The organism is Vibrio aquaticus (assembly GCF_003970385.1).
GTDB lineage: Bacteria > Pseudomonadota > Gammaproteobacteria > Enterobacterales > Vibrionaceae > Vibrio > Vibrio aquaticus.
Window position 1 is genome coordinate 115,343 of the sequence record NZ_RXZH01000007.1, and the last position, 115,343, is coordinate 230,685.

General features: G+C 45.4%; 117 protein-coding genes and 1 pseudogene (2 of these 118 running past the window's edge). 67 read left to right on the forward strand and 51 right to left on the reverse strand.

The features are described from left to right. The 4 genes in view from EJ063_RS15255 to EJ063_RS15270 are tightly spaced (at most 42 nt apart) and all read left to right on the forward strand, a layout consistent with a single transcriptional unit that may run on beyond the window. Positions 1-916 carry the final stretch of a polysaccharide biosynthesis protein gene (locus EJ063_RS15255; RefSeq protein ID WP_126575213.1) on the forward strand. It extends 995 nt beyond the left edge of the window, so only the last 916 of its 1,911 coding nucleotides appear in the window; its start codon lies beyond the left edge, outside the window; the stop codon is at positions 914-916. A gap of 1 nt (position 917) precedes the next feature. Continuing rightward, complete coding sequence (locus tag EJ063_RS15260) at positions 918-1,622, forward strand: class I SAM-dependent methyltransferase (RefSeq protein ID WP_158676003.1); 705 nt, start codon at positions 918-920, stop codon at positions 1,620-1,622. A gap of 42 nt (positions 1,623-1,664) precedes the next feature. Further along, on the forward strand, positions 1,665-2,600 hold the full coding sequence (locus EJ063_RS15265; RefSeq protein ID WP_158676004.1) for a glycosyltransferase: 936 nt from the start codon (positions 1,665-1,667) through the stop codon (positions 2,598-2,600). After that, positions 2,597-4,588, forward strand: a complete 1,992-nt coding sequence (locus EJ063_RS15270; RefSeq protein ID WP_126575216.1) for a hypothetical protein — start codon at positions 2,597-2,599, stop codon at positions 4,586-4,588. Before EJ063_RS15265 ends, EJ063_RS15270 begins: the two co-directional genes overlap by 4 nt. A gap of 168 nt (positions 4,589-4,756) precedes the next feature. On the opposite strand, the gene EJ063_RS15275 is transcribed toward EJ063_RS15270, so the two are convergent. The 5 genes from EJ063_RS15275 to murB all read right to left on the reverse strand — a co-directional run bounded on the left by EJ063_RS15275 (position 4,757) and on the right by murB (position 9,330). After that, the gene (locus EJ063_RS15275; RefSeq protein ID WP_126575217.1) at positions 4,757-5,119 is read right to left on the reverse strand and encodes a hypothetical protein; all 363 of its coding nucleotides are present in this window, start codon (positions 5,117-5,119) and stop codon (positions 4,757-4,759) included. 16 nt (positions 5,120-5,135) lie between these two features. Further along, entirely contained in the window at positions 5,136-5,780 is a 645-nt protein-coding gene (locus EJ063_RS15280; RefSeq protein ID WP_208640373.1) for a class I SAM-dependent methyltransferase, read from the reverse strand. Between the two features lie 125 nt (positions 5,781-5,905). Then, positions 5,906-7,246 (reverse strand): CDP-diacylglycerol--serine O-phosphatidyltransferase, encoded by a 1,341-nt coding sequence (gene pssA / locus EJ063_RS15285; RefSeq protein WP_126575218.1) that lies wholly within the window; start codon positions 7,244-7,246, stop codon positions 5,906-5,908. A 69-nt stretch (positions 7,247-7,315) separates the two neighbouring features. Then, entirely contained in the window at positions 7,316-8,287 is a 972-nt protein-coding gene (gene birA, locus EJ063_RS15290; RefSeq protein WP_126575219.1) for a bifunctional biotin--[acetyl-CoA-carboxylase] ligase/biotin operon repressor BirA, read from the reverse strand. Beyond that, positions 8,284-9,330 (reverse strand): UDP-N-acetylmuramate dehydrogenase, encoded by a 1,047-nt coding sequence (gene murB / locus EJ063_RS15295; protein ID WP_126575220.1) that lies wholly within the window; start codon positions 9,328-9,330, stop codon positions 8,284-8,286. The genes birA and murB overlap by 4 nt, the downstream gene beginning before the upstream one ends. Positions 9,331-9,397: 67 nt before the next feature. Here murB and EJ063_RS15300 point away from each other — a divergent pair, with 67 nt between their 5' ends. The 7 genes and pseudogenes from EJ063_RS15300 (at position 9,398) to EJ063_RS15330 (ending at position 14,989) form a co-directional block, all read left to right on the forward strand. Then, complete coding sequence (locus EJ063_RS15300) at positions 9,398-9,814, forward strand: GNAT family N-acetyltransferase (protein WP_126575221.1); 417 nt, start codon at positions 9,398-9,400, stop codon at positions 9,812-9,814. A gap of 149 nt (positions 9,815-9,963) precedes the next feature. Continuing rightward, positions 9,964-10,299, forward strand: coding sequence for a DUF3135 domain-containing protein (locus EJ063_RS15305; protein WP_126575222.1), 336 nt, complete (start codon positions 9,964-9,966; stop codon positions 10,297-10,299). A 98-nt stretch (positions 10,300-10,397) separates the two neighbouring features. Continuing rightward, positions 10,398-10,547, forward strand: a pseudogene (locus tag EJ063_RS21555) (Wzz/FepE/Etk N-terminal domain-containing protein); the annotation flags it as partial. A 153-nt stretch (positions 10,548-10,700) separates the two neighbouring features. Beyond that, positions 10,701-11,159: a GNVR domain-containing protein gene (locus EJ063_RS21560; protein WP_439333291.1), complete on the forward strand. Its 459-nt coding sequence runs from the start codon at positions 10,701-10,703 to the stop codon at positions 11,157-11,159. Between the two features lie 223 nt (positions 11,160-11,382). Continuing rightward, positions 11,383-11,673 (forward strand): co-chaperone GroES, encoded by a 291-nt coding sequence (locus EJ063_RS15320; RefSeq protein ID WP_004410737.1) that lies wholly within the window; start codon positions 11,383-11,385, stop codon positions 11,671-11,673. Between the two features lie 239 nt (positions 11,674-11,912). Continuing rightward, the gene (gene groL / locus EJ063_RS15325) at positions 11,913-13,559 is read left to right on the forward strand and encodes a chaperonin GroEL (RefSeq protein ID WP_053438774.1); all 1,647 of its coding nucleotides are present in this window, start codon (positions 11,913-11,915) and stop codon (positions 13,557-13,559) included. A 263-nt stretch (positions 13,560-13,822) separates the two neighbouring features. Beyond that, entirely contained in the window at positions 13,823-14,989 is a 1,167-nt protein-coding gene (locus EJ063_RS15330; RefSeq protein WP_126575223.1) for a nucleotide sugar dehydrogenase, read from the forward strand. Between the two features lie 50 nt (positions 14,990-15,039). On the opposite strand, the gene EJ063_RS15335 is transcribed toward EJ063_RS15330, so the two are convergent. Together EJ063_RS15335 and EJ063_RS15340 are read right to left on the reverse strand one after the other, a co-directional pair. Then, positions 15,040-15,615 carry a uracil-DNA glycosylase family protein gene (locus EJ063_RS15335; protein ID WP_126575224.1) on the reverse strand — a complete coding sequence of 192 codons (576 nt, stop codon included), beginning with the start codon at positions 15,613-15,615 and terminating at the stop codon, positions 15,040-15,042. Between the two features lie 15 nt (positions 15,616-15,630). Then, on the reverse strand, positions 15,631-16,557 hold the full coding sequence (locus EJ063_RS15340; RefSeq protein WP_126575225.1) for a D-2-hydroxyacid dehydrogenase: 927 nt from the start codon (positions 16,555-16,557) through the stop codon (positions 15,631-15,633). Positions 16,558-16,641: 84 nt separating this feature from the next. Here EJ063_RS15340 and EJ063_RS15345 point away from each other — a divergent pair, with 84 nt between their 5' ends. Further along, complete coding sequence (locus EJ063_RS15345) at positions 16,642-17,229, forward strand: YjaG family protein (protein ID WP_126575226.1); 588 nt, start codon at positions 16,642-16,644, stop codon at positions 17,227-17,229. A 44-nt stretch (positions 17,230-17,273) separates the two neighbouring features. On the opposite strand, the gene EJ063_RS15350 is transcribed toward EJ063_RS15345, so the two are convergent. Next, a complete protein-coding gene (locus tag EJ063_RS15350) occupies positions 17,274-18,383 on the reverse strand; it encodes a CNNM domain-containing protein (RefSeq protein ID WP_126575227.1) in 1,110 nt (369 codons plus the stop codon). A 330-nt stretch (positions 18,384-18,713) separates the two neighbouring features. Here EJ063_RS15350 and hupA point away from each other — a divergent pair, with 330 nt between their 5' ends. Both hupA and EJ063_RS15360 read left to right on the forward strand, forming a co-directional pair. Next, on the forward strand, positions 18,714-18,986 hold the full coding sequence (gene hupA / locus EJ063_RS15355) for a nucleoid-associated protein HU-alpha (protein ID WP_126575228.1): 273 nt from the start codon (positions 18,714-18,716) through the stop codon (positions 18,984-18,986). A gap of 91 nt (positions 18,987-19,077) precedes the next feature. After that, positions 19,078-19,770 carry a DUF1481 domain-containing protein gene (locus EJ063_RS15360; RefSeq protein ID WP_208640374.1) on the forward strand — a complete coding sequence of 231 codons (693 nt, stop codon included), beginning with the start codon at positions 19,078-19,080 and terminating at the stop codon, positions 19,768-19,770. 79 nt (positions 19,771-19,849) lie between these two features. Here the strand turns inward: EJ063_RS15360 and purD are convergent, their stop codons facing one another. After that, entirely contained in the window at positions 19,850-21,139 is a 1,290-nt protein-coding gene (gene purD, locus EJ063_RS15365) for a phosphoribosylamine--glycine ligase (RefSeq protein WP_126575230.1), read from the reverse strand. A 282-nt stretch (positions 21,140-21,421) separates the two neighbouring features. Continuing rightward, positions 21,422-23,014, reverse strand: coding sequence for a bifunctional phosphoribosylaminoimidazolecarboxamide formyltransferase/IMP cyclohydrolase (gene purH, locus EJ063_RS15370; protein WP_126575231.1), 1,593 nt, complete (start codon positions 23,012-23,014; stop codon positions 21,422-21,424). Positions 23,015-23,298: 284 nt separating this feature from the next. Between purH and zntR the strand changes: the two genes are divergently transcribed. Continuing rightward, positions 23,299-23,733 carry a Zn(2+)-responsive transcriptional regulator gene (gene zntR, locus EJ063_RS15380; protein WP_126575232.1) on the forward strand — a complete coding sequence of 145 codons (435 nt, stop codon included), beginning with the start codon at positions 23,299-23,301 and terminating at the stop codon, positions 23,731-23,733. 1 nt (position 23,734) lies between these two features. On the opposite strand, the gene EJ063_RS15385 is transcribed toward zntR, so the two are convergent. The 10 genes from EJ063_RS15385 to EJ063_RS15430 form a co-directional block, all read right to left on the reverse strand. After that, positions 23,735-24,712: a GGDEF domain-containing protein gene (locus tag EJ063_RS15385; protein ID WP_126575233.1), complete on the reverse strand. Its 978-nt coding sequence runs from the start codon at positions 24,710-24,712 to the stop codon at positions 23,735-23,737. Between the two features lie 185 nt (positions 24,713-24,897). Then, a complete protein-coding gene (gene fis / locus EJ063_RS15390; protein WP_000462885.1) occupies positions 24,898-25,194 on the reverse strand; it encodes a DNA-binding transcriptional regulator Fis in 297 nt (98 codons plus the stop codon). 73 nt (positions 25,195-25,267) lie between these two features. Then, on the reverse strand, positions 25,268-26,230 hold the full coding sequence (gene dusB, locus EJ063_RS15395; protein ID WP_126575234.1) for a tRNA dihydrouridine synthase DusB: 963 nt from the start codon (positions 26,228-26,230) through the stop codon (positions 25,268-25,270). A gap of 139 nt (positions 26,231-26,369) precedes the next feature. Then, positions 26,370-27,257: a 50S ribosomal protein L11 methyltransferase gene (gene prmA / locus EJ063_RS15400; protein ID WP_126575235.1), complete on the reverse strand. Its 888-nt coding sequence runs from the start codon at positions 27,255-27,257 to the stop codon at positions 26,370-26,372. Between the two features lie 137 nt (positions 27,258-27,394). Next, positions 27,395-28,738, reverse strand: a complete 1,344-nt coding sequence (accC, locus tag EJ063_RS15405) for an acetyl-CoA carboxylase biotin carboxylase subunit (RefSeq protein ID WP_049844225.1) — start codon at positions 28,736-28,738, stop codon at positions 27,395-27,397. 15 nt (positions 28,739-28,753) lie between these two features. Beyond that, the gene (accB, locus tag EJ063_RS15410) at positions 28,754-29,212 is read right to left on the reverse strand and encodes an acetyl-CoA carboxylase biotin carboxyl carrier protein (RefSeq protein WP_126575236.1); all 459 of its coding nucleotides are present in this window, start codon (positions 29,210-29,212) and stop codon (positions 28,754-28,756) included. An 81-nt stretch (positions 29,213-29,293) separates the two neighbouring features. After that, positions 29,294-29,743 carry a type II 3-dehydroquinate dehydratase gene (gene aroQ, locus EJ063_RS15415; RefSeq protein ID WP_126575237.1) on the reverse strand — a complete coding sequence of 150 codons (450 nt, stop codon included), beginning with the start codon at positions 29,741-29,743 and terminating at the stop codon, positions 29,294-29,296. Positions 29,744-30,045: 302 nt separating this feature from the next. After that, positions 30,046-31,995, reverse strand: a complete 1,950-nt coding sequence (acs, locus tag EJ063_RS15420; RefSeq protein ID WP_126575238.1) for an acetate--CoA ligase — start codon at positions 31,993-31,995, stop codon at positions 30,046-30,048. Between the two features lie 209 nt (positions 31,996-32,204). Next, on the reverse strand, positions 32,205-32,837 hold the full coding sequence (locus tag EJ063_RS15425) for a 3'-5' exonuclease (RefSeq protein WP_126575311.1): 633 nt from the start codon (positions 32,835-32,837) through the stop codon (positions 32,205-32,207). 3 nt (positions 32,838-32,840) lie between these two features. Then, a complete protein-coding gene (locus EJ063_RS15430; RefSeq protein ID WP_126575239.1) occupies positions 32,841-34,667 on the reverse strand; it encodes a DUF294 nucleotidyltransferase-like domain-containing protein in 1,827 nt (608 codons plus the stop codon). 198 nt (positions 34,668-34,865) lie between these two features. Between EJ063_RS15430 and EJ063_RS15435 the strand changes: the two genes are divergently transcribed. Both EJ063_RS15435 and EJ063_RS15440 read left to right on the forward strand, forming a co-directional pair. Then, the gene (locus EJ063_RS15435; protein WP_126575240.1) at positions 34,866-36,050 is read left to right on the forward strand and encodes a 3-phenylpropionate MFS transporter; all 1,185 of its coding nucleotides are present in this window, start codon (positions 34,866-34,868) and stop codon (positions 36,048-36,050) included. A 106-nt stretch (positions 36,051-36,156) separates the two neighbouring features. Further along, positions 36,157-39,585, forward strand: coding sequence for a PAS domain-containing hybrid sensor histidine kinase/response regulator (locus tag EJ063_RS15440; RefSeq protein WP_126575241.1), 3,429 nt, complete (start codon positions 36,157-36,159; stop codon positions 39,583-39,585). A 204-nt stretch (positions 39,586-39,789) separates the two neighbouring features. Here EJ063_RS15440 and EJ063_RS15445 read toward each other — a convergent pair whose 3' ends face one another. The 15 genes from EJ063_RS15445 to aspA form a co-directional block, all read right to left on the reverse strand. Then, complete coding sequence (locus EJ063_RS15445; protein WP_126575242.1) at positions 39,790-40,272, reverse strand: hypothetical protein; 483 nt, start codon at positions 40,270-40,272, stop codon at positions 39,790-39,792. Positions 40,273-40,532: 260 nt separating this feature from the next. Further along, the gene (locus EJ063_RS15450; protein WP_126575243.1) at positions 40,533-42,260 is read right to left on the reverse strand and encodes a sodium:solute symporter family protein; all 1,728 of its coding nucleotides are present in this window, start codon (positions 42,258-42,260) and stop codon (positions 40,533-40,535) included. Between the two features lie 12 nt (positions 42,261-42,272). Further along, the gene (locus EJ063_RS15455; RefSeq protein ID WP_004410602.1) at positions 42,273-42,536 is read right to left on the reverse strand and encodes a DUF4212 domain-containing protein; all 264 of its coding nucleotides are present in this window, start codon (positions 42,534-42,536) and stop codon (positions 42,273-42,275) included. A gap of 222 nt (positions 42,537-42,758) precedes the next feature. Further along, entirely contained in the window at positions 42,759-43,385 is a 627-nt protein-coding gene (locus tag EJ063_RS15460; protein WP_126575244.1) for a MarC family protein, read from the reverse strand. A 120-nt stretch (positions 43,386-43,505) separates the two neighbouring features. Continuing rightward, on the reverse strand, positions 43,506-44,141 hold the full coding sequence (locus EJ063_RS15465; RefSeq protein WP_126575245.1) for a response regulator transcription factor: 636 nt from the start codon (positions 44,139-44,141) through the stop codon (positions 43,506-43,508). Positions 44,142-44,379: 238 nt separating this feature from the next. Continuing rightward, the gene (locus EJ063_RS15470) at positions 44,380-46,185 is read right to left on the reverse strand and encodes a protein-disulfide reductase DsbD (RefSeq protein ID WP_126575246.1); all 1,806 of its coding nucleotides are present in this window, start codon (positions 46,183-46,185) and stop codon (positions 44,380-44,382) included. 156 nt (positions 46,186-46,341) lie between these two features. After that, positions 46,342-46,830: an arginine repressor gene (locus EJ063_RS15475; protein ID WP_126575247.1), complete on the reverse strand. Its 489-nt coding sequence runs from the start codon at positions 46,828-46,830 to the stop codon at positions 46,342-46,344. Positions 46,831-47,119: 289 nt separating this feature from the next. Further along, positions 47,120-47,584 carry an aspartate carbamoyltransferase regulatory subunit gene (gene pyrI / locus EJ063_RS15480; RefSeq protein ID WP_126575248.1) on the reverse strand — a complete coding sequence of 155 codons (465 nt, stop codon included), beginning with the start codon at positions 47,582-47,584 and terminating at the stop codon, positions 47,120-47,122. Positions 47,585-47,600: 16 nt separating this feature from the next. Continuing rightward, a complete protein-coding gene (gene pyrB, locus EJ063_RS15485) occupies positions 47,601-48,530 on the reverse strand; it encodes an aspartate carbamoyltransferase (protein ID WP_126575249.1) in 930 nt (309 codons plus the stop codon). A gap of 396 nt (positions 48,531-48,926) precedes the next feature. Continuing rightward, complete coding sequence (locus tag EJ063_RS15490) at positions 48,927-49,937, reverse strand: ornithine carbamoyltransferase (protein WP_005470961.1); 1,011 nt, start codon at positions 49,935-49,937, stop codon at positions 48,927-48,929. A gap of 104 nt (positions 49,938-50,041) precedes the next feature. Further along, complete coding sequence (gene arcC / locus EJ063_RS15495; RefSeq protein ID WP_126575250.1) at positions 50,042-50,953, reverse strand: carbamate kinase; 912 nt, start codon at positions 50,951-50,953, stop codon at positions 50,042-50,044. A 60-nt stretch (positions 50,954-51,013) separates the two neighbouring features. After that, entirely contained in the window at positions 51,014-52,237 is a 1,224-nt protein-coding gene (gene arcA / locus EJ063_RS15500) for an arginine deiminase (protein WP_004410565.1), read from the reverse strand. 942 nt (positions 52,238-53,179) lie between these two features. Then, a complete protein-coding gene (locus EJ063_RS15505; protein ID WP_126575251.1) occupies positions 53,180-54,628 on the reverse strand; it encodes a YfcC family protein in 1,449 nt (482 codons plus the stop codon). A gap of 475 nt (positions 54,629-55,103) precedes the next feature. Next, complete coding sequence (locus EJ063_RS15510) at positions 55,104-56,411, reverse strand: anaerobic C4-dicarboxylate transporter (RefSeq protein ID WP_126575252.1); 1,308 nt, start codon at positions 56,409-56,411, stop codon at positions 55,104-55,106. Between the two features lie 156 nt (positions 56,412-56,567). Continuing rightward, positions 56,568-58,019, reverse strand: a complete 1,452-nt coding sequence (gene aspA / locus EJ063_RS15515) for an aspartate ammonia-lyase (RefSeq protein WP_126575253.1) — start codon at positions 58,017-58,019, stop codon at positions 56,568-56,570. A 329-nt stretch (positions 58,020-58,348) separates the two neighbouring features. Here aspA and EJ063_RS15520 point away from each other — a divergent pair, with 329 nt between their 5' ends. The 7 genes from EJ063_RS15520 to EJ063_RS15550 all read left to right on the forward strand — a co-directional run bounded on the left by EJ063_RS15520 (position 58,349) and on the right by EJ063_RS15550 (position 67,926). Continuing rightward, entirely contained in the window at positions 58,349-58,867 is a 519-nt protein-coding gene (locus tag EJ063_RS15520) for an FxsA family protein (RefSeq protein WP_126575254.1), read from the forward strand. Positions 58,868-59,216: 349 nt separating this feature from the next. After that, positions 59,217-61,814, forward strand: coding sequence for an ExeM/NucH family extracellular endonuclease (locus tag EJ063_RS15525; protein ID WP_126575255.1), 2,598 nt, complete (start codon positions 59,217-59,219; stop codon positions 61,812-61,814). Between the two features lie 135 nt (positions 61,815-61,949). Continuing rightward, positions 61,950-62,537 carry an aminodeoxychorismate/anthranilate synthase component II gene (locus tag EJ063_RS15530; protein ID WP_126575256.1) on the forward strand — a complete coding sequence of 196 codons (588 nt, stop codon included), beginning with the start codon at positions 61,950-61,952 and terminating at the stop codon, positions 62,535-62,537. Between the two features lie 403 nt (positions 62,538-62,940). Continuing rightward, positions 62,941-64,155 carry an aspartate aminotransferase family protein gene (locus tag EJ063_RS15535; protein ID WP_126575257.1) on the forward strand — a complete coding sequence of 405 codons (1,215 nt, stop codon included), beginning with the start codon at positions 62,941-62,943 and terminating at the stop codon, positions 64,153-64,155. 197 nt (positions 64,156-64,352) lie between these two features. Continuing rightward, the gene (gene astA, locus EJ063_RS15540) at positions 64,353-65,372 is read left to right on the forward strand and encodes an arginine N-succinyltransferase (RefSeq protein WP_126575258.1); all 1,020 of its coding nucleotides are present in this window, start codon (positions 64,353-64,355) and stop codon (positions 65,370-65,372) included. Positions 65,373-65,406: 34 nt separating this feature from the next. Continuing rightward, positions 65,407-66,864: a succinylglutamate-semialdehyde dehydrogenase gene (gene astD / locus EJ063_RS15545; RefSeq protein ID WP_126575259.1), complete on the forward strand. Its 1,458-nt coding sequence runs from the start codon at positions 65,407-65,409 to the stop codon at positions 66,862-66,864. A 270-nt stretch (positions 66,865-67,134) separates the two neighbouring features. Beyond that, positions 67,135-67,926 carry a DUF1338 domain-containing protein gene (locus tag EJ063_RS15550; RefSeq protein ID WP_126575260.1) on the forward strand — a complete coding sequence of 264 codons (792 nt, stop codon included), beginning with the start codon at positions 67,135-67,137 and terminating at the stop codon, positions 67,924-67,926. A gap of 71 nt (positions 67,927-67,997) precedes the next feature. On the opposite strand, the gene crp is transcribed toward EJ063_RS15550, so the two are convergent. The 6 genes from crp to EJ063_RS15580 all read right to left on the reverse strand — a co-directional run bounded on the left by crp (position 67,998) and on the right by EJ063_RS15580 (position 73,484). Then, positions 67,998-68,630, reverse strand: a complete 633-nt coding sequence (gene crp / locus EJ063_RS15555) for a cAMP-activated global transcriptional regulator CRP (RefSeq protein ID WP_009602948.1) — start codon at positions 68,628-68,630, stop codon at positions 67,998-68,000. Between the two features lie 241 nt (positions 68,631-68,871). Further along, complete coding sequence (locus EJ063_RS15560; protein ID WP_126575261.1) at positions 68,872-69,741, reverse strand: phosphoribulokinase; 870 nt, start codon at positions 69,739-69,741, stop codon at positions 68,872-68,874. 82 nt (positions 69,742-69,823) lie between these two features. Next, positions 69,824-70,036 (reverse strand): YheU family protein, encoded by a 213-nt coding sequence (locus EJ063_RS15565; protein ID WP_126575262.1) that lies wholly within the window; start codon positions 70,034-70,036, stop codon positions 69,824-69,826. Between the two features lie 48 nt (positions 70,037-70,084). Further along, entirely contained in the window at positions 70,085-71,062 is a 978-nt protein-coding gene (locus EJ063_RS15570) for a hydrolase (protein WP_126575263.1), read from the reverse strand. Positions 71,063-71,085: 23 nt separating this feature from the next. Then, a complete protein-coding gene (locus tag EJ063_RS15575) occupies positions 71,086-71,565 on the reverse strand; it encodes a TIGR02444 family protein (RefSeq protein ID WP_126575264.1) in 480 nt (159 codons plus the stop codon). Continuing rightward, positions 71,562-73,484 carry an ABC transporter ATP-binding protein gene (locus EJ063_RS15580; protein WP_126575265.1) on the reverse strand — a complete coding sequence of 641 codons (1,923 nt, stop codon included), beginning with the start codon at positions 73,482-73,484 and terminating at the stop codon, positions 71,562-71,564. The genes EJ063_RS15575 and EJ063_RS15580 overlap by 4 nt, the downstream gene beginning before the upstream one ends. Positions 73,485-73,653: 169 nt before the next feature. Here EJ063_RS15580 and kefG point away from each other — a divergent pair, with 169 nt between their 5' ends. The 7 genes from kefG to motX all read left to right on the forward strand — a co-directional run bounded on the left by kefG (position 73,654) and on the right by motX (position 80,335). Then, positions 73,654-74,238: a glutathione-regulated potassium-efflux system ancillary protein KefG gene (gene kefG / locus EJ063_RS15585; protein ID WP_126575266.1), complete on the forward strand. Its 585-nt coding sequence runs from the start codon at positions 73,654-73,656 to the stop codon at positions 74,236-74,238. Continuing rightward, positions 74,228-76,024, forward strand: a complete 1,797-nt coding sequence (gene kefB, locus EJ063_RS15590) for a glutathione-regulated potassium-efflux system protein KefB (protein WP_126575267.1) — start codon at positions 74,228-74,230, stop codon at positions 76,022-76,024. The genes kefG and kefB overlap by 11 nt, the downstream gene beginning before the upstream one ends. 17 nt (positions 76,025-76,041) lie before the next feature. Continuing rightward, on the forward strand, positions 76,042-76,236 hold the full coding sequence (locus tag EJ063_RS15595) for a YheV family putative zinc ribbon protein (protein WP_126575268.1): 195 nt from the start codon (positions 76,042-76,044) through the stop codon (positions 76,234-76,236). Positions 76,237-76,328: 92 nt separating this feature from the next. Then, positions 76,329-76,916: a peptidylprolyl isomerase gene (gene slyD, locus EJ063_RS15600; RefSeq protein ID WP_126575269.1), complete on the forward strand. Its 588-nt coding sequence runs from the start codon at positions 76,329-76,331 to the stop codon at positions 76,914-76,916. 108 nt (positions 76,917-77,024) lie between these two features. Then, positions 77,025-77,966: an isoaspartyl peptidase/L-asparaginase family protein gene (locus EJ063_RS15605; RefSeq protein ID WP_126575270.1), complete on the forward strand. Its 942-nt coding sequence runs from the start codon at positions 77,025-77,027 to the stop codon at positions 77,964-77,966. Positions 77,967-78,138: 172 nt separating this feature from the next. Continuing rightward, entirely contained in the window at positions 78,139-79,455 is a 1,317-nt protein-coding gene (locus tag EJ063_RS15610) for an adenylosuccinate synthase (RefSeq protein WP_126575271.1), read from the forward strand. Between the two features lie 241 nt (positions 79,456-79,696). Continuing rightward, positions 79,697-80,335 carry a flagellar protein MotX gene (gene motX, locus EJ063_RS15620; protein WP_126575273.1) on the forward strand — a complete coding sequence of 213 codons (639 nt, stop codon included), beginning with the start codon at positions 79,697-79,699 and terminating at the stop codon, positions 80,333-80,335. Positions 80,336-80,438: 103 nt separating this feature from the next. Here the strand turns inward: motX and EJ063_RS15625 are convergent, their stop codons facing one another. After that, entirely contained in the window at positions 80,439-81,848 is a 1,410-nt protein-coding gene (locus EJ063_RS15625) for an amidohydrolase (RefSeq protein WP_126575312.1), read from the reverse strand. A gap of 252 nt (positions 81,849-82,100) precedes the next feature. On the opposite strand from EJ063_RS15625, the gene rnr reads away from it, so the two are divergent. The 30 genes from rnr to rplQ all read left to right on the forward strand — a co-directional run bounded on the left by rnr (position 82,101) and on the right by rplQ (position 99,511). Then, positions 82,101-84,557 carry a ribonuclease R gene (gene rnr, locus EJ063_RS15630; RefSeq protein ID WP_126575274.1) on the forward strand — a complete coding sequence of 819 codons (2,457 nt, stop codon included), beginning with the start codon at positions 82,101-82,103 and terminating at the stop codon, positions 84,555-84,557. Positions 84,558-84,580: 23 nt separating this feature from the next. Beyond that, positions 84,581-85,321 carry a 23S rRNA (guanosine(2251)-2'-O)-methyltransferase RlmB gene (gene rlmB, locus EJ063_RS15635; protein ID WP_126575275.1) on the forward strand — a complete coding sequence of 247 codons (741 nt, stop codon included), beginning with the start codon at positions 84,581-84,583 and terminating at the stop codon, positions 85,319-85,321. A gap of 527 nt (positions 85,322-85,848) precedes the next feature. Beyond that, positions 85,849-86,160 carry a 30S ribosomal protein S10 gene (gene rpsJ / locus EJ063_RS15640; RefSeq protein WP_004410492.1) on the forward strand — a complete coding sequence of 104 codons (312 nt, stop codon included), beginning with the start codon at positions 85,849-85,851 and terminating at the stop codon, positions 86,158-86,160. A 14-nt stretch (positions 86,161-86,174) separates the two neighbouring features. Continuing rightward, positions 86,175-86,804: a 50S ribosomal protein L3 gene (rplC, locus tag EJ063_RS15645; RefSeq protein WP_126575276.1), complete on the forward strand. Its 630-nt coding sequence runs from the start codon at positions 86,175-86,177 to the stop codon at positions 86,802-86,804. 17 nt (positions 86,805-86,821) lie between these two features. Further along, complete coding sequence (rplD, locus tag EJ063_RS15650; RefSeq protein ID WP_004410477.1) at positions 86,822-87,424, forward strand: 50S ribosomal protein L4; 603 nt, start codon at positions 86,822-86,824, stop codon at positions 87,422-87,424. Further along, the gene (rplW, locus tag EJ063_RS15655; protein ID WP_004398471.1) at positions 87,421-87,723 is read left to right on the forward strand and encodes a 50S ribosomal protein L23; all 303 of its coding nucleotides are present in this window, start codon (positions 87,421-87,423) and stop codon (positions 87,721-87,723) included. Before rplD ends, rplW begins: the two co-directional genes overlap by 4 nt. Positions 87,724-87,738: 15 nt before the next feature. After that, positions 87,739-88,563, forward strand: a complete 825-nt coding sequence (rplB, locus tag EJ063_RS15660; protein WP_004410474.1) for a 50S ribosomal protein L2 — start codon at positions 87,739-87,741, stop codon at positions 88,561-88,563. A gap of 21 nt (positions 88,564-88,584) precedes the next feature. Beyond that, complete coding sequence (gene rpsS / locus EJ063_RS15665) at positions 88,585-88,863, forward strand: 30S ribosomal protein S19 (protein WP_004410465.1); 279 nt, start codon at positions 88,585-88,587, stop codon at positions 88,861-88,863. Between the two features lie 10 nt (positions 88,864-88,873). Beyond that, the gene (gene rplV, locus EJ063_RS15670; protein WP_004410462.1) at positions 88,874-89,206 is read left to right on the forward strand and encodes a 50S ribosomal protein L22; all 333 of its coding nucleotides are present in this window, start codon (positions 88,874-88,876) and stop codon (positions 89,204-89,206) included. Positions 89,207-89,225: 19 nt separating this feature from the next. Beyond that, positions 89,226-89,924 (forward strand): 30S ribosomal protein S3, encoded by a 699-nt coding sequence (rpsC, locus tag EJ063_RS15675; protein WP_005383161.1) that lies wholly within the window; start codon positions 89,226-89,228, stop codon positions 89,922-89,924. An 11-nt stretch (positions 89,925-89,935) separates the two neighbouring features. After that, on the forward strand, positions 89,936-90,346 hold the full coding sequence (gene rplP, locus EJ063_RS15680; RefSeq protein WP_004410459.1) for a 50S ribosomal protein L16: 411 nt from the start codon (positions 89,936-89,938) through the stop codon (positions 90,344-90,346). Further along, on the forward strand, positions 90,346-90,537 hold the full coding sequence (gene rpmC, locus EJ063_RS15685) for a 50S ribosomal protein L29 (protein ID WP_004410456.1): 192 nt from the start codon (positions 90,346-90,348) through the stop codon (positions 90,535-90,537). The genes rplP and rpmC overlap by 1 nt, the downstream gene beginning before the upstream one ends. Continuing rightward, entirely contained in the window at positions 90,537-90,791 is a 255-nt protein-coding gene (rpsQ, locus tag EJ063_RS15690) for a 30S ribosomal protein S17 (protein WP_126575277.1), read from the forward strand. Before rpmC ends, rpsQ begins: the two co-directional genes overlap by 1 nt. A gap of 165 nt (positions 90,792-90,956) precedes the next feature. Continuing rightward, positions 90,957-91,328, forward strand: coding sequence for a 50S ribosomal protein L14 (gene rplN / locus EJ063_RS15695; protein WP_004410450.1), 372 nt, complete (start codon positions 90,957-90,959; stop codon positions 91,326-91,328). A gap of 13 nt (positions 91,329-91,341) precedes the next feature. Next, positions 91,342-91,659 carry a 50S ribosomal protein L24 gene (rplX, locus tag EJ063_RS15700; protein WP_004745885.1) on the forward strand — a complete coding sequence of 106 codons (318 nt, stop codon included), beginning with the start codon at positions 91,342-91,344 and terminating at the stop codon, positions 91,657-91,659. A 23-nt stretch (positions 91,660-91,682) separates the two neighbouring features. After that, on the forward strand, positions 91,683-92,222 hold the full coding sequence (rplE, locus tag EJ063_RS15705; protein ID WP_004410443.1) for a 50S ribosomal protein L5: 540 nt from the start codon (positions 91,683-91,685) through the stop codon (positions 92,220-92,222). A gap of 17 nt (positions 92,223-92,239) precedes the next feature. After that, a complete protein-coding gene (gene rpsN / locus EJ063_RS15710; RefSeq protein WP_004410442.1) occupies positions 92,240-92,545 on the forward strand; it encodes a 30S ribosomal protein S14 in 306 nt (101 codons plus the stop codon). 29 nt (positions 92,546-92,574) lie between these two features. After that, positions 92,575-92,967, forward strand: coding sequence for a 30S ribosomal protein S8 (gene rpsH, locus EJ063_RS15715; RefSeq protein ID WP_126575278.1), 393 nt, complete (start codon positions 92,575-92,577; stop codon positions 92,965-92,967). A gap of 13 nt (positions 92,968-92,980) precedes the next feature. Further along, on the forward strand, positions 92,981-93,514 hold the full coding sequence (gene rplF, locus EJ063_RS15720; RefSeq protein WP_053397133.1) for a 50S ribosomal protein L6: 534 nt from the start codon (positions 92,981-92,983) through the stop codon (positions 93,512-93,514). A 9-nt stretch (positions 93,515-93,523) separates the two neighbouring features. Then, complete coding sequence (gene rplR, locus EJ063_RS15725; RefSeq protein ID WP_126575279.1) at positions 93,524-93,877, forward strand: 50S ribosomal protein L18; 354 nt, start codon at positions 93,524-93,526, stop codon at positions 93,875-93,877. Between the two features lie 14 nt (positions 93,878-93,891). Next, positions 93,892-94,395: a 30S ribosomal protein S5 gene (gene rpsE / locus EJ063_RS15730; protein ID WP_005597103.1), complete on the forward strand. Its 504-nt coding sequence runs from the start codon at positions 93,892-93,894 to the stop codon at positions 94,393-94,395. Positions 94,396-94,402: 7 nt separating this feature from the next. Continuing rightward, the gene (gene rpmD / locus EJ063_RS15735) at positions 94,403-94,579 is read left to right on the forward strand and encodes a 50S ribosomal protein L30 (protein ID WP_006963207.1); all 177 of its coding nucleotides are present in this window, start codon (positions 94,403-94,405) and stop codon (positions 94,577-94,579) included. A gap of 5 nt (positions 94,580-94,584) precedes the next feature. Next, on the forward strand, positions 94,585-95,019 hold the full coding sequence (gene rplO / locus EJ063_RS15740; RefSeq protein WP_126575280.1) for a 50S ribosomal protein L15: 435 nt from the start codon (positions 94,585-94,587) through the stop codon (positions 95,017-95,019). A gap of 20 nt (positions 95,020-95,039) precedes the next feature. Then, positions 95,040-96,374, forward strand: a complete 1,335-nt coding sequence (gene secY / locus EJ063_RS15745) for a preprotein translocase subunit SecY (protein WP_004410423.1) — start codon at positions 95,040-95,042, stop codon at positions 96,372-96,374. Positions 96,375-96,413: 39 nt separating this feature from the next. Then, positions 96,414-96,527: a 50S ribosomal protein L36 gene (gene rpmJ / locus EJ063_RS15750; RefSeq protein ID WP_000868186.1), complete on the forward strand. Its 114-nt coding sequence runs from the start codon at positions 96,414-96,416 to the stop codon at positions 96,525-96,527. A 148-nt stretch (positions 96,528-96,675) separates the two neighbouring features. Then, positions 96,676-97,032, forward strand: a complete 357-nt coding sequence (gene rpsM, locus EJ063_RS15755; protein WP_004410414.1) for a 30S ribosomal protein S13 — start codon at positions 96,676-96,678, stop codon at positions 97,030-97,032. Between the two features lie 18 nt (positions 97,033-97,050). Further along, the gene (gene rpsK / locus EJ063_RS15760; protein WP_126575281.1) at positions 97,051-97,440 is read left to right on the forward strand and encodes a 30S ribosomal protein S11; all 390 of its coding nucleotides are present in this window, start codon (positions 97,051-97,053) and stop codon (positions 97,438-97,440) included. A 27-nt stretch (positions 97,441-97,467) separates the two neighbouring features. Next, positions 97,468-98,088 carry a 30S ribosomal protein S4 gene (gene rpsD / locus EJ063_RS15765; RefSeq protein ID WP_038209107.1) on the forward strand — a complete coding sequence of 207 codons (621 nt, stop codon included), beginning with the start codon at positions 97,468-97,470 and terminating at the stop codon, positions 98,086-98,088. A 24-nt stretch (positions 98,089-98,112) separates the two neighbouring features. Beyond that, entirely contained in the window at positions 98,113-99,105 is a 993-nt protein-coding gene (locus EJ063_RS15770) for a DNA-directed RNA polymerase subunit alpha (RefSeq protein ID WP_126575282.1), read from the forward strand. Between the two features lie 25 nt (positions 99,106-99,130). Then, positions 99,131-99,511, forward strand: a complete 381-nt coding sequence (gene rplQ / locus EJ063_RS15775) for a 50S ribosomal protein L17 (RefSeq protein WP_004410405.1) — start codon at positions 99,131-99,133, stop codon at positions 99,509-99,511. A 131-nt stretch (positions 99,512-99,642) separates the two neighbouring features. On the opposite strand, the gene EJ063_RS15780 is transcribed toward rplQ, so the two are convergent. Then, entirely contained in the window at positions 99,643-100,146 is a 504-nt protein-coding gene (locus EJ063_RS15780) for a DUF2780 domain-containing protein (protein ID WP_126575283.1), read from the reverse strand. A 142-nt stretch (positions 100,147-100,288) separates the two neighbouring features. Then, a complete protein-coding gene (gene bamJ, locus EJ063_RS15785) occupies positions 100,289-100,909 on the reverse strand; it encodes a BamJ family beta-barrel-assembly machinery protein (protein WP_126575284.1) in 621 nt (206 codons plus the stop codon). A 234-nt stretch (positions 100,910-101,143) separates the two neighbouring features. Between bamJ and EJ063_RS15790 the strand changes: the two genes are divergently transcribed. Further along, on the forward strand, positions 101,144-101,713 hold the full coding sequence (locus EJ063_RS15790; protein ID WP_126575285.1) for a LysM-like peptidoglycan-binding domain-containing protein: 570 nt from the start codon (positions 101,144-101,146) through the stop codon (positions 101,711-101,713). Here the strand turns inward: EJ063_RS15790 and EJ063_RS15795 are convergent. The 4 genes from EJ063_RS15795 to cpdB all read right to left on the reverse strand — a co-directional run bounded on the left by EJ063_RS15795 (position 101,659) and on the right by cpdB (position 105,753). Beyond that, entirely contained in the window at positions 101,659-102,558 is a 900-nt protein-coding gene (locus tag EJ063_RS15795; protein WP_126575286.1) for a DMT family transporter, read from the reverse strand. The genes EJ063_RS15790 and EJ063_RS15795 overlap by 55 nt on opposite strands. Before the next feature lie 4 nt (positions 102,559-102,562). Next, positions 102,563-103,015 carry a GNAT family N-acetyltransferase gene (locus tag EJ063_RS15800; protein WP_126575287.1) on the reverse strand — a complete coding sequence of 151 codons (453 nt, stop codon included), beginning with the start codon at positions 103,013-103,015 and terminating at the stop codon, positions 102,563-102,565. A gap of 68 nt (positions 103,016-103,083) precedes the next feature. Then, on the reverse strand, positions 103,084-103,647 hold the full coding sequence (locus EJ063_RS15805; protein WP_126575288.1) for a Crp/Fnr family transcriptional regulator: 564 nt from the start codon (positions 103,645-103,647) through the stop codon (positions 103,084-103,086). 123 nt (positions 103,648-103,770) lie between these two features. Then, positions 103,771-105,753, reverse strand: coding sequence for a 2',3'-cyclic-nucleotide 2'-phosphodiesterase (gene cpdB, locus EJ063_RS15810; RefSeq protein ID WP_126575289.1), 1,983 nt, complete (start codon positions 105,751-105,753; stop codon positions 103,771-103,773). Positions 105,754-106,024: 271 nt separating this feature from the next. Here cpdB and cobA point away from each other — a divergent pair, with 271 nt between their 5' ends. From cobA to cysC, 5 genes are read left to right on the forward strand one after another with little or no spacing between them, the layout of a single operon-like run. After that, positions 106,025-106,888, forward strand: a complete 864-nt coding sequence (gene cobA / locus EJ063_RS15815) for a uroporphyrinogen-III C-methyltransferase (protein WP_126575290.1) — start codon at positions 106,025-106,027, stop codon at positions 106,886-106,888. A 29-nt stretch (positions 106,889-106,917) separates the two neighbouring features. Further along, positions 106,918-107,850, forward strand: coding sequence for a sulfate adenylyltransferase subunit CysD (gene cysD / locus EJ063_RS15820; RefSeq protein ID WP_126575291.1), 933 nt, complete (start codon positions 106,918-106,920; stop codon positions 107,848-107,850). A gap of 19 nt (positions 107,851-107,869) precedes the next feature. Then, entirely contained in the window at positions 107,870-109,297 is a 1,428-nt protein-coding gene (gene cysN / locus EJ063_RS15825; protein ID WP_126575292.1) for a sulfate adenylyltransferase subunit CysN, read from the forward strand. A 24-nt stretch (positions 109,298-109,321) separates the two neighbouring features. Further along, entirely contained in the window at positions 109,322-111,046 is a 1,725-nt protein-coding gene (locus tag EJ063_RS15830; RefSeq protein ID WP_126575293.1) for an SLC13 family permease, read from the forward strand. Positions 111,047-111,059: 13 nt separating this feature from the next. Next, positions 111,060-111,677, forward strand: coding sequence for an adenylyl-sulfate kinase (cysC, locus tag EJ063_RS15835; protein ID WP_126575294.1), 618 nt, complete (start codon positions 111,060-111,062; stop codon positions 111,675-111,677). A gap of 46 nt (positions 111,678-111,723) precedes the next feature. On the opposite strand, the gene EJ063_RS15840 is transcribed toward cysC, so the two are convergent. The 3 genes from EJ063_RS15840 to EJ063_RS15850 all read right to left on the reverse strand — a co-directional run. Beyond that, positions 111,724-112,185 carry a chemotaxis protein CheX gene (locus EJ063_RS15840; RefSeq protein WP_006878545.1) on the reverse strand — a complete coding sequence of 154 codons (462 nt, stop codon included), beginning with the start codon at positions 112,183-112,185 and terminating at the stop codon, positions 111,724-111,726. A gap of 17 nt (positions 112,186-112,202) precedes the next feature. Beyond that, positions 112,203-112,667, reverse strand: coding sequence for a zinc uptake transcriptional repressor Zur (zur, locus tag EJ063_RS15845; protein ID WP_126575295.1), 465 nt, complete (start codon positions 112,665-112,667; stop codon positions 112,203-112,205). 180 nt (positions 112,668-112,847) lie between these two features. Then, positions 112,848-115,343 carry the 3' portion of a hybrid sensor histidine kinase/response regulator gene (locus tag EJ063_RS15850; RefSeq protein WP_126575296.1) on the reverse strand. Its footprint extends 1,098 nt past the window's final position, so 2,496 of the gene's 3,594 nt are visible here — the last part of the coding sequence; its start codon lies off the right edge, out of view — the gene reads right to left on this strand; the stop codon is at positions 112,848-112,850.

Consider the following 115,343-nt stretch of genomic DNA (forward strand, 5'->3'; position numbering starts at 1 on the left):
AAAACTCCCGGTAAAGGTCATACCACTGCTTGGTTCTGTCCAGAATGAAAATAGACTAGTTACAGCGATGAAAACTTATGACGTTGATACTGTATATCACGCGGCAGCTTATAAGCATGTTCCACTTGTGGAATATAATGTTGTCGAAGGGGTCCGGAACAATGTGTTTGGTACTTATTATACTGCGAAAGCTGCTATTGACGTTGGGGTTGAATCGTTTGTCCTAGTTTCTACTGATAAAGCTGTACGACCGACAAATGTTATGGGAGCAACCAAGAGAATGGCTGAGCTAGCTTTGCAGGCTTTATCTGAAGAAGAAAATATCAAGAACAATGGAACTAGGTTTTCTATGGTTCGGTTTGGTAACGTATTGGGTTCTTCAGGGTCGGTTATTCCTTTGTTTAAAAAGCAGATTGCTCTTGGTGGGCCAGTCACGGTAACTCATAAGGACATTATTCGATACTTTATGACCATTCCGGAAGCTGCGCAGTTAGTTATTCAGGCTGGAGCTATGAGTAAAGGGGGGGATGTCTTTGTTCTAGATATGGGAGAGCCTGTACGTATAACGGACTTAGCTGAGAATTTGATTAAGTTGTCTGGTCTTGAAGTTAAGAATGATGAGCACCCGTATGGAGATATTGAAATTCAATTTTCTGGCTTACGACCAGGAGAAAAATTGTATGAAGAACTATTAATTGGTGAACGAGTAGGCACGACGGCTCATAGCCGTATTATGACAGCACAAGAGGACTTCTTGCCTGCTATTGAGTACGATGAGCTATTAGGTCGTCTTGATGTGGCTTGTCATGATATGCGACATGATGAGATTAGACAACTGTTGCTCAAGGCGCCGACAGGTTTCCAGCCGACGGATGGTATTAGTGATTTAGTTTGGAATGAAAAAAACGGAGTATAAAGTGAACCAAAATATTCAAGATATAATTATTAACTTTCCGAAGGTTAGACCAAAATTAAGTGATCAATATAGAAAAGTGTTAAAGGATGAATATGGGAAAAATAGGGAAGGTCAACTAGGGTACATATCTAAGCTAGCTAATAAATTAGAGTCTTGGATGCATTTTCAAGTTTCAAAGAATCAACTAAAAGGTAAAGTACTTGAAGTTGGTGCAGGTACGCTGAATCATTTATCTTATGAAACTAGATATCAACTGTACGATATAGTTGAGCCTTATGCTGAACTTTATCAAAATAAGCATGAAATATTGAATAGAGTGAACAAATGTTATTCATATTTGTCTGACATACCAGAAGATACGAAGTATGACAGAGTCATTTCAATTGCAACTCTTGAGCATATGGTTGATTTACCTAATGAGTTAAGACAGATTAAACGCCTATTAAAGCCAAACGGTGTGATAGAGATGGCGATACCTTCTGAAGGCGGTGCCTTATGGGGGCTTTCATGGCGTTTAACGACTGGTGTTAGTTTCAGGTTAAGAACTGGTCTGTCTTATAAAAAGATAATGAAGCACGAACATGTAAACACCGAAAATGAAATAATACAACTAATTGGCCATTATTTCGATGATGTTGAAGTTAAAAGGTTCCCACTTAATCATAAGCATCTGAGCTTTTACACCTATATAACTGCAACGTTATAGATTTATACCTTGATAAAATACAATAAAATTATGATGAATTGCGTGGATTTCAAAAAACTAACAGTCATTGTGCCAGTGTACAATGAGTCTGACTCACTAAATAATTCGATGTCATCACTGTTGGAAACTTTAGAGCAAGTAGAGTGTGATTGCCGTTTATTACTTGTTGATGATGGTTCTCAAGATGATTCCTGGGCTCAAATAGATAGCTTTGTTAAACTCAACAGTTGTGTTTCTGCGATTAAACTTTCGAAAAATTATGGTAAAGATAAAGCTATTTTAGCTGGTCTAGAATATGAAGATAGCGATTTATACTTAGTTATTGATTCTGATGGTGAGCATCCATTTGACCGTATTGTGGATTTTTTTTCCACAATGAAGGAAAAAAAATGGGATATAGTACATGGGATTAAGAAAGGACGCAGAGGGAGTTCTTTTTATAAATTCCTAGCTAGGAGTTACAATAAAGTGTTTCATTCCTTTACCAATGTACACCTTCTTGAATCTAGTGATTTTAAACTTTTTAATCGTAAAGTCAGAAATTCTGTAATCTCATACGGAGATATTGACTTCTTTTTTCGTGCCGTATGCCAGGATGTAGGTTTTAGATCGACTACAATTGAGTTCAGTGAGAACCAAAGAGAACAAGGGCAAAGTTCTTGGAGTTTGATTCGGTTATTCTCTTTTGCTTTCAATTCAATCGTATCGTTTTCTCATATACCTTTGTATCTTATTTTATTCCTAGGCTTGATCTCTATTCTTGTGTGTACGGTTTTGAGCATAAAACTGGCATTTCAATATTTAATTTACAACAATGTACCAGAAGGTTATACGACCATTATCCTATTATCTTCAGGAGCTATAGGGATAACGATGATATCTTTAGGAGTGGTTGGTGTTTATCTATCAAAAATATTTGACCTCACTAAGAATCGGCCTAGGTATATCATCGAAAGTTCAATTGGAGAAAATGAATGATATTTCATGATTTGACACTTATCTATGGCTTAAGTGTTTTTAGTATCATGCTTCTATTAGGTTATTTCTTCAAGCTTGGTGGGGGTGTTATATCATCAGTTGTTGTTTTTCTTATTATTGCTGTCTCGGCAAATTTGTCTTTTTATATTTTATACTTTTTTGAATGTGATGTGTCATTCTTTCCTCTAATATCCTTTCTTACTTTTATTTCGATATTGTTTTTTCTAAAAAAAATAGGCGTGGAAGGTGGTGTTGAATTTGAATCGAGAACACACATTCTAGAGACCTGTTTTTTCATAGGAATTTTTTTAATTGTTTTCTTTGTTAGAACTTTGTTTGTCCATGAGGCTTCAGCAGGGACACAATTCTTTCAAGCTTGGAATCCATTGTATGTGAAATATATAATGGATAATGGGACGTTCTACTTTGATTCTAGAGAGTATTTAAAAGATGGTTTTTTGATTAGCGGCTCTTATTATGCCCCGAATACCTTTGGTTTGGTGTTGTTAAGTGGTTTTTTTTTAGATTTATCTGTTAAAGATCTATTTTATTTTTACAATGCACTTAATGCACTTTCAGTTGTTTATTCTTTTTATGTGGCATTATATTTTGTAAGAAATAAACACACTGTAATGCCGCAGGTTATTTTCTTTGTAACTGTAATATTATTTTTATTTCTTGATGGAAACGTAAGGTTATGGTTTTCCTCAAATGCATCCGAAGAGCTGTTTTTCTTGCCTCTGCTTTTGTCGACCTATTACTTATATATTGGTATTCTTAACGAAAATAAAAAAAAATTTGTTTTAGCGATTGTCTTTTGTTCTTTTTCTGTTCATGGAAGAAATTATGGTCTATTTTTCCTTTTGTGTTATGCGGTTTTGTACTTCTTGCTATTCTATCGAGCAACTTCGCGTTCTAAGCAGTTAATTTATTTATTTAAAGATATTAAAGCTTATTGGCCTGCGGTAATTGTTATTTTTGTTATAGTATCAAAAGAAGTCGGTCAGATATTAATTCATGGTTTAAGGTTTCCAAGGCAAAATGTTGTCGATATATATAGCTACACACTAGAGTCATTTTTAGGGGGGGGGGTTTCTTCGTTTTCCATTGGATATTTTAAGGGGGGCTATTATTACAACCCAGCCTCCGTGTACTTGTTAGGCTTGCTTCTTATATTTTTATTTGTAACCTATCTATCTAGAATGAATGAGGTGAAAATTGACAGGAAAATGGTTTTCTTGTTCTTCTTTCCTGTCTTAACTGTGCTTATCCCACTACTATTGGAGGTTACAACTCAATATCGTAAAAATGTCTACTTTTCAAAGCTATATATACACAATTATCTTTTGTTTATAATGTTCCCGTCTTTTATGCTTGGGTGTTTTTCTAATATCTATATAATAAGTAATTTTCATAAAAAAGGGTTAAAATACTACACCGGATTGTATTTATTTTTTATGTCAATTTCACTAATCTTTATGTTTCACAAACCTGGTATCCGGCATTCTTCTATAGAGCAAGGGATAAAACATACCTTAACTGGTGTGAAAAATAGAATGAATAGTAACACGCTTTACTTGAGGCATGAAGAAGGTCTTCTGGAACAAATAAAAGAATCATATACAGAAGAACAACTTGAAGAAATTATAAATAATCCCGTTATATATATGTATTATGAGCCAGGCTTGACGTTTAGATATTTCTTTGGAGGCGACTTTTCTAATGACATTGATTTTTGGAGCCCTGCATTTATTAGACTCTTAAATGATGAAGGCAGTTTCAAAAATGCAATTTGTCGATTAGGTAAAGCAAATATTCTAGCTTATCATGTAAATGGGGATTTCCTTAAGTACAATAAATTTAATGGTAATGTCATATCTAATGAAAAGTATGAAAAAATAAATGAATTCTTAAAGTCTGACAAAGTTATAGAATTGGCAAGTTTTCATGATTTGACCCTGTATACGACTAAATATGAATACTGTTGAGAGGGCGTGTAAGTTTTTTTAACAATTAAAGCTCATTTTATTATGAGCTTTAATTGTATTGATTTTGGTGTTTTATATAGGTATTAATAATACTTCTGTTAGAGTGATGGTTTGTTAACTGGATTTATCTCTTTTTTTAGTTGCACTATCCGAGGATGAGTCGGAAAACTATTTGCTTGAAGGGATATGTGCCACTAGTAAGCCTATTGTAACAATAACAATACCTAGTATTCCTTGCTTGGAAATGGGTTCACCAAACACAACCCTCCCAGTAATAACTAAAGATATAGGAAGAAGGGATGTCATTATTCCTGCCCATACCAAAGAGTTATTTTTAAGAATAATTAGCCAAGATACGATGCTAGATACTTGGAAAATAAAGCCTAGCGCCAAAAGCGAAAGGCTTTTATAGTCACTAATTATTGATAGCAATCCTGTTGAACTTGCAAGAGACTTCTTATATAAAGTTTGGGAAAGTAAGTTGGACAATAAAAACACAAACAAGCTTAACCATGTCAGATTTGTAGGCATATTACGACCAGTAAAGTTAAACGGTTATATGCACAATGTAAAATAAATTACAGTCATACAGTGGTAATTTCAAAGGTTCCCATTGGACATTCAGTTTTTTAGGAAAGTAAAAGTCTATCAATGTTTTCAAGTTACCAATTGAATTTATATGCTCTCTAGCGTTTATATAATTATAGTCTAATCCAGCAGAGGTAAATTTATCTTTAGCTCTCAAGCTTTGACCTAGTCGCCATGCAAAACCTGGGTCACATGGGAGGAGGATGCTTAAAACACCGCCCGGCTTTAGTACTCTAGCCCATTCTCTTAGCACGGTATGTGGACTAGGGAGATGTTCAAGTATATGTGCGGCGATTACTCTATCAAACTCGTTATCACTATATGATAGTTTAGTAGCATCTTGAATATTAACTTCTACTTTAGGGTTATTATGATTAGCAGCCTCTAGCATATCAGCCCTAAGGTCGGTCATCACATAACGGTCGTAACTATGGGTTACATGTTCAATATGTTGACCATTCCCTGCTCCGACTTCAAGCACTTGGGAGAAGTGTGTATTCGAGTCAAAAATTTCTTCTAACCATTTATGGCTTTTTTTCAAGAAGTAAGCAGCAGCGCCTTTTTGATAATTTGCCATGTTGTATATTTTAGACCATGATTTCATGTATGACTCATAGTCCACTTCAGGCCTGATATTCTTCAAAATTAAATCCTTATACTGATTGAGTGCTTTACTTGAATAGAGTATGTACTATTGTTCTCTTAAAATTAGTTCTCAGTAGCATTATGCTATAAAATCTGCTTCAACACTCGATCTGCTTTAACACGGGTAATCTTACGCATCAGCTTTTGCACCACATCTGGGTAATCTTCAAACTTCTCTAACTGTCTGTATGTGCAGATTAGGTCAGTGTGTTGAAGAATATTTTCCACCTCTTTTTCAAACTGAGGTGTTAGATGGTGATAGTTATCTTGAATGAAGATAGCGTTTTCTAAATCTAGCTTCCAAGCTCGTGGGTTAAGGTTATTGCCCGTAATCAGCATATAACGCTTATCGACCCAAATGCCTTTTAAGTGGAAGCTGTTTTCTTCGTGTTTCCAAAGGTGGATAGATAGCTTACGGCTAGCAATATTCGCCTCATTCGCTTTGGCAAATTGGCGTAAGTTACGTTCATACAAGTAAGGTAAGCCACCAATGGTGCGGAAATCTTCTTCTGGTGAGATATAGAAGTCATTAGCCGTCTTATCACCAACAACAATTGTGACTTTTACGCCACGTTTGATTGCCTTCTTCACTTCTTTTGCCACGCTGCGTGGGAAGTTAAAGTAAGGCGTACAAATGAAGATCTCATCTTTTGCTTGGGCAAGAAGCTGGTTGATACCTTGGTTTAGCTTGTTACGCTTTTTACCGACACCCACGATAGGAGTGACAGCGACTTGTTCAGCAGAAACTTCTTGAGACTCAAATTTGTAATTCGATTTTGCTAACGATGCTCGTAGCTGGCGAATTTGCGCTTTGATCTCTTTGGTTTCAGGCTTACTTGGGCAGGCTAAGTCATTTACCGCAGGGTGATCAATCATCTCTGATTGAATGAACTCGACCATACTGTCTGCCAGTGCTTTGTTATTAAGCACATGGTAGCGGTCAAAGCGGTAACGATCTTTATAGTTCAGGTAGATATTGTTTAAGCTTGCGCCACTGTAGATCACCTGATCATCAACAATAAAGCCTTTGAGGTGCAGTACACCAAATACTTCGCGGCCACGAACAGGAATTCCGTAAACTGGGATCTTATGTTCGTGGTTCTCGGCAAATGACTTATACATTGCTGCATTGGTTTCGCCAGGCTCTGCACCGATCAAACCGCGTTGAGCGCGGTGCCAGTCGACACAAACATTTATGTCGAGCCCTGGGTTACGCTGCTTTGCATGATAAAGCTCAGTTAGGATCTCTCGGCCGGCTTCATCATCTTCTAAGTAAAGGGCAACAAGATAGATTCGTTTGCTTGCTTGACGAATCGCTTCAATTAAACGAGTTCGAAAATCTCTAGCGGCGTAGAGGGTTTCAAACTGCGCTGGATCTTGCGCCAAAGTAGGAAGTTGTTCGAATAAATTCCTAGGAGTCATCATGTTGGATGGGTAACCTTTACTTAAAGTGGACAGGGATATTAGCAAAAGAACGAAAAAGTTGCGAGTGACCTACAGCTCGCGGCTAGAAGCTCGTAAACTAATTTCACCACCTATGTAGCTCTCGATACCCTGTTCCGTTTCTAGTAATACTGCGCCTTGCTCATTGATGCCTTTTGCGATACCGGTAACTTCACGTGGGCCCATGATAAGTTTAATCGGGCGGCCTAAGAAATTATCTAGCCTATTCCAGCGTTCAACAAAGCCGGACATGCCTTGCATTTCATAATCAGCTAACGCGTTATGCAGCGTTTTAATCATAGATATAGCGAGTTGGTTGCGGTCAATTTCTTGGTTCTCAGAGACTTCAGAAAGGCTTGCCCATGGTTGGGTGATACCTTCAGTGCTCTCTGGCATCATTAAGTTCATGCCCATGCCAATTACTAAGTTTGCCGCAGCGCCTGCTTGACCTGACATCTCGACCAAAATACCAGCAAGTTTTCTATCCTGATAATAAAGATCATTTGGCCATTTGAGTTTTACACCTTCTAAACCAATCTCTTCTAGTGCTTCAACAATGGCGACGCCTACTACTAGGCTTAACCCCATCGCGGCAGCCATACCTGCATCTAAGCGCCAAAACATCGATAGGTATAGATTAGAACCAAAAGGGGAAACCCACTCTCGGCCACGACGTCCGCGTCCTTTAGCCTGATATTCAGCTAAACATACTGTTCCGGAATCTAAGCTGTCCGCTCGCTCAAGTAAGTATTGGTTGGTCGAATCAATAATAGGAATCAGCTCTACGGGCGTCGTTAAAGCTTGGTTTAATACTTCCTGAACAAGCAACTGCATTGGCTTCGCAAGTTGGTAGCCTTTGCCTTGTACGCGAAAGATATCGACGCCCCACTCTTGAATGCCTTTGATATGTTTGCTCACGGCCGCGCGAGAAATGCCCAGATGCTCACCAAGCTCTTCACCTGAGTGAAAGCCACCTTGGGAAAGAGTTTTTAATATCGATAATTTTGCAGAGTGCTCCTTCATGAATGCTTCTCCAAGATGTCTTGTAAGTAGGTTTCTTGTTTCGCGCCCATAAAGCGAACTTCATGTTCAAGCTCTATTTGATAGCGATTTAACACTGCAGTTCGAACCTTAGCGGCAAGTTGAATAACGTCTTCTGCTGTTGCATTGTTTTGGTTGATAAGTACGAGCGCTTGCATTGGGTGAACCTGAGCGCCACCAACTGACGTGCCTTTTAGCTGACATTGATCGATCAACCAGCCAGCGGCGACTTTCATTCCATTATCAGCAGGGTAGGCAACAATATCGGAAAATTGATTCTTTAATTGCTCAAAGTGGTCTTTAGAAATGACCGGGTTTTTGAAGAAACTACCGGCATTGCCTGTTACAGCTGGGTCAGGGAGTTTCTTCATACGAATTTGGCGTACGCGATCAAATATCTGTTGGGCAGTAAGGTCTAAAGAAGCCAAAGATCTAAGAGGCCCATACTCGATATTTGGTTGCCAATCTTTAGCGAGTTTAAGGCCAACCGCAATGATCACAGCCTTTTGATACAAAGAGTGTTTAAAAATAGAGTCGCGGTAACCAAATTGACACTCCGCTGCGCTTAGTCGCTTAACTGTAAGGCTTTCCAAGCAGAGAACATCTACATACTCACAAATATCTTTTAGCTCAACACCATAAGCACCAATGTTCTGGATGGGTGCACTACCGGCACAACCCGGGATAAGAGCTAAGTTTTCTAAACCTGGATAACCACTTTCAACCGTCCACTGGACAAGAGAAGGCCAATCTTCACCACCAGAGATATGCAAATGCCAGTGAGTGTCAGATTCAGTCACTTCTTTGCCAAGTAATGAATTGATGATCACCATGCCTTGGTACTTTTCAGTAAAGAGCATATTACTGCCTTTACCCAGCACGAGCTTAGGTAAAGCGCTCCATTCCGCATTCAGGTAGACCTGTTTTAGCTCATCAATAGAGTTGATCTCAACAAGGAAGGCGCACTGCTGAGAAATGGAAAAAGTATGATAAGGACGTAGGTCGGCGTTAGCTGTAATTTGCATTGGTTTTATCGAGTAATCTAAACTGCGCTCATTCTACCTCAAATCGAGATTGGTGATAATGAGTGCAATGCAGATTGAGCAACTGGACCCGATGAAGCTTCCTTTAGTCGCGAGGCTATATAAATCCTTTTATCCATCCGGCAAGGCCAAAAAGGATGAGCTAACTTTGGTCGGCTACACGGAAAACCAAATGGCTGCTGTTGTCCGTTTTCGAACTATTGAACAATATCGATTATTGACGGGGATGCTTGTTGTCCCTGATTTTAGGGGGCAAGGGCTTGGACATGAACTGATGTGTTATTGTTTGCAGTATGTGCTCGCTGAGGGCGATTATTGCTTTGCCTATCAGCACCTTGAAGGCTTTTATGCGCAGCATGGCTTTAAAACAATAAGTAAAGATGAACTTCCTAACTCTTTTAAGGTATTGTTTGAACGTTACAGTAAAACCAAAGCTCTTACACCAATGAAATTTATGACGAGCTAGCTTCTTATGATCGTTAATCTTGTGAGAAAAGGTCGTTTCTCTTGATTTGTCTTAAAAATGAGACTTCTTGATGTGTTGAGTTTATTTCTCTCTAAGCTCGCCTATTCTTAAAGAGTAGTTGATGATTTTATCATCGTTGGAGGCAGCCCATGAGAACACCATTAATCAATCAAACATTACCTTCTTTCGATGAGTTGATGGAACTAGCTAACAACAATCCAGAAGCTTTTTCTCAGCTGAAGCATGATATGTGTGAAGAGATGATTCTCTCCGCTTCAGAAGAGATGCAAGAGAGGTTGTGGGCGCAGCAAAGTCATATCGACCGCGTAGTTAGTAACTCCAAAAACCCCAATCATGCTAATGTCATTTTGATGCGTGAATTGGTTTCCCAAATAGTTAAGTTTCAAGATGTATTAGATGGAGATGTTGTTGAATCAGACAAACAATCTTTAGCTGATATTATCTCGTTAGATGAGTGGCGTTAACGTTGAGCAGACTGTGCGCATCCTATTCGCTATGGTAGACTCTAGTTAGTATAAATCTAGTACCATTCTAGGTGCTGTAGTTAATTAAAGGACTATCAGTGAACGAGCAAAACCAATCCCCTATTGCTAACCAGCAATATTCTCCTCAAGTACCGTCTTCTTTTCAAAGTGATGAAATTGATCTTAGAGAACTTTTTAAGGCTCTTTGGGATGGTAAGTTTATTATTATCGTTACAACTATGTTGTTTGCCGTAGGGGCCGGTATTTTTGCACTAAAGCAACCTAATGTTTATCAGTCTCAAGCATCTTTTGTTTTTGAAGAAGCGTTTTATGGCTCCCAAAGTATCTCGGAGCCAAGGATCTCTCCACAGTTATTTAGTAGCAGTGAGGTTAAAAAAATGATGGTCGCTGATTTTTCTGCGGATGCATCAGTGTTGAATGGGGTTAGTGTTTCGTATAACAAGCGAGAAAAAAGTATAACCGTATCCAAAATAGCTCAGGATCCAAAAGCAGCCTTTGATGGCGTGGCTAGCTTCTCTCTTAATTTTAATAAAGTTTTAAAGTCTATAGAGCTTGAAAAAGTGCGTACTTCTATTGATGCATTTGAGTATCAAGAAAATGTACCTTCTTTGAAAACTCAAGAATATTTGGATGAACTCTTAGGTCAGCAATTATTTAAAGAAGCATTGCTACAAAGCCCTAATTCCAAGCTAGTTACCCAAACAAGCGAAGCAGTTATGCCGACATCACATATTAAACCTAAGCGCGCTTTGATTGTAGTTCTAGGCACATTGCTCGGTGGTATCCTAGGTGTTGCAATTGTATTAGTCCGTTTTGCTTTTCGTCGTGAAGATGACTAAATAGAGTTACGCTCATCTAATTGACATGCTCCACTTACGTTACGGTTAGTGGGGCACTTTTGGTTTTAGAGTTAGAATAGTTTAAAAACTGCATCTCTGAATCCGATCACAAAAAAACTTCCCTTGCCCCTTGGGTTTAATCAATCCGTCCCTCATATAGTTACCACAAGGCTTTGAAAGCTGTTTATCAAACAAACATGGAAATTTTCAGGAGAGACACCCGATGAATATTCGTCCATTACACGACCGAGTTATCGTTGAACGCCAAGAAGTTGAATCTAAGTCAGCTGGTGGCATCGTTCTAACTGGTTCTGCTGCAGAGAAATCGACTCGCGGCGTAGTTCTAGCTGTAGGTAAAGGCCGCATTCTAGAAAACGGTACAGTGCTACCGTTGGACGTAAAAGTTGGCGACACGGTTATCTTCGCTGAAGGTTACGGTACTAAGACTGAAAAAATCGACGGTAAAGAAGTGCTAGTTATGTCTGAAAACGACATCATGGCAATCGTTGAGTAATAGCAATCATTGAGTAGTTTTTTGCTCAGATTCAAATATTAGCCTATGCAAATACCATTCATTCGAGAAACGGAAAATTGCGCTGAAAAAATCCACTAGAACAAGGCAAGAATTGAAGTCTACTAGTGGGTCTAATTGCGAAATTCTTAACGCAGTTATAGAGGATTTTAGCAAGCAAGAACGATTATAGAATGGATGATATTGGCATCATTAAACAAAGAATTTAAAGGAAATAAAAGATGGCTGCTAAAGACGTTAAATTTGGTAACGACGCACGCGTAAAAATGCTTGAAGGTGTAAACGTTCTAGCTGACGCAGTAAAAGTAACACTAGGTCCTAAGGGGCGTAACGTAGTTCTAGACAAATCTTTCGGTGCACCAACGATTACTAAAGATGGTGTATCTGTAGCGCGCGAAATCGAACTTGAAGACAAGTTCCAAAACATGGGCGCACAAATGGTTAAAGAGGTAGCGTCTCAAGCAAACGACGCTGCGGGTGACGGTACAACGACAGCAACAGTACTTGCTCAAGCTATCGTTAACGAAGGCCTTAAAGCGGTCGCTGCAGGCATGAACCCAATGGACCTTAAGCGTGGCATCGACAAAGCGGTAGTTGCTGCGGTTGAAGAGCTAAAAGCGCTATCTGTTCCATGTGCAGATACGAAAGCAATTGCACAGGTGGGTACTATTTCTGCGAACTCTGACGCAACAGTAGGTAACATTATTGCTGAAGCGATGGAAAAAGTTGGTCGTGATGGCGTTATCACTGTTGAAGAAGGTCAGGCTCTACAAGATGAGCTAGACGTCGTAGAAGGTATGCAGTTCGATCGTGGTTACCTATCTCCTTACTTTATCAACAACCAAGAAGCTGGCAGCGTTGATCTAGAAAGCCCATTCATTCTACTAATCGATAAGAAAGTATCGAACATCCGCGAACTTCTTCCTACTCTGGAAGCGGTAGCGAAAGCATCTCGTCCACTTCTCATCATCGCTGAAGATGTAGAAGGCGAAGCGCTAGCAACTCTAGTTGTAAACAACATGCGTGGCATCGTGAAAGTAGCGGCTGTAAAAGCACCTGGTTTTGGTGACCGTCGTAAAGCAATGCTACAAGACATTGCTATCCTAACTGGCGGTACAGTGATCTCTGAAGAGATCGGTCTAGAGTTAGAGAAAGTGGTTCTAGAAGACCTAGGTCAAGCTAAGCGCGTAACTATCACCAAAGAAAACTCTACTATTATCGATGGTGCAGGTGAAGAAGCAATGATCCAAGGTCGTGTTGCTCAAATCCGTCAGCAAATCGAAGAAGCAACTTCAGATTACGACAAAGAGAAACTACAAGAGCGCGTTGCTAAGCTAGCAGGCGGTGTTGCAGTAATCAAAGTTGGTGCAGCAACTGAAGTTGAAATGAAAGAGAAGAAAGACCGCGTTGAAGATGCACTTCACGCAACTCGCGCAGCGGTTGAAGAAGGTGTGGTTGCTGGTGGTGGTGTAGCGCTTATTCGCGCAGCATCTAAAGTTGCTAACCTTGAAGGTGACAACGAAGAGCAAAACGTTGGTATCCGTGTAGCACTACGTGCAATGGAAGCGCCAATCCGTCAAATCACTAAGAACGCAGGTGATGAAGAGTCTGTTGTTGCTAACAACGTTCGCGCTGGTGAAGGTAACTACGGTTACAACGCGGCAACTGGCGAATACGGTGACATGATCGAGATGGGCATCCTAGATCCAACTAAAGTAACTCGTTCAGCTCTTCAATTTGCAGCATCAGTAGCAGGCCTAATGATTACAACTGAAGCTATGGTTACTGACCTACCAGCTAAAGATGCTCCTGCAATGCCTGATATGGGTGGCATGGGCGGTATGGGTGGCATGGGCGGTATGATGTAATCATCCCCTCGCTATTCATAGTGAAATTGAAAACGGAGACTTCGGTCTCCGTTTTTTTGTTTTCTAAGCAGAAAAATATCTATCCGTTGAAATAAGTGTCTCACTTCTAATAAGTGCGGAAGTTCCTTCCATGCTTGCTTGATGTCATATGCACATCTGGTCACTATCCTCCATATTCATCATGGAACATTTGTGAAATGAATCTCTTCGCCCTTATTTGATAGGGCGATTTGGTCATTTTCAAATAAAAGAAGAGGTTAGCAGTGAAAGTTGCAGTAGCAGGTACAGGATACGTAGGTCTTTCTAACGCGATGTTGTTTGCACAAAACCACCAGGTGGTGGCGTTAGATGTTATTGAAAAAAAAGTGGAGCTTCTTAATAACAAGGTATCTCCAATTGTTGATACTGAAATCGAGGACTTCTTAGCCAATAAACGCATTGATTTCATTGCGACCACCGATAAACAGCTTGCTTATGCTGATGCACGGTTCGTTGTTATTGCTACACCTACTGACTATGATCCAGAAACAAACTACTTTAATACATCTACAGTAGAGTCTGTGATTAAGGACGTAATGACGATTAACCCAAATGCGGTGATGGTGATTAAGTCTACGGTACCCGTTGGATACACTGAGCGTATTAAGCAAGAGCTAGGCTGCGAAAACCTCATTTTTTCCCCTGAGTTTCTTCGCGAAGGTAAGGCGCTTTACGACAACTTGCATCCATCACGCATCATCGTGGGTGAGCAAAGTGAGCTCGCTCAAGAGTTTGCTGATTTGTTAGTTGAAGGAGCTCAGAAACAGGATATTGAAGTACTGCTTACTAACTCCACTGAAGCGGAAGCGGTAAAACTGTTCTCAAATACTTACCTCGCAATGCGTGTCGCATACTTTAACGAGTTAGATTCATATGCTGAAGCGCATGGTTTAGACAGTCGTCAAATAATTGAAGGTGTTGGCTTAGACCCTCGTATCGGTAACCATTACAATAATCCGTCATTTGGCTATGGTGGATATTGCCTACCAAAAGATACTAAACAACTTTTAGCTAACTATCAGGATGTACCGAATAATATTGTTGGGGCTATTGTAGATGCCAATCGTACTCGCAAAGACTTTGTTGCTGAATCGATTATAAAGCGTAACCCAAATATTGTTGGTATCTATCGTTTGGTAATGAAATCGGGCTCTGATAATTTCCGTGCGTCATCAATTCAAGGCATCATGAAGCGTTTGAAGGCTAAAGGGATTACAGTTTTGATATATGAACCGGTGCTTGAAACAGGTGAATTCTTCCATTCAGAAGTCTTGCGAGATTTAGATGCCTTTAAAGAGATGTCGGATGTCATTGTCTCTAATCGAATGGCAGAAGAATTGGCAGATGTAGCAGATAAAGTTTATACCCGCGACTTGTTTGGCTCAGACTAAATTAAACAAAAACGGAGACATCGGTCTCCGTTTTTGTATCTGCTAGTTAGCTATGTGCCTAGATGTTGATGCACGTAGCCCCGAATAAACGGCACTACTTCCGCTTCAAACCATGGATTCTTCTTTAGCCATAATGTGTTTCTTGGTGAAGGGTGGGGCAGTGGTAAATAATTTGGTGCCCAGCGCTGCCACTGCTGCACGGTTTCAGTTAGCGTCTTGGGCTTATCGTTTAGATAGTAGTTTTGTGCGTACTGGCCAATCAGTAAGGTCATACCGACATTGGGTAACTGATCTAATACCGCTTGGTGCCACTTAGGGGCGCACTCTTTTCTTGGCGGTAAGTCACCATTTTTCCCTTTACCCGGATAGCACAAGCCCATTGGCATAATGGCAACCTGACTGGGGTCGTAAAAGGTCTCTTTATCGAGCTCTAGCCACTCTCTTAACCTGTTACCGCTTGGGTCATTCCAAGGGATTGAAGTTTCATGGACACGAGTTCCAGGAGCTTGGCCGATAACCAATAACTTTGCAGATTCAGAAGCTTGTATGACTGGGTTTGCGCCAAGGGGCAAGTTCTCTTCACACAACCGACAAGCTCTTACTTGGCGCAGCAAATCATCCAACATATATCTTTCTCGGTACTAGTAGCCTTTATCCAAATCCACAGTGTTGATTAAACCAAACCCATCTCGCCAGCGTTGGTAGTTTTCCGCAAAGATATCCACCACCTGCTCAGGAAAGCTGAGCGCAGCAATATGCGGTGTGATGGTGATATTCGGGTGTTGCCAATAAGGATGAGAATTATCTAATGGCTCTTGCTCAAACACATCGAGAAAAGCGTGGCTAATAGAGCCGGATTCCAGTGATTCTAGTAGCCCTTGCTGATCAATTGCGCTGCCGCGACCAACGTTGAAGAGTAAAGCATCTTTACAGTGCGATAAGCTGTCGCTATTTAAAATATGTTGAGTTTCAGGTGTGTTGGGTAAAGTGTTGACGATAATATCCGCTTGCTCTAAGGCGGTAGCTAACTCTTGAATATGGTAAGTCGACTCAAATGGCGAACCTTTGCTTGGAATCCCGCTGCGATTTATACCAATCGGTACAACGGAAAACGCTTTAGCTGCATTGGCGAGATAAGCTCCTATTGAACCTGTACCTAGAATCACCATCTTTTTACCCGCCAGTGATTGATAAGGTTTTGGTGACCAAGCCTTTTGCGCTTGTTGCTGGTGGTAGTGAGTAAAGTGGCGGTAGTGTTCAATGGTATAACCGAGAACATATTCAGAGATTTGTTGGCCGAAGATGCCTTTAACATTGGTCAACTCACCTGCAAAGCTCTCTAGACATGGAACGAGGGCGTCGACGCCTGCATAGATAGATTGCACCCACTCGACATTGTAAAACTCTTCAAAGCACTTAGCTGCTAAGGGTGGGGAAGCTAAAAGAATCGTCGCTTGTTCCTTATCAGAGGTGATTTCTATATCAGGTAACGTCAATTGATCTAATAGTGCGAGGTAATATGGATTATCTTCAGTGAGTAGATAGACTTTATGAGTGAAATTGTTCATCGCCTTGCTTTTTTCCCTGCTGGTTATCAAGTACACTTTCGCTGTCTAATTCAGCAACTAGGTCAACAGACCCTAAGAGTCTCTATGCTACAGAATCCTCTTCAGCTTCGTCTTGAGAAGTTAGAACCATGGAAACAGATTACCTTTATGGCGAGCCTGTGTGAACGTATGTACCCAAACTATGCGATGTTTTGTGATAGCACAGAGTTTGCAGAGGCGCGCGTGTATCGCGATGTTCTGGACAGCATCTGGGAGCAGCTTACGGTCAAAACAGCAAAAGTGAACTTCGAGCGTCAGTTAGAGAAGCTTGAAGAGATCATTCCAACCTCTGAAGACTTCAATTTCTACGGTGTTTACCCTGCGATTGATGCTTGTGTATCGCTTTCTCACCTATTGCATGGTCTGTTGGTTCGTGATTACCTTTTTGAGAACATGCATAAAGTGAGTCAGCAATCGGTAATGACGGTTGCTCAACTTGAAGAAGCGCAAACAGGCGAAGAAATCACTAACGAAAACCAAAAGCAAAACGAAGCAGTGTGCGGTGAATGGGATGTTCAGTGGGCTATCTTCCGTCCTCTACGTGAAGCTGAAGAACGTGATATCGATTTAATTAAAGATTTGCGTGCCGAGCTGCGTGATGAAGGTGTGAGTAACATCGGCGTTAGCTTATAAAGCGATTTAAAAAATAAAGGGAGCATCGGCTCCCTTTATTGTATCTATGATTTACTCTCTTTCGAGTCATCAGTGCTTGAAGGCTTTTCTTGCTCTTCATCGTCATCATCGCGATTTTCGATAACGCCGTGTTTTTCTTTCCATTTTTCCCAGCGGTCAAAAGCGAGCTCTTGCATGTCTGTTGTGCGGTCAGCCTCGTCGACAATCTCTTCACCAACTAGGTGCTCAAACACGTCTTCTAGGGTCAAAATGCCCTGAATAGTCCCGTATTCATCAACCACCATTGCAAGCTGCAGGCGGTTTGCCATCATCTGCTCAAACGCTTTTGGCAGAGTCAGAGTATTGAACAGCACGTGTACTGGGCGCATCACGGCACCTAGCTGTTTTTCGCCACAGCCGGCTTGCTGTAGCTTGAATAGCTCTAAGCGGTGGACAAAACCAATGATGTTATCCGTTGATTGGCTATATACCAGTGGACGCGAGAACGGCGTTTCTTTGTGTTTATCGAGAAACTCGTTAATCGTCATCTCTGCATCGACGCGGAATACCACTGGACGAGGCGTCATTACCTGCGTAACAGGCACATCTTGAATGCCGAGCAGGTTGTTAAGGATCTTAGATTCACCCTCAGCAAACTCGCCACTCTCTTTAGCTAGGATTGCCATCGCTGATAGTTCATCACGCATCTTTGGCGCTTCATGGCCACGAGCCAAGCGTTTAGTGATCTGCTCTGAGAACCACACAAACGGTGTTAACGCCCACACCATCCAACGTAATGTTGTTGCTGCCATTGGTGCTAGCTGACGCCAGTATGTTGCACCAATTGTTTTAGGTACGATTTCTGACAACACTAGAATACCCAGCGTTAATACGCCAGAGAATACACCAAGCCACTCGCTACCAAATACAACCGCAGCTTGAGCACCTGCTGTAGCCGCACCTATTGTATGAGCGATGGTGTTAAGGGTAAGGATCGATGCCAGTGGACGGTCGATGTCTGTTTTTAACTTTGCTAACGCGTCAGCTGCAGGGTGGCCTTGCTGACGCAATTGAGCGATATAACTTGGTGAGATACTCAGAAGAACCGCTTCTAATACGGAGCAGATAAACGATACGCCAATCGCAACAGAGACGTATATAGTTAGCAACAACATAAGTGTCCTATATAGGGTTATCTCCACCATAAATTTTGCATGAAAAGTCTGACTTTTCGAACCTGTGCATGATTACAGTGGACATTTTGTATTCGCTTTAAGCCCCGCACTATCAGGCTTTACGGGCTTTCGCTTGTTTATAAATAAGGCCAAACTGGGTTAAAAACAAGTGTTAACTGTTCCTTACAGAGTAACAAATTGTGAGTTAAAGCTCAGATTATGGTTAAAAGTACGTCATGAAAGCCAAAGATCGCTTACAAACCTTTGCCAGATGGGGCATTTATGATTTAGAGTGAGTTGAATTCGATAACATATGAGAAGGGAAACCTAATGAACAAGACCCAATTAATCGACTTTATCGCAGAGAAAGCAGACCTATCTAAAGCACAAGCTAAAGCTGCTCTTGAAGCTACTCTTGAAGGTGTGACTGGTGCACTAAAAGAGGGTGACCAGGTTCAACTAATTGGTTTTGGTACATTCAAAGTTAACCACCGTGCAGCGCGCACTGGCCGTAACCCTAAAACTGGTGACGAGATCCAAATCGCTGCAGCGAACGTTCCTGCATTCGTAGCAGGTAAAGCACTGAAAGATTCAGTAAAATAATTAGTTGCTGATTTCAGAGTTTCAAACTCGAGATTGTATATAATACGCCAAGGTAGTCTTTCCTATCTTGGCGTATATTTGTTTTATGACGATGAAAAAATTTCTTCTACCTTCACTAATTACTTCTTTCTTGATCGGCTGTTCTTCTAGCGTGCCGACCCCTAACCTTGACCAGTTTTCTGACTATACCGGTGGACAGACGATGGGTGACGCAACCAGCTTATACTGGTATACCGAGCGTTTGACCTTCCCTTATACTGCGGCTGATTATGTGGCGTCTGGGGATTATGGTTCGTACAAAACCGACTATCGCTGGGATGAGGGAGAACTGCGAGAACTGATTCGTGAGGGCGAACAGCTCAAAGATGGTTCGCTTGTGCCGTATCGTATTCATGTTCGCTTCAATAAAGCCGGAGACGCGGTTTATCAGCAGTATCGACTCGATGGCAGGGTTCTGCCTTTAAAAGCCGATAAAATTGCTTGGTTAAAGCAAGAAGCGGCAAATATCCCGGAACTGACCAAACAGCAAAATCGAGACGGCGCTAGGTTGATTCAAGGCTATTGGGATGGCTCTACATTTGATACTTGCTCTGGTCGAAGCTATGAGCAAGTTGAGTTCAATGAGACTCTACCAAGCTTTGTGGTCAACCGCTTATCGTCGGTAGATAGTTACGCCTCTTTTATTGGCTCAACGCGTAGCAACAAAGTTGTGGTGAAAGAGCTGTTGATGCTGTCGGATGACAGCCATGATTGTATCGAGCGACCTAGCTTGATTGAAGAATAAGGGATTACCCTACTAATACTAGATAAACAAAAGGCGCTCATTGAGCGCCTTTTCTAGTTAAGCCAACTGATGTTGTTATTTATTTTTCTTGCTCGCGAGCGATTGCACGGTAGCCGATGTCGTTGCGGTGGAACATACCATTCCAGCTCACTTGCTTAGCCAATGCATACGCTTTCTCTTGTGCTTCAGAAACACTGTTACCCAGCGCGGTTGCACAAAGCACACGACCGCCGTTAGTCACAACGTCGCCTGCTGCATTGTTTGCTGTACCTGCGTGGAAGATCTTCTGACCTTCTGTTTCACCAGCCGGTAGAGAAATTACGTCACCTTTCGCGTAATCAGCAGGGTAACCGCCAGCGGCAAGTACTACACCGATCGATGCGCGTGGATCCCACTTAGATTCCGCTTCGTCTAGCTTCTCGTCGATAGCCATTAGACATAGCTCAACAAGGTCTGATTCCATACGCATCATGATAGGTTGCGTCTCTGGGTCGCCAAAGCGGCAGTTGTATTCGATAACCTTAGGTGTGCCGTCTGCTGCAATCATAAGGCCAGCGTAAAGGAAACCAGTGTAAGGTGCGCCCTCTGCATCCATACCACGCACGGTAGGGTAGATAACTTCCTCAAGTATGCGGTTGTGGATTTCAGGAGTAACCACAGGAGCTGGAGAGTAAGCACCCATGCCTCCAGTGTTAGGGCCTGTATCTTTGTCGCCAACACGTTTGTGGTCTTGGCTGGTGGCCATAGGTAGAACGCTAGAGCCGTCAACCATCACGATGAAACTTGCTTCTTCGCCTTCTAGGAACTCTTCGATAACTACGCGGCTGCCGGCTTCACCGAACGCGTTTCCAGCCAGCATGTCTTTGATTGCATCTTCTGCTTCTTCAAGAGTCATCGCAACGATAACGCCTTTACCAGCCGCAAGGCCGTCAGCTTTCACTACGATTGGCGCGCCTTGTTCACGAACGTAGGCTAGAGCTGGCTCAATCTCGGTGAAGTTAGCGTAAGCGCCGGTTGGGATGTTGTGACGAGCGAGGAAGTCTTTAGTGAATGCTTTTGAGCCTTCTAGCTGCGCTGCTGCTTCGGTTGGGCCAAAGATTGGAAGGCCTGCTTCACGGAAAGCATCAACCACACCGATAACGAGTGGCGCTTCAGGGCCAACAATCGTTAGCTCGATTTTCTTCTCTTGTGCGAATGCAACCAGCTCAGAGATTGCTTCAACGCCGATATTTACGTTCTCAAGCTTAGGCTCAAGAGTTGTACCAGCATTACCAGGTGCAACGAATACTGTCTCAACATTTGGGTTTTGTGCTGCTTTCCAGCCTAAAGCGTGCTCGCGACCGCCAGCACCAATAATCAATACATTCATGTTTTAAAATCCTTATAGCTGCTTCAGAGCCTTTATTTCTGTGTCAAACATGCTCACTTATAGTCATAAGCTCCGCGTGTTTTCCTTGAACTAAAGTCACTGACTTGCTCTACGTATTTCAAATATCGGAATATTTAAAAAAACAAATCATAAGTCTTGCTCAAAGTAGTTGGTGATGTGGCGAGGCAGCAATTGAGCCCATCCCCGGGAGCATAGCTCGCTATGTGACCGGGGTGGGCGAAAGCAGCTAACGACGCCACAGTGCCAAATACGAAGAGAGAATTAGTGGCGGAAGTGACGCATTCCGGTAAAGATCATCGCCATGCCGTGCTCGTCTGCTGCTGCGATAACTTCGTCATCACGCATAGAACCACCTGGTTGAATCACACACTTGATGCCCGCTTCTGCAGCCGCGTCGATACCGTCACGGAATGGGAAGAATGCATCTGATGCCATTACACAGCCTTCAACTTGTAGACCTTCGTCTGCAGCTTTGATACCTGCGATTTTCGCTGAGTAAACGCGGCTCATTTGGCCAGCGCCGACACCGATAGTCATGTCGCCTTTCGAGTAAACAATCGCGTTTGATTTCACGTACTTCGCTACTTTCCAGCAGAATAGGGCATCTTTCAGCTCTTCAGCCGTTGGTTGACGCTTAGACACTACTTTAAGGTCGTCGTCAGACACCATGCCTTGGTCACGGTCTTGAACTAGCAGGCCGCCGTTAACGCGCTTCACGTCAAAGCCAGTTGTCTTGGTTGTCCATTCGCCACATTCAAGTAGGCGAAGGTTTTTCTTAGCAGCTACGATTTCTACTGCTTCAGCAGAAACAGAAGGGGCAATGATAACTTCAACGAATTGGCGCTCAGTGATAGCTGTTGCTGTTGTTGCGTCTAGTTCACGGTTGAATGCGATGATGCCGCCAAATGCAGACGTTGGGTCTGTTTTGAACGCACGGTCGTAAGCTTCTAGAATGTCTTTTCCTAGTGCTACACCACATGGGTTAGCGTGCTTAACGATCACACATGCTGGCTCGTCGAACTCTTTCACACACTCAAGTGCTGCGTCAGTGTCAGCGATGTTGTTGTAAGAAAGGGCTTTACCTTGGATTTGGCGAGCAGTAGAAACAGACGCTTCTTCAGGGTTTGCTTCAACGTAGAATGCTGCTGCTTGGTGGCTGTTCTCACCGTAGCGCATGTCCTGCTTTTTCTCGAACTGCTGGTTGAAGGTGCGAGGGAATTTGCTCTCTTCGTCACCCTCTTTGTTCTCTCCGTAAGAAGGAACCATAGTGCCGAAGTAGTTAGCGATCATGCCATCGTAAGAAGCCGTGTGCTCGAATGCTGCGATAGCTAGGTCGAAGCGAGTCTCTAGAGTAAGAGATTTCTCGTTCGTGTCCATTTCCGCGATAACGCGGTCGTAGTCGTGAGCATTCACAACGATAGTTACGTCTTTGTGGTTTTTCGCAGCAGAGCGAACCATTGTTGGACCACCGATATCGATGTTCTCAACCGCGTCAGCTAGAGTACAGCCTTCTTTTGCTACGGTTTCTGCGAATGGGTATAGGTTGACTACAACCATGTCGATTGGGTTGATGCCGTGCGTTTCCATCACTTCATCATCTTGACCACGACGACCAAGCACACCACCGTGAACTTTAGGGTGAAGAGTCTTAACGCGACCGTCCATCATTTCAGGGAAACCAGTGTAGTCTGATACTTCCGTTACAGAGATGCCTTTTTCTGCTAGTAGGCGAGCCGTACCACCAGTTGATAGAATATCAACGCCACGGTTAGCTAGAGCTTGTGCAAACTCAACAATACCAGTTTTGTCTGATACGCTGATCAGAGCGCGGCGAATAGGACGAGCGTTAGTCATGCTTCAATTCCTCAAAGTCACAGAGTTAATATGAAAGATAAAGATATTTGCCAAAAGTGAACTTGTTTCTACTATCGCTATATTTAGCTGCGCAGAATATTGGCCAGTTTTGGTAAAGACCTTTCCAGTAAACACTGGTGATAAAATAGTCTCTGAGTTTGATGGCGCACATTCTAACTAATTTATTACAAAAAAGCTCGCGCAATCGTTTGGCATCGCAAAAATAATTGCAAAAAGCTTGTCTTTATCGGTTAAAAGTAACGAAATAGTTAATAGGAAAAGTTATGTTTCAAATTGGAGAACTGGCAAAACGCTGTAATGTGACCGCAGATACACTGCGATTTTATGAGAAAAACCAGTTGATCCAACCGGCTGGACGCAGTGAATCCGGTTATCGGCTCTACAATGAAGAAAACCAGAAACAGGTCAGTTTTATTCTTAAAGCGAAAGATCTTGGGCTTACTTTAGAAGAGATTCGTGAGCTGCTTGAGATTAAGCTCGAAGCGACCGAGCACAGCTGTGCAGAAGTAAAAGCGATTACGACAGCAAAGCTTTCTGTGATCGATGAAAAAATCAGTGAACTGACACGGATTCGCTCGGCACTAAAGAAAATCAACGATGCCTGTTGTGGCCATATCGATGATGATGCGAGTCATTGTTCAATCTTGGGGGCATTAGCAAGTGAAGATCAAGCGGCTTCAAGCTGCTGCAAGAAGTAACTTAAGAGGCTTTAAGAATGGTGGCTTTAAGTTCTGTGTTGGTTTGGATATCAGGTAAGTTATCGTAGAAAATCGTCACCTGATTCCGACCCGTTTGCTTGGAGTAGTACATTGCTTTATCGGCTTGCACTAATAGCTCTCGGGTTGAACTGACTTGGCGGTTAAGTTCTGCAATGCCGATACTAACCGTCGGATAAATAATGTGGTTATCCACTCGGCAAGGCGTCGTTTCAATCGACTGACGAATTCGTTCTGCGATGTCATAAGCTTGGATGGCATTAGTGTGAGAAAGCACAACGCCAAACTCTTCACCACCTAAGCGACCAATATAGTCACTCGATCGAATGAGCCCTTGGCAGATCTGTGCAACTTGCGTGATCACTTCATCGCCAGACAGATGACCGACTTGATCGTTGATCTCTTTAAAGTGGTCGATATCAATCATTAAGCAAGACAGAACAGGTTGAACGGGATGGTTAAAGGCTTGCTCTAGCCCTTGAGTGAACGCTCGGCGATTGAGCACGCCGGTAAGCTCATCCGTTTCCGCTTGACGTTTAAGCTCCACTTCTTGCTGGTGTGCTTGGGTGATCTCTTTCTCTTGCCACAGAATGTAACGCTGACCATTTGATAGCGTGAGCGGTTTGAATGTCGCCTCAAACCAACGTTCTTCAACCTCTCCCCACTCTTGCAGCGCTTCAATTGAGAGCTGTAGTAACTGACTAGGGCTTAATGAGTAGCGTGAAGAGCAGCGATTGCCGTGAGATAACGCGAACTCAAAGCCATCCTTTAATTGTGCCGCAATAGCGTTAGGTGCCTGCTCATAGAAAGCTTGTGATTTATCAAGAGGGTAGGGAATGCCAGTTTGGTCGGCGTCACTGAATACATCAACGATAAGGCCTTGGTGGTCAATCACGATCAGACGTTCTGGCAGCTCTTTAAGGAGCAGGCTCAGCCATTCTTCTCTTTGCATATCAACCATGTAGATGGACCTATCCGTAGATGTAATGGACCATTATATATCGACTAAAGTAGGGTGCAATCGTAATGGATCACAGTTTGATGAATGTTTGGTCGCATGACATTGATCGTAACAATATCAGCAGGCAATAAAAAACCGGACCCACAATGTGAGTCCGGTTTTCAATTTTAATACCGAATGAATGATTAGTTCATGCCGTATTTTTTAAGTTTTTTGCGAAGAGTACCGCGGTTGATACCCATCATAGTTGCTGCGCGAGTTTGGTTACCGCGAGTGTACTGCATGATAGTATCTAGTAGTGGCTGTTCAACTTCAGCTAGAACTAATTCGTATAGTTCTGTTACTTCTTGGCCGTTTAGTTGAGCCAAGTAGTTTTTAAGAGATGCTTTAACAGAGTCACGCAAAGGCTTTTGAGTAATCTGGTCTTGTGACGTTACTGTAGTTACTGTTAATGCTTCTGAAGTCAGATTTTGTTCGAACATATTCGGTCTAGCTCTTCTCTTAATTATGATGCAACGTTAAACCCGTCATATTTGCAGCCGTAACTGCCGATATTTAGGCTAAATCAAAATAACCTTCTAGCGCCTCAAGTTGCAGCTCAGCTGCGTCGATGGCGTTGAAGGTACGGCGAAACTCACTTGCTTGCTCATGCTCTTTTAAGTACCAACCCACGTGCTTACGCGCGATTCGTGGACCTAAATACTCACCATAAAATTCATGAAGAGCATTCACATGGCCAAGCAGGATGTCTTTCACTTCCGAATAAGGAAGATCAGGCATCGTGGTGCCGTTTTCCAAAAAGTGTTGGATTTCCTGGAAAATCCACGGACGACCTTGGGCAGGGCGTCCAATCATCAAAGCGTCTGCCCCAGTGTACTCTAGGACAAATTTCGCTTTCTCTGGGCTATCGATATCACCGTTAGCAATAACCGGAATAGAGATCGCTTGTTTTACCGCTTTAATGCTGTCGTATTCGGCTTCCCCTTTGTACATACATGCTTTTGTACGCCCGTGTAAGGCTAAAGCTTGTATGCCGCAGTCTTCGGCTAATTTCGCGATTTGAACACAGTTCTTATTGTCTGTGTCCCAGCCAGTACGGGTTTTTAATGTCACAGGGACATCAACTGCATTTACGACAGCTTTCAAAATATCTTCGATGATATCTGGATGCTGAAGTAGGGCAGAACCCGCTAGCTTCTTATTCACTTTTTTGGCTGGACAGCCCATGTTGATGTCGATGATTTGCGCACCGTTTTCAACACTAAACTGAGCAGCGTCGGCCATAAGCTGTGGATCAGCGCCTGCAATCTGTACAGAACGAATGCCCGATTCGCCTTCATGTACCATGCGTTGCTTTGATTTTGACGTTTTCCATAGTTTCGGATTTGACGACATCATTTCACTGACGGCCATCCCCGCACCATAGCGAAGACACAACTCACGGAATGGTCTATCAGTCACACCTGCCATAGGGGCAACGATGAGATTGTTCTTAAGTTGGTAGTTTCCGATTTTCAAAACGTCATCACAGTTCTAACCGAGCAAGGGCGCGCATTTTACGCATTTTTTAGCGCTGTGAAAAGACTAATATTTGAGCATTTACAATTTGTTTTCGCAAAACGCCTAAAAATCAGTCAATTAACTCGCAAAGTCTTGTCTAGCCTTGCTTGCGGCCAGAGATGCGACACCATTCACTTTGCTCTTTGATAGGATCAATGTGAAGCTCATCACGGTAATAGTCTGCAACATCTTCTGCCTGTGTATCTAAAACACCCGACATTGCAAGCTCACCATTTGGCTTAACTAGAGACTTGATGATAGAAGAAAGTTCACGCAGTGGGCCGGCCAAAATGTTTGCCACAACCACGTCAGCGATCAGACCTTCAGGTTGGTCTTGAGGTAGGAACACTTCAAGCTGCTCGGCAACACCGTTGCGCTCAGCATTGTCTTTTGACGCTAATAGCGCTTGAGGATCAATGTCGATCCCGATAACTTTTTCTGCGCCCAGTTTGATCGCAGCGATCGCTAGAATGCCAGAGCCACAGCCGAAGTCGATCACGGTCTTACCTGTTAGGTCTAAACCTTCAAGCCATTCTAGGCAGAGAGCTGTTGTAGGGTGTGTACCAGTGCCAAACGCCAGGCCAGGGTCTAGCATCACGTTGACCGCGTCAGGTTCAGGGATATCGCGCCAGCTTGGGCAAATCCATAGGCGTTCACCAAACTTCATTGGGTGGAAGTTATCCATCCACTCACGTTCCCAATCTTTATCTTCAAGCTGTTCCACTTTGTAAGCGAAACCTTCTGGTAGCAGGCCGCTTAGTTTGGTTTGCTCAATGATGAAATTGGTGTCTGCTTCAGCGTCATACAGTGCAAGGATATCCGTATCACCCCATAAGCGCGTCTCACCGGGTAATGGCTCAAATACAGGCGTATCGTGAGCATCTAAAAAGGTAACAGAAAGTGCGCCGGTTTCTTCCATTAACATATCGCCGATCTGTTCAGCGTTCTCATTGGTCGCATTGAGTTTGATTTGGATCCAAGGCATGAGTATGAGCTCTTTACATTGATTGATGTGATTTGGCGCAGAGTTTAGCAGAAAACGGGCGCTTTTATAGGTTAATAAATACCCTAAAACAAAAATGCTCACCGAAGTGAGCATTTTTCAAGATTCAGAATCGAGGCTTATTGCAGGCCTAGTTTCTTCTCTAGGTAGTGAATGTTAGCACCACCGTGCTGGAAGTTTTCATCGTTCATGATCGACTCTTGTAGAGATACGTTCACTTTGATGCCTTCAACAATCATCTCACCTAGTGCATTCTTCATGCGAGCAATGGCTACGTCACGGTTCTCACCAAACGTGATCAGTTTACCGATCATTGAATCGTAGTGAGGTGGAACTGTGTAACCCGTGTAGATGTGCGATTCCCAACGAACACCCATACCGCCTGGAGCATGGAAGCGTTCAATCTTACCTGGTGAAGGTAGGAAGCGCTCTGGGTCTTCAGCATTGATACGACACTCGATAGCATGGCCGCGGATCTTAATGTCATCTTGAGTGAATGACAGTGGTTGACCTGCTGCAACACGTAGCTGCTCTTTGATTAGGTCAACACCAGTCACCATTTCAGTGACTGGGTGCTCAACCTGAATACGTGTGTTCATTTCGATGAAGTAGAACTCACCGTTTTCGTATAGGAACTCAAACGTACCTGCGCCGCGGTAACCGATTTCTAGACATGCACGAGTACAACGTTCACCGATGTACTTACGCATTTCTTCAGTGATACCTGGTGCTGGTGCTTCTTCAACCACTTTCTGGTGACGACGCTGCATAGAACAGTCACGCTCACCTAGGTGGATTGCGCCACCTTGGCCATCAGCAATAACCTGAACTTCAACGTGACGTGGGTTTTCTAGGAATTTCTCCATGTAAACCATATCGTTGTTGAAGCACGATTTTGCTTCTGCACGTGTCATAGCGATTGCTTCTGTTAGCTCTTTCTCTGAGCGAACAACACGCATACCACGACCACCGCCGCCGCCCGACGCTTTGATGATTACTGGGTAACCAATACGTTTCGCGTGTGCTTTGTTTGCTTGCTCGTCATCATCCAAAGGACCATCAGAACCCGGTACACAAGGTACGCCCGCTTTTTTCATTGCTGTGATAGCAGAAACCTTGTCACCCATGATGCGGATAGTTTCCGCTTTAGGGCCAACAAAGATAAAGCCGCTGCGTTCTACTTGCTCTGCGAAGTCTGCGTTCTCAGATAGGAAGCCGTAGCCTGGGTGAATCGCAACTGCACCTGTTACTTCCGCTGCAGAGATAATGCGAGGGATGTTTAGGTAGCTGTCGATGCCACGAGCAGGACCGATACAAATTGCTTCGTCTGCAAGCAGTACGTGTTTTAGGTCACGGTCAGCTGTTGAGTGAACCGCAACTGTTTTGATGCCCAATTCTTTACATGCGCGAAGGATACGAAGTGCAATTTCACCTCGGTTCGCGATGACTAATTTATCTAGCATAAGAGAGAGCCTCTATTATTCGATAACAACAAGTGGTTGGTCGAATTCAACTGGTTGGCCGTCTTCAACTAGGATAGCTGTAACAACACCAGATTTGTCAGCTTCGATTTGGTTCATCATTTTCATCGCTTCAACGATACACAGTGTGTCGCCAGCGCTAACTGTTTGACCCACTTCAACGAAAGATTTCGCGTCTGGGCTTGGAGAACGGTAGAAAGTACCTACCATTGGAGAAAGAACTTGGTGGCCCGCAGGAACTGCTGGTGCTGCCGCTTCTGCTGCTGGAGCAGGTGCCGCCGCTGGAGCTGGAGCCGCTGCTACTGGCGCTGGTGCTGCTGCGTAATGTACAGGCGCAGGCGCTGCTGTACCGTTACGGCTGATGCGTACCGACTCTTCACCTTCAGAAATCTCTAGCTCAGCAATGCCAGATTCTTCTACTAACTCGATAAGCTTCTTGATTTTACGGATATCCATTTTTTCTTTCTCTTTTATCTTGTGAATAAGACAGCTCTAGTGAGCCGCAGAGTGTTTGTTTACTTGTTCTAAGTAATTAAGTTACTTTGCCTGCAGTTTGTTGATCGCTGCAGACAGAGCGAATTCGTAACCTTGTGCACCAAGGCCACAAATCACCCCTTCTGCTTTATCAGACAGATAAGAGTGGTGGCGGAATGGTTCACGAGCATGCACATTGGATAAGTGCACCTCAATAAATGGGATAGCAACACCCAGTAAAGCATCTCTTAGAGCGACACTGGTATGAGTAAAAGCAGCTGGGTTGATGATGATAAAGTCAACGTTGCCATATGCTGCGTGGATAGCCTCTATCAATTCATATTCACGATTTGACTGCAGGTGTTGTAATTCAAATCCTGCTGTTTGAGCTTGCTCGGTTAATGTGTCGATAATCTGCGGTAAGGTTGAAGAACCGTAATGTGCCGGTTCACGTAGGCCTAACAGGTTGAGATTTGGACCATTTAAAACAAGAATGCGCGATTGTGCTGTCATTGTGCTGCCATCTTCCTACTTCATGATATGAACTGGAATATTCCCATGTTTTGAGCGATTCAGCGTGACTATTTTGTTAAAAATAGGGCTGGATCTTTGAAATAGAACCAGATTATAGCTAATTCAGCGCAAATCGCAGCAATTTACTGGTCTAATCTCCCTGTTTGAAACGGAAAATCTGTTACACAGATAACATTTTTTGTTCGATGAGGAGAGTGGGCGGAGGAGTTTTTCGGTCGGTAAATAGAAAAAACCGCCACAATGTGACGGCTTTTAGACGATCTAAAGAAAGTGACGCGTTATTACGCCAGTTCTGCTTTTTCGGCGATAAGTTTATCAACCACGCTTGGATCCGCTAGCGTTGAAGTGTCACCTAAGTTGCTAGTATCACCGGTTGCAATCTTACGCAGGATACGGCGCATGATCTTACCTGAACGAGTCTTCGGCAGAGAGTCTGTCCAGTGCAGCACGTCAGGTGTTGCGATAGGGCCAATCTCTTTTCGTACCCAGTTCTTCACTTCAGCGTGGAGTTCAGCACTTGGGAACTCACCATCATTTAGCGTGATGTAAGCGTAGATTGCCTGACCTTTAATATCGTGTGGAATACCCACAATCGCCGCTTCCGCGATTTTATCGTGAGCAACCAACGCTGATTCAATCTCTGCTGTACCCATACGGTGGCCAGATACGTTTAGCACGTCATCAACACGGCCGGTGATCCAGTAGTAACCATCTTCATCACGGCGAGCACCATCACTGGTGAAGTACATGCCTTTAAAGGTAGAGAAGTAAGTTTGTTCGAAACGCTCATGGTCACCGTAAACGGTACGCATCTGACCTGGCCATGAATCTAGGATAACAAGGTTACCGTCAGTCGCGCCTTCAATGATGTTACCCATGTTATCAACAAGAGCAGGCTGAACACCGAAGAATGGACGTGTTGCTGAACCTGGTTTTAGGTCCGTCGCCCCTGGAAGTGGCGCAATCAAGATACCGCCAGTTTCCGTTTGCCACCATGTATCAACGATCGGTGAGTTTTCGTTACCGATGGTTTTGTAGTACCACTCCCAAGCTTCTGGGTTAATGGGTTCACCCACTGAGCCCATCACACGTAGGCTGCTACGAGAGGTGCCTTCAACCGCTTCATTACCTTTCGCCATTAGGGCACGGATTGCAGTAGGAGCGGTATAAAGGATATTGACTTTGTGCTTATCGACCACTTGGCTCATACGGTTAGTATTTGGGTAGTTCGGAACACCTTCAAATAGGATTGTTTTAGCGCCGTTAGCCAGTGGTCCGTAGATTAGGTAAGTGTGACCAGTAATCCAACCTACATCAGCAGTACACCAGAAGGTTTCACCAGGTTGGTAGTCAAAGACGTATTTGAACGTCATCGCTGCATACACTAGGTAGCCGCCAGTGGTGTGTAGTACGCCTTTTGGTTTACCTGTTGAGCCAGAAGTGTAGAGAATGAATAGCGGGTCTTCCGCTTTCATTTCTTCTGGTGGGCAGTCTGAGGAAACGTTCGCTGTTGCTTCATGCCACCAAACGTCACGGTGCTCATGCCAATCCACATCGCCGCCAGTGCGCTTCATGACAATCACTTTCTCGATAGTCTTCACTTCTGGATTGGTCAGTGCTTCATCGACGTTTTTCTTCAATGGAACCGCACGGCCACCACGAACGCCTTCGTCAGCAGTGATAACGACTTTTGCGTCTGAATCGATGATGCGGCCAGAAAGTGCTTCAGGAGAGAAACCACCAAATACCACAGTGTGAACCGCACCAATACGGGTACAAGCCAGCATTGCAACCGCGGCTTCCGTTACCATTGGCATGTAAAGACACACGACATCGCCTTTGCGAACGCCTTGCTCTTTCAGTGCGTTAGAGAATTCACACACTTCTTTGTGCAGTTCTTTAAACGTTAGTGTTGCATCATCATTTGGATCGTCACCTTCCCAAATAATCGCAACGTCATCACCACGCTCAGCAAGATGGCGGTCAATACAGTTAGCTGACACGTTGAGTGTTCCGTCTTCAAACCAACGGATATCAACGTGACCAGTATCAAATGAAGTGTTTTTAACTTGAGTGAAAGGCTTCATCCAATCAACAATTTTGCCGTGTTCACTCCAGAAACCAACCGGATCAGTCACTGACTGTTGGTACATCGCTTGGTAAGTATCGTTATCCGCGTGTGTGTTCTTTTTGATGTTTTCTTTAACCGGATAAATATGGGCTTCACTCATTGCTTTTCTCCTTGGGCTCTTTTCATTCGAATTGAGCAAGTGTCCGTTTAAAACGATTAGGTCCTGTGACCCTGACGTTGAAAAATCCCTGTGCCTTAACTTTCAAGCACCATCGTTAATTCGACAATTAGACTTTAGGATGAGAGAGAGGTATCTGCTTATAAATGAATGGATTAAAAGCCAAATTGAGAGATAGGTCGTAACTTGAATCAGCGTCGGTAAGGCAGATTTAGGCTAGGTAGATCACCTTTTGTTAGGCGAACGAAGATAAGTGCCGCGGCAATGGCGTCTTGCAGAGCGTCGTGTTTGTTTTGCAGCGGCAGATCTAAATGCTTGCAGATCGCATCTAAGCTGAGGTCAAAGTATGCGTTGGGTAGATGTTGCTCAAGCTTATCGTGATAAATCTGACTCACTTCAATCAAAGGGTTGGGCAAAGGGAATCCCAATTGTTTTTGACAAGCGAGGTCGAGAATCTTTTTGTCGTAGCGAATATGGTAGCCAACCAAAGGTCGATTACCGATGAATTCGAGTAACTGCAGCAGGGCCTGCTTTTCATCAATGCCATCAACCAGATCTTGGTGGCGGATGTGGTGAATCTTTACTGAACCAGAATCGAGAGACTGGGGAGCTCTGAGTCTGACCTCAAACGGTTTACTGGTAATGATGCGATTGTCGATGATTTTGGTCGCTGCAATGGTGACGAGTTCGGCTCGCTTCGGGTCAAGGCTGGTGGTTTCGCAATCGAGCGAGACATACTCGCCTTTTTTTACCTCCGCAAATAGGGGCCGGTAAGGCGAGCCTTTGAGTTTGTAATACCAATAACGACGTTTGAGCCAATTCATCATTTAGTCCCGAATTTGGTAGTGATAACCCAAGAACTGCTTAAACTTTTTAACCACATGTAGACTGTGGCGCAGTAAGTCACGTTCGGTTCGGTCAATTTGTTTTAGGTCGATACGGTTATGGCTATGTTGATTACTCAGCTGCTGATTCAGGCGCAGCTTGAACAATAATTTTAGCGCTTCACTGAGGTTATCGGCTGTCTCTGGCTCCAAGATACGTTTATTGCGCAGGGCTTCTATGCGCTCAAAGGTGTTCTTTTCTTCGATTCCGTATTCCAGAGATAGAGTGCGAATGCCATGCACGATAGGGAAGATTCCACCACTTTTTACGTCGACGCCTTGCTTCTCTTTCTTCACATTGCCAAATAGAGTCAAAGGCAGAGAAAACTGGAGTGCAGGGCGAGAGAAATCTTGTAGGGCCAGCATGTTATTGAGCATCAGTTGTTTTAAGTGCTCACTGACCGGTTCGAGCAGCGATTTGTTACCTGCGATGGCGTGGGCATCGGTGAAAATCGCTAAGTCCATCACTTGCTCGGCAGCATTAGGTTTAGACCATTGGCTGATGGTGCGTTTCCAGTCACTTTGCGTTTTGACCCATTTCGGATTGTTTACCATCACGTTGCCTGGACAGAGTGGGTAACCCAGCTGCTGCAAGGTATGCGTGAACTTAGCCATAACGGATTCGCATTGATGCCATTCAAGCCCATCTTTGACGATCAACGCATTGTCTTGGTCGGTTTTTAAGATTTGTTCACCACGCCCTTCTGAGCCTAAAACGACCAGACAGCAATGATCGTGAAGGGCGGGGGGAACAATCAACTCGAAGGCTTTCTCGATAATCTGTTCATTCACCGCCGATATTAGCTCCATGATAAAGCGGGTGCGAATACCATTACTAAGTAGGCTTTCAACCAACTGACGTTGCCGATTCGACGCTAACGCTAACTCTTCAATACTGGAAGAGCGAGCAATACTCAGTGTTAGAACGTGTGAGTGAGTAGAGAACGCGCTGAGAATTTGCGTCATATCGAGCATGCCGACGGCGTCTTTGCCATCCGCCACCATGACCCGTTTGACACGGTGACGCGTCATCTTAATCATGGCGTTGAAAAGGAACTCACCATCCTCTACATGAATTACAGGAAACGTTGCGATTTTGCCGACTGGCGTGTCTAGGGGGTGACCGTCGAGCATGACCGCATGGAGCATATTGGTTCGTGTAATAATGCCGTAGGGCAGTGAGTGTGAATCTTCGACTAACCGAACATCGGTGTCTTTTAATCTGACTAGCGCCGAGTCGAGACCATTCTCTTTGAGGGTCTGCGTCACTTGGTTGAGTGGCTGATCTGGCGAGATCACCATCGGTGGGTGATAAATCGATTTATCGACTTTGGTCAGAATAAACTCGGCTAAGTTTTGTTGCTGTTGCGCCGCTTCAATCAGCTCTTGTCGGCGAGCTAGGTTATTGTCGAAGTAGGCGGCAAACTGGCCATTTTCATTGTAGAGCTCAATAAACACAGACTTCGGCAGTAAGTAAGCCAGCGTATCTTCTAAAGCGATGTAGCGATGTTTTACCGATTCTTCAAAAAGTGCTCGCACATCAAACAGATCATCATTGGCATAATGAGCAAAGATTTCGCTGTCGTCTTCAGAGCGTTCTTCTACTGCGCCTTTGATCAGAATATGCAGGTGTTGGCTTGCAACGCCAGGCTGAAGCAGGGTTTCCTTGGTGCGGTAGTAAGCAACATCAAGCGAACTTCTCAGACGGTTTTGCTGCTGAGCATCTAGCCTGTCGAACGGCGGGGAATGCATATTAAATTTATCTGGCATGCTCACTGACTCACACAAAGTTTCATATCCCTAAGTGTGCGTGATTATGAGTTTTCTACCAGACGACTTTGGTCGAAGGTGAGCAAGACTGTTTCTATACGAAATGCCAATAGGGAAAGGGGAATTACCAGATTGTTCCCTTTTTATTTGCTCGAAGGCAGTTGATAATACCCTCCTTACTCGCACTTTGAGGTCATCATGCTCACTCCATCTCCTTACGGCTGGATTTCCCAGTACTTCATTGGTTTCTTCTTTGCCTATGGTGTCTATCTGCCATTCTGGGCGCTGTGGTTTGAGGAGCAGGGAGTTTCGCCGACTGATATTGGTTTGTTGGTGGGGATAGGTTTTGCCACTCGCTGTGTGGCCAATATGGTGTTAACGCCTCGACTCCATAAAGTCGAGCACCTTATGCCAGCGCTGCGTTGGTTGAGCTTTGCTTCGTTGCTGTTTGTGGGGTTCCACTTTTTTACCGGTGGAAACTTCTGGCTAATGGCGCTCGCAACGGTGCTGTTTAACCTCTGCTGTGGCCCGATTGTGCCGCTATCGGATGCGATGGCGAATTACTATGCCCGTTTAAAAATGCTCGATTATGGCCGTACCCGCTTATGGGGGTCGATTGCTTTCATTGCCGGCTCAACCGTGGTGGGTTTCATGGTGGCGCGATTTGGCACTGATATGATTCTTTATACGGCGTTGTTTGGTGTGTTGGTTTCTTTACTGCTTTCCATGCGTCGAGTAAACCCAATGCCGGTGACTAAAGAGGAAGAGCAAACAGAAAGACCGAAGTTGACCGAGCTATTGCGCGAAGGGCCTGTGGTTAAATTCTTGGTGTTGATGGCGCTGATCCAAGGCAGTCATGCGGCTTACTACAGTTTTAGTTCTATTTACTGGAAAGGCGCAGGTTACTCAGAAGACATCATCGGCTACTTGTGGAGTTTAGGTGTGGTTGCTGAAGTGGCGATTTTTGCTCTGAGTAAACGTCTATTCGCCGGCTGGACACTGCGCGCAATGTTCGTAGTGGCAGCGCTGGGCGTGATCGCTCGTTGGGGACTGACGGCTTCAACCACCGCATTGATGGCATTGGTTTTGATTCAGCTTCTGCATGGTGTGACGTTTGCGATGGCGCACATTGCGGCGATTCAATACATCCAACATTCGGAAGCTCGTAAGATGGTCGCGCTACAAGCCCTGTATAACGCAATTCCATTAGGGGCGTTCATCGCCTTGATGACGACCTTAAGTGGTTGGGGTTACGAACACTGGGGTGCCAATGTCTTTTGGGCGATGGCGGCGATGGGTGTGTTAGCCTTGTTTATCAAACTCGACCCTCAACAAAGCGATGTAACGCATTCAGTGAAAGCAGAGCCCAAAGCACAGAATTAAACCTATCTGATTGAGTTAATTACCTATCCTTAGTTAAATGAAACCTCTCCAAGACGGAGAGGTTTTTTCTTTGTGGTAACAATGTGCGATAAGATAAGGATATCGGATGCAAGGTTGGCTCGTGATCACCGTTTCATTGCTCTATCTCGGGCTACTGTTTCTCATTGCTTGGTATGGTGACAAACGCAGTACCTGGCTGGCTAAATGGCGTCCTTGGGTTTACAGCTTGTCGATTGCGGTTTACTGCACCTCGTGGACCTTTTATGGCACGGTGGGGCAAGCCAGCAGTAACCCGTGGGCTTTTCTTCCTATCTATATCGCCCCCATTTTAGTCTTCACCTTTGGCTGGCGGATCCTCGCTCGCTTGATCATTACGGCTAAACGAGAACACATCACCTCGATTGCCGACTTTATCGCCGCCCGTTACGGTAAATCTCAGGGCTTGGCGGTGGTCGTGACCTTGATTGCTGTCGCAGGTATCTTGCCCTATATCGCCTTGCAGCTTCGTGGCATTACCATGGGGCTCGAAATCATTGCGCCAGAGCTGCCGGTTCATTTCCAAAACTCTCATTTTGATGTGTCTTGGTTTGTGGTGGGAGCGCTGGCGATCTTTACCATGTTGTTTGGTACTCGCCATATCGATAATACCGAGCACCACCGTGGCATGATGATGGCGATTGCATTTGAGTCGATCGTCAAGCTGGTGGCCTTTCTCGCGGTTGGCTTCTTTATTCTGTTCTTAGCATTGAATCGCAGCGATATTGAACTGGCTGAAATCGCCAGTCAAACCTACCAATCGCCTAACATCGCAACTTTACTGATCCACACTGTTTTAACCATGTTGGCGATTGTCTGTTTGCCTCGTCAGTTTCATACCATGGTGGTGGAGAACGAACGCGCGCAAGATCTGCATACCGCAAGGTGGCTATTTCCTCTCTATTTGATTTTGATGGGTGTGTTTGTCTTGCCTATCGCCTGGGTGGGTCAGGGGCTGCTGACGGATGCGAGCCCAGATACCTATGTGATCAGTTTACCGATGGCCGTAGGCGCGCAAGATGTCGCGCTATTGGCATTCTTAGGCGGTACGTCAGCGGCGAGCGGCATGGTGATTGTCTCAACCATAGCGTTGGCGATCATGGTATCCAATGATCTTGTTATGCCGCTGCTTTTACGTCGAATGCGTTTATCACAGCGTACTCATCGTCATTTCTCTGGGCTGTTATTAGTTATTCGCCGTGGCTTGATATTGCTGCTTTTACTTGGTGCGTGGGGTTTTTATCAAGCCTTTGGGAGCATCCACTCACTCTCTGCGATTGGCTTTCTGTCGTTTGCTGCGATTACCCAGTTTGCCCCGGCTCTTATTGGCGGAATGTACTGGCGACAAGGCAACCGTAAAGGGGTGTATGTCGGTTTAGCGGTAGGCTTTACCTTGTGGCTGATCACTTTGATGAGCCAAACGGACATGCTGGCAGGCTCGGCGGAAAACAACTTCTTACTCTGGTTGATCACTCCGCCAGAGCTACTGCAAAGCTGGAATGTGAAGAACTCAGATTGGGGCATTGTATTGAGCGTTACTCTTAATACATTGTGTTATGTGGTGATTTCACTCTTTACCCGAGCCAGCCTGAGTGAACGCTTACAATCGGCTTCGTTTGTTGGTACGCCATTACCTGAAAGCGAAAACATGAGCCTTTACCAAAGCCGAGTCACGGTGGGTGAGCTTGAAATGTTGGCGTCACGTTTTGTCGGTAGGCAGCGAGTACGCAGCGCCTTTAGGCAATATTGGCAACAGCAGCGGGAAACTTTACTGCCTAATCAACAAGCGCCTTCGACCTTGATTCGTCATACCGAGCGTGTTCTTGCTGGGGTGTTTGGTGCCTCTTCGGCTAAGTTAGTACTGACTTCGGCCCTACAAGGCAGAAACATGCAGTTGGAAGAAGTTGCGACCATCGTTGATGAAGCCTCGGAGCTGTATGACTTTAGCCGCGGTTTATTACAAGGTGCGATTGAGCATATTGGTCAGGGCATTGCGGTAGTCGATAAGCAGCTTAGGCTGGTGGCTTGGAACCAACGATACTTAGAGTTATTCACCTTTCCAGCCGGTTTAATTCAGGTGGGCCGACCGATTGCGGATGTGATTCGTCATAATGCCGAGCAAGGACTGTGTGGCCCAGGCGATCCAGAAGAGCATGTGCGCCGCCGAGTGTTTCACTTAGAACAAGGCACTCGCCATACTTCATCTCGCGTTCGTCCGGATGGTCGAGTGATTGAGGTGCAAGGGAATCCAATGCCGGGTGGTGGCTTTGTCATGAGCTTTACCGACATCACAGTGTTTAGGGATGCGGAACAAGCGCTGAAAGATGCCAACGAATCGCTAGAAGAGCGGGTTCAAGAGCGTACCCAAGAACTTGAACAGTTGAATAAAAAGTTAGTCAGTGCCACGCAGCGCTCAGAGCATGAATCTCAGTCGAAATCTCGCTTCTTAGCCGCGGTGAGCCATGACTTAATGCAACCGCTCAATGCGGCTCGCTTATTTGCCTCATCACTATCTGAGGTGGCCAAAGATGCTGAAACCAAGCAGCTGTCACATCATATTGAAAGTGCCTTAGGTGCAGCCGAAGACCTTATTGGTGACCTGTTGGATATCTCGCGTTTAGAGTCGGGCAAATTAGATATTAATGTCCATGGCTTTGCGATTAACGATGTGTTGTCGAACTTAAATGCGGAGTTCAGTGCATTAGCCAAACAGCAGGGTATTGAGTTTACGATGATCCCTAGCCAGTTATTGGTGCAATCCGATCCGAAACTGCTGCGCCGAGTGGTGCAGAACTTCCTAACTAACGCATTCCGTTATAGCCCGAAAGGTAAAGTGGTATTAGGTGTGAGGCGAGTCGGGACTCAAGCGCGCATTGACGTGTGGGACAACGGAATGGGCATTGATGAAGATAAGCAGCAAGAGATCTTCGAAGAGTTTAACCGAGGTACACAAGTCCGTTCTGATCAGGGGTTAGGTCTCGGGTTAGCCATTTCCAAAGGTATTGCTCATGTACTCGGTCACCAAATCACGATGCGTTCATGGCCGGGTAAAGGCAGTGTATTCTCAATCACGTTAGCGCGTAGCATGCAGGCGATTGCTCCAGTGAAGTCTGCACCAGTGGCAGCGGTTTCGGATCTCAGTCATCTAAAAGTGCTGTGTGTCGACAATGAAAACGACATTTTGGTGGGTATGGAGAACCTGCTAGGTCGCTGGGGGTGTGATGTGCGCACTGCCGTTGATCTGGTTAACTCACTGCAAGCGATTGAAGAAATTTGGGTGCCCGATGTGATTCTTTCTGATTATCGTCTTGATAACGGCCGAACAGGGTTAGAAGTTCTGCAGCAATGTCGCTTGAGACTAGGGGATAGCTTTATCGGGGTAATTATCAGTGCTGACCGGACCGATGATATGCTTGATGGCATCAAATCAAATGGTTTTAGCTTTATCCCTAAGCCGGTTAAACCGCTGAAATTGAGAGCGGTGCTGAATCGGGTTTAGAAGTCAGATCTATTATCGTCATTCCATAGACTGACGAAGGAAGGAGTAGGGAATCTCATCAAGCTTCCTGTTTGTTTCAAGAGAAACCTAACGCACTCGTTGTTCGCTCTCGGGGATGATGGTGAATAAAAAAACAAAGGGTTGACGCAAAACGCCAACCCTAAATATTTTTCTCGCTTCTCGCTTCTCGCTTCTCGCTTCTCGCTATTCCGTAAACAGCGTTTCGTATTTCACAAACGCTGTTTGCGTCTCGCCATAGTAAAGCGTGCCATCAGCTTGAATCGCTACTCGCAACCAACTCTTAGCAGAAGCCGGCTTTGGCAGTGAGATAGACCAGTTCTGGCCGGTACTGTCGTTTGGCGTCATATCGAGTGGTTGAGTTGCTTGGTCTTGGCTATCTACAATCGATAGTTTGATACCTTCAAGCGGAAAAGCAGCTTTGAGTGATAGGTCTAAACTATTCGCTGTGAGTTTTTCTGAGCGAAACTGCACTTTAAAGTCGCCATTCGTCATATCGCACAAACCACTGGTATAGCGGCAGTTTGATTTAGCGGCCAACTTATAGGTTTCCCCTTCTTTCGCCGCGTGAGGCTTTTCACTCAGCGCCATATCTGTACCAAAATAGGCAATCAAAGAGAGGATAGGGGCGATTAGTAATGCGATCAGAAAGTGCTTGTTTTTGAACATAAAATACTAGTTCCATCAATTATCTGTTCATTCTTACTGGCTAAAATCGCTAATAACTGCGTTAAAGATTTAGAAGGTAGAGCAACTAGCTTGCTGCAATCTTTGCCTTGTTCTAAGCGATTTTATCTGCGTAATCTCTGAACATAGAATCAATGGCACTCGTATACGTCCTTGCTACTGTTCAGAGAATCTTTAATTATTAGAATAAGTTAAGCGAATAAAAAAGCCCCAATCGGGGCTTTTGTGGTTTAGGTATAGTTTTAGTGGTCGACTGCACCGCCAGCACCCGCTGGTACACGTACGTGTTCAACCAAGTCTTTCACTTCTTGTGGCGTCTCAGCTGTTACTTTCGATACAGCGAACGCGACGATGAAGTTAAACAGAGCACCAATTGCACCAAATGCGTTTGGCTCAATGCCAAAGAACCAGTTACTGCCCCAGCTTTCTAGGTATTTCCAGTCAGCAACGAATAGGATGCCTTTGTGCTGGAATACGTAGAATAGAGTGATACTGATACCTGCAATCATACCTGCGATTGCGCCTTCTTTATTGATACCTTTGCTGAAGATACCCATCATCAAGGCCGGGAAGATGGACGATGCTGCGAGACCGAAGGCCAGTGCAACCGTACCAGCGGCAAAGCCTGGTGGGTTGAGGCCGAGATAACCGGCCACCGCAATCGCTACAGCCATAGCAATCCGACTGGCGAGCAGCTCATTCTTCTCGGAGATATTCGGGTTTATGACGCCTTTGATTAAGTCATGAGATATCGCGGACGAGATGGCCAATAATAAGCCTGCCGCCGTTGATAGTGCCGCTGCTAGACCACCCGCTGCGACAAGTGCGATTACCCAGTTCGGTAGCTTCGCAATCTCAGGGTTAGCCAGTACCATGATGTCACGGTCAACTTTTAGCTCATTGGTTGCAGCGCTAGACGTGTACTCAATTAGGCCATCACCGTTCTTATCATCAAAGCCAAGTAGACCTGTTTTCTCCCAGTTTTTGAACCAGTCAGGACGCTCATCATAAGCAAGGTGCTTACCAGGAGCAGGGTTAACAGTATCCATTAGGTTTAAGCGAGCCATTGCAGATACTGCCGGAGCGGTAGTATATAGGATAGCGATGAACAGTAGTGCCCAGCCTGCTGATGTACGTGCGTCACGCACTTTCGGTACCGTGAAGAAACGGATGATTACGTGTGGCAGACCTGCAGTACCAATCATTAGCGACATCGTGTAAACAAACATGTTTAACGTATCACCCCGGACATGGGTGGTGTATTCACTAAATCCGAGCTCGGTGACCACTTGGTCGAGCCTATCGAGTAGATAGACATCGGTGCCTTGTATGGTACTCCCTAGGCCAATTTGAGGAAGAGGGTGACCTGTTAGTTGCAGAGAGATGAAGATTGCAGGAATAGTGTAAGCTAAAATGAGTACGCAATATTGAGCAATCTGCGTGTATGTGATGCCTTTCATGCCGCCCATAACCGCGTACATAAATACGATACACATACCGATCAGTAGGCCAGTAGAGTAGTCCACTTCTAGGAAACGACCGAACGCAACACCAACCCCTTTCATCTGACCGATAACGTAAGTTACTGATGCGATGATTAGACACACAACCGCTACAATACGCGCTGTGTTTGAGTAGAAACGTTCGCCTACGAACTCTGGCACCGTGAACTTGCCAAACTTACGTAGGTAAGGTGCAAGTAGAAGTGCTAGAAGTACGTAACCGCCAGTCCAACCCATTAGGAATACGCTGCCGCCGTAACCCATGAAGGCGATAAGACCAGCCATAGAGATAAATGATGCTGCTGACATCCAGTCTGCTGCGGTTGCCATGCCGTTTGCGATTGGGTTTACACCACCGCCAGCAACATAGAACTCTTTCGTTGATCCAGCACGAGCCCAAATCGCAATACCGATGTAAAGGATAAAGGTCGCACCAACAACGAGGTAAGTGATAGTTTTCAAATCCATCTGAGTGACTCCTTACTCATCTACGCCGAATTCACGGTCGATTTGGCGCATTTTCCACGCGTAGTAGAAAATAATACCTAGGAAGGCATAGATTGAGCCTTGTTGAGCAAACCAGAAACCTAGCTTGTAACCACCTAGTTGAAATTGATTAAGTTGATCGACAAATAAGATGCCGCAGCCGAAAGATACAACGAACCAAATCACCATTAGAGTGATCATCAGCTTCACGTTCTTATCCCAATAGGCTTTGGCTTTATCCTGACTTTCAAACGCCATTGCCGCCTCCTTACGATTGGTTTGGGTTGTTAAAAAAATGTTTCACCATGTACATTAGCAAGGGCTTGGCAATAACTCTTTTCAACTTTAGTCGCGGCAATAAAAACAAAAAGCGCCCATATAACGGGCGCTTAGTAAAAGACGTATTGATTTTTGTGATGTTAACGTTGTGTTAAATTAGCCTAAAGTCTAACGTTTCATTCATTATTCTATAAATTTAATCTAGCTTATGTAGAAATCTTTGATCCCCATCAGCAGGTTATTGACGGCAACCGCCGCTAGAATCAGCCCCATCACGCGGCTAATAATGGCGGCACCGACATTGCCAATCCATTTCTGAATATGTGTCGCGCCTAACAGCAGTAACAGCGTAATCAATAGCACAACGACCATGATGCCAGCGGTAATTCCCTGATCAATCAATGAAAAACGGTGGTTGTCCGTCAACATGACAATCGCCATCATTGCACCAGGAGAGGCAATCGAAGGAATCGCTAAAGGGTAGACCGCTAAATCAGCAAGATCGGAATGACTGATTTCTTCAGAAAGCTTGGTTTCTTGCTCAGGCTTTGATTCTCCAAAAATCATCGTCAGGGCGAACAGCAGCAGAACTAAACCACCGGCGGCCTGAAAGGCTGGCAATGGGATTTGCATCGCCTCAAGTAGCACTTGTCCTATGAGTAAGAAAAACAGCAAAACACCCGTCGCGATAGCAACCGCTTTTAAGGCGACCAGTCGGCGCTGCTTGGCTGTGAGGTGTTGAGTTTGAGAGAGATAAACGGGAACAGACCCGATAGGATCAATAACGGCCCAGAGAACCACAAATTGGGTAATGATGATGCTTAACAAGAGAAGTACTCCCAGAGTTAGTGAACAGAGGGGTAAATCAGATTGTCGCCTGATATAGAGTGTGTTTACACGCGCTATTTTAGCAAAATTCTAAGAGTATTAATGTTATTTTCTGGTGAGTTAAACCTCAGATTCTAATTGTTGTAGCAAAATAACTGCCTGAGTTCGGTTTTTCACATCTAATTTTCTAAATATGGCCGTCATATGGGCTTTAATGGTCGCTTCTGACACATTTAACTCGTACGCAATCTGCTTATTGAGCAAACCATCGGATAGCATTCCAAGAACTTTGTATTGCTGTGGCGTTAAAGTAGATATTTTTTCAGCTAAATCATTGCAAGCCGCATTGTTGGTAATCGACCCCTCAGGAAAGAAAGGTTCGCCATTGAGCACTTGGTTGAGGGCTGAGATAAGCTCGCGCATGTCACTGGATTTCGGAATAAAGCCAAACGCACCATGGCTTTTCACTTGTGTGACTACTGCAGGTTCTTCACTGGCCGAAACCACCACAATCGGCAAATCTGGATATTCAGCACGGAGCTGGATTAAACCAGACATGCCATTGGCACCGGGCATTTTTAGATCGAGCAGCAGCAGATCGGGCTCGTCTTCTTTTTTGAGCAAAGTCAGTAAGGCGTCGTGTGAATCGGCTTCGAGTAAGTTAGCACCACTCACAGCCATATGAACTGATTGAAATAGAGCATTGCGAAACAGTGGGTGATCATCGGCAATGATAATGGTGTAAGTCGAATCCATGACGTTAACTACTTATGACGGTTGAGTTAATGGAATTATTGTCATCTTTGCGATTGTGAACAATGTTTATCCACTAAAAGTCTGAACTGTATCGGGTTTTATTAGCAAAATTGCATATAGGGACCAACCTTAAAAAATAAATGAGTACTTGCTCACTTTGGTCGGGATCTGATTGCGAAGATTCGGTTTATCGCCACATACAATAACGCCAGCAAAGGTGCTGGCGTTGTTTGAAAGCTTAAAGGCTATGGGTATCCAAATGCTTTAGGAAGGTCTCTTCATTCATAAAGCCGGTGATGCGAGCGTTTGAAACGGGCTCGCCTTGGCTATCCCAGAACTCAATGGTAGGCAGACCAAGCACACGCATTTCTTTGAGTAGGGCAATGTCTTGAGGTTGGTTACGTGTGACGTCTGCTTGCAGTAACACAAAGTCTTTGAGCTTGGCTTCAACCGCTGGCTGGTGGAAGGTGTACTTCTCAAACTCTTTACAGGTCACACACCAATCGGCATAGAAGTCGAGCATCACAGGTTTACCGGCCAGTTTAGCCGCTTCGAGCTGTTGGTTGAGCTCATCAATGTTAGCGACACGAATGAACTCAACTTGATTTTGTGTTTGTTCGAGGTGGGAATTGCCAAAGTAGTAGTTCAGCGCAGGTTGAGCCGAAGCAAACAGGCCAAGCACAGCGATAATCCCGACAACACTTTGCTTCCAACCGCCGAATGGCAACGAGTTCTTCACATGATAGAGCCAACCAAATGCCAGGATGCCCAACACTGACCACAGCGCGGTTGCCCATAGTTCCGGTAGGATTCGTTCAAGCAGGAAGATAGGGGCAGCCAATAAGACAAAACCAAACAGTGTTTTTACACGATCCATCCAGTTGCCCGCTTTTGGCAGCAACTTATTCCCAAATACGGCCACAAGCATCAGTGGAATGCCCATGCCGATTGCGAGTGCATACAGAGCAATACCACCAGTGAGTAGATCGCCACTTTGCGCCACGTACAACAACGCACCAGACAGTGGAGCGGTGGTACACGGTGAACACACGAGACCTGAAATCGCACCCATGGCAAACACGCCAAGTGAGCTGCCACCTTGCTGTTTATTACTTAAGTTGTTTAACCAAGTTTGAGCACTGCTTGGTAGTTGAATGGTGTATAAGCCGAACATTGACAGCGCTAACGTAACGAACAACATGCTTAGGCCAATAAGAACATAAGGGTGTTGCATTGCCGCTTGAAATTGCATCCCGGCTGACGCAACGACCAAGCCCAGTAGGGTATAGGTCAGCGCCATACCTTGCACGTATATGAACGCTAAACCCAAAGCACGAGTGTGGCTGAGCTTACCGCTGCCCAATACGATGCTGGTTAAGATCGGGTACATCGGCAGTACACACGGTGTAAAGGCGAGGCCCACACCGAGCGCCAGGAACATCAGTGGTGTCCACCAATTGTCACTCAACTTAGACGCAAGGTTCGACTCACTGGATACTGGCGCTGTAGGTTCAGCAGCCACAGGAACCGATGTTTCTTTGGTTGCTGGTTGAGTAGATGATGTAGTGGATGAAGTGTTACTCGCTGAAGTCGTAAAGCTAGTAAGGTCAACGACACGAGTCTCTGGTGGATAACAGAACCCCGCTTTTGCACAGCCTTGGTACCGAACAATCAAACGAGCGCCATCTTGATAATCGGCCAGTGGTACTTCAACGAACAGCGGTGTGGTGTAAATATTCACATCACCGAAAAATTCATCTTTGTACGGTTCGCCATCGCGCATCTCAATATTGCCAATCGAGACATTTTCACCACTGATCGAAACTCGGTGCTGATAGAGGTAGTAGTCTTCTTTAACTTGCCAATCCATGAGTACACGGTCGCCTTGCTGGAAGGCGTTGAACGGGAAAGCTTCATCGACCGGGACGAACGTATTGCTGTCATTGCCAAAAGACAATGAAGAATTGGATTGCCCAAACAGCGCCATTGCGGGCGTTGAAACGACAGAAATACACAGCAGTAAAAGAGATAAGGCGAAGCGCATAGAAGAGCCACTTAAGTTAAATTTTCATCATTTTAACTCAATCAGACAGAAGAAAGGCGGAATAAGTTTCACGCAATATGAATTATTGTTGATAAGAAGAGCGGCCACATAGAGAAGGAGAAAGAGCTGTGGCCACTCTGATGAATTTTGGATGACCTAGGCAACCCCTAAACGCGCTCGAACGACACGTTCGCAAGCATCAATATGGTCAGTGTCTTTGGGGATCACCAATACGGTGTCATTCCCGCCGACCGTACCGAGGATCTCGGTGTGAGGGTCAATATCGACCAAGCGCGCGACAAGTTGCGCACTACCCGGGTGGGTTTTTACCACCACCATAGCTTGGTTATGGGTGATGAACTCAATTTGGGAAGAGATAGACGACTCTACGCGCACCGGCGCGGTTTCAACCGTAATGCAATAAACCTTTTTACCGCAGGCGTTTTGTACCTTGATGACCCCTAGCTGAGACAATAAACGGGATACTGTAGATTGACTAATCCCATGAAAGCCAATATCGACAAGGGCTTCTCGCAGTTCATTTTGAGTCGAGAAACTTTGTTGTTGCAGTAAGCGTTTGCAGGCAGCGGTCAGCGTTTTATCTTCACTGTAATCCACGATATTGGAATTTAGAGTTTCACTCATGCGAACTCCTTAACTATGACGTAATGAATAATCGTCCATACCACTCTCAGCACTCCATTTCCTTCGGATGCTATGTCTGGTGAGCCGTTACTCTCTGGTAACTTATTTTATAATTTTGAGTTTACCACCAAATTATATGCGGCAATGTGAATGCGATCGCCAAATAAAAAACTATATAATTTCTTGAAGTTAGCGGTGTGTTCGGAGGGCTTGCGGATATTTATCCATGTTATGGCATAAATATCCGCAAGATTTAAAGGAAAGGTTTTAAAGCTGAGTAATCACGCCATTAGCGCGCTTCTGTCATAATTTCGCGTGAGAATACTTTTTCACAGTAGTGACATTTTAGCTGCACGTTGTCGTGTTTTTCTTGCACTTTGAATTTGCTTTCAACAGGTTCACCGTGAGAAATACAGTTGCTGTTCGGACATTCAAAAACACTTTCAATACTGTCAGGAAGTGCCAAGTTGAGTTTATTCACCACCTTGTACTCTTCAATCTGGTTTACCGTTGCTTTCGGTGCGTAAAGCGCTAACTGGTTAGCTTGCTCTTTCGTTAGGTAGATGTTCTCAATCTTAATCAGATCTTTCGCGCCTAGTGCTGACGACGGTAGGTTCAAGCCAATCGTGATGCGCTCGTTGGTCTTGTGCATCTTGAACAACTTAAGCACTTTAATACCAATATGAGCAGGGATATGGTCGATTACAGAGCCGTTACGAATTGCTTCTACCTGAAGTTGAGTTTCTTTCACCATGATATCTCTCCTGCTATTAAAGGGTGTCGTTAAGAACAAGGGCCAGTAAAGCTTCACGTGCGTATACGCCATTTTCAGCTTGTTCGAAGTAGTAAGCGTGTTTGGTTTTGTCGACATCGACCGTGATTTCATCAACACGTGGTAGAGGGTGGAGTACTTTAAGGTTGTCGCGCGCTTCCGTTAAGGTCGCCGCTGTTAGGATAAAGGCCGATTTCATGTGCGCGTATTCCGACTCGTCAAAACGCTCTTTTTGTACACGGGTCATGTATAGTACATCCAGCTCTGGCACCACTTCTTCAATGTTGCTGTGCATGCTGAATGTAATGCCTGACTCTTCTAGTTCTTCACAGATGTAGTCTGGCATCGCCAGTGCGTCTGGTGCGATAAAGAAGAAACGGACGTTGTCGAACTTCGCTAATGCTTGAGTTAGAGAGTGAACAGTGCGGCCGTATTTTAAGTCACCGACGAACGCGACGTTGAGGTTGTCTAACGTGCCTTGAGTTTCGTAGATAGAGAATAGGTCGAGCAGTGTCTGTGTCGGATGTTGGTTCGCGCCGTCGCCACCGTTGATGATAGGCACACCGTTAGAGAATTCAGAAGCTAGACGTGCAGCGCCTTCTTGTGGATGACGCATAACGAACGCATCCACATACGAAGCGATAACTTGCACCGAGTCAGCCAATGTTTCGCCTTTTTTCGCCAGAGACGTGTTACCACCGTTATCAAAACCAATCACGCTGCCACCTAAACGCTCAACAGCGGTTTCAAATGAAAGGCGAGTACGCGTTGATGGTTCAAAGAAACAGCTCGCGACCACTTTGTTTTTCAACAGCTCTGGATTCGGTTCAGCTTTTAATCTTGCCGCCGTATCGACGATAAGCTCTAGCTCTTCACGGCTGAGCTCAGGGATGGAAATGATGTGCTTATTAAATAACGAATGCGCCATAGCAATGCTTCCTAGTCGTGATTTATAGACAAAAAAAAGCCCCCTGAAATAGGAGGCTTTAAAATAGATTGAATAGAGAAAACGAAACAGACAACGACCCAAGTTGAGGGCGCTTTTTAATACAGCAATGAGCAGTAGTAAACGGTTTCATTGTTCTCTCCTAAGACAAATTGCGGAGGATTATACGCACAAAAAAACGCCGCGCAAGCGTTTGCGAAAAGTATCCAGAAATTGGATTTTTATGCGAACTTCGCATCTTTTCGCTACTTTTATCCAACCTTTGGCTGAACTTGCTTGAGGGCGTTTTTGCGTATCAATCACCAAATCCTTGATGAAAAAAAATGCGGGCTTTATTCAAGAGAACTTCCTATCCTGCCACCCGCATTTCCCTGCAGATTAGTCGCCTAGTGTCGCAACCATTACCGCTTTGATAGTGTGCATGCGGTTTTCAGCTTCATCGAAGACGATAGAGTGCTTAGACTCAACCACTTCATCGGTCACTTCCACGCCATCTTTCAGTTGTGGGTACTCAGCCGCTAGCTGTTTACCAACGGTAGTATCTTCACCGTGGAACGCTGGTAGGCAGTGCATGAATTTCACATGTGGGTTACCCGTTGCTTTTAGCATGTCCATGTTCACTTGGTAAGGCATCATTAGGTTAATACGCTCAGCCCAAGCTTCTTTCGCTTCACCCATAGATACCCAAACGTCAGTGTATAGGTAATCACAACCTTGAACGCCTTCTTGTACGTCTTCAGTTAGCGTGATTTTCGCACCGGTTTCTTCAGCGATTTCACGACATGTTGCGACGAGTTCTTCTTCTGGCCAGAACGCTTTAGGTGCCACTAGACGGATGTCCATGCCCATTTTCGCTGCGCCAACCATTAGCGAGTTGCCCATGTTGTTGCGTGCATCACCTAGGTAAGCAAACTTCATTTCGTGTAGCTGTTTGCCACGGCCGTGTTCCATCATCGTTAGGAAGTCAGCTAGGATTTGAGTTGGGTGGAATTCGTCTGTTAGGCCGTTCCATACTGGTACGCCAGCGTATGCGCCTAGCTCTTCAACGATCTCTTGACCGAAACCACGGTACTCGATGCCGTCGTACATGCGACCAAGCACGCGAGCTGTATCTTTCATTGACTCTTTGTGACCGATTTGAGAACCCGATGGGCCTAAGTAAGAAACTTGAGCGCCTTGGTCAAAGGCTGCAACTTCAAATGCACAACGTGTACGAGTTGACGTTTTCTCGAAGATTAACGCAATGTTTTTACCTTTTAGACGAGGTTGCTCATAGCCGTTGTATTTTGCTTTTTTCAGTTCCGCAGAAAGATCCAAGAAATGTTGGATTTCACGTGGAGTAAAGTCTAATAGTTTTAGGAAGTTACGGTTACGTAGGTTAAAAGCCATGATGTTTTCCTTCTTTGTTTTGTATGCGCTCTCTTGGTTGCAGGGAAAGAGGTAAGAAAGCGCACAAGGTAATTGGTTTTAAATAACTAATGTTTATTTAGGGCCTAGCCTTTAGTGATGTTAGTGCCGGCTGTGCCTTGAAGAATTTGCAGGCCATCTTGCAGTGAGCCGATGCCAACCACTTTGCCGCCTTGCTTAATGAACTCGCACGATGCTTCGATTTTTGGCCCCATAGAGCCTGCATCAAATTGGTATTTCGCCAGTTCGCTTGGGTTAGTGCTGCGCAGTGCATGTTGAGTGGGTTTGCCCCAATCTAGGTAAACGGCATCGGCATCAGTCAGGATAAGCAGTGCATCTGCATCTAACTGTTTCGCAAGGAATGCAGCTGACATATCTTTGTCGATAACCGCTTCCACACCGACTAACTTGCCGTTTTCGCGTTTCACCGGAATACCGCCACCGCCAGTACAAATCACTAAGTGACCTTGTTCGATAAGCGCAGTGATCGCGTCATGCTCGATGATGCCCGTTGGTTGTGGGCTAGGTACTACACGGCGGAAGTGTTGGCCGTCTGGCTTGATTGTCCAGTGGTACTTCTCAGCCAATTCACGTGCTTCTGCTTCTTCGTAAATTGGACCAATTGGCTTAGTCGGGTCAGCGAAGGCAGGATCTTTTGGATCGACGGTCATTTGGGTCAACATGCAAGTTGCGTTGACGTTAGGCATTTGGTTTTTGAATTCTTGCATCAGCATGTAGCCGATCATGCCTTGAGTTTCACTGCCCAATACGTCTAGTGGGTAAGGCGCCACTTTTTTGTATTCCAAACCTTGCAGGGCCAGTAAGCCAACTTGTGGGCCGTTACCGTGCACAAGTACCACGTTGTACTCTTGAGCAATCTCAGAAATGGTTTTTACCGCGATTTCAATATTGTGGCGCTGCACATCTGCTTCCAACGGTTCACCGCGACGAAGAAGAGCGTTACCACCTAGTGCTACAACTACAGTTTGTTTAGTCATTGCTGTTATCTCTTTGCAGGGGGCAGGAGAAAGTTCCCTCCTGCCAAATCAACTGGTTACTTAAATGCCGTCACGTTCGATTGGGCAGCTCATGCAGCGAGCGCCGCCGCGACCACGACCTAGCTCATCACCTGGGATAGGGAGTACAGTGATGCCTGCTTTGTCGTATTTCTCGTTGGTGTAAGTGTTGCCTTCGTAGCCGATAACCACGCCTGGTTTCACGGTAAGAACGTTGTTCGCGTCGTTCCACTGCTCACGTTCTGCGTGGAAGTTGTCACCACCGGTTGTGATAAGGTTTAGCTTGTCTACGCCCAATGCTTTTTCGATAGCCGTGACGAAGTAGCCTTCTTCTTTGACATTGACCGCGCCAGACTCATCACCAGTTAGGCTCCAACATTTAACGTCTTTACGCACTACTTCTGGGTAAACAGAGAAAGTATCTTCGTTCATGTGCGTCATTACGGTATCTAGGTGCATGCAAGAGCGGTGTTTCGGTAGCTCCATTGCAATGATTTGCTTCGCTTGACCGTGTTTGAACAAGCCTGATGCTAAGTGCTCAACACCTTGTGCGGTTGTACGCTCAGACATGCCGATAAGTACTGTGCCGCGACCGATAACCAATACGTCACCGCCTTCGATGGTTGAGTTGTCGTAGTTGATGTTTTCGTCATCGCCAAAGTACTTAATGAAGTCTTGACCTGCGAACGTTGGGTGCCAGCGGTAGATAGCGCGAACATGGTTAGTTTCACGTTGACGAGCTGGTTTCGCCATTGGGTTGATGGATACGCCACCGTAAACCCAGCATGAAGTGTCACGAGTGAATAAGTGGTTTGGTAGTGGCTCGATGATGAAGTCTGTTGGCGCGTGAAGACCTTGCAACATAGAAGAAGACTTCATTGGCATTTCAGCGTAAGACAGACCACCCGTTAGGATCTTCGCTAGTTCTAGGTTTGGAAGGTCACCTAGGTAGCAGCGCACGTCGTTAGCAAATGTTTTACCTAGACGGTAATCAGATACCTGACGGCTCAGTAGCCAATCTTTTGCTTCTGGCACTGCAAGTGTGTCAGCAAGAAGGTCGGTAAGAAGTAAAACCTCGACACCTTGGTCACGCAGTGTTTGAGTGAACACATCGTGCTCTTTACCTGCACGCTCAACAGCAAGCACGTCATCAAACAGTAGGTCATGACAGTTAGAAGGTGTTAAGTGAGTGAGAGCGCGTCTAGGACGGTGAACAAGAACGCGACGTAATTGACCGATTTCAGAACCTACGTATAACTTACTCATGATCGTATCTCTCTTATATTTCTTTAATTAGTTTTAATTTAAAAAACTAATAATTAATTTGTAGGGAATAGAAGCGTGAATTTGCTTATTCACTTATTTTGTTTCTGGAATTCATATTACGCCTGTTGGCAGGGGATTCTTAGAGGTCAATCACAGTTCGTTTTTTATGCTCCAAGCCTTGATTTATAAGGGTTTTAACAATATCTATTCACTTGTTGCCTGGATGTGAATGCCCTATTTAGGTGAGTTTTGGGGAAGTTTATGCATCACTTTATGCGTAGTATTAGATTGGCGGTGTTTAGGGGGAATAAAATTCAATTTAAATAGACTAATAAAAAGGTGAATAGGTTGGAAGTATGCACTTAAAACTCCTAGATAAGTGATTTTGTAGAGTGAATTAATTGTCTGGTAACAAAACTTTTGATAATAAGTATGTTGTGGATCACATTGGCCATTTAAAATACGACAAACACTAAAATAAGTTAGATTAATAGAGTTAATTAATTGCGATAGTTTTTCTTATTAATAAATGTCGGGAAATGTAGATTCATTGAATGGTGTTATTTGAATTAGTCATTCCATAGAGCGACTAGCGTTAAGAGATCCCCAACTCGTTCGTTCCTCACTCTTGAGGATGACAGTGCTGTAGTGAAGAGGAGTTTTGTTAGTCATTCCATAGAGCGACGAAGGAGAGAGTAGGGAATCTCTAAAATAGTGCGACTAGCGTTAAGAGATCCCCAACTCGTTCGTTCCTCACTCTTGAGGATGACAGTGCTGTAGTGAAGAGGAGTTTTGTTAGTCATTCCATAGAGCGACGCAGGAGTGAGTAGGGAATCTCTAGACGGTTTCTTACCTAGCTTCGAAACGAGAAAAGCCGCACTAGGGCGGCTTTGGGAGAGGGCTCACTTCCTGTGAGCCGGGTAAGGAAAAGAAACGGTTAACTTAGATTAGCGCTGCAATACTTAGACATACGATGCAGAACAGAGTCAGAATCGCGAGCAGTGGCGCTACCCATTTCACCCAGCGAACGTAAGGGACGCGAGCAATAGCCAAGCCACCCATTACCACCGCTGATGTCGGCGTAATTAAGTTCACTAGACCTGAAGCAGACTGGTAAGCAGTGATAACAAGTTCACGACCGACACCCGCAAAGTCAGCAAGTGGTGCCATGATTGGCATGGTCAATACCGCTAGACCTGATGTTGAAGGTACTAGGAATGACAGTAGAATCTCTAGGAAGAACATCACATTGATGAACACGACTGACGATAGGCCGGTTACCATTTGTTCTGCTGAGAACAAGATAGTATCGGTGATCATACCGCGGTCCATTACCACCACGATGCCGCGAGCAATACCGATAATCAGTGCGACACCCAGTAGGTCACGAGCGCCGTCGATAAAGCTATTGGTAAAGTCTTCTTCACTCATGCGAGCCACTAGGCCAACAAGAATCGTTGCCGCTAGGAACATGGCTGAGATCTCTGCCATCCACCATCCTGCAACAGACACACCGTAAATCATTACCCCGAATGAACCACCGAAGATAGCTAGGATAACTTTACGCGTTGTTGTGAATTCTAGAGAGCCGACATCTTGATTGCCAAGGAAGTGCGCTTTGTTCTCTTCGTACTTGTCGTAGACGATAGACTTGCTTTGGTCTTCACGAACCATGCGAGCGTAACGCATCACGTAAGCCACACAGATACCGTAGCCAATCACCAGCATGATTGCGCGCAGCATAATGCCATCAGTAAAAGGAATGCCAGAAGCGTTGGCAGCAATGACCGTCGCAAATGGGTTAATGGTAGAGCCTAGCACACCGATACCCGCGCCAAGAAGTACAGTTGCTGCAGCAACGAGTGGGTCAAAGCGTGCTGCCATCATCACAGGAACGAGTAGGGTGTAAAAAGGTAATGACTCTTCCGCCATACCATAGACAGTACCGCCAGCTGCAAACAGTGCCATCAAGATAGGAATCATCATCTCTTCTCTACCTTGCAAGCGATGGGTTACGCGTTCGATACCCGCATCAATAGCGCCAGTCTTGGTGACTAAGCCCAGGAAGCCACCGATGATAAGAATGAAAAGAGAAACATCGATAGCAGCAGCTTCATAGCTATTGTGGTCATAGAAGCCATCAATCGGTGCTAGAAGCACATCAATGACACCTTGAGGATTGCCTTCTACCGCTTGGTAGGTGCCTGTTACGGGAACTTCTCGACCGAGATCTTCGTTCATTTGACGATCGTATTGACCGGCAGGAACAATCCAAGTGAGTAGGGCGACAAGAGCGATAAGAATGAAAAGAATGGTGTAAGCAGAAGGGAATTTAAAGTTGGCAAATAAGCCGCCTTTTTTCTCTTGTGTCGGTACGGTTTGCGTTGTCATGGCTATCTCCTTACTTCTACCTACATACCTATAGATAAAAGTGAATCAGCGACTATCGTTATTGAAAAATAAATAACTCTGTAGGGAAGTTATTAAGCTTGATTGTATTTTTATAGAGGTTATTAACCTGGCTGATTGTATTTTAAAGCCACAGTTGGCCGCTAACTTTGTGGATCTTCACAAAAAACACCCTCTGTTTTTTAGGGGTAATGGGCTATAGGTTAGTTGTAAGGGTAATTGTTTGAAATAGTCGGATTAATATTCTGGTTAATATCTGTGAGTGATAATTAGAGCTCAGGGTTGAATGGCGGAATGATTTTATTTGGGAATTTTATTCAATGGAATGGATTATAATGCCTCGAATAATTTCGGTGCTTTTATTGATTAAGGTCAATAATGAAGTGTGAGCTAAATATTATTACGAATCGGAAAATAAAAAAGGGAGCCGCAGCCCCCTTGAATTATTGACTAGGAATTAAATAAATAGGCTACCAAACGTAAAGCCTAGCGCCACTGCTGACGCAATAGTTGCTACACCCGGAATAAAGAATGGGTGGTTAAAGACGTACTTACCAATGCGAGTAGAGCCTGTGTCATCCATCTCAACCGCTGCGAGTAGCGTAGGGTAAGTTGGCAGTACGAACAGCGCACTTACTGCCGCAAATGATGCCACTGCCGTTAGTGGTGCTACGCCAATCGCTAGTGCTGCAGGCATCAAGGCAACCGTAGTTGCACCTTGTGAGTAAAGCAGCATAGAAGCGAAGAACAGTACCATTGCTAGCATCCAAGGGTAGTCAGCCAGTAGTGCACCAGCGACTTCTTTAATCCCATCAACGTGTGCGTTTACAAACGTAGAACCAAGCCATGCCACACCCAGTACACAAACACACGCTGTCATACCAGAACGGAACGTTGCTGCAGCTGGGATTTTACCTGAGTCGATTTTACAGCTCATTACGATAGCGGCTGCGGCTGCAAGCATCACGGTCATGATCGCTTCGTTGCGGCCAAGAGCAGGGTTGTCAATCAGACCAATTGAGTTCGAAATTGCCGCTGCGTAACAAACCACAAAACCAATCGCCGCTAGGAAGATGTAAGTCGCTTTTTTCGCAGTCGGTAGGATTTCACGTTTCTCTTCAGTTGCTAGCTTGATTAGGCCTTTTTCTAGGCGCTCTTGATAAACAGGATCATCTTTTAGCTCACAGCCCATGAAGTTAGCCACAAATGCACCCACCATACAGGCAACAAATGTCGTTGGAATACACACAGCAAGTAGCGTTAGGTAATCGACGCCCATTGGTGCCAGCATTGCCGCGAATGCAACCACTGCTGCCGAAATTGGCGAAGCGGTAATGGCAATCTGAGAAGCCACTACCGCGATAGAAAGTGGACGAGAAGGACGAACGCCTTGGCCTTTGGCTACTTCTGCAATAACAGGCAGTGTAGAGAAAGCAGTGTGACCGGTACCCGCCATTAATGTCATTAGGAAGGTAACAATTGGCGCGTAAAATGTGATGCGCTCAGGATGCTTGCGCAGGAAGTTCTCAGCTACTTGCACCATCCAATCTAGACCACCGGCGACTTGCATAGCAGCGATCGCGGTAATTACCGACATAATGATCAGAATAACATCGATAGGAATGAACGCTTGGCTTGTTGGTACACCTAAAAACAGCGACAGTGCAATAACACCCGCACCACCGGCAAGACCAATACCAATGCCCCCAATTCTTGCTCCCAAATAGATGAAGAGCAGAACGACAAACAGTTCTACTGCTACCATAGTTGATACCTCATAAAGTTAATTTTGATTCTAATTATCTAAAAACTCAGTGTCTGAATGTTTAGATAATTTGGCATTTAAAGACCATGAAAAAAGTATGGCTAACCGCATGGGAGCCCAAAAAAGGGCCCCGTTTGGGACCCTTTCTGATTTCGCTTATTCGTAGCGTTTTGCTTTATACGTTGGGTGCATAAAGTTTTCAACTGAAAGAATGTCATCAAGCTCTTCAGCGGTCAGTAATCCACGCTCTAGAACCACTTCACGGACACTCTTACCCGTTTCCGCACAAATCTTACCCACGATGTCACCTTCGTGGTGGCCAATGTATGGGTTTAGGTAAGTCACGATACCGATAGAGTTGTACACGTAGCCTTCACACACTTCTTTGTTCACAGTGATGCCGTCGATACATTTGTCACGTAGGTTCACACATGCGTTGTGTAGTAGAGAGATAGACTCAAATACACTTTGTGCGATAACCGGTTCCATCACGTTAAGCTGTAGCTGACCACCTTCCGCTGCGAAAGAAACCGTGTTGTCGTTACCGAGAACTTTAAAGCAAACTTGGTTTACTACTTCAGGGATAACTGGGTTTACTTTAGCTGGCATGATTGAAGAGCCTGCTTGCATTTCTGGTAGGTTAAGCTCGTTTAGACCAGAGCGAGGACCAGAAGAAAGTAGACGAAGGTCGTTACAGATCTTAGACAGTTTCACCGCAAGGCGTTTAAGCGCACCGTGCGTCATTACGTAAGCACCACAGTCAGACGTTGCTTCAATTAGGTCTTCTGCAGGAACCACGTCTAGGCCCGTCACTTCTGCTAGGTGTTTCACGGCTGTCGCTTGGTAGCCTGCTGGTGCATTTAGACCAGTACCGATTGCTGTTGCACCAAGGTTGATTTCTAGTAGTAGCTTAGACGTGTAGTCTAGAGCACGAATTTCTTCGTTAAGTGTTACAGCCCATGCGTGGAACTCTTGACCTACTGTCATAGGAACTGCGTCTTGAAGCTGAGTACGACCCATCTTCAATACATTTTTAAACTCTTGTGCTTTAAGCTCGAATGCGCCTTTCAGGTATTCGATCGCTTCCATCAACTGGTGAACACTGTTGTAAACCGCAATACGGAAACCCGTTGGGTACGCACAGTTCGTTGATTGGCTCTTGTTTACGTGGTCATTCGGGTTGATGAACTCATATTGGCCTTTTTCCTTGCCCATCAGTTCAAGTGCAACGTTAGCGATTACTTCGTTCGTGTTCATGTTCACTGACGTGCCCGCACCGCCTTGGAATACGTCTGATGGGAACTGATCCATGCACTTACCTGTTTCAAGGATCAAATCACACGCTTCAAGAATGTAGCTCGCCACGTCTTTTGGAATTGCGCCAAGCTCTTTGTTTGCCAATGCAGCGGCTTTCTTCGTCATCACCATACCACGAACGAATTCTGGTACGTCTGAGATGGTCGTGCTTGAAATGTTGAAGTTTTCGATCGCGCGCAGAGTGTGAATGCCGTAGTACGCATCAGCTGGTACGTGGCGCTCGCCTAGTAGGTCTTCTTCGATACGAGTTGCAGAGTTAGCCGTTTTTGGAGCATCAGTTAGGGTAGCCATACAGGATCCTTAGAGATTTATTCTGATCATAAAGTTATTTTCTAGCCATTCTGTAGTAGTAGAATCCATTCGGCAGAATTTCTGGCTGTATAATCCGTCCTGACTTATGTGGCACATGATACTGTACCTAGCGCATAAAAATAGTAACTTGATCACCTTTTTTATCTTTTATTGAGTCAATATTATGTTAGATATGAATAGGGTGTTAATAGCCCTTTAGTGGTAGGGCTTTATTGAGATTTCTATCATGCTTGGTTACGCTTTTTTACGGGTTAGATTTGAGGTTGAGAACGGTTTCAGCGTACACTGAACGAAACCAAGGAGTGCATGTGTTTCCTATCTTACTATTACTGTTTATTTTCGTTCCTATCATCGAAATAGGCCTATTTATTCAAGTGGGCGGCTTCTTAGGATTATGGCCGACCATTGCTCTTGTACTGATCACTGCCTTTGTGGGTGCTTCGTTGGTTCGTAGTCAAGGCTTACAAACCTTGATGTCAGTACAAAACCGCCTGAATCAGGGCGAACTGCCAGCGCAGCAAATTTTTGAAGGTGTGATGCTCGCCGTCGCCGGTGTCCTGCTGTTAACACCAGGCTTTATGACTGACGCACTGGGTATGTTAGTGCTGTTGCCTGCGCCACGAGCCGTCATTGCTAAATACCTAATGTCGAAGATGGTGGTGAAGTCAGTAGGTGGTAACGGATTCCATGGTAGCTTTAACGGCAGTCAATTTGGCCAAAGCCCATTTGAGCAAGACCCTTTCCATCGTGATGATTCTCAGCAAGGTTCGACTTTTGAAGGCGAATATGAGCGCAAGGACGACGATGATCGAAATCGACTTAACTAAGCCCTTATCATGATTTAAAAGAGACGCAGCAATGCGTCTTTTTTTATGCATCCCTTTCTATATCAGGGCTAGATGCTTTGCTCTATTTATTAGTAAAAGCTTAACTAACTCAAACGATTAGTCTCATTTCTGCAACTTCTGTTATCCCGATATGTTGAAATTTTGATGGCGATTCAATTATTCATCATATCTATGAGATCGAAATCTCACTGTCATTGAATGTAATTTTTTGTTTCATAAAAAACGTCAACACTGGACAGGATTTATTAAAACGGAGTCACGCTAAAAGTGACGTGGAACACGCTTTCTAGTTTTTAAGGAACATTGGAAGCGATGCATGGTGGATAACATGAAACAAAAATTAACTCCTACCCTAATAGCCGCAGTGGTTGCTGGTGCGCTATCGTCTCCAGCAATGGCTGACGTGATTATTTCTCAATACGTTGAAGGCGGTAGCTACAACAAAGCGATTGAGGTTGCCAATACAGGCGACAGCTCGGTTTCTTTAGATGGTTATGAGCTTGCTAAGCAGAGCAACGGTAAAGGCGATTGGGGCAGTAAACTGTCACTCAATGGCCAAGTGTTAGCAGCACAAAGTGTTCTCGTTGTCGCGCACACAAGTGCTCGCGATGACATTAAAGCGGTTGCCGATATTCTTGATGGTTCTTTGGCGAACTTTAATGGTGATGACCCAATGGCGCTTTTAAAAGACGGTGCCGTTCATGACCTATTGGGTGTTGCGGGCGATGTCGACTTTGCTAAAGACGTCACGCTGGTACGTAATTCGGATGCGATGACACCAACTTCTTCGTATGACGCCTCTCAATGGTCATCACTTCCGAAAGACAGCATCGAAGGCTTAGGTGTTCTTGATGGTGGCACAGCGCCAGAACCATTTGCTTGTACACAAGACGGTGCGACCCCGACCTTCACTTCGATTCAAGATATTCAAGGTGACGGTGATACTTCGCCATTCATCAATGGCTACCCATACATCACTGACGAAGAGTTCTTTGTTAAAGGCGTAGTAAGCGCGGTAACAACCGGCCTGACAAAAGGCTTCTACCTACAAGCGTTAACGGATGATTACAACCCAGAGACATCTGAAGGTTTGTTTGTTCATACCAACCAATCGAGCTCTGATCTGCAAGCAGGCGATGTGGTGTGTGTGAAAGGCAAGGTGCAAGAGTACTACGATCACACTCAGCTAAAAGTTGAAAACAACCACTGGGTTAAACAAGGTGAGCAAGCAGCGCCAACGGCGACAGACATCGAAATCCTAGCAACCGATGCAAACTTCGACCGCACATTAGAGCGTTACGAAGGCATGTTGGTGAACACCACTGAAGCTCTCGATATGCGCGTTACCCGTACCTTTGGCTATGATTATGCAGCGCGTCGTAACAATATGGTGCTAGCACAAGGTCGTATCAGCATGCAGCCAAACCAGAACTTCCCTGCAGGTTCTGACGAAGCGAAACAGCAAAGCATCGAAAACGCAGAGCGCCGTTTGTATGTTGAATCCGATGCTAAGGCTGGCGATGGACAAGTTCCATACTACCCAGACTTCGGTCGCACTGATATTGACCAAGATGGCTCGACAGAAGATTACATCCGTATCGACGACACGATTGTGGGTCTGGAAGGCGTAATTACCTACAGCTACGGTGATTACCGTCTGATCCCAACCAACACCCTAACTAGCGAAAGCTTTATTCGTAACGACCCTCGTACCGAAGATATCGAGATGAAAGAGGGCGATTTACGTATCGCGACGTTCAACGTACTCAACTACTTCAACTCGCCATTCGGCGGCGACACCAATCCACATGGTGGTAACCGTGGCGCAAACAGCTTTGAAGAGTTCGAAGTACAGCAAGAGAAAATCGTTAATGCGATTCTACGCCTTGATGCTGACATCATTGGTCTAATGGAAATCGAAAACAACGGCTTTGGTGATAGCGGTGCAATTCGTCAGTTGGTTGACCAATTGAACGCGCGTATTGCGAAGAAGAAAGACCGTTACGACATCGTTGCTATTGACTCTAACGGCGACAAAGTAACGGATGAAAATGATTACATCGGCACTGACGTAATCACGACCGGCGTTATCTACCGTCCTAAAGTGGTTAAGTTGAAAGAATCTCGTGTGATTGCGATGCCAAGCCAGCAAGCGCCAGAAGTTCTAGATGACAATGGTAAAGTGATCGAAGATGGTAAGAACTACCAACGTGATTCTTTAGCGCCAACCTTCAAGGTGAAAGGCACTAAAGAGAAGATCACAGTAGCGATTAACCATCTTAAATCGAAAGGCTCTAAGTGTTGGGAAGATGCAGCGCCGGTTGAGCAAGGCGGTCAGGGTGGTCAAGACCTAGACAAACAAGGTTCTTGTGAGAACTTCCGTGTTGCAGCGGCTGTGGCTTTGGGTGATGCACTGAGCGAAATCAAAGGTCACAAGGTTATCTTGGGTGACTTGAACGCGTATGGCATGGAAGATCCATTGCTAGTTCTAACCGATTACAGCCAAGAGAAATACGGCAAGACGATCAAAGCAGCGCGTAACACATACATTGACGGCCAAGTTCAGTTTGGCGATGACGGTGCAGTGATCACAGATAGCTACGGTTACATTAATGCAGTGGCGAAAGCACATCCAAACAGCTGGAGCTACTCATACAATGATGAAGTGGGCGCACTTGACCACCTACTGATGAGCCCAAGTTTAGAGAAGCACTTTGTTGATGCGACCGATTGGCACATCAACGGTGGCGAGTCGAAACTGTTTGATTACAACGAAGAGTACAAAGGCGACCTACCTAAGTACAACGACCACTTCCGTTCTTCGGACCACGATCCAGCCGTGTTAGAACTGAACATGGCAGGTTCATTTGGCTTTGGTGCGATGATGTCTCTGTTTGGTTTAGCACTATGGCGTCGTAAAAAGTAATTTAGGCACCTAGATGTAAAGCAATAAGGCCAGTTTGTTCTGGCCTTAATTTTATCGTTTGCACTTGCCTTTCTTCGCTCATGCTGCACAATACCGCCCCTAACTACCCAATTTATCAATGCTGTTCGTTTCATCATGTTACTGATTATCGATAACTACGACTCTTTCACTTACAACCTTTACCAGTACTTTTGTGAACTGGGCGCAGAGGTGAGCGTGGTGCGTAATGATGAAATCACTCTAGAGCAGATTGAAGCGCTAACCCCAACCCATTTAGTGATTTCTCCTGGGCCATGCACCCCTAACGAAGCGGGGATCTCGCTGGCTGCAATTGAACACTTTGCGGGTAAGCTGCCTATTTTGGGCGTGTGTTTAGGGCATCAAGCAATAGCACAAGTATTTGGTGGCGAGGTGGTTCGTGCAAGGCAAGTCATGCATGGGAAGACATCGCCAATTACTCATAATGACCGCAGTGTTTTTTCATGTTTGAATAATCCTCTGACCGTGACTCGTTACCACTCTTTGGTAGTGAAAAACGGCACATTACCCGATTGTTTTGAGTTAACCGCTTGGACGGAACTGGACGATGGCAGCATGGATGAGATCATGGGTTACCAGCATAAAACTTTACCGATCGATGCAGTTCAGTTTCATCCAGAGTCGATTAAAACAGAGCAAGGGCATCAGATTCTCGCCAACTTTATCGCTCGAACGCCGCTTTAAAACACGCCACTTCATTGTCCAGTGTTCGGTTAAAGCCAGACTTAGATCACTTTTCTTAACATTTCTTTCATAACTTTCGATGTGGATACTTTGTGAAAAAGTATGCGCAGAGTTTGTCACGCCTACCTCTCAGCCCTTATCCCAACTAAGATTAACCATAGCTTATCTTTGCTATAAGAATATATTGCTTCATAAATGTGACTGGCTAATGCATAAATACTCAAGCTTAGTGATTATTAGACTTCATAGTGGCAAGTAAAAAGAATAAACCACTATTGAAATGGTTAATTAAATGTAAATACAATGCCGATGTTGCTTAATAGCAAAACAAAATCTTATTTCATTGAATCGAAGTAAGGACACCATATTCGCTATGCATGCGGTATTTAAGAGGGAATGTGCAATGACTGTAGAAAACAAAGTAGAACGCGGCTTGTTTGATGAGGTAATGGTACCTTGTTACAACCCAATGGAAATGATCCCAGTAAAAGGCGAGGGTGCTCGTGTTTGGGACCAGCAAGGTACAGAGTACATTGATTTTGCTGGTGGTATTGCCGTGAGCTGCCTTGGTCATTGTCACCCTGCAATGGTAAATGCGCTAACAGAGCAAGGTCAGAAAATCTGGCACCTAAGTAACGTAATGACTAACGAACCAGCTTTGCGTTTAGCGAAAAAGCTCACTGACGTATGTTTCGCTGAGAAAGTGTTCTTTGCAAACTCAGGCGCAGAAGCGAATGAAGCGGCATTAAAGCTGGCTCGCCGTTACGCAGCTGACGAGTTTGGCCCTGAAAAATCAGAAATCATCGCCTTTAAACAAGGTTTCCACGGCCGTACTTTCTTTACCGTTACTGTCGGTGGCCAAGAGGCATACTCAGACGGTTTTGGTCCTAAGCCGGGTGACGTAACACACCTACCATACAACGATGTTGAAGCGCTAAAAGCACATATCTCTGATCGCACTTGTGCCATCATGATGGAGCCACTTCAAGGCGAAGGCGGCATCATTTCTCCAACTGACGAATTCGTACAGACTGTTCGTGAATTGTGTGACAAGCACAATGCGCTGCTTATCTTTGATGAAGTTCAAACAGGTAACGGTCGTACCGGTCACTTCTACGCATACCAAGGTCTTGGCGTAACACCAGACATTCTAAGCACGGCGAAATCTCTTGGCGGCGGTTTCCCTGTCGGTGCAATGCTAACGACAACTGAGCTTTCTAAACACCTAAAAGTCGGTACACACGGTTCAACTTATGGCGGTAACCCACTTGCGTGTGCAGTTGCTGAAGCTGTGGTTGATGTTGTGAGCGCACCAGAAACACTCGCAGGTGTGGTTGAGCGTGAAGCGCTGTTCCGTGAAGGTTTAGCTAAACTTAACGACAAGTACAACATGTTTGCTGAAGTGCGTGGTAAAGGCCTACTGCTTGGCGCAGCACTGAACGATGAGTGGCAAGGCCGAGCACGTGACGTACTGGTTGCTGCAGGCAAAGAAGGTCTAATGGTATTGGTTGCGGGCACAAACGTTGTTCGTTTCACACCATCACTGGTGATTACTAAAGAAGAAATCGCAGAAGGTCTAGCGCGTCTAGATAAAGCTCTAGCAACGCTAGTTAAATAAGAAACATCTAGTCTAGTACTCATATCGACATAAACAGTGTCAGCCTCAAGAGGAAGGCACGACCGAGTTGGGGATCTCTTGCATCGCGTTGAGAGATTCCCTATCACGTTCGTTCCTCACTGTAGGGAATGACGAAGTCAAAGTATAAACAGATAACTATTGAGTACTAGCGTTCACTGCATCAGGAGGGAGTATCGATGCTGGTTGTTCGCCCTATCGCAATGTCGGACTACGACGCGCTGCACACGTGTGCGGTTGAGTCGGGTCACGGATTCACATCTCTACCGGTTAACGAAGAATTGTTAACCAACCGAATTACTCATTCAGAATACAGCTTTACTAAACCAGAGGTTACTGAGCCTGGTGATGAAGGCTACCTAATGGTTGGCTTTGATAGCGAAACTGGCGAAGTGGCTGGTTGTACCGGTATCGAAGCGTCCATTGGTTGGGATGTGCCTTTTTACTCTTACCACATCAGCAAGGTTGTGCATTCATCGCCAAAGCTTGGTGTGAACAATGTGGTTAAGCTACTAACTTTCGGCAACAACTACACAGGTTGCAGTGAGATTTGTACGCTGTTCCTAAGACCATCATTCCGTGGCGGCTTGAACGGCCGTTTGATGTCGAAATGTCGTTTCCTAATGATGGCGGAGCACCCGCATCGTTTCTCTGAAACTGTGTTTGCTGAAATGCGTGGTGTTTCTGACGATGAAGGTAACTCTCCATTCTGGCAATGGCTGCAAGAGCACTTCTTCTCAATTGATTTTACGATGGCCGATTACCTAACCGGTATTGGTAAGAAGGGCTTCATTGCAGATCTAATGCCAAAGCTACCAATCTACATCAACTTACTGAGCAAAGAAGCGCAAGCGGTGATCGGTCAGGTCCATGACAACACCAAACCAGCCTTGCGCCTACTTGAGAAAGAAGGTTTCACTTGCCGTAACTACGTCGACATTTTCGATGGTGGCCCAACGGTTGAATGTGATGTGCGCAATATCGAGTCGGTACGTCACTCGATTCGTGCCAAAGTGACCATTGCTGAGCACTCGAGCTCGCAAGATTACTTAATCTCAAACACCTCATTTGAAGATTTCCGTGCGGCAGCAGCAAAAGCAGCGTACGACCAAGCTTCTGAGTCGGTGATTCTGTCACCAGAAGTGGCAACCGCGCTCAAATTAAATGAAGGCGACTTCGTGCGCATGCTGGCTCAGTAAGCTCGATTAGAAGAATATTTTGAAGGAACAAGTTATGACACATTGGATTGCCGGTGAGTGGGTAAAAGGTCAAGGTGAGGCAATGGACTCACAAAGCCCATACAACAACGCAGTGATTTGGCAAGGCGAAAGCGCAACGCCGGCGCAAGTAAAGCAAGCAGTATCCGCTGCGCGCAGTGCATTCGTTGGCTGGAAAAAAATGAGTTTCGCTGAGCGTGAAGCTATTGTTCTGGCTTTCGCTGAAAAAGTGAAAGAGAACAGCGAACAAATCGCTGAGATCATCGCCAAGGAAACCGGTAAGCCGATTTGGGAAACACGCACCGAAGCCGCAGCGATGGCAGGTAAGATTGCTATCTCGATTCGTGCTTATCATGACCGTACTGGTGAAGCGCAACGTGAAGCCGCGGGTAACCAAATTGTTCTTCGTCACCGCCCATTAGGTGTGATGGCCGTTTTTGGTCCTTACAATTTCCCAGGTCACTTACCAAATGGTCATATCGTACCTGCGCTATTGGCTGGTAACACGGTGGTATTCAAACCTTCAGAGCAAACGCCATTAACGGGTGAGTTTGCGATGAAGCTGTGGGATCAAGTGGGTCTTCCTAAAGGTGTAATCAACCTAGTGCAAGGTGCGAAAGAAACCGGTATTGCACTGGCTGATTCGAAAGGTCTTGATGGTGTGTTGTTTACTGGCAGTGCCAACACCGGTCATATCCTACATAAACAGTTTGCAGGGCAGCCGGGTAAGATGCTGGCGCTAGAAATGGGTGGCAACAACCCTATGGTTATTTCTGATAACTACGGTGAGGTTGATGCGACGGTTTATACCATCATCCAATCGGCGTTCATCAGTGCCGGTCAACGCTGTACCTGTGCACGCCGTCTCTATGTTCCGTTAGGTGATAAGGGCGATCTACTGATCACTAAACTTGTGGAAGCAACCAACAAGATTCGAGTTGACCAGCCATTTGCAGAACCTGCGCCATTTATGGGCCCACAAATTTCGAAAGCAGCGGCTGACTTCATTTTGAATGCTCAAGCGAACCTGCAGCAGCTAGGTGGTGAAAGCTTGATTGAAGCAAAAGCGGGTCAAGCTGCGTTTGTTACTCCGGGCATTATCGATGTTACAGCGATTACTGATCTGCCAGATGAAGAATACTTTGGTCCACTGCTGCAAGTCGTGCGTTACCAAGGTCTTGAGAAAGCAGTAGAGCTGGCTAATGACACACGCTTTGGCCTATCGGCGGGTTTAGTGTCTACCGATGACGGTGAGTGGGAATACTTTGTTGACCACATTCGAGCAGGTATCGTGAACCGTAACCGCCAGTTAACCGGCGCAAGTGGTGATGCGCCATTTGGTGGTCCTGGCGCTTCAGGTAACTTACGTCCAAGTGCGTACTATGCCGCTGATTACTGTGCTTATCCTATGGCATCAATGGAAGGCGGAGAAACGCTTCTTCCAGCAACATTGAGCCCAGGGCTAGAGCTGTAAAACATTGACTGTAAAAACATTAGCTCTAAAAACAATAGCTCTAAAAACAATAGCTCTAAAAACAATAGCTCTAAAAACATTAGGTCAAAGAACCTAAGTTAGGGGATTCCCTTCTTCCTCCCCGAGCCGGGAGGTTTTAACGTCACAGGCTGAAGGCTATCACATTGACTATCTGGACAAGTCGATTTGGTAGCCTCCTTTATATCTCAATAATAATTAAAGTAAAAAACCGAAACCAATAACGTAACCAACCCCATACAAGGAGGCGTTATGACGCCAGATGTTCTATTCCAATCGTTATGGAATGACTATATTCAACGCTTGTGTCCTTCTGCTGAAAAAGTGCATCACCTACTGCAAGAAGATGAGACTCTGATTAATGACCACATTGCTCTGCGCACCTTTAATGTTGAACCATTAGGTATTGCAACCTTGGCTCAGCCTTTCTTAGATGCTGGCTATAAGCCATGCGGTGATTATGAATTTGAAAGCAAAAAGCTGGTGGCTAAGCATTTTGAACATCCCGATCCAAAGCAACCGAAAGTGTTTATCAGTGAGCTTAAAGTCAATGAGTGTTCAGAAGCGCTTCAGGCGATCGTTACCAAGCTTGTGAAGCAATTGGACACCCATGATCTAAAAGGTCCTGAGTTCCTTTGGGGCGGCCGTTTATGGGAGTTGAGTTACGCAGATTTTCAGACGTTAGCGAAAGAGAGTGAGTACGCTTCTTGGTTGGCGGCACATGGTTACGGTGCTAACCACTTTACCGTAAGTGTTAATCAGCTGAACGCCTTTGATGAAGTGAAGGAGGTCAACGACCACTTACGCCAATCTGGCTTTACCATTAATGAATCGGGCGGTGAAGTAAAAGGCTCGCCAGACGTTCTGTTAGAGCAATCCTCAACGATGGCCGACAAGGTCGCGGTTGAGTTTAGTGAAGGAACGGAGATGATTCCGGGTGGTTTCTATGAATTTGCTAAACGCTACCCAATGGCGAATGGTGAACTTTACCCAGGCTTTGTGGCAGCATCAGCAGATAAGATATTCGAAAGCACCAATGGCTAGTGTCGTTCGATAGATAAAAAGAAAGCCACCCAATGGGTGGCTTTACTGATTCTGTGGTTCGTTAATCGAGATTAACGAGTACCGTATACCACGATAGTCTTACCGTGTGCAGAAATTAGGTTCTGCTCTTCTAGCATCTTCAGGATACGACCAACGGTCTCACGTGAACAGCCAACAATCTGACCAATCTCTTGACGAGTGATCTTGATTTGCATGCCGTCTGGGTGAGTCATCGCATCAGGTTGTTTTGCTAGGTTTAGTAGCGTTTGAGCGATACGGCCAGTCACGTCTAGGAATGCTAGGTCACCCACTTTTTGGCTAGTCACTTGTAGGCGGCTTGCCATCTGCGAAGAAAGACGCATTAGGATGTCTGGGTTAACTTGAATTAGCTGACGGAACTTCTTGAAAGAGATTTCTGCTACTTCACAAGGAGACTTAGCACGAACCCAAGCAGTACGCTCTTGATCTTCTTCAAATAGACCAAGCTCACCAATAAAGTCACCTTGGTTTAGGTAAGAAAGGATCATTTCTTTACCTTCTTCGTCCTTGATAAGAACCGCAACAGAGCCTTTAACGATGTAGTACAACGTTTCCGCTTTTTCACCAGCGTGAATTAGCGTGCTTTTTGATGGGTACTTATGAATATGACAGTGTGAAAGGAACCACTCTAATGTTGGATCGGTTTGAGGTTTACCTAGAACCATAATATCTCACTTCCTCTGCAGGGTACGCTTGCTGCTTTCCATATTTTAGCAAAGCCTTAAATTGGCTTACTAGGATAAGAGCACTTTACAAATGCTGCAAGCTATCTTGTGTTTCGATAAGAAATAGTATCCTTTTTCGAAAACGATTTCTTGATTTTAATCGGGTCGTACGGCGTATTTACTACGCAAAACTGTGCACATGATCACGGTATGAAAAGTAATCGTGTTCTAGTCGTGAGTCTTAACCAATTTTGCCCGTTTCAATAAGCTGTTGAAGAATCGGACGTACAATCAATTCCATTGCAAAACTCATCTTGCCGCCAGGTACAACTAAAGTGTTGTGGCGCGACATAAACGAGCCATCAATCATCGCTAACAGGTAAGGAAAATCGACATTTTTGATGCCGCGTAGGCGAATCACAACAAAACTTTCATCAAGGCTTGGAATACCTTTGGCGTTTAATGGGTTCGATGTATCCACCGTTGGGACACGCTGAAAGTTAATATGAGTACGAGAAAATTGCGGGGTGATGTAGTTGAGGTAGTCGTCCATTGAGCGAACGATCGAGTCCATTACTGCTTCACGTGAGTGGCCACGATCACGGGTATCGCGAACGAATTTCTGAATCCACTCTAAGTTTACAATCGGGACCATGCCAATCAGAAAATCGACATGCTGTGCCACATTCACATCGCCATCAACAACGCCGCCATGCAGTCCTTCATAGAACAGAACGTCTGAGTTTTCAGGTAAATCTTGCCAAGGAGTAAAAGTACCGGGCATTTGGTTGTAAGGGACGGCTTCATCAAAGGTATGAAGGTAGCTGCGAACTTGGCCTACGCCCTCATGACCGTATTTACGAAAAAATTCAGCCAGTGCCGGGAAGTCATTAGCTTGTGGACCAAAGTAGCTAATGTGGCGGCCTTGCTCACGCGCTTTACGGATTTCTACGTCCATTTCTGGGCGAGTAAAGCGGTGGAAACTGTCCCCCTCAACCCATGCTGGTTTGACGTTCATCATGTTGAACATCTTGCGGAAAGCTTCTGAAGTGGTGGTGGTACCGGCGCCTGAAGAACCAGTCACGGCAATAATAGGGTGTTTTGCTGACATGACAAACCTTGTCTGAGAATACGTTCCTGTAATCGACGCCCACTATAGCATGCTTTGCTGGGGCGTCATCGTATGTGGTTCTCTAAAATCGATTTTTGAGTTGGATATCGACCGTTTCGTGCAACTCAGAGAAAACCACGACTGCCTCACCAGATTCGAGCAGCTGTTTTATTTGGTCGATTTTGCTTTGTAGAGATCTTTCGACCGCGCCGTAATCGGTTCCCTCACGTAATACAAACTCTTTGATTAAGTTTTCTAACGTATCTGGGTCAATCTGTTGCCAAGGAACAATCATAAATACCTCAAAATTCTATGTTCGTTATCAAGACGGAATGGGAGAGTATTATGCCGAAACCGCCAGACTTTCATAGTAGGCAGGCAGGGCTTCTTCTAACCAAAAGCGTGGCTTAATCGCACTCCCGGTCACAAAGCCAACGTGACCACCTTGGTCAAACAGCCGGTAGTCGATGTTATCTGGCAAAATATACTTAGGGATAACAGCGTCTGTCATAAAGGGATCGTCTTTGGCATGAATGATTTGCGTCGGAATCGTGATCTCTTTCAAACGATGGATTCCCGAACAGCGCTGATAGTAGTCTTCGGCGTCTTCGAATCCGTGCAGTGGTGCTGTGATTAAATCATCAAATTCATACAGTTTTGTGACGCGTTTGATGCACTGATATGAAAGACCTAACTCGCCTTTGAGGAGGTGGTGCTTTTGTAGTGCGCTCTTTTTGAGCGAAGAGAGCAGGTAGTTTTTATATACCTTAGAGAAGCCTTGCTCGATACGTTCTGAACAAGCGGATAGGTCAAGCGGCGCAGAGACAATGGTAGCGGCGTCTATCAGTGGCCTTTCACTGTACTGAGCAAGGTAGTTCGCCAGCATATTGCCACCTAACGAAATACCTACCGCGACTTTGTTTTTATTTGGGTGAATACCATCGAGATACTCAAGAAAGAATCGAGCATCTTCCACTTCACCAGAGTGATAGGCACGTGCGAGTTTGTTGGGTTTTCCACTGCAACCGCGAAAATGCATCATCACCGCAAGCCAACCATTTTCACTGAACGCGTTCATTAGGCCGTTGGCGTAAGGGCTATAAAAGCAGCCTTCTAAGCCATGAAACAAAACGAACACTGGCTTTTTCTGTGCCGCTTCACTGTTGGGTTCTTCGCTCCAAGCGATATCGAGGAAATCACCATCAGGCGTATCGAGTGTTTGCCAGATGGGTTCAAACAGCGCTTTCTTACGAATAAAACGCGGCGCAAGGGTTTGTAAGTGTGGATTGGTTAAGCCTTTGGCTGCAATAAATTGAGTCATAAGATTCCTACGGCCAATAGACCTTACAGGTTGGCGATGTTGTCGATAGGTTCTGCAAACGCGGAGTAAAGCTGTTCACCACCGAGCTGGCGACAATATCTTAATGTGAGAGGTTCACCGTGGTTGTACGTAAGATCGATGCTGTTGATGCAATCAACCAGATCCGATTGCTGCTGCTTTTCGAGTTGCAGTTCAAATTGGAGAGATTCACGATAGAGGGTATCGGAAACTTGCACCTTAAGCTTACGTCTGAGCTCTCTATAGCTGAGGAGTAAGGCCTCTGAGCGACCTAAGCACTCTTCGACGCGGTGCCAGTCTTGTTCTTGAAAACAGACCTGCTGCTCATCAAGCCATTTGAGCAGCAGCAGAAGGTTCACATTGCCTTTGAATTGATTTTGAAGATTTAAGCACGCCTCTTTTACCTCTCGCACACCGTAATATTGCAAACTGAATTGCCATAAACGTTCCAGTGTGAGGGATACTTTGACGTGCTTTGAACTCATTGGCTATTGAACTCCTGTTCCATCTGTTCTAGTTCTTCTTGGAGAGCCATCCACTCCATTTCAATGTCTTCAAGTTCACTTTTGCTGTTAGCTTGAACAGCCAATACTTCATTAAGTTTAGCTTTATTTTCCGCTTCATAAAGTGAGTTATCTGACAATTGCGCTTCGGCTTCGGCTAATGATTCACTTAACTTATCCATTTTCGCTTCCAGTTTTGTCAGGTTTTTGCGAATTGGTGCGGTCTGTTTACGGAACTCAGCTTCGCGGCGTTTAAGATCTTTTTTCGCTGCTGCGCTATTGGTGGTTTCTTTCGCCGGTTGAGCTGCTTGCGCTTCTTTTCGCTCGGCTTTTTGCTGATCGGTCAACCACTTGTAGTAGTCGCTTAAGTCACCATCAAACGGGGCAACTTGGCGATCATGAACAAGATAAAGATCATCGGTAGTCGCACGTAGCAAGTAACGGTCGTGCGAGACAATCACCATGGCACCTTCGAAGGTTTGCAGCGCCATCGTTAGGGCTTGGCGCATATCAAGATCCAAGTGGTTGGTTGGTTCATCGAGCAGCAGTAAGTTCGGCTTTTGCCATACGATCAATGCCAGAACCAGACGCGCTTTTTCACCGCCGGAGAATGGTGCCACCTTTTCTAGCGCTTTATCACCTTGGAAGCCAAAGCTGCCTAAGTAATTACGCAGTTCAAGTTCGTTCTTGTCTGGGGCAATCTGCATCATGTGCTGCAGTGGTGTTTCTTCTGGATGAAGCGTCTCTAATTGGTGCTGAGCAAAGTAGCCAATCTTAACGCCTTGTGAGTAAGTTAAGTCGCCACCTTGAGGGTTCAGTTCACGAGATAGTAGTTTAATCAGGGTAGATTTACCCGCGCCGTTGCGACCAAGCAGACCAATGCGGCTGCCCGGCACTAAGTTAAGGCGAATCTTCTCAAGGATCAGGTTGTCATCGTAACCCGCTGAAACTTCATCCATCATAATGATTGGGTTAGGCAGGGCGTCAGGGTCGCGGAACTGGAAGCTAAACGGGTTATCCAATTGAGCAGGCAAAACCTTTTCCATGCGTTCAAGCGCTTTGACACGACTTTGTGCTTGGCGAGCTTTTGATGCTTTATAGCGGAAACGATCAATGTAGCTTTGCATGTGCGACATCTGCTTCTGCTGCTTCTCAAATTGAGCTTGTTGCAGGATCAGCTTTTGCGCACGTTGATCTTCAAACGAAGAGTAGTTACCCGTGTATTCATTGAGCTGCTGATTTTCAACGTGAATGATGCGGCCAACGATCGGATCAAGGAAATCGCGATCGTGAGAGATCAAGACCAGTGTGCCAGGGTAGTTTTGTAACCAACGTTCTAGCCACATCACGGCGTCTAAATCCAAGTGGTTGGTTGGTTCATCGAGCAGTAATAAGTCAGAACGACAAAGCAGAGCTTGAGCCAAGTTCAAGCGCATACGCCAACCACCCGAGAACTGGGTTAGGCTCCAGCTCATTTGGTCTTGGCTAAAGCCCAAGCCATCTAACAATTCAGCAGCGCGAGCACGAATGCTATAACCACCAATGGTTTCGATTTGGCCGTGGATCTCTGCCACAAGTGTGCCGTTATCTTTCTGCTCGGCTTCGGCTAACTTCGCTTCTAGTCCACGATATTCACGGTCACCATCAATGACATACTCAATCGCACTGCGTTCAAGTGCCGGTGTTTCCTGAGCGACCCACGCCAGCTCCCAGTGTGCAGGTTTACTAAAGTTCCCCGCATCTATAGAGAGCTCGTCTTTAATTAGGGCGAATAGGGTGGATTTACCACAACCGTTTTTGCCCACCAGACCCACTTTGTCGCCTGGGTGAATGGTTGCGGATGCTTGATCGAGAAGTGGTGTACCACCACGAAGAAGCTGTATGCCAGAGAAGGTAATCATAATTTTTTGCTTTGTCTTTGCTCGTACTGGGTCGAATAGTAGGTTACTTAACTACCTATGTCGATCGTTGCGTTATTGAGGCTAACAACGTATAACAAACTGATAACGATAAATTACAATAAATACCGTCATCTCGGCTATGAATGATAAAAGGATTGCTGTCCAAGGAATGCAGAGTTTAGTTTCTGATAAGCCCAAAGTATTGGTGCTGTACGCTCACCCTGAATCGCGCGAGTCAGTCGCGAACCAAATGATGCTTAAGAAGATCGAGTCGCTTGAGCACGTCACTGTGCACGATCTCTATGCGCATTACCCTGATTTCTTTATTGATGTGAAAGCCGAGCATCAGTTGCTCAATGAGCATGATGTGATCGTCTTTCATCACCCGCTTTATATGTATTCTTGCCCAGCGTTATTAAAAGAGTGGCTTGATCGCGTGCTTGGCAAAGGTTTTGCGTTTGGCAGTGGCGAAGCGCTGAAAGGGAAGTACTGGCGCAGTGTGATCACCACTGGAGGTAAAGAGGATGCTTTCGGTAAAGGTGGCTATAACCGCTATCCTTTATCAGAGATCCTACAACCTTTTGAGCTTACAGCGGCACTTTGCCAAATGCATTGGATTGAGCCGTTAGTGCTTTATTGGGCGCGTAACGTGAGTGAGATGGCACGTTATCAACATGCTGAAGCGTACCGTCAATGGTTGAATGATCCTTTGCACTTGTTAGCGCAAGAATTAGGAGGTCAATATGGCGCTTGAAAATGACTTTCTGCAAAGTAGTGCGATTTTCTTAACCGCTGCGGTAGTGGCGGTGCCTCTTGCCCAGCGCTTAGGTTTGGGCTCAGTCTTAGGTTATTTACTTGCAGGTGTGGCGATTGGCCCTTGGGGTTTGGGCTTAATCAGTGACGTCGAAGCGATTCTTCACTTTGCTGAGTTTGGCGTTGTGCTCCTTCTGTTCTTAATTGGCCTAGAGTTAAACCCGAAAAAGCTGTTTCAAATGAAAGGGCCGATTTTAGGGCTCGGTGGCGCACAAGTCGTTGTCACTACATTGGTCCTCGCCAGTGTGGCCTACCTTGCGGGTGTTTCATGGCAAACCAGTGTCGTGATTGGTATGGGTTTAGCACTTTCGTCTACGGCCATCGCTTTAAGAGTTATAGAAGAACAAGGTCTCGCAGGGAAAGAAGCAGGGCAGTCAGGCTTTGCTGTTTTGCTGTTTCAAGATATCGCGGTTATCCCGATGTTAGCTTTACTGCCTGTTTTAGCCGGAAACACGGCGGGTAATTGGCTTGATGCTATGTGGATGCTCGGCGGTGTGGGTGGTTTGTTGATTGGTGGTCATTTCCTCTTAAGACCTCTTTTCCGCTATGTGGTGCTCAGTGGTGTGAGAGAGCTGTTTACCGTTGCCGCGTTGTTGCTGGTTATCGGCATTGCCTTAATGATGAAGCAGCTTGGTCTCTCGATGGCCCTAGGGACTTTCCTTGCTGGGGTGCTCTTAGCTGAAAGTGAATACCGTCACGAACTTGAAATCGCCATTGAGCCGTTCAAAGGTTTGTTGCTTGGCCTTTTCTTCATTGCCGTAGGTATGGCAGTGAACTTAGGGCTACTTGCACTGCAACCATGGTCAATTTTGGCCGCGGTGTTTGGTCTTGTCATCGTTAAAGGTATGATTTTGTACTTGCTGGCTCGTCTTGCAGGCAGCCGAGCAAAAGCACGCAGTAAAATGGCGGCGATCTTAAGCCAAGGTGGTGAGTTCGCTTTTGTTATCTTCACCGCTGCTTCTAGTGAAGGGCTACTTAATCAAGAACAAACGGCTTTCTTATTAGTGGTGGTGAGTTTGTCGATGGTAACCACCCCGTTACTGCTAATGGCTCAAAGTAAGTGGTATGCACGAGGACTCAACGCAGAAACCGCGTCTGAGCTTCAAAGCGATATCATCAACAAACAACCACGCGTCATCATTGCAGGATTCGGTCGTTTTGGTCAGATCATTGGCCGACTCATGTATGCCAACAAGATTAAAGTCACTGTCCTAGAAAGTGATGCCAGCCAAATTCAGCTGCTGCGTAAATATGGCTACAAAGTGTTTTATGGTGATGCGACTCAAGTCGACTTGCTTCGTGCTGCGGGTGCCGATAAAGCGGAAGCGATGATCATCTGTACCGACTCACCTGATGAAATCATGCAGATCATTGAGATCTGTAAAACCAACTTCCCGAATCTGAAATTACTGGCTCGTGCTCGTAGCCGAGTTGAAGCATACCAGCTATTGAGTCACGGCGTTGAAAGCTACTCCCGCGAAACTTTCTTAGGGGCGTTAGATTTAGGTCGCCAAGCATTGGTCGATTTAGGCATGCACCCGTATCAAGCAAAGCGAGCGGAAGCGCATTTTAGAAAACTGGATAATGCTATGCTCAAGGAGCTGTTACCGCAGCACAAGGATGATAAACAATTGGCCCAAAGAGCCAAAGAAGCCCGAAAAGAACTGGAAGAGATTTTTGGTCATGAAATGGAAAATGACCAACAAGCAAAGAACTTCTGGGATTAATCCAATAGAGTTGTAATATGAAAAAACGATTTATCGCAGGCGCCAGCTGCCCTAAGTGTACTGAGCAAGACACACTCCGCTGGTGGATAGAGAACAATCTTGAGCTCGTAGAATGTGTGGAGTGTGGTCATCAAGATCAACGCAAACCCGAATCGGTTGATTCGACAGAACACAGTGGCCAAGAAATGATCGGGATTTTTAAGCCGGATTGATTGAGTTTCTCTAAATCATCCCCATAATACCCCCATAGAAAGTTTGACGGCTACGGTGGTTTCCGTAGTCCTTTATTCTCCTTGGAGTCAATATGAAAATTGAAAAGAACGTAGTAGTAAGTCTTGCTTACCAAGTAAAACTAGAAGATGGCGTGGTTGTAGACCAATCAACGACTGACGCACCTCTAGATTACCTACACGGCAACAACAACCTAATCACAGGTCTTGAAACTGCATTAGAAGGTAAGGAAGCTGGCGCTAAGTTCTCTGTAACAGTTTCTCCAGAAGAAGCGTACGGCGAGCACAACGACGCTCTAGTTCAACGTGTTCCTGCGAACGTATTCCAAGGCGTTGAAGAAATTGAAGTAGGTATGCGCTTCCTAGCGGATACTGACCAAGGTCCAATCCCTGTTGAAGTAACAGAAGTAGACGGTGAAGAAGTTGTGGTTGACGGTAACCACATGCTTGCTGGTCAAACGCTAACGTTTGACGTTGAAGTTGTTGCTCTACGTGAAGCGTCTGCAGAAGAGATCGAGCACGGTCACGTACACCAAGCTGGTGGTTGCGGTCACGACCATGACCACGATCATGAAGGCGGTTGTTGTGGTGGCGAAGGCCATGACCACGGTGAAGAGAAAAAAGACGGCTGCTGCGGTGGCGGTAGCTGCGGTTCTCACTAATCCGTTAGCTGATAACTAGAATACAAAAGGCGCTTCCGCTGTACGGGAAGCGCCTTTTTTGTTATTTGTTCTATACCACAAGGTCGTTAGAGATATGGAGACCAACCAATGACGCAACCTTTTTCAATCGCCATTCATGGCGGAGCTGGAACCATTCTACGTGAGCAAATGCGTGATGAATTAAAGGCGTCTATCCTAGCCGACCTTGAAGCTTCGGTGTGTGCTGGCTATAAGGTGCTATCAGAATCGGGCGATGCGCTTGATGCGGTTGTCGCCGCAGTGAAAGTGTTGGAAGATTCTCCAAACTTTAATGCAGGTAAAGGTTCGGTCTTAACCAACAAAGAGATGGTCGAGATGGATGCGTCGGTGATGCACGGTAAAGAGCTTGATGCCGGTGCGATTGCGGGTGTCCGTCATATCAAAAACCCGATAGAACTTGCCCGCGATGTAATGAACAAGAGCAATCATGTCTTACTGATTGGTGAAGGGGCAGAAGAGTTTGCTTTTGAGCACGGTTATGAGTTTACCGAGCAAGATTATTTCTTCACTGACCGTCGTTACGACCAACTGCTGTCGATGAAAGAAAAAGGTCTATTTGCCCTGTCAGAATCTAAGTACCCAGATGATAAAAAATACGGCACAGTTGGGGCGGTTGCATTAGATCAGCATGGCAACTTAGCAGCAGCAACCAGCACCGGCGGCGTGACCAACAAGAAATATGGCCGAGTCGGGGATTCATCAATCATTGGCGCGGGTACCTATGCCGAAAATGGCAACGTTGCCGTTTCAACCACGGGAATGGGTGAGTACTTTATTCGCAAAACGGTGGCGGGCGATGTTGCTGCGCGAATGCGTTACTTGAAAGAAGATGTACATACGGCGAGTGAAACGGTCATTCAAGGCGAGCTCAAAGAGATGGGCGGTGAAGGTGGCCTTATCGCGGTAGACGCACAAGGTGAGATCCATTTCGCGATGAACAGTTCCGGTATGTATCGTGCCGCCATCGACATTGATGGTAATGTTAGCGTCAAAATTTATGCTAATGAATAACGTCACGGCAGCATAACCTTCCATGGCTGAGACTAACTGGCTGATTTATTTCGGTGTTAATTTCAGCCCAAATGGATTTCCTCCATATTACGTCTGCATGATTAAAAAATGACTGCAAGAAATGTGATTCAGTGCTAGAATCCATTTTTAACTAGCAACAGATACTGGAAAGATGGGAAATAACGTAGTCGTTCTGGGCACCCAATGGGGTGACGAAGGTAAAGGTAAAATTGTTGACCTTTTAACTGAAGATGCAAAATATGTGGTTCGCTACCAAGGCGGTCACAATGCAGGCCACACACTAGTCATTGACGGTGAAAAAACCGTTCTTCACTTAATTCCATCAGGCATCCTACGCGATAACGTAAAATGTGTTATCGGTAACGGCGTTGTACTCTCGCCTGAAGCACTTCTTAAAGAAATGAAGCCTCTTGAAGAGCGCGGTATCCCAGTACGCGAGCGTCTTTTCGTTTCTGAAGCTTGTCCTCTAATTCTTCCGTACCACATTGCTATCGACAACGCGCGTGAAATCGCTCGTGGCGCGAAAGCTATCGGTACAACGGGTCGTGGTATCGGTCCAGCTTACGAAGATAAAGTTGCTCGTCGCGGCCTACGCGTTGGTGACCTTTTCGATAAAGAAATGTTCGCTGAGAAACTGAAAGAAGTAATGGAATTCCATAACTTCCAGCTAGAGCACTTCTACAAAGCTGACACAGTAAGCTACGAAGACGTTCTTGAACAGTGCATGGGTTACGCAGAACTACTAACTTCAATGGTTATGGACGTAACTGACGAACTAGACGCAGCACGTAAGCGCGGCGACAAGATTATGTTCGAAGGCGCTCAAGGTACGCTACTAGATATCGACCACGGTACTTACCCATACGTAACTTCTTCTAACACGACTGCTGGTGGTGTTGCTGCAGGTTCTGGTTTTGGTCCTCGTCACATCGGTTACATCCTTGGTATTACTAAGGCGTACTGTACTCGCGTTGGTTCAGGTCCATTCCCTACAGAACTTTACGATGGTCTAGATAAGCAAGACCCAGTTGGTAAGCACCTAGGCGATGTTGGCCACGAGTTTGGCGCAACAACAGGTCGTCTACGTCGTACAGGTTGGTTTGATGCAGTGGCAATGCGCCGTGCAATCCAAATCAACTCACTAACGGGTATGTGTCTAACTAAGCTAGACGTTCTTGATGGTCTTAAAGAGATCAAGATCTGTACTGGTTACAAGATGAAAGATGGCGCTATCCTAGAGGTTTCTCCAATGGCTGCTGAGTCATTCGAAGAAGCAACGCCAATCTACGAAACAATGCCTGGTTGGTCTGAGACAACATTTGGTGCTAAATCAATCGATGCGCTTCCACAAGCTGCTCTTGATTACATCAAACGTATCGAAGAACTAACGGGTGTACCAGTAGACATTATCTCTACAGGTCCTGACCGTAACGAAACAATCATCAAAGTTCACCCATACGGTGCTTAATTTCTGATTGTTCAGACAGTTGCAAAAGCCAGCGTTTATCGCTGGCTTTTTTTTGTTCTTTTTCCTTGCGATTCGAGCGACTAACGGCAACAATTTGCCAAATGGCGGCAATTTCGATTAAAGAGTTAGCAACGTTTGCCGATAAAGGTATCAAGCTTGCCGCATGAAGTGGCAAACACCTCACTGGCTGTTTACTCATAGTACAGGCAGTGTGGATGAATCGAAGTATAGAGTGCAGAAAATGAAGCTAAGGAAATTAGCGGCTTCGATGGTATTGGCGTTGAGCGCATCTGTGGTTCAGGCGAATGACTCGTCTGGTATTGGTGAGCCCATCCCAATTTATACCGAAGCTGAACTGATTAAACTGATCAACAACAATCAACACCTAGAACGCGTAAAAGCCGATAGCTGCCAGTTAGTGGAAGACATTGTGGCTCGTGCAACTCGCATTAGCTTACCGGCATACGAATTTTTGTATGGTGACATGCTTGCGTGGGGTGTATGTGTAGAGCAAGACGTAGAACTTGGCCTTTACTACATGGAAAATGCAGCGCATCAAGGTTTACCGGCAGCGCTAGAGCAAATTGGCCGTTACTACTCACGTGGCACGATTGTTCAGCAAGATAAAGAGCGAGCAATTCCTTATCTACGTGAAGCGGCGGCTATGGGTAACTTAAATGCACGTATTCATTTGGCGGAATTACTGCTGCGTGATTACGGTAGCCCGCTGGATTATGAAGATGCCTATCGTTGGTTGTACAACTCAATCACCGCAGACCAAAGGACCCACAAGCGCATTAGTGTCTTAAGGCAAGGCCTAGAAAGGCGAATGCCACAGAACATAATCGCCCGAGCTAAAAAGCGCGACACCTTCTGGTAAACGAGTAAATTATCGAACGCGACTGACTGACTGCACTCGGTCGGTAGCACTAGAAACAAAAATGCCCAGCACTTGCTGGGCATTGTCGTCTTTGGGAACGTGGTTATTGAACCACTTCACCTGACTCGATCACTGTCTCGCGAACCACTTTAGTAAACTCAAGCGCTTCTTCGCGGATTTCATCCTCATCAACCGTAAGCATTTCGCGGTCTTTCATGATGATGTTGCCATCGACAATGGTGTGTTTCACGTTCGCAGAGTTTGCAGAGTAAACCAGTGCTGAATATGGATTGTAAACAGGGACCATGTTTGGCGCCTTGGTATCAACGACGATGATATCCGCCAGCTTGCCGACTTCCAGAGAGCCAATTTTATCTTCCATATGCAGTGCTTTCGCTGCGCCCATCGTCGCCATATCAATGACTTTGATTGGAGGCATAGCAGCACGGTCTTTGTTGACTAGCTTGTGAACCTTAGCCACTTGGTTGAACTCATCGATCGTGCTCAGTGTGTTACCTGACATCGGGCCGTCCGTACCTAGGCCAATACGTACATCTTCATCATACATTTTAAGTGCAGGTGAAACGCCTTTCGCTGATTTGATGTTCGCACTCATGTTGTGTGCCACGCCCATGTCAGATTCTTTAACCAGTTTGATGTCTTCATCATCAACTAAGATCATATGTGCGCCAACCAGGTTCTTGTTTAACGCACCGATGCTATGCATGTACTGAACTGGAGATAGACCATCTGCACGTTTAGCAATTTTCTCTTCTTCACGGTGAGATTCTGCTAGGTGAATCATCACAGGTACATCGTGTTCTAGAGAGAGCTTCGCAACCTTCTGCAGAATCTCAGTGGTGTTTGTGTAAGGCGCATGTGGCGCGAAGGCTGGCGTAATACGTGGATGGTCTTTGTATTCTTCAATGAAGTTCAGCGCGTACTTAATACCTTCTTCCGCGTTGGCTGCATCTGCCACAGGGAACTTAATCACGGTTTCGCCTAGCACAGCACGCATACCGATTTTATCGACGGTTTTCGCCACTTCATCTTCGAAGTAGTACATGTCTGCGTAAGTTGTTACGCCGCCCTTAACCATCTCTACGTTACCTAGGTTCGCGCCAATACGAACCATATCACGAGAAACCAGTTTAGCTTCAAGAGGGAAAATATAGCGGTGTAAGCGATCTGGCACATCATCCGCAAGAGAGCGGAACACCGTCATTGATACGTGAGTGTGAGTATTGATAAGACCAGGCATCACAATGTCGCCGTCAGCATCCAATACCTTCTTGGCTTTGTATTGCTTCTCTAGAGATTCGTCACCGACTGCGATGATTTTGTTGCCTTTTACTACAACAGTACCGTTTTCATAAACCGTTTTATCTTGGTTCATAGTCAGGACCATTGCATCAGTGATCATCAAGTCTACTTTTTCAGCAGCAGAAGTTGAAAAAGAAAAGAGGCCAAGACCAGCAATAGCAGTGGCAAGTATTGTGCGCTTCATACTCATAGCGATACCCGTAATAGGAGGAACAAGGAAATTTGTCCGAATCATACTCCTGATATTTTTGTCTGCAATCGTTTGCTTTGTGGTTTGCACAGAAGTGTGATCTTTATCGTATGGTGTAAAGGGTTGTGAAGGTTGATGCTAAGTTATGAAAAAGCGGTGGAAAATTCCCTTTTTATCTCTAGCAAACTGTAGCTTACTGCATGAGTCAGATATACTAGATTTAATTCCCTTCCTTCTTAATTAGGCGTGCCTATGTCAGACAATACCCATAATGACCCATTTGCAGCTCGTGAATCGGAAAATTATGAAAATCCGATCCCGAGCCGAGAGTACATTCTTGAATTTTTAAGCCAAGCAGGGGTTCCAATGAACCGTAATGACCTGTTTGAAGCGCTGAAGCTTTCAGGAGAAGATCACTACGAGGGGCTTCGCCGCAGACTTCGTGCTATGGAGCGTGATGGTCAGCTCGTGTTTACTCGTCGCCAGTGTTACGCATTGCCTGAAAAGCTCGAAATGATTAAAGGTTATGTCATTGGTCATAAAGATGGCCATGGTTGGGTTCGCCCAGAAGGAAGTGTCGGCAAAGACAATGACATCGTACTGCCACATCACCAGATGAAAAATATCATCCATGGTGACTTTGTATTAGTGCAGCCAACAGATAACTCAAAACGTGGCCGTAAGGAAGGGCGATTGGTACGCGTTTTAGAAGAGCGTCAAACACAGATTGTGGGTCGTTTCTTCTTAGAGTATGGCTATTCTTACGTTGTGGCCGATGATTCTCGCATTTGCCAAGATATTCTGATCCCAAATGAGCTTCGTGCTGGTGCTCGTATGGGTAATGTCGTGGTGATTGAGATTACCGATCGTGGTTCTCGTTCACGTGGCATGATGGGTAAAGTGGTGGAAGTATTGGGCGAAAACATGGCGCCGGGTATGGAAACACAGATTGCGATTCGCACTCACCAAATTCCTCACGAATGGCCTGAAGCCGTTGATAAGCAGATTGAAGGCTTAGGTGAGGAAGTACCAGAAGAAGCGAAAGTAGGACGCGTTGATTTACGTGATTTGCCACTCGTTACAATTGATGGCGAAGATGCGCGTGATTTCGATGATGCCGTATTCTGTGAAAAGAAAAAAAGTGGTGGCTGGCGTCTGTGGGTTGCGATTGCCGACGTAAGTTATTACGTTCGCCCAGACTCAGCGTTAGATAAAGAAGCGATTAACCGTGGTAACTCGGTTTACTTCCCATCACAAGTCGTGCCAATGCTACCAGAAGTGCTATCGAACGGCTTATGTTCACTCAACCCTCAGGTCGACCGACTGTGTATGGTGTGTGAGATGACGATCTCGGAAACGGGTAAGCTCTCGGGTTACAAGCACTATGAAGCGGTGATGAACTCTCATGCACGTCTAACCTACAACAAGGTTCACGATATTCTAGAAGGGGATGAAGAGCTGCGTACTCGCTACGAGCCAGTCGTTCCTCATCTAGAAGAGCTGCACAGAATGTACAAAGTGCTTAAGCATGCTCGTGATAATCGTGGCGCGATTGAGTTTGAGACGGTAGAAACTAAGTTTATCTTCAATGCTGAGCGTAAGATTGACAGCATTGAACCTGTGATTCGCAATGACGCTCATAAGCTGATCGAAGAGTGTATGATTCTGGCCAATATCGCCTCTGCGTCTTTAGTCGAGAAAGCGAAAGAAGCGGCGCTATATCGTATTCACGAATCTCCGGGTGAACTGCGTCTGCAAGGTTTCCGTGATTTCCTTGGTGAGCTAGGTTTGCACCTAAATGGTGGTTTAGAGCCATCGCCAACGGACTACGCTGATCTGATTAAGCTGATAGCCGAGCGTCAAGATAAAGAGTTAATTCAAACGATGCTGCTTCGCTCAATGAAGCAGGCAGTATATAACGCCGATAACTGTGGTCACTTTGGTCTGGCACTTAAACGTTATGCGCACTTTACGTCACCAATTCGACGCTACCCTGACTTATTGCTGCATCGCGCAATCAAATACCTTATCGCAAAAGAAAACGGCACACTGAAAGATCGTTGGACGCCAACGGGTGGATACCACTACTCGTTTGATGATATGGACTTCTACGGTGAGCAGTGTTCTATGACAGAGCGCCGTGCTGATGATGCGACCCGTGAAGTGTCAGATTGGCTTAAGTGTGAATACATGCAAGATCATGTTGGTGAAGAGCTCGATGGCGTGATTGCCAATGTGACCGGCTTTGGCTTCTTTGTGCGATTAACTGACCTACACATTGATGGCTTAGTGCATATTTCAGCACTGGCCAACGATTACTATCAATTTGATCCGATTGGTCAAAGACTGATTGGTGAAAGCTTTGGTGCTATCTACCGATTAGGCGATGCGGTTAAAGTGAAAGTGCTGGCGGTAAACCTTGATGATCGCCAAATTGACTTTGAATTAGTCGGTACAAGTCGTAAGCTACGCGGCGAAGGAAAGACCGCCAAGAAGCGAGCGGCAGAGGCTAAGAGAAAAGCCAAAGAGAAAAAACGTGCGGCAACCAAAGGTGGTCGTAAGGCGAGCCCAGAGGTTGAGCCTACTAAGCGACCTGAAAAACCAGAGTCACAAGGCGCGGCTAAAAAACCGAAAGTGACCAAGGCTCGTAAGAAAAAGCCGGGCGCTAAACCAAAGAAAACCAAGCGTAGCCCAAAGCCAGCACAGTAAGAATTAACCCAATAGGTTTTTAAATGAGTAACGAATTTATCTACGGTATTCACGCAGTAAAAGCAGTCTTAGAGCGTGAACCTGAGCGTTTTATCGAAGCATTTGTGCTGAAAGGTCGTCAAGATGACCGTTTAATGCCGATTTTAAATGAGCTGCAAGTGTGTGGCGTGTCGATTCAACAAATGACACGTAAGACACTGGATGACAAAGCGCGTGGTGCCAACCACCAAGGCATCATGGCCCGAGTTAAACCGGCTAAGCAGCTGAATGAAAATGATCTCGATGACATTCTTGCTAAGCATGAAGCGCCACTATTACTGGTTCTTGATGGCGTAACGGATCCACATAACCTAGGCGCATGTTTACGTAATGCGGATGCGGCTGGTGTGGCTGCGGTTATCGTACCAAAGGACAAGTCAGCAAATATTACTGCTACAGTCAGTAAAGTTGCATGCGGCGCAGCCGAAGCCGTACCTTTGGTTCGAGTGACGAACTTGGCACGTACCATGCGCACACTGCAAGAGCAGGGCGTTTGGTTTGTGGGTACAGCGGGTGAAGCAACTCAAGATATCTACCAAGCGAAGCTAACGGGCTCACTTGCTATCGTAATGGGCGCAGAAGGTGACGGCATGCGTCGCCTAACCCGTGAAACATGTGATGACCTGATCAAGATTCCTATGGCGGGCAGTGTTTCAAGCTTGAACGTATCTGTTGCTTCGGGCGTTTGTCTATTTGAAGCCGTGCGTCAGCGTTTAGCTCAATAGCATTACTACAATTATACTTAGTAAAGCGCAGGCTGTTTGTTCAGCCTGCGCTTTTTTGGTTTAGGCCTTAAAGGCACGTCATTCCATAGACCGAAGAATGAGGGAGTAGGGAATCTCGCAACGAATTCGACTAGCTTTTAGTTTTAAGAGACTCGGACTCCTCCCCCACATTACGCGATTAATTTTCAAACAGCACTTGCATGTAAAACTGTGATCTGTATAATGCGTCGCACTGGTTAAGCCAGTTGTGAACCAATGAGCGAAGAGGAGCTGACAAATCTGAGGATTTGTTAGGTAATGTAGACTCAGCTTATGTTCGCGGTTAATACAATTAGCTACTTATTCTTCGGAATAACTATCCCCAGACGTGATTCTGGTACATAGGGGTAGTTAATCGAAAATTAACTGACAATACTTCCTAATCTTGGAAGTTACGGTTTCACATAAATCAATCGCACATTCTCTCGTCTTGACGAGTCTGAGTGGCGATATTGTTTGTGTAATTTTTAATATTGGAGCTCTGTCTCATGCAGAACCAACGTATCCGTATCCGCCTAAAAGCTTTCGATTACAAACTAATCGATGCTTCTACAGCGGAAATCGTTGAAACAGCTAAGCGCACTGGCGCACAGGTTCGTGGTCCAATCCCACTACCTACTCGTAAAGAGCGTTTCACAGTTCTTATCTCTCCACACGTTAACAAGAAAGCACGTGACCAGTACGAAATTCGTACTCACAAGCGTCTAATCGACATCGTTGAGCCAACAGACAAAACTGTTGATGCTCTAATGCGTCTAGACCTTGCTGCGGGCGTTGACGTTCAAATTAGCCTAGGTTAAGGGAGATTAGAAGAATGATTGGTCTAATCGGTCGTAAAGTGGGCATGACCCGCGTATTTACTGAAGAAGGCGTTTCTATCCCAGTAACAGTTGTTGAGGTTGAAGCTAACCGTGTTTCTCAAGTTAAAACTCTTGAGACAGATGGCTACGCAGCAATCCAGGTAACTACTGGTGCTAAGAAAGCTAACCGCGTATCTAAGCCAGAAGCAGGTCACTTTGCTAAAGCTGGTGTTGAAGCTGGTCGTGGTCTTTGGGAATTCCGTTTGGAAAACGATGAAGAGTTCGCAGTTGGCGCTGAGCTAACAGTTGAACTATTCAACGAAACAAAGAAAGTAGACGTTACTGGTACATCTAAGGGTAAAGGTTTCCAAGGCGCTGTTAAGCGTTGGAACTTCCGTACTCAAGATATGACTCACGGTAACTCATTGTCTCACCGTGCTCCTGGTTCTATTGGCCAATGTCAAACTCCAGGTCGCGTATTTAAAGGCAAGAAAATGGCAGGTCACATGGGTGCTGAGCGTGTAACGACTCAAAACCTAGAGATCGTACGTGTTGACGCTGAGCGCAATCTGCTTCTTATTAAAGGTGCAGTCCCAGGCGCAACTGGCGGTAACGTGATCGTTAAACCAGCTGTTAAAGCATAACGTCTCAGGAGTAAGTAATGGAACTAATGGTTAAAGGTGCTGATGCACTAACTGTTTCCGAAACTACTTTCGGACGTGAGTTTAACGAAGCTCTTGTACACCAAGTAGTTGTTGCATTTGCAGCAGGTGCTCGTCAAGGTACTCGTGCTCAGAAAACACGTTCAGAAGTTTCTGGCGGTGGCGCTAAGCCATGGCGTCAAAAAGGTACTGGCCGTGCGCGTGCTGGTACTATCCGTAGCCCAATCTGGCGTACAGGTGGTGTTACTTTTGCTGCGAAACCACAAGATCACAGCCAAAAAGTAAACAAAAAAATGTACCGTGGTGCTATGAAGAGCATTCTTTCTGAGCTAGTTCGTCAAGAGCGTCTAATCGTTGTTGATAACTTCTCAGTAGAAGCACCAAAGACTAAAGAACTAGTTGCTAAGCTTAAAGAGCTTGAGCTAACTGACGCTTTAATCGTGACTAGCGAAGTAGATGAGAACCTATTCTTAGCTGCTCGTAACCTATACAAAGTTGACGCACGTGACGTAGCTGGTATTGACCCAGTTTCTCTAATTGCGTTTGACAAAGTTGTAATTACTGCTGATGCAGTTAAACAAGTAGAGGAGATGCTAGCATGATCACTGAAGAGCGTATCCTAAAAGTTCTACGTGCACCGCACATCTCTGAAAAAGCAACTATGGCAGCTGAGAAAGCGAACACTATCGTTTTCAAAGTAGCTAAAGATGCAACTAAAAAAGAGATCAAAGCAGCTGTAGAAAAGCTATTTGAAGTTGAAGTTAAGTCTGTAAATACTCTTATTACTAAGGGTAAGACCAAACGTCAGGGTCTACGCCAAGGTCGCCGCAGCGACGTTAAGAAAGCGTACGTTACTCTGAAAGAAGGTCAAGATCTTGACTTCGTTGGCGGCGCGGAATAACAGGAGTAGTTAAGAATGGCTATTGTTAAATGTAAGCCGACTTCCCCTGGTCGTCGTCACGTTGTAAAAGTTGTTAACGCTGACCTACACAAGGGTAAGCCATACGCACCTCTTCTAGAGAAAAACTCTAAGAACGGTGGTCGTAACAACAACGGTCGTATCACAGTACGTCACATCGGCGGTGGTCACAAGCACCACTACCGTGTAATTGACTTCAAACGTACTAAAGACGGTATCCCAGCGAAAGTTGAGCGTCTTGAATACGATCCAAACCGTAGCGCTAACATCGCTCTAGTTCTGTACGCAGACGGTGAGCGTCGTTACATCCTAGCACCTAAAGGTGTTAACGCAGGTGATGCTATCCAGTCAGGTGTTGATGCACCAATCAAAGCTGGTAACACTCTACCAATGCGTAACATCCCAGTAGGTTCAACTGTACACAACGTTGAACTAAAACCTGGTAAAGGTGGTCAGCTAGCTCGTTCGGCTGGTGCATATGCTCAAATCGTTGCTCGCGACGGTGCATACGTAACTATCCGTCTACGTTCTGGCGAAATGCGCAAAGTACTTTCTGAAGGTCGTGCAACGATCGGTGAAGTTGGTAACTCTGAGCACATGCTACGTGAACTTGGTAAAGCTGGTGCTAACCGCTGGCGCGGTGTTCGTCCAACCGTTCGCGGTGTGGTAATGAACCCAGTAGACCACCCACACGGTGGTGGTGAAGGCCGTACATCTGGTGGTCGTCACCCAGTTTCACCTTGGGGTCAGCCAACTAAAGGCTTCAAGACTCGTAAGAACAAACGCACTGACAAGTACATCGTACGTCGTCGTAACAAGTAATCTATATAAAGAGGAATCGCCATGCCACGTTCTCTCAAGAAAGGTCCATTTATTGACCTACACTTGCTGAAGAAGGTAGAGAAAGCGGTGGAAAGCGGAGACAAAAAGCCTATTAAGACTTGGTCCCGTCGTTCAATGATCATCCCATCAATGATTGGTTTGACCATCGCTGTCCATAATGGTCGTCAGCACGTACCAGTTTTCGTTACCGAAGAAATGATCGGTCACAAACTGGGTGAATTCGCACCAACTCGTACTTACCGCGGCCATGTCGTGGATAAGAAAGCGAAGAAGCGTTAAGGAGTAGATAATGGAAGCACTAGCTAAACATAACTTTGCTCGCATTTCGCCTCAGAAAGCTCGCTTAGTTGCGGATCAAATTCGTGGTAAATCTGTAGACCAGGCTCTAGAAATTCTAACGTTCAGCAACAAAAAAGCTGCTGAACTGATCAAGAAAGTTCTTGAGTCAGCTATCGCTAACGCGGAGCACAATGAAGGCGCAGATATCGACGATCTAAATGTCGCAAAAATCTTCGTAGATGAAGGCCCGATCATGAAGCGTATTATGCCTCGTGCTAAAGGTCGTGCGGATCGTATCTTGAAGCGTTCTAGCCACATCACTGTTGTTGTTGCAGATCGCTAAGAGACTAGGAGAGTAAGCAATGGGTCAAAAAGTACATCCAAATGGTATTCGTCTAGGCATCGTTAAGCCTTGGAATGCTACATGGTTTGCTAACACCAAAGATTTCGCTGACAACCTAGACGGCGACTTCAAGGTACGTCAGTTCCTTACAAGTGAACTGAAAAAAGCATCACTTTCACGCATCGTTATCGAGCGTCCTGCTAAGAGCATCCGTGTGACTATTCACACTGCTCGTCCAGGCGTAGTAATCGGTAAGAAAGGTGAAGACGTAGAGAAACTACGTGCAGCTGTAGCTAAAATCGCAGGTGTACCAGCGCAGATTAACATCGCTGAAGTACGTAAGCCTGAGCTAGATGCACAGCTTGTTGGTGATAGCATCGCGTCTCAGCTAGAGCGTCGTGTTATGTTCCGTCGTGCTATGAAGCGCGCGGTACAAAACGCTATGCGTCTAGGCGCTAAAGGCATCAAAGTAGAAGTAAGTGGTCGTCTAGGCGGCGCTGAAATCGCACGTTCTGAGTGGTACCGTGAAGGTCGTGTACCTCTACACACTCTACGTGCTGACATTGATTACGCAACTTCTTCGGCTCACACTCAATACGGTGTGATCGGCATTAAGACTTGGATCTTCAAAGGTGAGATCCTAGGCGGTATGCCTGCAGCTAACGCTGTAGAGCCTAAAGGCGATAAGCCTAAGAAGCAGCGCAAAGGCCGTAAGTAAGGAGTCGACAGATGCTACAACCTAAACGTACTAAGTTCCGTAAGGTTCAGACTGGTCGTAACCGTGGTCTAGCTAAAGGTACTGATGTAAGCTTCGGCGAATTCGGTCTTAAAGCTACTGGCCGTGGTCGTCTAACTGCTCGTCAAATCGAAGCGGCACGTCGTGCAATGACACGTCACGTTAAGCGTCAAGGTAAAATCTGGATCCGTGTGTTCCCAGACAAGCCTATCACAGAAAAACCACTTGAAGTTCGTCAGGGTAAGGGTAAAGGTAACGTTGAGTACTGGGTAGCCCAAATCCAACCTGGTAAGGTTATGTACGAAATGGGTGGTGTACCTGAAGAGTTGGCACGTGAAGCGTTCCGCCTAGCGGCTCGTAAACTGCCATTCAAAACTACATTTGTAACTAAGCAGGTGATGTGATGAAAGCACAAGATCTACGCGAGAAAAGCGTTGAAGAGCTTAACGCTGAGCTATTGAATTTGCTACGCGAACAGTTCAACCTGCGCATGCAGGCTGCGACTGGTCAGCTACAGCAAACTCATACTCTGAAAGCTGTACGCCGTGATATCGCACGTGTGAAAACTGTTTTGACTGAGAAGGCAGGCGCATAATGAGCGAAGTAAAACGTACTCAACAAGGTCGTGTAGTTAGCGACAAGATGGACAAGTCTATCGTAGTTGCTATCGAGCGCATGGTTAAACACCCAATTTACGGTAAATACGTAAAGCGCACGACTAAAGTACACGCACATGACGAGAACAACGAATGTGGCCTAGGCGACAACGTTGAAATCGCAGAGTGTCGTCCACTGTCTAAGACTAAGTCTTGGACTTTGGTAAAAGTTCTAGAAAAAGCTAAAGGTTAATCTTCGGCTAATTCTATGAAATTAAACGGCTCCAAAATTATTTTTGGAGCCGTTTATTTTTTGACTACCCAATTCGAAAAAAGGGTGGTACAATTCGCGTCCCTTTTAAAGAGGCAGCCCGACCCGAGAGGGTCTAGTTTTTTTTATATTTAGCGGAGCACTAACATGATCCAAATGCAAAGTATGCTGGACGCAGCTGATAACTCAGGCGCACGCAGCGTAATGTGTATTAAGGTTCTGGGTGGCTCTCACCGCCGTTATGCACATATCGGTGACGTTATCAAAGTTACTGTTAAGGAAGCAATTCCTCGCGGTAAAGTTAAGAAAGGTGACGTTCTGAAGGCGGTGGTAGTGCGCACCCGTAAAGGCGTACGTCGTCCTGACGGTTCTGTCATTCGCTTCGACCGAAACGCTTGCGTATTGTTGAACGACAACACTGAGCAACCAATCGGTACACGTATCTTTGGTCCTGTGACACGCGAACTTCGTGGCGATAAGTTCATGAAGATCGTTTCACTGGCTCCAGAAGTTCTGTAAGGAGCACGTAGAAATGGCAGCTAAAATCCGTCGTAATGACGAAGTAATCGTTCTTGCTGGTAAAGACAAAGGCAAGAAAGGTAAAGTAACTAAGGTTCTAGCAACCGGTAAAGTTATCGTTGAAGGTATCAACCTTGTTAAGAAGCACCAAAAGCCGGTTCCGGCTCTAGGTCAACAAGGTGGCATCGTTGAACAAGAAGCAGCAATTGATGCTTCTAACGTTGCAATCTTTAACGCAGCTACTGGTAAAGCTGACCGTATCGGTTTCCGTTTTGAAGATGGTAAGAAAGTACGTTTCTTTAAGTCTAACAACGAAATCGTTTCTAACTAATAGAAGTAATTTGGAGTTCTACTATGGCGAAACTGCATGATTACTACAAGTCGTCTGTAGTCGCTGAACTGACCAAACAGTTTAGCTACACAAGCGTCATGCAAGTCCCTAGAATCGAGAAAATCACCCTAAACATGGGTGTTGGTGAAGCAATCAACGATAAGAAACTGCTAGAAAATGCAGCTGCTGATATGGCAACGATCTCTGGTCAAAAGCCACTTATCACTAAAGCTCGCAAATCTGTTGCAGGTTTCAAAATCCGCGAAGGCTACCCTATCGGTTGTAAAGTAACCTTGCGTGGCGAACGTATGTGGGATTTTCTTGAGCGTTTGATTAACATCGCTCTTCCACGAGTACGTGACTTCCGTGGCGTTAGCGCTAAGTCTTTTGACGGACGCGGTAACTACAGCATGGGCGTTCGCGAGCAAATCATCTTCCCGGAAATCGACTTTGATAAAGTTGATAAAGTACGCGGTCTAGACATCACTATTACGACGTCTGCTGGTACTGATGAGGAAGGCCGAGCTCTGCTGGCTGCCTTTAACTTCCCATTCCGTAAGTAAGGTGAAGGGTTACTGTTATGGCTAAAAATTCAATGAAAGCACGTGAAGCTAAACGTGCGAAGCTAGTAGCAAAGTTCGCTGAAAAGCGTGCAGCGCTAAAAGCTATCATCAGCGATGTAAACGCATCTGAAGAAGATCGTTGGAACGCAGTTCTTACACTGCAATCTCTTCCACGTGATTCAAGTGCATCACGTCAGCGCAACCGTTGCAACCAAACTGGTCGTCCACACGGTTACCTACGTAAGTTCGGTCTAAGCCGTATCAAAGTTCGTGAAGCTTGCATGAAAGGCGAGATTCCTGGACTTCGTAAGGCTAGCTGGTAATTGCCACTTAATCATTTGGAGTAAATCATATGAGCATGCAAGATCCGATTTCGGATATGCTGACCCGCGTTCGTAACGGTCAGGCAGCAAACAAAGTTGCTGTTAAAATGCCTTCTTCAAAGCTTAAAGTTGCAATTGCTGCACTACTAAAAGCTGAAGGTTACATCGTTGATTTCGCTGTTGAAGGCGAAGTTAAACCTGAGCTTGAAGTTACTCTTAAGTACTTCCAAGCTAAACCAGTAATCGAGCAACTTAAACGTGTTTCTCGTCCAGGTCTACGTGTTTACAAGAAGAAAGATGATCTTCCTTCTGTAATGGGTGGTCTTGGTGTTGCTATCGTTTCAACTTCCAAGGGTCTTATGTCAGACCGCGCTGCACGTAAAGCAGGTCTTGGTGGTGAAATCATCGCTTACGTAGCTTAATAAGGAGTAGACTATGTCTCGTGTTGCTAAAGCACCTGTCGCTATTCCAGCTGGCGTAGAGGTGAAACTAAACGGCCAAGAAATCACTGTAAAAGGTGCTAAAGGCGAACTATCACGCGTTCTTAACAACGCAGTAGTTGTAGCTCAGGAAGAAAACAATCTTACTTTCGGTCCACGCGAAGGTGTTGCTAACGCATGGGCACAAGCAGGTACTGCTCGCGCTCTAGTTAACAACATGGTTGTTGGTGTTACTGAAGGCTTTACTAAGAAGCTAACTCTTAAAGGTGTTGGTTACCGTGCTGCTATTAAAGGCAACGCTGTAGGTCTAACACTTGGCTTCTCTCACCCAGTTGAGCACGAGTTGCCAGCGGGTATTAAAGCTGAATGTCCAAGCCAAACTGAAATCGTTATCACTGGTTGTGACAAGCAACTAGTTGGTCAAGTTGCGGCTGACATTCGTTCTTACCGTGAGCCTGAGCCTTACAAAGGTAAAGGTGTTCGTTACGCAGATGAAAATGTGCGTACTAAAGAAGCTAAGAAGAAGTAAGGTAACACTATGGATAAGAAAGCATCTCGCATCCGTCGTGCTACACGTGCACGTCGTAAGATTGCAGAACTGGGTGCAACTCGCCTAGTAGTACACCGTACTCCTCGTCACGTGTACGCACAGGTGATTGCAGCTAACGGCTCTGAGGTTATCGCAGCAGCTTCTACTGTAGAAAAAGCGATCCGTGAGCAAGTTAAGAACACTAGTAACATCGATGCAGCTAAAGCAGTAGGTAAAGCTGTTGCTGAGCGCGCTCTTGAAAAAGGCGTAGCTTCAGTTGCATTTGATCGTTCTGGTTTCCAATACCACGGTCGAGTAGCGGCGCTAGCAGAATCTGCTCGCGAAGCTGGTCTGAAATTCTAAGGTAGGGTTGGAAGATGGCTAAAGAACAACAAGTTCAAGCGAATGATTTGCAAGAAAAATTAATCGCAGTTAACCGTGTATCTAAGACGGTTAAAGGTGGTCGAATCATGAGCTTCACTGCACTAACAGTAGTTGGTGACGGTAACGGTCGCGTAGGTTTCGGTTACGGCAAAGCTCGTGAAGTACCTGCTGCGATTCAAAAAGCAATGGAAAAAGCACGTCGTAACATGACTACGATCGCGCTTAACGAAGGCACTCTTCACCACCCAGTGAAAGGTCGCCATTCGGGCTCTAAAGTTTACATGCAGCCTGCTGCTGAAGGTACTGGTGTTATCGCCGGCGGCGCTATGCGTGCAGTACTAGAAGTTGCTGGTGTACACAACGTACTATCTAAAGCATACGGTTCTACGAACCCTATCAACATCGTTCGTGCAACGATCGATGCACTAGGTAGTGTGAAGTCACCAGAAATGGTTGCTGCTAAACGTGGTCTAACTGTTGAATCTATTTCGGAGTAAGAACACCATGGCAACTATTAAAGTAACTCAAACTAAAAGCTCAATTGGTCGTCTACCTAAGCACAAAGCGTGTCTTAAAGGTCTAGGCCTTCGTAAAATCAACCACACTGTAGAACTTGAAGATACTCCGTGCGTGCGCGGCATGATCAACAAAGTTTTCTACATGGTTAAAGTTGAGGAGTAATCAGAATGCGTTTGAATACTCTATCACCAGCTGCTGGTGCTAAGACTGCTGCTAAGCGCGTAGGTCGCGGTATCGGTTCTGGCCTAGGTAAGACTGGTGGCCGTGGCCACAAAGGTCAAAAGTCACGTTCTGGCGGTTCAGTTCGTCCAGGTTTTGAAGGCGGTCAGATGCCTCTAAAACAACGTCTACCAAAATTCGGTTTCACTTCTCGTAAGAGCCTAGTGTCTGCTGAAGTTCGTCTAGGTGAACTAGCGAAAGTAACTGGTGACGTAGTAGATCTAAACAGCCTTAAAGCTGCTAACGTTATCACTAAGAACATCGAATTCGTAAAAGTTGTTCTATCTGGTGAAATTAACAAAGCAGTGACTGTTAAAGGTCTACGTGTGACTAAAGGCGCTAAAGCTGCAATCGAAGCTGCAGGCGGTAAAATCGAGGAATAATCTCGAGGAACGAGGTACAGATGGCTAAGAAACCAGGACAAGATTTTCGTAGTGCTCAGAGCGGCTTAAGTGAACTAAAGTCGCGCTTATTATTCGTAATTGGTGCACTTTTAGTATTCCGAGCAGGCTCTTTTGTGCCGATCCCTGGTATTGACGCTGCTGTACTTGCCGATTTGTTCGAACAGCAAAAAGGTACCATCGTTGAAATGTTTAACATGTTCTCCGGTGGTGCTCTTGAGCGTGCATCTATATTAGCGTTGGGCATCATGCCGTATATTTCGGCATCTATTGTTGTCCAACTGCTAACTGTAGTTCATCCAGCGTTAGCTGAACTCAAAAAAGAGGGTGAAGCAGGCCGTCGTAAGATCAGCCAATATACACGCTACGGCACGCTTGTACTTGCAACATTCCAAGCTATTGGTATTGCAACAGGCCTACCAAACATGGTCGATAATCTGGTTGTTATCAACCAAACCATGTTTACGCTTATTGCTACCGTAAGTTTAGTAACCGGCACCATGTTCTTAATGTGGTTAGGTGAACAAATTACAGAGCGTGGAATTGGTAACGGTATTTCGTTACTAATCTTTGCAGGTATTGTTGCTGGATTGCCTTCTGCAATCGGTCAAACAATCGAGCAAGCGCGTCAAGGTGAATTGCATGTACTTCTTCTGTTGTTGATTGCTGTACTAGCTTTTGCAGTTATCTACTTCGTTGTTTTCATGGAGCGTGGTCAGCGTCGAATCGTTGTAAACTACGCGAAGCGTCAACAAGGTCGTAAGGTATTTGCTGCGCAAAGCACTCACTTGCCACTTAAAATTAATATGGCAGGTGTTATTCCAGCAATCTTTGCTTCAAGCATTATCCTGTTCCCAGGAACACTGGCTCAGTGGTTCGGTCAGAACGGTGAGAGCAGCGCGTTCGGTTGGTTAACTGACGTGTCTTTGGCTCTTAGCCCTGGTCAGCCTCTGTATGTAATGCTTTATGCAGCAGCGATTATTTTCTTCTGTTTCTTCTACACGGCGTTGGTTTTCAACCCGCGTGAAACAGCAGATAACTTGAAGAAGTCCGGTGCATTCGTACCCGGCATCCGCCCAGGTGAACAGACAGCTAAGTATATTGATAAAGTAATGACGCGTTTAACCCTAGCAGGTGCGTTATACATTACCTTTATCTGTCTGATTCCAGAGTTTATGATGGTCGCGTGGAACGTACGTTTCTACTTCGGCGGTACATCACTACTAATCGTAGTGGTTGTTATCATGGACTTTATGGCACAGGTACAGACTCATCTGATGTCTCAACAGTATGATTCTGTGTTGAAGAAAGCAAATCTGAAAGGCTATGGCCGTTAATTCGGCGGTAGACTCAGATTTCATTTACGGAGTTTAGCAATGAAAGTTCGTGCTTCCGTTAAAAAAATCTGCCGTAACTGTAAAGTTATCAAGCGTAACGGTGTCGTTCGCGTGATTTGCAGTGAGCCAAAGCACAAGCAGCGCCAAGGCTAATTAGCAGAAATTTTTACTTGAAATATAAGGTAGTGTCGGGTATATTCCTCGGCCTACCTTTTGCGTGCAAAAGAAGTAGTATCCCGCAGCGTATCCATAACGGGCTTTGCTGCGGCTAATTCTTTTACGAAACACTTAGGAGTGAATAATGGCCCGTATAGCAGGCATTAACATTCCTGATCAAAAACATGCTGTGATTGCACTAACGTCAATCTACGGCATCGGTAAAACTCGCTCTCAAGCTATCCTAGCTGAAGTGGGTATTGCTGAAGATGTTAAGATCAGTGAACTATCTGAAGAGCAGATCGATCAACTGCGTGATGGTGTAGCTAAATACACTGTAGAGGGTGATCTACGTCGTGAAGTATCAATGAACATCAAGCGTCTTATGGACCTTGGTTGTTACCGTGGTCTTCGTCATCGTCGCAGTCTACCACTACGTGGACAGCGTACTAAAACCAATGCTCGCACCCGTAAGGGTCCGCGTAAGCCGATCAAGAAATAATCGGGAAGGTAGAGTACAATGGCTAAACAACCAACTCGCGCGCGTAAACGCGCTCGCAAACAAGTTGCAGACGGTGTTGCACACATCCATGCTTCTTTCAATAACACAATCGTAACCATCACTGACCGTCAAGGTAACGCACTAGCTTGGGCTACTGCAGGTGGTTCAGGTTTCCGTGGCTCTCGTAAGTCTACTCCGTTCGCAGCACAGGTTGCAGCTGAGCGTTGTGCAGAAATGGCTAAAGAGTACGGTCTAAAGAACTTGGAAGTTATGGTTAAGGGTCCTGGTCCAGGTCGTGAATCTACGGTTCGCGCACTGAACGCAGCTGGTTTCCGCATCACAAACATCGTTGATGCTACACCAATCCCTCATAACGGTTGTCGTCCACCTAAGAAACGTCGCGTATAACGTTTTTTAGATTACTGGAGAAAGATCATGGCAAGATATTTGGGTCCTAAGCTGAAGCTTAGCCGTCGCGAAGGTACTGACTTATTCCTTAAGTCTGGTGTACGCGCGATCGATACCAAGTGTAAAATTGATAACGCACCAGGTGTACACGGCGCTCGTCGCGGTCGTCTATCTGAGTATGGCGTTCAGCTTCGTGAGAAGCAAAAAGTTCGTCGTATGTACGGCGTTCTAGAAAAACAATTCCGTAACTACTACAAAGAAGCTGCACGTCTTAAAGGCAACACAGGTGAAAACCTGCTTCAGCTTCTTGAAGGTCGTCTTGATAACGTAGTTTACCGCATGGGCTTTGGTGCAACTCGCGCTGAATCTCGTCAGCTAGTTAGCCACAAAGCTATCCTAGTTAACGGTAAAGTTGTAAACATTCCTTCTTTCAAAGTTGCGGCAAATGACGTTGTTTCTATCCGCGAGAAAGCTAAACAGCAATCTCGTATTAAAGCGGCTCTAGAAGTTGCTGAACAACGTGAAAAACCAACTTGGATTGAAGTAGATGGTGGCAAGATGGAAGGTACATTCAAGCGTATGCCTGAGCGTTCAGATCTATCTGCTGACATCAACGAACAATTGATCGTCGAGCTTTACTCTAAGTAAGGTTTAAAATAAAGAGAGGACACAATGCAGGGTTCTGTAACAGAATTTCTTAAGCCACGTCTTGTTGACATTGAACAAGTTAGCACGACTCACGCAAAAGTAACTCTTGAGCCATTAGAGCGTGGTTTTGGCCATACTCTTGGTAATGCACTTCGCCGAATTCTTCTATCTTCTATGCCAGGTTGTGCTGTAACAGAAGTAGAAATCGAAGGCGTACTTCATGAGTACAGCACTAAAGAAGGCGTTCAAGAAGATATTCTTGAAATCCTACTTAACCTTAAAGGTTTAGCTGTACGTGTTGCCGAAGGCAAAGATGAAGTGTTCATTACTTTGAACAAATCAGGCTCGGGCCCTGTGGTTGCAGGTGACATCACCCATGATGGTGATGTAGAGATCGCTAACCCTGAACACGTAATTTGTCACCTAACGGATGACAACGCTGAGATCGCTATGCGTATCAAAGTTGAACGTGGTCGCGGTTATGTTCCAGCTTCGGCTCGTATCCATACTGAAGAAGATGAGCGTCCAATTGGTCGCCTACTGGTTGACGCTACGTACAGCCCAGTAGATAAGATTGCTTATTCTGTAGACGCAGCTCGTGTAGAGCAACGCACAGACTTAGACAAGCTTGTTATCGACATGGAAACGAACGGTACTCTAGACCCTGAGGAAGCTATCCGTCGCGCAGCTACTATCCTAGCTGAGCAACTGGATGCGTTCGTAGATCTTCGTGATGTACGTGTACCTGAGGAGAAGGAAGAGAAGCCAGAATTCGATCCGATCCTACTGCGTCCTGTAGACGATCTTGAACTAACAGTTCGCTCTGCTAACTGTTTGAAAGCAGAAGCGATTCACTACATCGGTGATCTTGTACAGCGTACTGAGGTTGAGCTACTTAAAACGCCTAACCTTGGTAAAAAATCTCTTACTGAGATTAAAGACGTACTTGCATCACGTGGTCTTTCTCTGGGCATGCGCCTAGAAAACTGGCCACCAGCGTCTATCGCTGAAGATTAATCGATAAAGTTAGAAGGATTAGGTCATGCGCCATCGTAAGAGTGGTCGTCAACTCAACCGCAACAGCTCACATCGTAAAGCGATGTTTAGCAACATGGCTAGCTCTCTAGTACGTCATGAAGTTATCAAGACTACACTGCCAAAAGCAAAAGAGCTACGTCGCGTAGTTGAGCCTTTGATTACACTAGCTAAGACTGACAGCGTTGCTAACCGTCGTCTAGCATTTGCACGTACTCGTGACAACGAAGTAGTTGCAAAACTATTTAACGAACTAGGTCCACGTTTTGCTGCTCGTCAGGGCGGTTACACACGTATCCTAAAAGCTGGTTTCCGTACTGGTGATAAAGCTCCAATGGCTTACATTGAGCTTGTAGATCGCCCAGCTGCTGAAGAAGCTGCTGAGTAATCAGGTTCGTAAGAACGAGAAAGCCGAGCATTAGCTCGGCTTTTTTGTATCTGGGATTTATGAATCGTAGAAAAATCTGATATTTACATCGACCTTTCTCTTCAATCTTTCTCTTTTTGGTTTTCAGCTATTTATTGCCAAATAGTGGATAGTGCCTGAGTCAGGCCTGTGCTCGCCCCTTGAGCTTGAAGAGCATTGATAAGCAATGGTGCAAATGTAGAGACAAGTGCTGGGTCCATACCCAATGCTGAGAACGCGCTGTCCACCGCACCGCTGTTTGTAATCAATGAAGATAGGCCACTGTTTTCTAAAACATCGTAACCTGGAATCAAACTACCTAGTTCTTGGCTTTGAGTGGAACCTAAAGAGTTTTGAGCAAGAGCAAGTAGTGAACCTACACCACCAATTGCTTGGTCAGATGTCACGTTTGTTGCTTGTTGAATCTGCCCGGCTAAATCCGTATTGGCCGCACCTTGTTGGCTCCAAGTTTGAATTGCTCCTGATAGTGCTGCACCTGCTAGAGCACTATAGTTGCTACTGTTTCCTTCTGAACTCTCTTGTGACTGCTCTCCAGTACTCTGGCAACCAACCATGGCAAAAGTTAATGCCGCTGTGAGGACGACGTGCTTTTTCATATTATTCCCTTATAGTTTGTGTAACGTCCTCTGCATCTTATACCTAAGTTACCCTTGATTGCTATCGGCACCATAATCTCCAAACATAAAAAAACGGCGATACCAAAGTATCGCCGTTTTAAATTCAGATAACCCGTTAGGATTAAAGAATATCTAGTAGTTCTACTTCGAATACTAGAGCAGCAAATGGTGGGATTGCAGCACCTGCGCCACGCTCACCGTATGCTAGGTCTTGTGGAATGTATAGTTTCCACTTAGAACCAACAGGCATTAGTTGAAGTGCTTCAACCCAACCTTTAATTACGCCAGTTACTGGGAATTCAGCCGGTTGACCGCGAGATACAGAGCTGTCAAATACAGTGCCATCTGTTAGCTCACCGTGGTAGTGAACACGTACTTGCTTGTCAGAAGTTGGGATTTCGCCAGTACCTTCAGTGATGATTTCGTACTGAAGACCAGACTCAAGAACAGTAACTTCTGAACGAAGAGCGTTGTCCGTTAGGAATGCTTCGCCGTCAGCTGCTGCTGCTTTTGCTGCTTCTTGACGAGCAGCTTCTACGCGAGTGTGTAGCTCTTGTAGTGCATTGTTGATCTCGTCCACTTCGATAGCTGGTTGCTCACCAACTAGTGCAGTTGCAATACCTGCAGCGATAGCGTCAACGTTTAGACCTTCAAGACCAGAACCAGCAAGTTGCTGACCCATTTGTAGACCGATACCGTAGCTTGCTTTCTGCTCTACAGTCTCAAATTTAACCTCAGACATGGTGTCTCTCTTTATATGGTGTATAAAGGCTAAAGGATACCAGTTCTAGCCGCTTGATGAAACGGCCGTCTAAGGATTGGCAAGCGCCCCTTAGTTTGTGAGATTTAGATCGACTTTCTAAAGGTTCTTTTGTCAATTTTTAGCGAGTAATGGGCCGGATGAGAGAAAATTCCTATGCGTACAAGGCTTTGATTTTTTATACTGTTAGTGCAGCCCGTTTGGAGATAAGGCGCGATGAATCGCAGAAAGAAAAAGAAACCGCAAGTAGATTACCTTGAGTTAGCAAAAGAGAAGTTTAATGCTATCGATTGGCAAGAGCTCAAGCAGCGAGTACTTGAAAAGTGGAACCTACTGCCTAAATTGCATCAACGCGCATTAATGGTTTTGGTGCCGGTGTTGGCCATTCTGCTGATTATTCCTCTGCCGAACTCTAAGCCAGAGCAAGAGCAAGTCAGTTCCGCCCCTAGCCAGCGAGTCGAAGTCAATATCAATACTCGCAGCTTGAGTGATCAAAAGAGTGCTCAGCAACAGTCACTCGCCTCAGATGCTTGGAAGGAGTACGAGGTGAAAAGTGGCGATACTCTTGCGCAAGTTTTTAGAAACAATGGTCTAGCGATGTCTGACTTAAGTGCATTAGTTAAAGTCGAAGGCAGTGACAAACCGTTAAGTCGCATCAAACAAGGTCAATTGGTTCGCTTTAAACTCGAAGAGAGTGGTCAGCTTGATATCCTTCAACTCGAAAAAAACAATCAATCGGTGATGTTTTTCCGCCTTTCTGATGGTGGTTTCGGTCGCAGTAAATAACTTGCCTTACAGGTTATAACTCGCCAAGGCATTAGGGGTAGCACAATCATGATTATCCCTAATGTCGTTAGCCAATCTGGCACTTCGCTAAACCATACCACCCCTATAATCACCACAAACACTAACCCTGAGTTTTCGGCGATCGCGATATTACTAGCCGGCGCTCGTTTATAGGCTGCAACCGCAAAACCATTGTAAGCCAGAATCAAAGCTGCACTCGCTAAAATAAGTCCAACTTGGTGGAATGATATTGGGTTCCAATTGATCAACGCTACAATGGCGGATACAGGGATAGACAGTAAGGAAGTCCAAAACAGAGTGCTGACAACCGTCTGCTGTGTTGGCAGTTTTCGAGCCGTGACATTGAACAGGGCGAGTGTCAGTGTTGTCCCAAGAGCAAACAACGCCGCCCAGTGAAACTCAGATGGACGAAGGACCACAATAACTCCGATAAATCCAAATATGCTTGCCGTGACTCTACCTATCGAAGGCTTTTCATTTAGAAGTAAAACAGACAATGGAAGCATGAGCAGAGGTGCTGCGTAAAATACCGCATTCGCCGTCGCCAAGGTTAAATGTGTGATGGCCACCACCATACATCCACTGCCAATGATAATGAGGTGAGCGCGCAAGAGATTCAGTTTTATATTGAGTAGTCGCCTTTTCTCTTGCTGCTGCTTCCACCAGAAAGGGGCTATGACGAGGGTAGAGAGGAACTGGCGGATAAAAATATATTGGAAGCTCGATACCTCACCATTAAGCAGCTTTACCGCAACATCCGACAAAGATGCCGCAAGATTGCCAATTATCAGCAGCGAAATTGCAAAGTAGCTCGCAGATCCCATAGGGTTACTTGCTCAACTTCATGTCGATATGGGGTATGTCATCTTCTAGGTACATCTTAGAGGTTTGGACAAAACCGTGTCGCGAATAGAAATCGGCAAGATGTTCTTGCGCGCCAATTTCAATACTTTCTCTAGGCCATAAGGATTCGCAGCTCTTTAGCGCTTGCTCAAGTAACTGATGACCTAAACCGCCACCTCGTTTGCTTTTTAGTGTGGCAACACGGCCAATACTCACGCAGGGGTAGCTTAGCCCTTGTGGTAACAGTCGAGCGCAGGCAACAAGCTCATTGTCTTGATAGCCGAGTAGGTGATGCACACCTGTTTGATGATCTTTGCCGTCCAGCTCTGGGTAGGGGCAGGTTTGTTCAACGACAAAGACATCGACTCTTAGTTTAAGTAACTGATAAAGCTGTTGAGTGTTGAGCTCTGAAAAAGGAATAAGTTGCCAAGTAATCATGTCATTTCTAAGTAAGTTAAGGTGATAACGACTCTATCAACTCACTGAGATTTGAGCATTAACAATTGTTAACTTTGATGGCGCTTTTTTATTCGGCTCAGGCTGATCGCGGTAATCCCCAAGTAGGCGGCAATCTGATAGTCATTAAGGCGTTCAAGTAATTCAGGGTAGTGTTGGCAAAACAGTTCGTAACGTTCTTCCGGACTGTATAACAGCATAAAGCGCTCTTTGTTTTCTTTATACACAAGCTGAGTTTCAAGCAACTTAAGGTAGATTCCGTGTTTTTCTTCTCGCCAGCTACGTAGCGTCTCGATGGGTAAACATAGGATCGAGCAGGGTGTTAGCGATTCGAGTAAGTAAGGAGAAGGTTGTTGCTTAATCAAGCTCTCAAAACCAATGATCCAGTCATGTTCCCAATAGAACTCTTTACTGAACTCTTTGCCCTTTTCTGTTAAGTACGATGAATGACAAATACCTTCGAGCAAAAAGTAAATTTCTGATGCGACTTCACCTTGCTGGAGCAAAATGTGGCGAGTGGGTAATTCAATGAAACGCGCCGACGATTCTAGTTGCTCTATTTCTTGGTGGGTGAACCCATTAGTGGTGAGTTGTTGACGAAAGGCTTCAAACATCGATGTATTTCTTTGTAGAACGTATTTGAACAAAGTGTATCGTCAATCTCTAGAAACGAAAATGCCGCAATCGAAATTGCGGCATGATATTTAAAGATAAGGTCTTATTAAGACAATCTTAGCTTATTTCTGAAGGTCGATACGGTAAACGCCGAAACCAACATCATCTGTGGCAACGCGTTTCATTGGGTACTGACCTTTTTCTTCGATGAACTTCGCTGCTTTCTCACTTGGTGACGTTTCAAAACGGATGTCGAGTTTCTTATCCGATTTGATTGGTGCGAATGTCCAGTTGTTGTCAGCGCTTGGCGTTACTTCACCTTTCTCTTGGCTTACGCGAGAAATGTAGGCAGCGATAACAGAGCGGTTTTCATCAGGAGAATCGAACGCAACAAAATCAGAGCCTGTACCAGGGAATTTGTTACTGTATGCACGGTAGTTGTTGGTTGCGATGATGAAGTCTTGTGCCATCTCGATTGGCTTACCTTGGTAAGTTAAACCAACAATACGTTCAGAACCTTCGTTGATCACTTTACAGTTACCGTCGTATTTCGCTGGTTGAGTCACGTCGATTTGGTAGTTAACACCGTCGATAACATCGAAGTTGTAAGTACGGAAACCATCCCAGTCAATAAGCTGCTGAGGCGCTGTGCTGTTCACGTCAATTTGCTTGAACTGGCCAGCCGTACACTCTAGCCACTCTTTCACTTCTTTGCCGGTTACCTTCATCGCAACAAGTGTGTTCGGGTATAGGTAAAGGTCTGCTGCGTTACGGAATGTTAGCTGACCAGATTCAACTTCAGTAAAGTTTGCTGGGTCATTCTTACGACCGCCTGCCTTAAATGGCGCTGCTGCTGAAAGTACAGGGATATCCGCCAGGTCTGGATCACCTTGGATAAAGCGTTCTACGTAATCTTTTTGCGCAAGGTTAACGATTTGTACCGTTGGATCGTCTTGTACAAGAGCTAAGAAGCTGTACATCACGTCATTTGCTTTACCAATTGGTTGGTTAACGAAATCACGAGTGCCTTTGTGGTCAGCTTCTAGTGCTTTTACGATGCCAGCGTCAGCGTCAGCCAAAGATTTCTTCTCTGTCTTGCTGTAGATAGGACGAGCTTCAGATTGGCCGTTTTCTACTTCCCACTTGCCATCTTTTTGAACCAGAGTGAGATCCATGATACCCACGTGGCTACCCCAACGGCCTGGCATTACAGCGGCTACGCCATTGATCGTACCGTTCTCGTTATCGATGCCTTGCATGTTGTCAAAGCCTTTGCCTGGGAATACGGCGTGAGAGTGACCGAATGCAATCGCATCAATACCTTCTACTTCAGATAGGTAGTACGTAGAGTTCTCTTCACCTTGCTTGTATGGGTCCATTGAAACGCCAGAGTGTGGGATAGCAACGATCACTTCCGCACCCTCTGCTTTCATTTGAGGAACCAACTCTTCTGCTGACTCTTTGATGTCTTTAGCGAAGACTTTGCCTTCTAGGTTCTTCTTATCCCAGATCATGATTTGTGGCGGTACAAAACCGATGTAACCCACTTTTACTTCATGTTCTACGCCAGCCGTGTCTTTAAACGTGTGAGTCTTGATAATGTATGGCTTAAAGTAGTGCTCACCTGTTTCTGCGTCAAAAACGTTCGCGCTGATGTATGGGAAGTCAGCATCGTTAATAGATTCAGCTAGGAATTCTAGGCCGTAGTTAAACTCATGGTTACCGATGTTACCCGCATCGTAGTCTAGCTGGTTCATTGCTTTATATGCAGGGTGAACTTCGCCTTCTTCGATGCCTTTGTCTGCCATGTAGTCACCCATTGGGCTACCTTGCAGCAAGTCACCATTATCAACAAGAACGCTGTTGATCACTTCTGCACGCGCTTCTTTAACTAAAGTTGCGGTACGTGCAAGACCAATCTTTTGGCTTGGCTTGTCTTTGTAGTAATCGTAGTCCATCAAGTTAGTGTGGATGTCTGTTGTTTCCACAACACGTAGTTTGATGACTTCGTCAGTATCTGGTGCAGATGTTGTGCAGCCAGACAGTGTTGCTAGACCAAGACCAGCCAGTACAGCGATTGATAAAGGTTTCATTACCGATTTCATGGAAAGCTCCAATTGGGATAGAAGAGATTTGTTGCGTAATGTAACAAATTACTATGCAAACGATTTATTTCGAAACACGAAAGTGTGAACCCTTTCGGCTTTATAAGTCGAAATTTGGCGCTAAGTATAAGAATTCGCCCTTTATTTATCAAATGACATTCCGTTTACAAACGGTCTTATCATTTTAAGTAATAAAAAATGAAATTTTAGAATTTCCGGTAATATAACTAGAGCGCCATAATGCCTCCATAGAAATGGAAAGGGTGACATTATGGCGAGCAAGGATACGATCTCTCAATTCCCATTGAGTAATCAGCACGCACAGCGCAGCAAGCAACAAGACCTTAATGCGATAGGGCAGAGTGTATTGACCCAAGGAGAAGTCGCGTTGATTGGCGCAGGCCCTGGTGATGTCGAGCTGTTAACACTCAAAGCGATTCGTTTTTTGCAACAAGCAGACGTGGTCTTATATGACTACCTAGTGTCTGAAGAAATCATGGCATTGGTACCCAGTGACACTATTTTAGTGTGCGTGGGTAAGCGTGCCGGCCACCATAGCGTCCCTCAAGAGAAAACCAACCAGCTGTTACTCGACTTTGCTAAGCAAGGCCATCGAGTGGTTCGCATTAAAGGCGGCGATCCGTTTATTTTTGGCCGCGGCGGGGAAGAGCTCGAAGTACTTGCCGATGCAGGTATCTCATTTCAAGTCATCCCTGGCATTACTGCAGCAGCAGGGGCGACCGCTTATGCTGGTATTCCATTAACTCACCGTGATTACGCTCAGTCTGCCATGTTCATTACAGGTCATCTAAAAGCGGAAAGTGATCAGATGGATTGGTCAACACTCGCTCGTGGTAATCAGACGCTGGTGATTTACATGGGACTGATGAAGTCCGATTACATCGAAAACCAATTGATTGAGCATGGCCGTAACCCAGAGACTCCAATCGCAATCATTGAACGTGGCACTCAGCTCTCACAAAGAATATTCAAAGGACAGCTATCTCAACTGGCTGAACTTGCAAAAGACGCGCAATCACCATCCCTCATCGTCATTGGTGAAGTGGTGTCTCTGTCAGACAAGCTCGCGTGGTTCAATCCACAGCCAAACGAACAGCAGCGCCAATTTGCATAACCCATTATTTGATTAGTCAGACGCTCGTTATGAGCCGTAAAGGAAGCACTAACATGGACCAAGAACGTTTAACCCACCTCAAGCAACTCGAAGCGGAGAGTATTCATATCATCCGTGAAGTAGCGGCTGAGTTTGATAACCCGGTAATGATGTACTCCATCGGTAAAGATTCATCGGTGATGTTACATCTCGCACGTAAAGCTTTTTACCCAGGAAAAATCCCTTTCCCTCTTCTGCACGTCGACACTGACTGGAAATTCAAAGAAATGATTGAATTCCGTGACCGCACGGCAGAAAAGTACGGTTTTGAGCTTTTGGTTCACAAGAACCCAGAAGGTTTGGCGATGGGATGTAGCCCATTTACTCATGGTTCGTCTAAACATACTGACATCATGAAAACTCAAGGTCTGAAACAGGCGTTGAACAAGTATGGGTTTGATGCGGCTTTTGGTGGTGCGCGCCGTGATGAAGAGAAGTCTCGTGCCAAAGAGCGTGTGTATTCGTTCCGCGATAAAAACCATACCTGGGATCCAAAGAATCAGCGTCCTGAGCTTTGGCGCACTTACAACGGCCAAATCAACAAAGGCGAGAGTATTCGTGTTTTCCCTCTTTCAAACTGGACTGAGCTCGATATCTGGCAATACATCTATCTAGAGAATATTGAAATTGTACCTCTTTACCTTGCAGATAAGCGACCTGTTGTAGAGCGTGATGGCATGTTGATCATGGTGGATGATGATCGAATGAAGTTAGAACCAGGCGAGAAGATCGAAGAGAAAAGTGTCCGTTTCCGTACACTTGGTTGTTACCCATTGACGGGCGCGATTGAATCAGAAGCCAATACTCTGACAGGCATCATTGAAGAGATGCTGGTAGCGACATCGAGTGAACGTCAAGGTCGAGCGATCGACCACGATCAGTCAGGATCGATGGAACTGAAAAAACGCCAAGGTTACTTCTAATTAAGTTTAAGGACAGAACATGAATAGCGTAGTAGAAGCTCAATTAGAAGAGCTAGGTATCGAGGGTTATTTAACCCAGCACCAATATAAGTCCATGCTGAGATTTTTGACGTGTGGTTCGGTTGATGATGGCAAGAGTACATTGATTGGTCGCTTGCTCCATGACTCGAAGCAAATTTACGAAGATCAGCTAGCCGCAGTACATAACGACAGTCAGCGTGTCGGTACAACTGGTGAACGTCCAGACCTTGCTTTGCTGGTTGATGGCTTGCAGGCAGAACGAGAGCAGGGAATCACGATTGATGTGGCTTACCGTTACTTCTCGACTCAGAAGCGTAAGTTCATCATTGCTGATACGCCAGGACACGAGCAGTACACACGAAACATGGCGACAGGTGCTTCAACGTGTGATCTTGCAGTGATCTTAATTGATGCGCGTAAAGGCGTATTGGATCAAACTCGTCGTCACTCGTTCATTTCGAACCTGCTTGGTTTGAAGCACTTTATTGTTGCAGTGAACAAAATGGATCTTGTTGATTACGCTCAAGATCGCTTTGAGGAAATTCGTGATGAGTACCTTGAGTTTTCTAAGAATCTACAAGGTGAAACCGATATTCAGATCATTCCACTTTCAGCCCTAGAAGGCGATAACGTTGTGGAAGCAAGCCCAAGAATGGCTTGGTTTGAAGGGCCATCACTGCTTGAACTGCTCGAAAATGTCGATATTGATCAAGACAAAGCATCGGGTGAATTCCGTTTCCCAGTGCAATACGTGAATCGTCCTAATCTCGATTTCCGTGGTTTTGCCGGTACGATTGCGTCAGGTAGCGTGAAAGTGGGTGACACCATTACCGCTCTGCCATCAGGCAAAACTTCTAAAGTTGCACGTATTGTCACTTTTGACGGTGACCTTGAGCAAGCTCAAGCCGGTCTAGCAGTAACGCTCACACTGGAAGATGAGATTGATATCAGCCGTGGTGATTTGATTGTGCTAGAAAATGCACAAGTTGAGTCAAGCAATCACTTATTAGCCGACATCGTTTGGATGACAGAGCAGCCGCTACAACCAGGCCGTGAGTATGACATCAAGATTGCAGGTAAGAAGACGGTTGGACGCGTTGAAGGCATTCGCCATCAATACGACATTAATAATCTGTCAACGCACAGCTCAGCAGAACTGCCACTGAATGGTATTGGCCTGTGTGAACTGACCTTAACCGAATCAGTCGCGTTAGATGGTTACCAAGCATGTGCTGACACAGGTGGCTTTATCGTGATTGACCGTCTAACGAACGTAACGGTTGGTGCTGGCTTAGTTCGTGAAAGCTTAACTCAAGTGGAAGCGAAAACAGGCGATATTTCTGCCTTTGAAGTCGAGCTGAATGCGCTTGTTCGCAAGCACTTCCCGCACTGGGAAGCGAAAGATATCAGCCAGCTACTAAAATAGCGGGCTGTTTAACAAGGAAGTGTTATGTGGCAACAAGGATTTGTGCTGGCGATGTTACTTGCAGTCGTCACCTGTCTACTGACGACACGAATTAAACCGAGTTTCATTTTTGCAGGAGCGGCATTCATCGCGTTTCTAGCAGGAACGATTGAACTTGGCGAGATTGCCACAAACTTCACTAACTCTTCTTTGTTAACTCTAGTGCTGCTGATCTTAGCGTCAGCAGCTCTGGAGAAAACACTTCTGATTAGCTGGGTGAGCCGCTCCTTATCAACAGGCAAGCTCGGTACCGTAGTGGCAAAGCTTGGTATCTCTACCGCATTGCTTTCTTCGTTTACTAACAATACAGCTGTGGTTGTTTCGCTTATTGGCGCGATTAAACGCAATCAACAACACGCCCCATCGAAGCTACTGATCCCACTTTCTTATGCGGCGATCTTAGGTGGTACGTTGACGTTGATCGGCACCTCAACCAACTTGATCATTAATAGCTTTGTTGAGGATGCAGGACTGCCAAGTTTAGGTTTCTTTACCCCAACAATGATCGGCTTGTCGGTACTTGCTGGTGGCCTGTTGATCTTGATCCCGATTAGTTACTTACTGCCAAACTACGATGATCAAAACCAAGAAGAATTGCCTTATTTTCTTGAAGCGCGTGTCGAGCCAGGATCCCCTTTAGTCGGGCGCAGTATCAGTGAGAATAATTTACGAGCATTACGTAAGTTGTTTTTGGCTGAGGTGGTACGAAATGGGCAAACTATGCCATCAGTAGAGCCCGACTTTGTCTTACAAGCGCGAGATAGACTGCTTTTCTGTGGTGATATTGAGAGTGTGGCAACATTACAAGAGATTCAAGGCCTGACACTGTTTGGGCAGCACCATCTCAACGGACAAAGCTTTGTTGAAGTTGTGGTGAGCTCATCGGCAAGCTTTTGTAATAAGACGCTAAAATCGAGCCATTTCCGTGACCGATTTGATGCTGTTGTTGTAGCAATTCGCCGCGGCCACGAGCGCTTAGAGGGTGGGTTAGGCAACATTGCACTCAACGCTGGCGATACGTTAGTTCTGGTTCCAGGCAAGCGCTTTGAACAAGAGCGACAAGCACATCGCAAAGAGTTTGTTCTGGTCAATGACTTAGATTCTAGTGCGCGACTCGATGCCAACAAATCGACATTAGTGCTAGTAGGCTTCTCTGCCGTTATTGGGCTAGCACTTGCTGAATTGGTGCCTTTAATTAAAGGCTTATCGGTATTTCTACTCGCTGCGTTATTCAGTGGGATTGTTCAGTTGAGTGAACTGCGCCGGCGTTTTCCGGTGGATATTGTTGTCATCGTGGGCTCTGCGCTTTCTATTGCGCAGCTCATGCTGTCATCTGGTTTGTCGATGGCTCTAGGGCAAATGTTTATTGAAGCCTTCAATGGCTGGGGAGTGTTTGGTGCTTTAGTGGCGACTTACCTTCTTACCTTAGTACTGACTGAATTGGTCACAAACAATGCAGCCGCCGCTTTGGCTTTCCCCATCGGCTACAGTATGGCGATTGGTTATGGGGTGGATCCCATGCCTTTTATCATGGCGGTTCTGTTTGGCGCGAGTGCGAGCTTTATTTCTCCTTATGGTTATCAAACCAACTTATTGGTGTATAGCGTAGGGAATTACAAATTGACCGACTACATTCGAGTAGGGATCCCACTATCTATTGTCTATTCAGTGCTAGTGTTGACATTAATCCCTCAGTTTTTCCCGTATTAAAAGGATTCAAGTTATGACAACGGAAACGCCAACTCAGGATGAGAACATCGTTTGGCATCAACATTCAATTGATAAGCAATTTCGAGCTCAATTGAAAAAGCAAAAACCAGCGGTTTTATGGTTTACTGGGTTGTCTGGTGCGGGTAAATCGACCGTTGCTGGTGCGTTAGAAAACAAGCTAGCACAGCAGGGATACCACACATACTTACTGGATGGAGACAATGTTCGCCATGGATTGTGTAATGACCTAGGTTTTTCAGAACAAGATCGTCGCGAGAATATTCGCCGAATTGGAGAGTTGTCTAAGTTGATGGCGGATGCGGGGTTGATCGTCCTCTCTGCTTTCATTTCACCACACCGTGCAGAGCGCCAGTTGGTTCGTGACTTGTTGCCGGAAGGGGAATTCATTGAAGTGTTTGTCAATGCGCCGCTTGAAGTATGTGAAAAGCGTGACCCGAAAGGATTATATAAAAAAGCGCGTGCGGGAGAGATTCCAAACTTTACCGGAATTGATTCTGAGTATGAAGCACCGCTTCAGCCAGAGATTGACTTAAGGGCTGGTGAAAAGTCGATTGATGCGTTGGTCGATGACTGTTTAGCCGCGTTAAAACAACGCAACATTATTGCTTAGAGATAAAAAAAGCTTCCATCTGGAAGCTTTTTTTGAATACTTCTGCTTATTCGAAACAGATTTCAATGAAGGCATTACCCCATTGGGAGGTGAATGGCATGATGATGATCGAGCCTTCACATTTGTGACGAATCGTGTGGCCTTTACCAGATACAACGACTGGTGTTGCCATGTCAAAATCAAAGCCACTTTCTGCCAAGATGCGCTTTGCACCACCTGTGACCATATTGGTGATTTCACCGACCATGTCAGTCACTTCATCATTAAGGCCATTCGGACGCTCACCAAGCATATTCTGCATGATCTCAAGCGCTAGGTTTTCATCAAAGGTAATAGACATAGAGCCACGACTTTGCGGACCAACCATCCCTATCAAACCTGATACATCCCCACGTGCAATTTCATCTTTTTTGACACGAGGTTTCTGTGGCTTCAATTCCAGTGAAGCCATCGTTTTTAAGACATTCATCAATGATGCTAAAAACGGGTTTACAAATTCAGCGCGCATAATCTTCTTCTATATCTTTAATTTGCTTTTTCTGAGGCACAAGATTGGCAAATACCGTGTGACTCAATCACATGATTATTGATGGTAAAGCCATGTTTTTCAGCATTTTGAGTTAACAAGGCTACCAAACTATCATCCTGTAGTTCAATAACATTACTGCAATTATCACAGATCAGTAAATGAGAGTGATGCTTGTGAGCATTGCAAGAACAGCATTGAATATAGCTATTGGTCGATTCAACTCGATGTATGAACCCTTGTTCAAGCAAAAAATCCAACGCTCGATAAACAGTAGGTGGTTTTGCTTGAGGTTCGCTCAACTTTAGATCTTCTAGCAATTCGTACGCACTAGACGCTTTTGGGCTGGCGCATATTAACTCAAATACACGTTTTCGCTGAGAAGTCAGTCTAACGCCTCGAGCGTTGCATAAGTCTTCAATTTGTTTTACTAACTGCTGGTCCAAACCTATCACCATTACCATTGGACATTTTTAATAATATACCATTAATTGAGGTTTATCGTTCCTCATTTGGTAATACCTGATAATTTAGTTTGTGAGTGAAGCATTCTCGATATGAATAACACTGTGCTTCACTAAGGTCGTATAAGGTACATTATCTACACAAAAAACGATACATACTTAGCGTGATTTACTAATAACTTACTCTTCTCTAGTATTTAAAATCTCTAATCCTCGTTCAAAGTCGAACTCTTCAAGGGCATTAGCCAGTTCAGAAAGTGCGCTGCTAGAGACACCAATTTGGCTTCCACTATCGAGGTTACTAATAATCGAAACGGCTAACGTGTCATTTTGTTCAATCGCATTGTGAAGGTCATGATAAGTATCAGGCTCAAATTGATGCGCTTCAGCGATGACCTTTTTCACTGTTGGTGATGGTGATAAAAGCTGCGTCTTGATTTGTTCGACTGATTCCTCGAGCGTGCCTAACAGTTCAGCTCTGATCTCTTCATTATCTAAGTCGTTTTCAAGCTGGTTACTCAGCTGGTGGACAGTCATTGCCCCTACATTGCCCGATACGCCTTTCAGCGAGTGTATATTGCGCTTTCTGACAACCAAATCTTCATTGGTCAACGCGTGCTTCACTGAACTTGGATCTGAATAGGTGTCAGCGAATCGCATCAGTAGCTTTTTATATAGATTTACATTACTTCCGCTGCGAGCGAAGCCAGCATGGGTATCTATACCTTGAATCTCAGGAATTTCGCCATCTGCTTGTTGGTTAAGGTTGACTGGTGTTAATGGCGATTTAGGGGTAATCCATTTAGCCAGTGTGCTGAACATGCTGCCAATGTCGATGGGTTTGGCAATGATATCGTTCATACCGGCATTATGTGCTTTCAGTTTGTCGCGCTCCATAACGTTAGCGGTCATGGCAATGATCGGCATGATAGGGTCGTCTAACGTGTGTCTGATGTGTTGTGTTGCTTCATATCCATCCATAACCGGCATCTGGCAATCCATCAAAATGCCATCAAACTCATGGCGCTTATACAAATCGATAGCGACCTGACCATTTTCAGCCACTGTGACTTTAATTTGTTGTCCCTCTAGTAACTCAACCGCGAGTTCTTGGTTGATTTCGTTATCCTCAACTAAAAGGAGGTGTGCCCCTGCGAGTTGTTGTACGTTAGCGAGTTGATGCTGCTCTTGAGCTTCACTGCGACTGATGCGACTCTTGCTCACCCCATATAAAGCGACAATGGCATCAAAAAGGTGTGAAGCGGTGACCGGTTTGTCGAGAACGCTTGGTACTTCAAGACCTCTATGACGAAAAGCTTCACTGAGCTCTTCACGACCATAAGCGGTAAGCATGAGTACATTCGGTTGTGGATTGAATTGTTGAGCCATTAACTCAACAAGATCGATGCCATCTTTCCCTGGCATCTGCCAATCAGAGATGACCAGATCGTAAGGCGCTTGCTGTTGGAGGGCGGCATCTAACGCCGCCAGAGCATCATCAACGTTGCTGACGCTCTGCGCTTGATACTGGAGAGAAAGTAAAATGTCTTCCACGATGATGCGCGCGCTGGCGTTGTCATCGACCACGAGCACTTTGAGATCGTTCAACTCAACGGGTACTTCCATTGCTTCATGTTTGAGTGCGTGGCTAATTTGGGTCGCGATAGTGAAAACGAAGCAGGACCCTTTTCCGAGGTCACTTTCGACACGGATATCACCGCCCATTAATTGGCTCAGTTCTTTGCTGATCGCTAAACCTAAACCAGTACCGCCATATTTGCGGGTTGTTGAGCTATCGGCTTGGCTGAACTTACTAAACAACTTGGCGGTTTGCTCTGGCGTCATACCTATGCCACTGTCTTCGACTTTGAACTCAAGTGTGAGTTGGTCGTCATGTTTTTCAGCGACGCGAATAGAGAGCTTTATTTCGCCTTTTTCGGTGAACTTCACGGCATTGTTGGCAAGGTTAATCAGTATCTGCCCAAGGCGCAGTGGATCGCCGACTAAAGCGGTCGGCACATCACGTTCAATATGGATGAGCAATTCGAGACCGCGCTCAGAGGCACGAAGTCCGACAAGGTTGGTGATGTTGTCGAGGACGTTCTCTAGATGGAAGTCAACGTTCTCTACATCCAGTTTACCCGCTTCAATCTTAGAAAAATCGAGGATGTCATTAATAAGTCCAAGTAAAGAGTCTGCCGAAAGCTTCACTTTTTGGATGTAGTTGCGTTGCGCTTTGGTTAAATCGGTTTTGAGAGCCAGATAACTCATGCCAATGATGGCGTTCATAGGAGTGCGGATTTCATGGCTCATGTTGGCTAGAAAATCAGACTTTGCACTATTCGCTGAGTTGGCTTCATCACGAGCGATAGCCAACTTTTCAGCAAAGCGCTCTAATGCTGAATGGGATTTGTTCGCCAGTAAGCCGAGAAGCAACAGAGTGAACAAGAAGATCCCGCCGCCAACGGCTAAATTGGTGGTGATGTTGCCTGAATCTTCCACCGCGATAAGCTGGGTATCAAAGCTTGGAAAAATGTCATCGATAATGGATTGATGTACTTGTTGAAGTGCCAATAGAAGTTGAGCCTGCTGCGTTCGCAGAGTCGTCACTTGGTGAAATAGTGCCAGGTAATTTTGCGTTGATTGTTCCAGTGCGCTAATTTTCAACTGCTCGTC

Coding starts and splice junctions, on each gene's coding strand:
- rpsH (WP_126575278.1), top strand. CDS start 92,575: ATGAGCATGCAAGATCCGATTTCGGATATGCTGACCCGCGTTCGTAAC.
- EJ063_RS15345 (WP_126575226.1), top strand. CDS start 16,642: ATGCTACAGAATCCTCTTCAGCTTCGTCTTGAGAAGTTAGAACCATGG.
- EJ063_RS15360 (WP_208640374.1), top strand. CDS start 19,078: ATGAAAAAATTTCTTCTACCTTCACTAATTACTTCTTTCTTGATCGGC.
- rpsK (WP_126575281.1), top strand. CDS start 97,051: ATGGCTAAACAACCAACTCGCGCGCGTAAACGCGCTCGCAAACAAGTT.
- EJ063_RS15610 (WP_126575271.1), top strand. CDS start 78,139: ATGGGAAATAACGTAGTCGTTCTGGGCACCCAATGGGGTGACGAAGGT.
- rplR (WP_126575279.1), top strand. CDS start 93,524: ATGGATAAGAAAGCATCTCGCATCCGTCGTGCTACACGTGCACGTCGT.
- aspA (WP_126575253.1), bottom strand. CDS start 58,019: ATGGCTACCCTAACTGATGCTCCAAAAACGGCTAACTCTGCAACTCGT.
- EJ063_RS15570 (WP_126575263.1), bottom strand. CDS start 71,062: ATGACTCAATTTATTGCAGCCAAAGGCTTAACCAATCCACACTTACAA.
- rplQ (WP_004410405.1), top strand. CDS start 99,131: ATGCGCCATCGTAAGAGTGGTCGTCAACTCAACCGCAACAGCTCACAT.
- EJ063_RS15550 (WP_126575260.1), top strand. CDS start 67,135: ATGACGCCAGATGTTCTATTCCAATCGTTATGGAATGACTATATTCAA.
- EJ063_RS15575 (WP_126575264.1), bottom strand. CDS start 71,565: ATGAGTTCAAAGCACGTCAAAGTATCCCTCACACTGGAACGTTTATGG.
- EJ063_RS15425 (WP_126575311.1), bottom strand. CDS start 32,837: ATGAATTGGCTCAAACGTCGTTATTGGTATTACAAACTCAAAGGCTCG.
- EJ063_RS15595 (WP_126575268.1), top strand. CDS start 76,042: ATGAAAAAACGATTTATCGCAGGCGCCAGCTGCCCTAAGTGTACTGAG.
- EJ063_RS15530 (WP_126575256.1), top strand. CDS start 61,950: ATGTTACTGATTATCGATAACTACGACTCTTTCACTTACAACCTTTAC.
- EJ063_RS15525 (WP_126575255.1), top strand. CDS start 59,217: ATGAAACAAAAATTAACTCCTACCCTAATAGCCGCAGTGGTTGCTGGT.
- EJ063_RS15350 (WP_126575227.1), bottom strand. CDS start 18,383: ATGTTGTTGCTAACTATATACGTCTCTGTTGCGATTGGCGTATCGTTT.
- rplB (WP_004410474.1), top strand. CDS start 87,739: ATGGCTATTGTTAAATGTAAGCCGACTTCCCCTGGTCGTCGTCACGTT.
- EJ063_RS15770 (WP_126575282.1), top strand. CDS start 98,113: ATGCAGGGTTCTGTAACAGAATTTCTTAAGCCACGTCTTGTTGACATT.
- EJ063_RS15800 (WP_126575287.1), bottom strand. CDS start 103,015: ATGATTACTTGGCAACTTATTCCTTTTTCAGAGCTCAACACTCAACAG.
- EJ063_RS15275 (WP_126575217.1), bottom strand. CDS start 5,119: ATGCCTACAAATCTGACATGGTTAAGCTTGTTTGTGTTTTTATTGTCC.
- rplN (WP_004410450.1), top strand. CDS start 90,957: ATGATCCAAATGCAAAGTATGCTGGACGCAGCTGATAACTCAGGCGCA.
- EJ063_RS15385 (WP_126575233.1), bottom strand. CDS start 24,712: ATGGTTGATATGCAAAGAGAAGAATGGCTGAGCCTGCTCCTTAAAGAG.
- rpsC (WP_005383161.1), top strand. CDS start 89,226: ATGGGTCAAAAAGTACATCCAAATGGTATTCGTCTAGGCATCGTTAAG.
- zur (WP_126575295.1), bottom strand. CDS start 112,667: ATGGTAATGGTGATAGGTTTGGACCAGCAGTTAGTAAAACAAATTGAA.
- EJ063_RS15840 (WP_006878545.1), bottom strand. CDS start 112,185: ATGCGCGCTGAATTTGTAAACCCGTTTTTAGCATCATTGATGAATGTC.
- rpsE (WP_005597103.1), top strand. CDS start 93,892: ATGGCTAAAGAACAACAAGTTCAAGCGAATGATTTGCAAGAAAAATTA.
- EJ063_RS15320 (WP_004410737.1), top strand. CDS start 11,383: ATGAATATTCGTCCATTACACGACCGAGTTATCGTTGAACGCCAAGAA.
- EJ063_RS15565 (WP_126575262.1), bottom strand. CDS start 70,036: ATGATTGTTCCTTGGCAACAGATTGACCCAGATACGTTAGAAAACTTA.
- hupA (WP_126575228.1), top strand. CDS start 18,714: ATGAACAAGACCCAATTAATCGACTTTATCGCAGAGAAAGCAGACCTA.
- pssA (WP_126575218.1), bottom strand. CDS start 7,246: ATGATGACTCCTAGGAATTTATTCGAACAACTTCCTACTTTGGCGCAA.
- EJ063_RS15535 (WP_126575257.1), top strand. CDS start 62,941: ATGACTGTAGAAAACAAAGTAGAACGCGGCTTGTTTGATGAGGTAATG.
- rpsN (WP_004410442.1), top strand. CDS start 92,240: ATGGCTAAAAATTCAATGAAAGCACGTGAAGCTAAACGTGCGAAGCTA.
- EJ063_RS15605 (WP_126575270.1), top strand. CDS start 77,025: ATGACGCAACCTTTTTCAATCGCCATTCATGGCGGAGCTGGAACCATT.
- rplW (WP_004398471.1), top strand. CDS start 87,421: ATGATCACTGAAGAGCGTATCCTAAAAGTTCTACGTGCACCGCACATC.
- cysD (WP_126575291.1), top strand. CDS start 106,918: ATGAGCCGTAAAGGAAGCACTAACATGGACCAAGAACGTTTAACCCAC.
- EJ063_RS15560 (WP_126575261.1), bottom strand. CDS start 69,741: ATGTCAGCAAAACACCCTATTATTGCCGTGACTGGTTCTTCAGGCGCC.
- EJ063_RS15270 (WP_126575216.1), top strand. CDS start 2,597: ATGATATTTCATGATTTGACACTTATCTATGGCTTAAGTGTTTTTAGT.
- EJ063_RS15300 (WP_126575221.1), top strand. CDS start 9,398: ATGCAGATTGAGCAACTGGACCCGATGAAGCTTCCTTTAGTCGCGAGG.
- EJ063_RS15445 (WP_126575242.1), bottom strand. CDS start 40,272: ATGTTCAAAAACAAGCACTTTCTGATCGCATTACTAATCGCCCCTATC.
- murB (WP_126575220.1), bottom strand. CDS start 9,330: ATGCAAATTACAGCTAACGCCGACCTACGTCCTTATCATACTTTTTCC.
- cysC (WP_126575294.1), top strand. CDS start 111,060: ATGACAACGGAAACGCCAACTCAGGATGAGAACATCGTTTGGCATCAA.
- EJ063_RS15490 (WP_005470961.1), bottom strand. CDS start 49,937: ATGGCTTTTAACCTACGTAACCGTAACTTCCTAAAACTATTAGACTTT.
- rplP (WP_004410459.1), top strand. CDS start 89,936: ATGCTACAACCTAAACGTACTAAGTTCCGTAAGGTTCAGACTGGTCGT.
- cobA (WP_126575290.1), top strand. CDS start 106,025: ATGGCGAGCAAGGATACGATCTCTCAATTCCCATTGAGTAATCAGCAC.
- rpmC (WP_004410456.1), top strand. CDS start 90,346: ATGAAAGCACAAGATCTACGCGAGAAAAGCGTTGAAGAGCTTAACGCT.
- motX (WP_126575273.1), top strand. CDS start 79,697: ATGAAGCTAAGGAAATTAGCGGCTTCGATGGTATTGGCGTTGAGCGCA.
- acs (WP_126575238.1), bottom strand. CDS start 31,995: ATGAGTGAAGCCCATATTTATCCGGTTAAAGAAAACATCAAAAAGAAC.
- EJ063_RS15625 (WP_126575312.1), bottom strand. CDS start 81,848: ATGAGTATGAAGCGCACAATACTTGCCACTGCTATTGCTGGTCTTGGC.
- EJ063_RS15580 (WP_126575265.1), bottom strand. CDS start 73,484: ATGATTACCTTCTCTGGCATACAGCTTCTTCGTGGTGGTACACCACTT.
- EJ063_RS15280 (WP_208640373.1), bottom strand. CDS start 5,780: ATGAAATCATGGTCTAAAATATACAACATGGCAAATTATCAAAAAGGC.
- secY (WP_004410423.1), top strand. CDS start 95,040: ATGGCTAAGAAACCAGGACAAGATTTTCGTAGTGCTCAGAGCGGCTTA.
- arcC (WP_126575250.1), bottom strand. CDS start 50,953: ATGACTAAACAAACTGTAGTTGTAGCACTAGGTGGTAACGCTCTTCTT.
- EJ063_RS15440 (WP_126575241.1), top strand. CDS start 36,157: ATGCAAGGTTGGCTCGTGATCACCGTTTCATTGCTCTATCTCGGGCTA.
- EJ063_RS15335 (WP_126575224.1), bottom strand. CDS start 15,615: ATGTTGGATGATTTGCTGCGCCAAGTAAGAGCTTGTCGGTTGTGTGAA.
- EJ063_RS15475 (WP_126575247.1), bottom strand. CDS start 46,830: ATGAGTGAAACTCTAAATTCCAATATCGTGGATTACAGTGAAGATAAA.
- kefG (WP_126575266.1), top strand. CDS start 73,654: ATGCAGAGTTTAGTTTCTGATAAGCCCAAAGTATTGGTGCTGTACGCT.
- accC (WP_049844225.1), bottom strand. CDS start 28,738: ATGCTAGATAAATTAGTCATCGCGAACCGAGGTGAAATTGCACTTCGT.
- rplC (WP_126575276.1), top strand. CDS start 86,175: ATGATTGGTCTAATCGGTCGTAAAGTGGGCATGACCCGCGTATTTACT.
- EJ063_RS15450 (WP_126575243.1), bottom strand. CDS start 42,260: ATGGATTTGAAAACTATCACTTACCTCGTTGTTGGTGCGACCTTTATC.
- rpmJ (WP_000868186.1), top strand. CDS start 96,414: ATGAAAGTTCGTGCTTCCGTTAAAAAAATCTGCCGTAACTGTAAAGTT.
- accB (WP_126575236.1), bottom strand. CDS start 29,212: ATGGATATCCGTAAAATCAAGAAGCTTATCGAGTTAGTAGAAGAATCT.
- purD (WP_126575230.1), bottom strand. CDS start 21,139: ATGAATGTATTGATTATTGGTGCTGGCGGTCGCGAGCACGCTTTAGGC.
- EJ063_RS15780 (WP_126575283.1), bottom strand. CDS start 100,146: ATGAAAAAGCACGTCGTCCTCACAGCGGCATTAACTTTTGCCATGGTT.
- EJ063_RS15470 (WP_126575246.1), bottom strand. CDS start 46,185: ATGCGCTTCGCCTTATCTCTTTTACTGCTGTGTATTTCTGTCGTTTCA.
- EJ063_RS15795 (WP_126575286.1), bottom strand. CDS start 102,558: ATGGGATCTGCGAGCTACTTTGCAATTTCGCTGCTGATAATTGGCAAT.
- cysN (WP_126575292.1), top strand. CDS start 107,870: ATGAATAGCGTAGTAGAAGCTCAATTAGAAGAGCTAGGTATCGAGGGT.
- astD (WP_126575259.1), top strand. CDS start 65,407: ATGACACATTGGATTGCCGGTGAGTGGGTAAAAGGTCAAGGTGAGGCA.
- aroQ (WP_126575237.1), bottom strand. CDS start 29,743: ATGACAGCACAATCGCGCATTCTTGTTTTAAATGGTCCAAATCTCAAC.
- crp (WP_009602948.1), bottom strand. CDS start 68,630: ATGGTTCTAGGTAAACCTCAAACCGATCCAACATTAGAGTGGTTCCTT.
- prmA (WP_126575235.1), bottom strand. CDS start 27,257: ATGCCTTGGATCCAAATCAAACTCAATGCGACCAATGAGAACGCTGAA.
- EJ063_RS15430 (WP_126575239.1), bottom strand. CDS start 34,667: ATGCCAGATAAATTTAATATGCATTCCCCGCCGTTCGACAGGCTAGAT.
- rpsJ (WP_004410492.1), top strand. CDS start 85,849: ATGCAGAACCAACGTATCCGTATCCGCCTAAAAGCTTTCGATTACAAA.
- rplX (WP_004745885.1), top strand. CDS start 91,342: ATGGCAGCTAAAATCCGTCGTAATGACGAAGTAATCGTTCTTGCTGGT.
- rpsS (WP_004410465.1), top strand. CDS start 88,585: ATGCCACGTTCTCTCAAGAAAGGTCCATTTATTGACCTACACTTGCTG.
- rpsQ (WP_126575277.1), top strand. CDS start 90,537: ATGAGCGAAGTAAAACGTACTCAACAAGGTCGTGTAGTTAGCGACAAG.
- EJ063_RS15435 (WP_126575240.1), top strand. CDS start 34,866: ATGCTCACTCCATCTCCTTACGGCTGGATTTCCCAGTACTTCATTGGT.
- rpsM (WP_004410414.1), top strand. CDS start 96,676: ATGGCCCGTATAGCAGGCATTAACATTCCTGATCAAAAACATGCTGTG.
- rplF (WP_053397133.1), top strand. CDS start 92,981: ATGTCTCGTGTTGCTAAAGCACCTGTCGCTATTCCAGCTGGCGTAGAG.
- EJ063_RS21560 (WP_439333291.1), top strand. CDS start 10,701: ATGGTCGCTGATTTTTCTGCGGATGCATCAGTGTTGAATGGGGTTAGT.
- groL (WP_053438774.1), top strand. CDS start 11,913: ATGGCTGCTAAAGACGTTAAATTTGGTAACGACGCACGCGTAAAAATG.
- rplE (WP_004410443.1), top strand. CDS start 91,683: ATGGCGAAACTGCATGATTACTACAAGTCGTCTGTAGTCGCTGAACTG.
- EJ063_RS15805 (WP_126575288.1), bottom strand. CDS start 103,647: ATGTTTGAAGCCTTTCGTCAACAACTCACCACTAATGGGTTCACCCAC.
- EJ063_RS15790 (WP_126575285.1), top strand. CDS start 101,144: ATGAATCGCAGAAAGAAAAAGAAACCGCAAGTAGATTACCTTGAGTTA.
- EJ063_RS15465 (WP_126575245.1), bottom strand. CDS start 44,141: ATGGATTCGACTTACACCATTATCATTGCCGATGATCACCCACTGTTT.
- EJ063_RS15510 (WP_126575252.1), bottom strand. CDS start 56,411: ATGGTAGCAGTAGAACTGTTTGTCGTTCTGCTCTTCATCTATTTGGGA.
- EJ063_RS15455 (WP_004410602.1), bottom strand. CDS start 42,536: ATGGCGTTTGAAAGTCAGGATAAAGCCAAAGCCTATTGGGATAAGAAC.
- pyrB (WP_126575249.1), bottom strand. CDS start 48,530: ATGGCGCATTCGTTATTTAATAAGCACATCATTTCCATCCCTGAGCTC.
- cpdB (WP_126575289.1), bottom strand. CDS start 105,753: ATGAAATCGGTAATGAAACCTTTATCAATCGCTGTACTGGCTGGTCTT.
- rplO (WP_126575280.1), top strand. CDS start 94,585: ATGCGTTTGAATACTCTATCACCAGCTGCTGGTGCTAAGACTGCTGCT.
- rpsD (WP_038209107.1), top strand. CDS start 97,468: ATGGCAAGATATTTGGGTCCTAAGCTGAAGCTTAGCCGTCGCGAAGGT.
- rplV (WP_004410462.1), top strand. CDS start 88,874: ATGGAAGCACTAGCTAAACATAACTTTGCTCGCATTTCGCCTCAGAAA.
- pyrI (WP_126575248.1), bottom strand. CDS start 47,584: ATGGTGAAAGAAACTCAACTTCAGGTAGAAGCAATTCGTAACGGCTCT.
- purH (WP_126575231.1), bottom strand. CDS start 23,014: ATGACTAACGCTCGTCCTATTCGCCGCGCTCTGATCAGCGTATCAGAC.
- astA (WP_126575258.1), top strand. CDS start 64,353: ATGCTGGTTGTTCGCCCTATCGCAATGTCGGACTACGACGCGCTGCAC.
- rplD (WP_004410477.1), top strand. CDS start 86,822: ATGGAACTAATGGTTAAAGGTGCTGATGCACTAACTGTTTCCGAAACT.
- rpmD (WP_006963207.1), top strand. CDS start 94,403: ATGGCAACTATTAAAGTAACTCAAACTAAAAGCTCAATTGGTCGTCTA.
- slyD (WP_126575269.1), top strand. CDS start 76,329: ATGAAAATTGAAAAGAACGTAGTAGTAAGTCTTGCTTACCAAGTAAAA.
- rnr (WP_126575274.1), top strand. CDS start 82,101: ATGTCAGACAATACCCATAATGACCCATTTGCAGCTCGTGAATCGGAA.
- bamJ (WP_126575284.1), bottom strand. CDS start 100,909: ATGTCTGAGGTTAAATTTGAGACTGTAGAGCAGAAAGCAAGCTACGGT.
- rlmB (WP_126575275.1), top strand. CDS start 84,581: ATGAGTAACGAATTTATCTACGGTATTCACGCAGTAAAAGCAGTCTTA.
- zntR (WP_126575232.1), top strand. CDS start 23,299: ATGTTTCAAATTGGAGAACTGGCAAAACGCTGTAATGTGACCGCAGAT.
- birA (WP_126575219.1), bottom strand. CDS start 8,287: ATGAAGGAGCACTCTGCAAAATTATCGATATTAAAAACTCTTTCCCAA.
- EJ063_RS15505 (WP_126575251.1), bottom strand. CDS start 54,628: ATGACAACGCAAACCGTACCGACACAAGAGAAAAAAGGCGGCTTATTT.
- EJ063_RS15305 (WP_126575222.1), top strand. CDS start 9,964: ATGAGAACACCATTAATCAATCAAACATTACCTTCTTTCGATGAGTTG.
- EJ063_RS15830 (WP_126575293.1), top strand. CDS start 109,322: ATGTGGCAACAAGGATTTGTGCTGGCGATGTTACTTGCAGTCGTCACC.
- kefB (WP_126575267.1), top strand. CDS start 74,228: ATGGCGCTTGAAAATGACTTTCTGCAAAGTAGTGCGATTTTCTTAACC.
- arcA (WP_004410565.1), bottom strand. CDS start 52,237: ATGAGTAAGTTATACGTAGGTTCTGAAATCGGTCAATTACGTCGCGTT.
- fis (WP_000462885.1), bottom strand. CDS start 25,194: ATGTTCGAACAAAATCTGACTTCAGAAGCATTAACAGTAACTACAGTA.
- EJ063_RS15340 (WP_126575225.1), bottom strand. CDS start 16,557: ATGAACAATTTCACTCATAAAGTCTATCTACTCACTGAAGATAATCCA.